Source organism: Bradyrhizobium sp. CB2312 (assembly GCF_029714425.1).
Lineage (GTDB): Bacteria > Pseudomonadota > Alphaproteobacteria > Rhizobiales > Xanthobacteraceae > Bradyrhizobium.
In genome coordinates, this window is sequence record NZ_CP121668.1 from 5,697,757 (window position 1) to 5,813,099 (window position 115,343).

94 protein-coding genes and 17 pseudogenes (2 of these 111 only partly in view) are annotated in these 115,343 nt (G+C 59.9%); 58 read left to right on the plus strand and 53 right to left on the minus strand.

Annotated elements, in window-relative coordinates; all coding sequences use genetic code 11:
* Positions 1–9 carry the 3' end of a DUF302 domain-containing protein gene (locus tag QA642_RS46590; RefSeq protein ID WP_349253880.1) on the plus strand. 486 nt of this gene lie to the left of the window's left edge, so 9 of the gene's 495 nt are visible here — the last part of the coding sequence; its start codon lies off the left edge, out of view; its stop codon occupies positions 7–9.
* Between the two features lie 182 nt (positions 10–191).
* Here the strand turns inward: QA642_RS46590 and QA642_RS28060 are convergent, their stop codons facing one another.
* On the minus strand, positions 192–1,010 hold the full coding sequence (locus tag QA642_RS28060; protein WP_283079745.1) for an alpha/beta hydrolase: 819 nt from the start codon (positions 1,008–1,010) through the stop codon (positions 192–194).
* A gap of 390 nt (positions 1,011–1,400) precedes the next feature.
* Between QA642_RS28060 and QA642_RS28065 the strand changes: the two genes are divergently transcribed.
* Positions 1,401–2,324, plus strand: a complete 924-nt coding sequence (locus QA642_RS28065) for a LysR family transcriptional regulator (protein ID WP_283079746.1) — start codon at positions 1,401–1,403, stop codon at positions 2,322–2,324.
* Positions 2,325–2,502: 178 nt separating this feature from the next.
* Positions 2,503–3,378, plus strand: coding sequence for an alpha/beta hydrolase (locus QA642_RS28070; RefSeq protein ID WP_283079747.1), 876 nt, complete (start codon positions 2,503–2,505; stop codon positions 3,376–3,378).
* Positions 3,379–3,396: 18 nt separating this feature from the next.
* Here the strand turns inward: QA642_RS28070 and QA642_RS28075 are convergent, their stop codons facing one another.
* Positions 3,397–3,972, minus strand: a complete 576-nt coding sequence (locus QA642_RS28075) for a DUF308 domain-containing protein (RefSeq protein ID WP_283079748.1) — start codon at positions 3,970–3,972, stop codon at positions 3,397–3,399.
* 100 nt (positions 3,973–4,072) lie between these two features.
* A complete protein-coding gene (locus QA642_RS28080) occupies positions 4,073–4,657 on the minus strand; it encodes a TetR/AcrR family transcriptional regulator (RefSeq protein WP_283079749.1) in 585 nt (194 codons plus the stop codon).
* 177 nt (positions 4,658–4,834) lie between these two features.
* Between QA642_RS28080 and QA642_RS28085 the strand changes: the two genes are divergently transcribed.
* Together QA642_RS28085 and QA642_RS28090 are read left to right on the plus strand one after the other, a co-directional pair.
* Positions 4,835–5,332, plus strand: coding sequence for a peptide deformylase (locus QA642_RS28085; RefSeq protein WP_283079750.1), 498 nt, complete (start codon positions 4,835–4,837; stop codon positions 5,330–5,332).
* Between the two features lie 67 nt (positions 5,333–5,399).
* Positions 5,400–5,639: a LysR substrate-binding domain-containing protein gene (locus tag QA642_RS28090; protein ID WP_283079751.1), complete on the plus strand. Its 240-nt coding sequence runs from the start codon at positions 5,400–5,402 to the stop codon at positions 5,637–5,639.
* A gap of 339 nt (positions 5,640–5,978) precedes the next feature.
* On the opposite strand, the gene QA642_RS28095 is transcribed toward QA642_RS28090, so the two are convergent.
* Together QA642_RS28095 and QA642_RS28100 are read right to left on the minus strand one after the other, a co-directional pair.
* A complete protein-coding gene (locus QA642_RS28095; RefSeq protein WP_283079752.1) occupies positions 5,979–6,341 on the minus strand; it encodes a metalloregulator ArsR/SmtB family transcription factor in 363 nt (120 codons plus the stop codon).
* Entirely contained in the window at positions 6,341–7,003 is a 663-nt protein-coding gene (locus tag QA642_RS28100) for an SRPBCC family protein (RefSeq protein ID WP_283079753.1), read from the minus strand. The genes QA642_RS28095 and QA642_RS28100 overlap by 1 nt, the downstream gene beginning before the upstream one ends.
* Positions 7,004–7,209: 206 nt before the next feature.
* On the opposite strand from QA642_RS28100, the gene QA642_RS28105 reads away from it, so the two are divergent.
* Positions 7,210–7,560, plus strand: coding sequence for a cupin domain-containing protein (locus tag QA642_RS28105; RefSeq protein ID WP_283079754.1), 351 nt, complete (start codon positions 7,210–7,212; stop codon positions 7,558–7,560).
* Positions 7,561–7,634: 74 nt separating this feature from the next.
* On the opposite strand, the gene QA642_RS28110 is transcribed toward QA642_RS28105, so the two are convergent.
* Together QA642_RS28110 and QA642_RS28115 are read right to left on the minus strand one after the other, a co-directional pair.
* Positions 7,635–8,516: an AraC family transcriptional regulator gene (locus tag QA642_RS28110; RefSeq protein WP_283079755.1), complete on the minus strand. Its 882-nt coding sequence runs from the start codon at positions 8,514–8,516 to the stop codon at positions 7,635–7,637.
* Positions 8,517–8,682: 166 nt separating this feature from the next.
* Positions 8,683–9,933 (minus strand): serine hydrolase, encoded by a 1,251-nt coding sequence (locus QA642_RS28115; RefSeq protein ID WP_283079756.1) that lies wholly within the window; start codon positions 9,931–9,933, stop codon positions 8,683–8,685.
* Between the two features lie 160 nt (positions 9,934–10,093).
* On the opposite strand from QA642_RS28115, the gene QA642_RS28120 reads away from it, so the two are divergent.
* Positions 10,094–10,459 carry a bleomycin resistance protein gene (locus QA642_RS28120; RefSeq protein ID WP_283079757.1) on the plus strand — a complete coding sequence of 122 codons (366 nt, stop codon included), beginning with the start codon at positions 10,094–10,096 and terminating at the stop codon, positions 10,457–10,459.
* Positions 10,460–10,552: 93 nt separating this feature from the next.
* On the opposite strand, the gene QA642_RS28125 is transcribed toward QA642_RS28120, so the two are convergent.
* Together QA642_RS28125 and QA642_RS28130 are read right to left on the minus strand one after the other, a co-directional pair.
* A complete protein-coding gene (locus QA642_RS28125; RefSeq protein ID WP_283079758.1) occupies positions 10,553–12,805 on the minus strand; it encodes a hypothetical protein in 2,253 nt (750 codons plus the stop codon).
* A gap of 169 nt (positions 12,806–12,974) precedes the next feature.
* Positions 12,975–13,271, minus strand: a complete 297-nt coding sequence (locus QA642_RS28130) for a hypothetical protein (RefSeq protein ID WP_283079759.1) — start codon at positions 13,269–13,271, stop codon at positions 12,975–12,977.
* Positions 13,272–13,818: 547 nt separating this feature from the next.
* Here QA642_RS28130 and QA642_RS28135 point away from each other — a divergent pair.
* The 3 genes from QA642_RS28135 to QA642_RS28145 all read left to right on the plus strand — a co-directional run bounded on the left by QA642_RS28135 (position 13,819) and on the right by QA642_RS28145 (position 17,297).
* Positions 13,819–14,211, plus strand: a complete 393-nt coding sequence (locus QA642_RS28135) for a VOC family protein (RefSeq protein WP_283079760.1) — start codon at positions 13,819–13,821, stop codon at positions 14,209–14,211.
* Positions 14,212–15,843: 1,632 nt separating this feature from the next.
* Positions 15,844–15,957 (plus strand): DUF2934 domain-containing protein, encoded by a 114-nt coding sequence (locus QA642_RS28140; protein ID WP_283086995.1) that lies wholly within the window; start codon positions 15,844–15,846, stop codon positions 15,955–15,957.
* A 989-nt stretch (positions 15,958–16,946) separates the two neighbouring features.
* Positions 16,947–17,297 carry a response regulator gene (locus QA642_RS28145; protein ID WP_283079761.1) on the plus strand — a complete coding sequence of 117 codons (351 nt, stop codon included), beginning with the start codon at positions 16,947–16,949 and terminating at the stop codon, positions 17,295–17,297.
* A gap of 235 nt (positions 17,298–17,532) precedes the next feature.
* Here the strand turns inward: QA642_RS28145 and istB (QA642_RS28150) are convergent, their stop codons facing one another.
* Together istB (QA642_RS28150) and istA (QA642_RS28155) are read right to left on the minus strand one after the other, a co-directional pair.
* The gene (gene istB / locus QA642_RS28150) at positions 17,533–18,315 is read right to left on the minus strand and encodes an IS21-like element helper ATPase IstB (protein WP_283079762.1); all 783 of its coding nucleotides are present in this window, start codon (positions 18,313–18,315) and stop codon (positions 17,533–17,535) included.
* Positions 18,312–19,317: pseudogene (gene istA, locus QA642_RS28155) on the minus strand (IS21 family transposase). The gene istB (QA642_RS28150) and the pseudogene istA (QA642_RS28155) overlap by 4 nt, the downstream one beginning before the upstream one ends.
* 357 nt (positions 19,318–19,674) lie before the next feature.
* Here istA (QA642_RS28155) and QA642_RS28160 point away from each other — a divergent pair.
* The 3 genes and pseudogenes from QA642_RS28160 to QA642_RS28170 all read left to right on the plus strand — a co-directional run bounded on the left by QA642_RS28160 (position 19,675) and on the right by QA642_RS28170 (position 20,502).
* Positions 19,675–19,809, plus strand: coding sequence for a hypothetical protein (locus QA642_RS28160; protein ID WP_283079763.1), 135 nt, complete (start codon positions 19,675–19,677; stop codon positions 19,807–19,809).
* A gap of 26 nt (positions 19,810–19,835) precedes the next feature.
* A pseudogene (locus QA642_RS28165) lies at positions 19,836–20,221 on the plus strand (hypothetical protein).
* Complete coding sequence (locus QA642_RS28170) at positions 20,203–20,502, plus strand: hypothetical protein (RefSeq protein WP_283079764.1); 300 nt, start codon at positions 20,203–20,205, stop codon at positions 20,500–20,502. Before QA642_RS28165 ends, QA642_RS28170 begins: the two are co-directional and overlap by 19 nt.
* 861 nt (positions 20,503–21,363) lie before the next feature.
* On the opposite strand, the gene QA642_RS28175 is transcribed toward QA642_RS28170, so the two are convergent.
* Complete coding sequence (locus tag QA642_RS28175) at positions 21,364–21,549, minus strand: hypothetical protein (RefSeq protein ID WP_283079765.1); 186 nt, start codon at positions 21,547–21,549, stop codon at positions 21,364–21,366.
* A 1,652-nt stretch (positions 21,550–23,201) separates the two neighbouring features.
* On the opposite strand from QA642_RS28175, the gene QA642_RS28185 reads away from it, so the two are divergent.
* Both QA642_RS28185 and QA642_RS28190 read left to right on the plus strand, forming a co-directional pair.
* Positions 23,202–23,612, plus strand: coding sequence for a hypothetical protein (locus QA642_RS28185; RefSeq protein WP_283079766.1), 411 nt, complete (start codon positions 23,202–23,204; stop codon positions 23,610–23,612).
* A gap of 652 nt (positions 23,613–24,264) precedes the next feature.
* Positions 24,265–24,621: a PRC-barrel domain-containing protein gene (locus tag QA642_RS28190; protein ID WP_283079767.1), complete on the plus strand. Its 357-nt coding sequence runs from the start codon at positions 24,265–24,267 to the stop codon at positions 24,619–24,621.
* Between the two features lie 435 nt (positions 24,622–25,056).
* Here the strand turns inward: QA642_RS28190 and QA642_RS28195 are convergent, their stop codons facing one another.
* A complete protein-coding gene (locus tag QA642_RS28195; protein ID WP_283079768.1) occupies positions 25,057–25,251 on the minus strand; it encodes a hypothetical protein in 195 nt (64 codons plus the stop codon).
* Positions 25,252–25,685: 434 nt separating this feature from the next.
* Positions 25,686–26,348 (minus strand): recombinase family protein, encoded by a 663-nt coding sequence (locus QA642_RS28200; RefSeq protein WP_283079769.1) that lies wholly within the window; start codon positions 26,346–26,348, stop codon positions 25,686–25,688.
* Between the two features lie 378 nt (positions 26,349–26,726).
* On the opposite strand from QA642_RS28200, the gene QA642_RS28205 reads away from it, so the two are divergent.
* Positions 26,727–26,954, plus strand: coding sequence for a hypothetical protein (locus tag QA642_RS28205; protein ID WP_283079770.1), 228 nt, complete (start codon positions 26,727–26,729; stop codon positions 26,952–26,954).
* A gap of 171 nt (positions 26,955–27,125) precedes the next feature.
* Here the strand turns inward: QA642_RS28205 and QA642_RS28210 are convergent, their stop codons facing one another.
* Together QA642_RS28210 and QA642_RS28215 are read right to left on the minus strand one after the other, a co-directional pair.
* A complete protein-coding gene (locus QA642_RS28210; protein ID WP_283079771.1) occupies positions 27,126–27,302 on the minus strand; it encodes a DUF2934 domain-containing protein in 177 nt (58 codons plus the stop codon).
* A gap of 391 nt (positions 27,303–27,693) precedes the next feature.
* Positions 27,694–27,933 carry a DUF2934 domain-containing protein gene (locus QA642_RS28215; protein WP_283079772.1) on the minus strand — a complete coding sequence of 80 codons (240 nt, stop codon included), beginning with the start codon at positions 27,931–27,933 and terminating at the stop codon, positions 27,694–27,696.
* On the opposite strand from QA642_RS28215, the gene QA642_RS28220 reads away from it, so the two are divergent.
* The 3 genes and pseudogenes from QA642_RS28220 to QA642_RS28230 form a co-directional block, all read left to right on the plus strand.
* Positions 27,927–28,487: a hypothetical protein gene (locus QA642_RS28220; protein ID WP_349253797.1), complete on the plus strand. Its 561-nt coding sequence runs from the start codon at positions 27,927–27,929 to the stop codon at positions 28,485–28,487. The genes QA642_RS28215 and QA642_RS28220 overlap by 7 nt on opposite strands.
* 366 nt (positions 28,488–28,853) lie before the next feature.
* A pseudogene (locus QA642_RS28225) lies at positions 28,854–30,289 on the plus strand (IS1182 family transposase).
* Positions 30,290–30,659: 370 nt separating this feature from the next.
* A pseudogene (locus QA642_RS28230) lies at positions 30,660–30,947 on the plus strand (cyclic nucleotide-binding domain-containing protein); the annotation flags it as partial.
* A gap of 33 nt (positions 30,948–30,980) precedes the next feature.
* Here QA642_RS28230 and QA642_RS28235 read toward each other — a convergent pair.
* Complete coding sequence (locus QA642_RS28235) at positions 30,981–31,136, minus strand: hypothetical protein (protein WP_283087152.1); 156 nt, start codon at positions 31,134–31,136, stop codon at positions 30,981–30,983.
* Here QA642_RS28235 and QA642_RS28240 point away from each other — a divergent pair.
* Together QA642_RS28240 and QA642_RS28245 are read left to right on the plus strand one after the other, a co-directional pair.
* On the plus strand, positions 31,098–31,352 hold the full coding sequence (locus QA642_RS28240) for a helix-turn-helix domain-containing protein (RefSeq protein WP_283086996.1): 255 nt from the start codon (positions 31,098–31,100) through the stop codon (positions 31,350–31,352). The two genes, QA642_RS28235 and QA642_RS28240, sit on opposite strands and share 39 nt — an antisense overlap.
* A 153-nt stretch (positions 31,353–31,505) precedes the next feature.
* Positions 31,506–31,685 carry an ABC transporter substrate binding protein gene (locus QA642_RS28245; RefSeq protein WP_283086997.1) on the plus strand — a complete coding sequence of 60 codons (180 nt, stop codon included), beginning with the start codon at positions 31,506–31,508 and terminating at the stop codon, positions 31,683–31,685.
* A 113-nt stretch (positions 31,686–31,798) separates the two neighbouring features.
* On the opposite strand, the pseudogene QA642_RS28250 reads toward QA642_RS28245, so the two are convergent.
* A pseudogene (locus QA642_RS28250) lies at positions 31,799–32,713 on the minus strand (IS3 family transposase); the annotation flags it as partial.
* A gap of 62 nt (positions 32,714–32,775) precedes the next feature.
* Between QA642_RS28250 and QA642_RS28255 the strand changes: the two are divergent.
* Complete coding sequence (locus QA642_RS28255) at positions 32,776–33,828, plus strand: IS110 family transposase (protein WP_283079773.1); 1,053 nt, start codon at positions 32,776–32,778, stop codon at positions 33,826–33,828.
* A 241-nt stretch (positions 33,829–34,069) separates the two neighbouring features.
* On the opposite strand, the pseudogene QA642_RS28260 reads toward QA642_RS28255, so the two are convergent.
* The 5 genes and pseudogenes from QA642_RS28260 to QA642_RS28280 form a co-directional block, all read right to left on the minus strand.
* Positions 34,070–34,327, minus strand: a pseudogene (locus QA642_RS28260) (transposase); the annotation flags it as partial.
* Positions 34,328–34,523: 196 nt separating this feature from the next.
* Positions 34,524–34,886, minus strand: a complete 363-nt coding sequence (locus tag QA642_RS28265) for a response regulator (protein WP_283079774.1) — start codon at positions 34,884–34,886, stop codon at positions 34,524–34,526.
* Between the two features lie 178 nt (positions 34,887–35,064).
* Positions 35,065–35,877: an IS21-like element helper ATPase IstB gene (gene istB / locus QA642_RS28270; RefSeq protein ID WP_208764263.1), complete on the minus strand. Its 813-nt coding sequence runs from the start codon at positions 35,875–35,877 to the stop codon at positions 35,065–35,067.
* Positions 35,874–37,423: pseudogene (gene istA, locus QA642_RS28275) on the minus strand (IS21 family transposase). Before istA (QA642_RS28275) ends, istB (QA642_RS28270) begins: the two are co-directional and overlap by 4 nt.
* Before the next feature lie 226 nt (positions 37,424–37,649).
* Entirely contained in the window at positions 37,650–38,315 is a 666-nt protein-coding gene (locus QA642_RS28280; RefSeq protein ID WP_283079775.1) for a sensor histidine kinase, read from the minus strand.
* 1,167 nt (positions 38,316–39,482) lie between these two features.
* Between QA642_RS28280 and QA642_RS28290 the strand changes: the two genes are divergently transcribed.
* From QA642_RS28290 to QA642_RS28305, 4 genes are all read left to right on the plus strand, one after another.
* The gene (locus QA642_RS28290; RefSeq protein WP_283079777.1) at positions 39,483–39,974 is read left to right on the plus strand and encodes a Phasin protein; all 492 of its coding nucleotides are present in this window, start codon (positions 39,483–39,485) and stop codon (positions 39,972–39,974) included.
* A 134-nt stretch (positions 39,975–40,108) separates the two neighbouring features.
* On the plus strand, positions 40,109–41,068 hold the full coding sequence (locus tag QA642_RS28295) for an alpha/beta hydrolase (RefSeq protein ID WP_283079778.1): 960 nt from the start codon (positions 40,109–40,111) through the stop codon (positions 41,066–41,068).
* Between the two features lie 287 nt (positions 41,069–41,355).
* Positions 41,356–41,511 (plus strand): hypothetical protein, encoded by a 156-nt coding sequence (locus tag QA642_RS28300; protein ID WP_283079779.1) that lies wholly within the window; start codon positions 41,356–41,358, stop codon positions 41,509–41,511.
* A 1,155-nt stretch (positions 41,512–42,666) separates the two neighbouring features.
* Positions 42,667–42,906 (plus strand): hypothetical protein, encoded by a 240-nt coding sequence (locus QA642_RS28305; protein ID WP_283079780.1) that lies wholly within the window; start codon positions 42,667–42,669, stop codon positions 42,904–42,906.
* Between the two features lie 546 nt (positions 42,907–43,452).
* Here the strand turns inward: QA642_RS28305 and istB (QA642_RS28310) are convergent.
* Both istB (QA642_RS28310) and istA (QA642_RS28315) read right to left on the minus strand, forming a co-directional pair.
* Positions 43,453–44,196: an IS21-like element helper ATPase IstB gene (gene istB / locus QA642_RS28310; RefSeq protein ID WP_271597274.1), complete on the minus strand. Its 744-nt coding sequence runs from the start codon at positions 44,194–44,196 to the stop codon at positions 43,453–43,455.
* 11 nt (positions 44,197–44,207) lie between these two features.
* Positions 44,208–45,739: pseudogene (istA, locus tag QA642_RS28315) on the minus strand (IS21 family transposase).
* Positions 45,740–46,529: 790 nt separating this feature from the next.
* On the opposite strand from istA (QA642_RS28315), the gene QA642_RS28320 reads away from it, so the two are divergent.
* Positions 46,530–48,128, plus strand: coding sequence for an MASE4 domain-containing protein (locus QA642_RS28320; RefSeq protein ID WP_283079781.1), 1,599 nt, complete (start codon positions 46,530–46,532; stop codon positions 48,126–48,128).
* 522 nt (positions 48,129–48,650) lie between these two features.
* Here the strand turns inward: QA642_RS28320 and QA642_RS28325 are convergent.
* Positions 48,651–48,977, minus strand: a complete 327-nt coding sequence (locus QA642_RS28325) for a hypothetical protein (RefSeq protein ID WP_183248066.1) — start codon at positions 48,975–48,977, stop codon at positions 48,651–48,653.
* Positions 48,978–49,453: 476 nt separating this feature from the next.
* Between QA642_RS28325 and QA642_RS28330 the strand changes: the two genes are divergently transcribed.
* From QA642_RS28330 to QA642_RS28340, 3 genes are all read left to right on the plus strand, one after another.
* The gene (locus tag QA642_RS28330) at positions 49,454–49,750 is read left to right on the plus strand and encodes a hypothetical protein (RefSeq protein WP_283079782.1); all 297 of its coding nucleotides are present in this window, start codon (positions 49,454–49,456) and stop codon (positions 49,748–49,750) included.
* Between the two features lie 122 nt (positions 49,751–49,872).
* Entirely contained in the window at positions 49,873–50,151 is a 279-nt protein-coding gene (locus QA642_RS28335; protein ID WP_283079783.1) for a DUF1488 domain-containing protein, read from the plus strand.
* Positions 50,152–50,169: 18 nt separating this feature from the next.
* Positions 50,170–50,589, plus strand: coding sequence for a hypothetical protein (locus QA642_RS28340; RefSeq protein WP_283079784.1), 420 nt, complete (start codon positions 50,170–50,172; stop codon positions 50,587–50,589).
* Between the two features lie 264 nt (positions 50,590–50,853).
* Here QA642_RS28340 and QA642_RS28345 read toward each other — a convergent pair.
* A pseudogene (locus QA642_RS28345) lies at positions 50,854–51,742 on the minus strand (NADP-dependent oxidoreductase).
* A gap of 333 nt (positions 51,743–52,075) precedes the next feature.
* The gene (locus QA642_RS28350) at positions 52,076–52,357 is read right to left on the minus strand and encodes a hypothetical protein (protein WP_349253798.1); all 282 of its coding nucleotides are present in this window, start codon (positions 52,355–52,357) and stop codon (positions 52,076–52,078) included.
* Positions 52,358–52,732: 375 nt separating this feature from the next.
* On the opposite strand from QA642_RS28350, the gene QA642_RS28355 reads away from it, so the two are divergent.
* Entirely contained in the window at positions 52,733–53,041 is a 309-nt protein-coding gene (locus QA642_RS28355; RefSeq protein ID WP_283079785.1) for a hypothetical protein, read from the plus strand.
* 1,395 nt (positions 53,042–54,436) lie between these two features.
* On the opposite strand, the gene QA642_RS28360 is transcribed toward QA642_RS28355, so the two are convergent.
* The 3 genes from QA642_RS28360 to QA642_RS28370 form a co-directional block, all read right to left on the minus strand.
* The gene (locus QA642_RS28360; protein ID WP_283079786.1) at positions 54,437–55,378 is read right to left on the minus strand and encodes an aldo/keto reductase; all 942 of its coding nucleotides are present in this window, start codon (positions 55,376–55,378) and stop codon (positions 54,437–54,439) included.
* A gap of 104 nt (positions 55,379–55,482) precedes the next feature.
* Positions 55,483–56,979, minus strand: coding sequence for a DHA2 family efflux MFS transporter permease subunit (locus tag QA642_RS28365; protein WP_283079787.1), 1,497 nt, complete (start codon positions 56,977–56,979; stop codon positions 55,483–55,485).
* Positions 56,976–58,025 carry an HlyD family secretion protein gene (locus QA642_RS28370; protein ID WP_283079788.1) on the minus strand — a complete coding sequence of 350 codons (1,050 nt, stop codon included), beginning with the start codon at positions 58,023–58,025 and terminating at the stop codon, positions 56,976–56,978. Before QA642_RS28370 ends, QA642_RS28365 begins: the two co-directional genes overlap by 4 nt.
* A 278-nt stretch (positions 58,026–58,303) precedes the next feature.
* Here QA642_RS28370 and QA642_RS28375 point away from each other — a divergent pair, with 278 nt between their 5' ends.
* On the plus strand, positions 58,304–58,945 hold the full coding sequence (locus QA642_RS28375) for a TetR/AcrR family transcriptional regulator (protein WP_283086998.1): 642 nt from the start codon (positions 58,304–58,306) through the stop codon (positions 58,943–58,945).
* 101 nt (positions 58,946–59,046) lie between these two features.
* Positions 59,047–59,532 (plus strand): hypothetical protein, encoded by a 486-nt coding sequence (locus QA642_RS28380; protein WP_283079789.1) that lies wholly within the window; start codon positions 59,047–59,049, stop codon positions 59,530–59,532.
* Between the two features lie 686 nt (positions 59,533–60,218).
* On the opposite strand, the gene QA642_RS28385 is transcribed toward QA642_RS28380, so the two are convergent.
* Together QA642_RS28385 and QA642_RS28390 are read right to left on the minus strand one after the other, a co-directional pair.
* Positions 60,219–60,884 carry a trimeric intracellular cation channel family protein gene (locus QA642_RS28385; protein WP_283079790.1) on the minus strand — a complete coding sequence of 222 codons (666 nt, stop codon included), beginning with the start codon at positions 60,882–60,884 and terminating at the stop codon, positions 60,219–60,221.
* A gap of 57 nt (positions 60,885–60,941) precedes the next feature.
* Complete coding sequence (locus tag QA642_RS28390; protein ID WP_283079791.1) at positions 60,942–62,213, minus strand: M20 family metallopeptidase; 1,272 nt, start codon at positions 62,211–62,213, stop codon at positions 60,942–60,944.
* Between the two features lie 708 nt (positions 62,214–62,921).
* Here QA642_RS28390 and QA642_RS28395 point away from each other — a divergent pair.
* Positions 62,922–64,469, plus strand: a complete 1,548-nt coding sequence (locus tag QA642_RS28395) for an HlyD family secretion protein (RefSeq protein ID WP_283079792.1) — start codon at positions 62,922–62,924, stop codon at positions 64,467–64,469.
* Complete coding sequence (locus tag QA642_RS28400) at positions 64,466–66,073, plus strand: DHA2 family efflux MFS transporter permease subunit (protein ID WP_283079793.1); 1,608 nt, start codon at positions 64,466–64,468, stop codon at positions 66,071–66,073. Before QA642_RS28395 ends, QA642_RS28400 begins: the two co-directional genes overlap by 4 nt.
* Positions 66,074–66,404: 331 nt before the next feature.
* On the opposite strand, the gene QA642_RS28405 is transcribed toward QA642_RS28400, so the two are convergent.
* From QA642_RS28405 to QA642_RS28430, 6 genes are all read right to left on the minus strand, one after another.
* Positions 66,405–66,875: an ion channel gene (locus tag QA642_RS28405; protein ID WP_283079794.1), complete on the minus strand. Its 471-nt coding sequence runs from the start codon at positions 66,873–66,875 to the stop codon at positions 66,405–66,407.
* Between the two features lie 773 nt (positions 66,876–67,648).
* A complete protein-coding gene (locus QA642_RS28410; RefSeq protein WP_283079795.1) occupies positions 67,649–68,884 on the minus strand; it encodes a cytochrome c in 1,236 nt (411 codons plus the stop codon).
* A gap of 24 nt (positions 68,885–68,908) precedes the next feature.
* Positions 68,909–70,675, minus strand: coding sequence for a GMC family oxidoreductase (locus QA642_RS28415; RefSeq protein ID WP_283079796.1), 1,767 nt, complete (start codon positions 70,673–70,675; stop codon positions 68,909–68,911).
* Positions 70,676–70,716: 41 nt separating this feature from the next.
* A complete protein-coding gene (locus QA642_RS28420; protein WP_283079797.1) occupies positions 70,717–71,598 on the minus strand; it encodes a gluconate 2-dehydrogenase subunit 3 family protein in 882 nt (293 codons plus the stop codon).
* A gap of 652 nt (positions 71,599–72,250) precedes the next feature.
* Positions 72,251–72,763, minus strand: a complete 513-nt coding sequence (locus QA642_RS28425; RefSeq protein ID WP_283079798.1) for a recombinase family protein — start codon at positions 72,761–72,763, stop codon at positions 72,251–72,253.
* Positions 72,764–72,910: 147 nt separating this feature from the next.
* Positions 72,911–74,251 carry an MFS transporter gene (locus QA642_RS28430; protein ID WP_283079799.1) on the minus strand — a complete coding sequence of 447 codons (1,341 nt, stop codon included), beginning with the start codon at positions 74,249–74,251 and terminating at the stop codon, positions 72,911–72,913.
* Positions 74,252–75,681: 1,430 nt separating this feature from the next.
* Between QA642_RS28430 and QA642_RS28435 the strand changes: the two genes are divergently transcribed.
* The 3 genes from QA642_RS28435 to QA642_RS28445 all read left to right on the plus strand — a co-directional run bounded on the left by QA642_RS28435 (position 75,682) and on the right by QA642_RS28445 (position 78,618).
* On the plus strand, positions 75,682–76,983 hold the full coding sequence (locus QA642_RS28435) for a cytochrome c peroxidase (protein WP_283079800.1): 1,302 nt from the start codon (positions 75,682–75,684) through the stop codon (positions 76,981–76,983).
* Between the two features lie 152 nt (positions 76,984–77,135).
* Positions 77,136–77,804: a phosphate ABC transporter ATP-binding protein gene (locus QA642_RS28440; RefSeq protein ID WP_283079801.1), complete on the plus strand. Its 669-nt coding sequence runs from the start codon at positions 77,136–77,138 to the stop codon at positions 77,802–77,804.
* On the plus strand, positions 77,794–78,618 hold the full coding sequence (locus tag QA642_RS28445; RefSeq protein ID WP_283079802.1) for an ABC transporter permease: 825 nt from the start codon (positions 77,794–77,796) through the stop codon (positions 78,616–78,618). The genes QA642_RS28440 and QA642_RS28445 overlap by 11 nt, the downstream gene beginning before the upstream one ends.
* 830 nt (positions 78,619–79,448) lie before the next feature.
* Here QA642_RS28445 and QA642_RS28450 read toward each other — a convergent pair.
* Together QA642_RS28450 and QA642_RS28455 are read right to left on the minus strand one after the other, a co-directional pair.
* Positions 79,449–79,847, minus strand: a complete 399-nt coding sequence (locus QA642_RS28450; RefSeq protein WP_283079803.1) for a response regulator — start codon at positions 79,845–79,847, stop codon at positions 79,449–79,451.
* Between the two features lie 508 nt (positions 79,848–80,355).
* Positions 80,356–80,811, minus strand: a complete 456-nt coding sequence (locus QA642_RS28455; protein WP_283079804.1) for a hypothetical protein — start codon at positions 80,809–80,811, stop codon at positions 80,356–80,358.
* A gap of 590 nt (positions 80,812–81,401) precedes the next feature.
* On the opposite strand from QA642_RS28455, the gene QA642_RS28460 reads away from it, so the two are divergent.
* Positions 81,402–83,438: a carbohydrate-binding domain-containing protein gene (locus QA642_RS28460; protein WP_283079805.1), complete on the plus strand. Its 2,037-nt coding sequence runs from the start codon at positions 81,402–81,404 to the stop codon at positions 83,436–83,438.
* Between the two features lie 524 nt (positions 83,439–83,962).
* On the opposite strand, the gene QA642_RS28465 is transcribed toward QA642_RS28460, so the two are convergent.
* Both QA642_RS28465 and QA642_RS28470 read right to left on the minus strand, forming a co-directional pair.
* Positions 83,963–85,090, minus strand: coding sequence for a glycosyltransferase family 2 protein (locus QA642_RS28465; RefSeq protein ID WP_283079806.1), 1,128 nt, complete (start codon positions 85,088–85,090; stop codon positions 83,963–83,965).
* Positions 85,035–86,105, minus strand: a complete 1,071-nt coding sequence (locus QA642_RS28470) for a glycosyltransferase family 4 protein (RefSeq protein ID WP_283079807.1) — start codon at positions 86,103–86,105, stop codon at positions 85,035–85,037. The genes QA642_RS28465 and QA642_RS28470 overlap by 56 nt, the downstream gene beginning before the upstream one ends.
* Positions 86,106–86,560: 455 nt before the next feature.
* On the opposite strand from QA642_RS28470, the gene QA642_RS28475 reads away from it, so the two are divergent.
* Positions 86,561–86,839, plus strand: a complete 279-nt coding sequence (locus QA642_RS28475; protein ID WP_283079808.1) for a hypothetical protein — start codon at positions 86,561–86,563, stop codon at positions 86,837–86,839.
* A gap of 81 nt (positions 86,840–86,920) precedes the next feature.
* On the opposite strand, the gene QA642_RS28480 is transcribed toward QA642_RS28475, so the two are convergent.
* The 3 genes from QA642_RS28480 to QA642_RS28490 form a co-directional block, all read right to left on the minus strand.
* Positions 86,921–87,613: a class I SAM-dependent methyltransferase gene (locus QA642_RS28480; protein WP_283079809.1), complete on the minus strand. Its 693-nt coding sequence runs from the start codon at positions 87,611–87,613 to the stop codon at positions 86,921–86,923.
* An 80-nt stretch (positions 87,614–87,693) separates the two neighbouring features.
* Positions 87,694–88,914 (minus strand): glycosyltransferase family 4 protein, encoded by a 1,221-nt coding sequence (locus QA642_RS28485; RefSeq protein WP_283079810.1) that lies wholly within the window; start codon positions 88,912–88,914, stop codon positions 87,694–87,696.
* A 96-nt stretch (positions 88,915–89,010) separates the two neighbouring features.
* Positions 89,011–89,853: an FkbM family methyltransferase gene (locus QA642_RS28490; RefSeq protein ID WP_283079811.1), complete on the minus strand. Its 843-nt coding sequence runs from the start codon at positions 89,851–89,853 to the stop codon at positions 89,011–89,013.
* A 238-nt stretch (positions 89,854–90,091) separates the two neighbouring features.
* Between QA642_RS28490 and QA642_RS28495 the strand changes: the two genes are divergently transcribed.
* The 8 genes from QA642_RS28495 to QA642_RS28530 all read left to right on the plus strand — a co-directional run bounded on the left by QA642_RS28495 (position 90,092) and on the right by QA642_RS28530 (position 102,671).
* A complete protein-coding gene (locus QA642_RS28495) occupies positions 90,092–92,053 on the plus strand; it encodes a hydrolase (RefSeq protein ID WP_283079812.1) in 1,962 nt (653 codons plus the stop codon).
* Between the two features lie 122 nt (positions 92,054–92,175).
* Positions 92,176–93,582, plus strand: a complete 1,407-nt coding sequence (locus tag QA642_RS28500; protein WP_283079813.1) for a hypothetical protein — start codon at positions 92,176–92,178, stop codon at positions 93,580–93,582.
* Entirely contained in the window at positions 93,579–95,636 is a 2,058-nt protein-coding gene (locus QA642_RS28505) for a glycosyltransferase (protein ID WP_283079814.1), read from the plus strand. The genes QA642_RS28500 and QA642_RS28505 overlap by 4 nt, the downstream gene beginning before the upstream one ends.
* Before the next feature lie 88 nt (positions 95,637–95,724).
* Entirely contained in the window at positions 95,725–97,146 is a 1,422-nt protein-coding gene (locus QA642_RS28510; RefSeq protein WP_283079815.1) for a lipopolysaccharide biosynthesis protein, read from the plus strand.
* Between the two features lie 170 nt (positions 97,147–97,316).
* On the plus strand, positions 97,317–98,063 hold the full coding sequence (locus QA642_RS28515; protein ID WP_283079816.1) for a glycoside hydrolase family 16 protein: 747 nt from the start codon (positions 97,317–97,319) through the stop codon (positions 98,061–98,063).
* Positions 98,064–98,124: 61 nt separating this feature from the next.
* The gene (locus QA642_RS28520; RefSeq protein WP_283079817.1) at positions 98,125–99,276 is read left to right on the plus strand and encodes a glycosyltransferase; all 1,152 of its coding nucleotides are present in this window, start codon (positions 98,125–98,127) and stop codon (positions 99,274–99,276) included.
* A gap of 306 nt (positions 99,277–99,582) precedes the next feature.
* The gene (locus QA642_RS28525) at positions 99,583–101,802 is read left to right on the plus strand and encodes an AAA family ATPase (RefSeq protein WP_283079818.1); all 2,220 of its coding nucleotides are present in this window, start codon (positions 99,583–99,585) and stop codon (positions 101,800–101,802) included.
* Between the two features lie 179 nt (positions 101,803–101,981).
* Positions 101,982–102,671, plus strand: a complete 690-nt coding sequence (locus QA642_RS28530; RefSeq protein WP_283079819.1) for a sugar transferase — start codon at positions 101,982–101,984, stop codon at positions 102,669–102,671.
* Between the two features lie 272 nt (positions 102,672–102,943).
* Here the strand turns inward: QA642_RS28530 and QA642_RS28535 are convergent, their stop codons facing one another.
* Positions 102,944–104,338, minus strand: a complete 1,395-nt coding sequence (locus QA642_RS28535) for an NAD(P)-binding protein (protein WP_283079820.1) — start codon at positions 104,336–104,338, stop codon at positions 102,944–102,946.
* A gap of 524 nt (positions 104,339–104,862) precedes the next feature.
* Between QA642_RS28535 and QA642_RS28540 the strand changes: the two genes are divergently transcribed.
* Complete coding sequence (locus QA642_RS28540) at positions 104,863–105,909, plus strand: acyltransferase (RefSeq protein WP_283079821.1); 1,047 nt, start codon at positions 104,863–104,865, stop codon at positions 105,907–105,909.
* Positions 105,910–106,210: 301 nt separating this feature from the next.
* Here QA642_RS28540 and QA642_RS28545 read toward each other — a convergent pair whose 3' ends face one another.
* The 4 genes from QA642_RS28545 to QA642_RS28560 form a co-directional block, all read right to left on the minus strand.
* A complete protein-coding gene (locus tag QA642_RS28545; protein WP_283079822.1) occupies positions 106,211–106,489 on the minus strand; it encodes a hypothetical protein in 279 nt (92 codons plus the stop codon).
* A gap of 342 nt (positions 106,490–106,831) precedes the next feature.
* Positions 106,832–107,077: a hypothetical protein gene (locus tag QA642_RS28550; protein ID WP_283079823.1), complete on the minus strand. Its 246-nt coding sequence runs from the start codon at positions 107,075–107,077 to the stop codon at positions 106,832–106,834.
* Positions 107,078–107,974: 897 nt separating this feature from the next.
* A complete protein-coding gene (locus tag QA642_RS28555) occupies positions 107,975–108,142 on the minus strand; it encodes a hypothetical protein (RefSeq protein ID WP_283079824.1) in 168 nt (55 codons plus the stop codon).
* Between the two features lie 121 nt (positions 108,143–108,263).
* Positions 108,264–108,470: a DUF2934 domain-containing protein gene (locus tag QA642_RS28560; RefSeq protein ID WP_283079825.1), complete on the minus strand. Its 207-nt coding sequence runs from the start codon at positions 108,468–108,470 to the stop codon at positions 108,264–108,266.
* 159 nt (positions 108,471–108,629) lie between these two features.
* Here QA642_RS28560 and QA642_RS28565 point away from each other — a divergent pair, with 159 nt between their 5' ends.
* Positions 108,630–109,118 carry a hypothetical protein gene (locus QA642_RS28565; RefSeq protein ID WP_283079826.1) on the plus strand — a complete coding sequence of 163 codons (489 nt, stop codon included), beginning with the start codon at positions 108,630–108,632 and terminating at the stop codon, positions 109,116–109,118.
* 123 nt (positions 109,119–109,241) lie between these two features.
* Here QA642_RS28565 and QA642_RS28570 read toward each other — a convergent pair.
* Positions 109,242–110,171: pseudogene (locus QA642_RS28570) on the minus strand (IS3 family transposase); the annotation flags it as partial.
* 62 nt (positions 110,172–110,233) lie between these two features.
* Between QA642_RS28570 and QA642_RS28575 the strand changes: the two are divergent.
* Positions 110,234–111,286 (plus strand): IS110 family transposase, encoded by a 1,053-nt coding sequence (locus tag QA642_RS28575; protein ID WP_283079773.1) that lies wholly within the window; start codon positions 110,234–110,236, stop codon positions 111,284–111,286.
* 241 nt (positions 111,287–111,527) lie between these two features.
* On the opposite strand, the pseudogene QA642_RS28580 reads toward QA642_RS28575, so the two are convergent.
* A pseudogene (locus QA642_RS28580) lies at positions 111,528–111,785 on the minus strand (transposase); the annotation flags it as partial.
* Between the two features lie 89 nt (positions 111,786–111,874).
* On the opposite strand from QA642_RS28580, the pseudogene QA642_RS28585 reads away from it, so the two are divergent.
* From QA642_RS28585 to QA642_RS28615, 7 genes and pseudogenes are all read left to right on the plus strand, one after another.
* Positions 111,875–112,311: pseudogene (locus tag QA642_RS28585) on the plus strand (universal stress protein); the annotation flags it as partial.
* A gap of 279 nt (positions 112,312–112,590) precedes the next feature.
* A pseudogene (locus QA642_RS28590) lies at positions 112,591–113,010 on the plus strand (transketolase C-terminal domain-containing protein); the annotation flags it as partial.
* A gap of 1 nt (position 113,011) precedes the next feature.
* Positions 113,012–113,107, plus strand: a pseudogene (locus tag QA642_RS28595) (biotin/lipoyl-containing protein); the annotation flags it as partial.
* Between the two features lie 41 nt (positions 113,108–113,148).
* Positions 113,149–113,620: pseudogene (locus QA642_RS28600) on the plus strand (2-oxo acid dehydrogenase subunit E2); the annotation flags it as partial.
* 4 nt (positions 113,621–113,624) lie between these two features.
* A pseudogene (locus QA642_RS28605) lies at positions 113,625–114,813 on the plus strand (FAD-dependent oxidoreductase).
* Positions 114,807–115,049, plus strand: a pseudogene (locus QA642_RS28610) (hypothetical protein); the annotation flags it as partial. The pseudogenes QA642_RS28605 and QA642_RS28610, both read left to right, overlap by 7 nt.
* A 202-nt stretch (positions 115,050–115,251) precedes the next feature.
* A protein-coding gene (locus QA642_RS28615) for a CopG family transcriptional regulator (RefSeq protein WP_283086999.1) crosses the window boundary here: on the plus strand, positions 115,252–115,343 show its 5' portion. Its footprint extends 328 nt past the window's final position; only the first 92 of its 420 coding nucleotides appear in the window; it begins with the start codon at positions 115,252–115,254; its stop codon lies off the right edge, out of view.

The following is a 115,343-nucleotide window of genomic DNA, read 5'->3' on the forward strand; positions in this document are numbered from 1 at the left end:
GCAAGCTAGGCGTCCGGATGACGTCTTCGGCCGACCGAAGTGACCACCGGCAACTGCGGCCATCGTGCACCGCGTGAGAATACCAGGGGGAAGCCGATCAGTTACCGGCTTCCCCTCCGCATCGCTATTGATCAGCCTTTCGAACCAACAGTCGCTGCGGCGTTATAGGCGATGACGGAGGAGAGATGTCGTCAAGACCTGATGAACGAGAGCAGGTCGGGGTTGAGGACATCCGCATGTGTGGTCAGCATGCCATGGGGGTACCCCGGATAGGTCTTCAGCGACCCGTTCTTGAGAAGGTTGACCGCACGCGGCACGGAACTTGCGAACGGGACGACTTGATCAGCCTCGCCATGCATCACCAGCACCGGCACGGTGATCTTCTTGAGGTCTTCGGTATAATCTTCGAGCCAAGAGTCGACGGTTGCGTAATGAGCGAGGGCACCGCCGGCCATGCCTTGGCGCCACCAGTTCGCAATGACTGCCTCCGAAGGCTTGGCCCCATCTAGGTTGTAGCCGTAGAACGGATTCTCAGGGACGAAACGGTAGAACTCCGACCGGTTGCCCAGCACGCCTGCCCGGATCGTTTCAAACCACTCCGGCGGTTGACCGGACGGGTTGTCCTCGCTCCGATACATGTTCGGCGTAAGTGAAGCGACCAGCGCCGCCTTCGCGACGCGCTCCTGGTGGCGAGCGACATAGCGAGCCACCTCACCGCCACCTGTGGAGTGGCCGATGTGGATCGCGCCGCGCAGGTTGAGGTGCTCGGTCAGGGCCGCGAGGTCGGCAACCCAGTGGTCCATGTCGTTGCCGGTGCCGGGCTGGTCGGACCGGCCGTGGCCGCGCCGGTCGTGGGCGATCACCCGGTAGCCGTTGCGAAGGAAGAAGGTCATCTGGGCGTCCCAGTCGTCCGCTGTCAGCGGCCAGCCGTGGCTGAAAACGATCGGCTGGCCTGAGCCCCAGTCCTTGTAGAAGATGTTTACGCCGTCTGTAGTAGTGATCGTGGGCATCGAGTCGCTCCATCTGCGCTGTTAGACATTTTATTGAGAAGATAGCGATTAACTGATCCATTGAGCCACGCGTTACTCATTTCGCGGCCGGAGTTTTAGAATTAAAGGCCCCAGCGAGCCCTTGCCTTGGCAACACCCGATCGCCGACGCGTTATCGGCCGAATTGGCCCGGCAGTATTCGTCGTTCCTGCGCATTTGTGCGCGTTTCCTGCTGAATAAGGGAAACCACTCTCAATCAAGTCCATGGCAAAAAACGATTGCCGGCTTGGAAGTTGAGGGCATTATTGTTGGCTCCTTTTGATTGAACCGCTGCGAAGGTAAGTCTTGCTCCCGCTAAAGACAAAGACCTAGTAGGCTGCGATGTATGCCTTGGAAGCATATTGAGGACCGATGGAACTTCGGCATTTGCGCTATTTCATTGCAGTCGCAGAGGAAGGTAGCTTTTTGACCGCTGCCCAACGGCGCCTGAACACTTCGCAGCCGTCGCTGAGCCGGCAGATTCGGGATTTGGAATCCGAAGTTGGCGTGCAGTTGCTGGAGCGCCAGGCGCGTGGCGTAGTGCTGACCGAGGCCGGAAGAGTTTTTCTCGATCACGCGCGGCTGGCGCTGTCGCAAGTCGAAGCGGCGACAGATGGTGCGCGGCGGACCGCACAGCCGCAAAAGCCCGTACTTTCCATGGGGTTCATGGTCGGGCTGGAGGTGATGTGGCTCCCCCACTTATTGCGTATCCTCCGCGAGGAAGAGCCGGAGATCGAAGTCACCCTGTGTAGTCAGTCCTCGCCAGAACTCGCCCTCGCATTAACGCGCGGGAAGCTGGACATAGCCTTCCTCCGCCCGGAGCGACAGAGCACGGGCCTGACCTTCAAATTGTTGGCGAAGGAGCCCCTGATCGCGGTGCTGCCGGCGGACCATCGCTTGGCCTCGCGCAAGAGGATTCGGCCGCAGGATCTTGCCCGCGAGATCTACGTCAGCTCGGCGAGAACGTCTCCGGTATTGCAAGCCGTGATTCAGAGCTACGCGTTGAAGGTCGGGATTACGCTCAAGCCAAAGTACGAAGGCGAGAACATATCGTCGGCCATGTCGCTGGTCGCATCCACGGGCGGAGTGACTCTCGTTCCGCTCTATGCGCAAAATATGCTGGCGCCAAACGTTGTTGCCAGAGCGCTCGATGGGATCCCTCCGACGGTCGATCTCACTCTCGGCTACAACCAGGCAAATTCCTCCCCTCTGCTCCACCGGCTTTTGTCCCGCGCGGATGAACTGGTCGCAAACGTTCAAAATCAGAGCATCATCCGCTACGTTGAAGCCGATTAGTGGGCAACGCCCTGGTTCTCCAGCCTCTGCTTCCCGATCCAGTCGTTGACCAGCTTTGCGACGCCCGGATGGTGATGCCCCTCGTAGAGGCTTTCGATTCATTTTGAGACCTTGCGCATCTCCGCTAGGATGCCGGGCGCCATGCATCGATCGTTCGCCGGCGGATCGGGAAAGCGTCATGTCGGAGCAAGCTGACGGACCGGACATCGGGCAGATCGCGATCGACGGCGGCATCACGCTGCGCAGGATGCTGGTCCGCGGTAGCGCACTGAGGCGAACCGCGCTTCTGCTGCATGGCTTTCCCGAAACCATCCACGCGTGGACAGGCATTTCGCTCGCGTTGGCTGACGACCACGACGTTCACAGCTTCGACTGGCCCGGCTTCGGCTTCTCGTCGCGTCCGCCGATCGATCGGTTCGCCTATGCACCCGCAGACTATGCCCGCGTGCTGAAGGGCTATATCGAGACCGCGGGCATCGACCGCACGAAGCTCACGATCTACGCGACCGACATCGGCGCATTGCCGGCCCTGCTCCTGGCGCTCGATGAGCCCGATATCGCAAGATGCCTGATCGTCGGCGATTTCGCGCCCTTCAACCGGCCTGCGCTGATGTGGCAGAACCTGCAGGCCCTGAAGTCGAAGCCGTCATCGGACCATGTCCGCGCCGCGATGAACGCCGGCCGTGACGAGATCCTGCAAAACACCTTCTTTCGTGGCCTGCCGAAGGAGGCGCACTACGACGTCCCGCAGGCGTTTCGCGACGACATGGCGAGCGCATGGAGCCGCGACGGGATGACCGTCGTGGACGCGTTCTATCACTACTACGCCTCGTTCACCCGCGACCAGGACCATTTCGAGGCCAACCTCGCGCGGCTGAAGACGCCGGTGAAAGTGGTGTGGGGCAGCGACGACCTCTACATCACGAAGGACATGGGCGCCGAGCTCGCCGAGCGCGTCGGCGCGGAGCTGAACGTGCTTGCGGGCATCGGCCACTACCCTCACCTCCAGGCCCCCGAACAGACCATCGCGGAAATCCGCGCGGCATCGCGCTGAGCGAGGCCCGACGCGCGCTCACCGGGCGCGCAGGCGCCATGCGCTGACGGTGAGCCAGACGGCCGAGACCAGGAAGTAGACCGCGCCGACGGCGGCATAACCCGTGACGGTCGCGATCGATGGCGACATCGGCGTCGTGGCCTGGAAGATGAAGAACGCGCCGGCGAGCGCCGACTGGCCGCCGCTGAGCACCATGGCCCACTGCGCGCCGAAACTTTTCCAGCGCCGCACGGCCGTGCCCAGCTGGAGCAATCCGGACAGGATCGCCCATGCCCCGAACACACCGAGGACCCAGTTCATGCTCGTCTGCAGTGCGAGAAGGACCGCGATCGCGGTCGCAAGGCTGACCACGACGTTCAGCATCTGCGTGCGGTTTTGATCGAGCCCGCCACTGCGCAGGCCATCCACAAAGTTGGCCGCGGCGTCCCATGCCGGATAGAGCACGAGCAGGATGCCGGCGATCGCGGCAGACGACGGACCCACCGCAAAGGCGGCAACGACCCAGGCGATCGAGAACGCCGCTCGCAGGAAATAGTATTGCTTCAGCCATCGTTCGCGATCGGCACGAACCAGATCCAGTTGATGTTGCACCATTGCAGCCTCTCCTATACCTACTAGTTGGTAGTCTCTGCGCAGCAAGACGCCCTCACCCCGGCTCGCCTGCGGGGGTGCTGTGATCCTCTCGCCGATGTCTTCAGTGCCTGGTGGACAGCCGCTCCAGCAGCGGGGCGGCGATCACGCCGAACATCTTTGGATCGCCATAGGCGCGCGCCGACAGCATCGCGCCGTGAATGGTTGCCATGAATCCTTCAGCCTCGACCTTGGCCGAGTTGGAGAGGTGAAGCCGTCCCTTCCGCCTGCCGCGCTCCATCGCCGACGTCAGCCAGGACGCGAGCGCGCGGAAATGCGCACGGACTTCGAGCGCCACCTCCTCCGGCAGGATCGGCAACTCGCTGGCCAGCAGCGCGCAGACGCAGAAGGGTGCAGTCGCGTCCGTGATGCACGCTTCCCAGTACCCGACATAGCTCTTGAGCTGGTCGCGCGGATCCGGGATGTTGCGCTCCAGGGCAGCCAGTCCCGCCTCCGCTTCTTCGCGGTAACGCGACACGAGAGTGCGGACCAGATCGACCTTGCTGGCGAAATGGTGGTGGATGCTCGGCTTGCGGATGCCGACCACATCGGCGATGTCGGCATAGCTGAAGCCGTTATAGCCGCCCGCGATGATCAGCCTGCGCGCGCAGGCCAGGATGTCGTCGGCAGTCGAGGAAACGTTGGTCATGGCCGTTAGCTACCTTCCAGTTGGTAGGGCGTCAAGAACGGGGTGCTTCAACCATCCGTGAGTGCTAAAGCGCGATGAGATTGGGATGAATCGTCATCGCGCTTTAGGTTGTTGTTTGAGCATGATCTTTTCGGAAAACCGCTGCGCACTTTTCCGGATCATGCTCTAGGAGCCTGCATGACCATTCGCCCGATCGTCCGATATCCCGACCGCCGCCTCACAGTCCCTGCCCGCCCCGTCACTACGTTCGACGAGGCCTTGCGCGAGCTCGCTGGCGATTTGCTCGAGACGATGCGCGCCGCGCCCGGCATCGGCATCACCGCGCCGCATATCGGCGTGCCGTTGCGCGTCGTCGTGCTCGAGCTCGACGCCAAGGCGGGGCCGCAGACTTACGTCAATCCGGCAGTCGAATGGGCCTCGCCCGAGATGATCATGCACCGCGAGGGCAGCGTCTCGATGCCCGGCGTCAACGACGAGGTGCAGCGTCACGCCCGGGTGCGGATCAGCTATTCCGATCTCGACGACAACATGCAAAGCGAAGAATCCGACGGCTTGCGCGCGGTCTGCCACCAGCACGAGATCGACCAGCTCGACGGCATGTTCTGGATCCAGCGGCTGTCGCGGCTCAAGCGTGAGCGGCTGGTGAAGAAGTTCGAGAAGATGTCGCGGGGGTGACGCGCCGGCGTCCCCCGCGTGCCGTTATTTTCGCCAGGTCTTCCGGGCCAGGCTGCCGAAGATGGTCGTGCAGATCGTTCCCGACCTCAGAGCCCTCGCGGCGTCCTGCCTGGCAGGCTTGGGATTGACCGTGCTGCCGAGCTATCTCTGCGGAAGGCAACTCAGGGAAGGCACCCTCGTCCGGCTGCACGAGCCGACGGAGACCCCGGCCAACGAGATATTCCTTGCCTGGAGCCGCCTCGGATTGCAGCAGCCACGCGTCGCCTTCATGCGGCAACGGCTGCTCGAGGCTGCCGCCGATTGGTGAGACCCGATCCGGCACCGCGCCCCGGCGGCCGTGCGCGATCGCGACAGTGGGACGGCCTATATGCTCTATCGCAAGGATCGGTTCGAATGTTCTGGAGGCGCCGAGCTTCTGAAGCCTCACAAGCTCAAGGACACCTCGCCCACCAACAGGTTGTCGCGACCTGCTGCAATTCGGCGATGTTCATGAATTTCGATCGCGGCCCGCACTGGGTCTCGGTCTACAGGGCGCGATGGCGCTGGGGAGATGAAGGCGCAAGATCGGTAGAGCGACGCGAAACCCATCGCTTTTCCTGGGGACGAGACATGATGGGTTTCGCTGCGCTCTACCCATCCTACGAACTCACGCCCTCTTCCCACCCCGCTTGGTGATAGGTGCGTTGCGACGCTCCCGTTTGCCGGGCGCGATCTCGGTCGCCAGCGCATCCAGCTTCGGCTCCCAGAAACTCCTGAACTGGCCGATCCACGCATCCACCGTCCGAAGCCCGGCAATGTCGACCGAATAGAGCCGGCGTTGCGCATCCGCCCGGACGATGGCAAAGCCGCTCTCGCGCAGCACCTTGAGGTGCTGCGACACGGCCGCCTGCGTGATGCCGAACTCGGCCCCGATCACCTCGACGACCTCACCGGATGCCATTTCGCCCGATACCAGCAGCTCGAGGATGCGGCGGCGCACGGGATCGGCGAGGACCTCGAAGGCGTGCATCAGCTTCCTGTGCCCGGATGCGCGATGTCGGGCGGCATCTCGCCGCGATAGAACGCGATGGTGCGGTCCGAGCGCTGCTTCGCTTCAGCCGGATCGACACCGCTTGCGACATGCGCCGCGCGCCAATACTCCCCGCTCGTCGTCATGAAGTCCTTGCCCGCGGCAGAGCCCATCCATGCCTCGGCCGTCTCGTGGTCGACCGATGCGCCGGTCGCAACATATCGCTCGAGCCCCGCAAGCGCGAGGTCCCAGCCGATGCCGACCGCGCCCGGACCGAACTGATTCCAATGATCCTCGATGATCGCGGTGTGCTCAAGCGTCAAACGCGCCTGGCCTCGTTCGGCGGCGAGCGTGACGTCGATCCAGCTCACCCCGCCGCCGAATTCCCAGGTCGCGGCAAAATGGGTCGGCGGCGTGCACGCGGTGATGGTGCCGCCGGCATTGCCCTTGAGCTGGTACCGTCCGCCGATCTGGAAATCTCCCTCGACCTGCAAGAACCAGCGCGGAATGCGCTCCTGGCTGGTCACGGCGTCCCAGAGATCGTCGACGCTGGTGTCGTAAAGGCGCGTCAGCGTCACGGCACTCGCCGCCTTGCCATCTTTCTCGAAATTGCGAACTGAACGCGTGACGAGCCCCAACACCCTGGCGGCTTCGATCTCCATTGCAAATCTCCCTGTCGTTGAGCGCGGACAGGAATATCGACCGACACTAATATAAGTCAATGCTTTTATAATGACTTCGCGCTACGTCAAACCGCCTCGCGGGGCCAAATCGAACAAAACCTTTGCTCGTGCGTCTACCCATCCCCACTCCGCCAAGACCCACCCCAAGGCCCTCCACCAAGTCCTGGCGCAAGACGGAAACATTCATGAAAGTTCGCAAATTCGCCATCACCGACGCTTCGTTCGAGCGCTCGCCTGGCCAGAACGGTGAGATCTTCGCCGGCAACGTCGTCGACCAACGCGATGGTGGACCGGTCACCATCGGCTTCGGCCGCTACGCGCCAAACCAGCACCTCGATGAAAAGCTCACCGTTGATGACGTCATGCTCGTGCTGGAAGGCAAGCTCTCGGTGACGAGCGGTGGAAGCACCGTCACCGCGGGTCCCGGCGAGATCGTTTACATGCCGAAGGGCGAGACGGTCACCATCCACTCCCATGAGCAAGGCGCCGTCACCGCCTACGTCACTTATCCGCACTGGCAGGAGGCGCGCGAGTGAGGCGCGAACCTTGACGTCGATGGCGGCCTGCCGATTTTCCTGCAATCGGAAGGACAGGCCGCCGTCAGAGATCGCTATTTCAGCGGCAGGAACAGCTCAGCGACCGTCTCGTGCTCCGGCACATCCGGGAAGAAGCTCAACCGCTGGCAATAGAGCGGGAAGTCGCGCGCCTCCTCGCCGCTGGCCGGAAGCCAGTCGCGATAGAGATAGAGCGCGGCGGGCTCCAGATTGTCGGTGTAGCCGACGACGCGCAGCACCGCGCAGCGTCCGCCGGGGATCTCGCCGGCCTTGATGTCTTCGCCATTCGCCACGATCGGTTGATCGGTCCCGACACAGAGGTCCGCGCTGTAATCGGCCGGCTGCGCCGGTCGCCTTTCGGAGCGCCAGACATTGAAGGTCGGGCTCGTGCTGGGATGCAGACCCGCGGACCTGCGCCAGGCGATGAAGCGCTGGATGGTGGCGCCGAGCGTCGCCGGGTCACCGCGGTGTTCCATGATCGCCACCTTGATGGTGGGCACGTCGCGGATCGTCACGTCGTCAGGGGTAAAGGTTGTCTGCATGAGCTTGCTCCTCGCGTTGTCGAGAGGCCCGAAGGCCGCAAGCCACGGTTCCCACACGGGCGATTTCCGGAACGACGACGGCGACTGCCCGAACCGTTGCCGAAAGGCACGGGCAAAGGCATCCGGTGCATCGTAGCCGGCGTCCATCGCGATATCAGTGACGCTTTGCGCGTCGCTGTAAGCCAGCCGGTAGGAAGCGCGCTTCATACGGGCGAGCTGGACATAGCGATGCACCGACAGCCCGAAGGTTGCCGAAAACTGCCGGTGGAAATGGAATTTCGAGAAGGCCGCAACGCAGCTCAGGCTGTCCAGGTCCAGATCCGTGTCGAGGTGCCGGTCGATATGCTCCAGCACCCTGCGCATCCGGGCCTGATAGTTTTGCAGCGCCGCCGTCATCGTCCCTCCTCCGTGGCGGGTGCAGTTAGCCGGTGACGGCCTTGGCGTGCTCGACCGATCTTGCGGTTTGGCAGCTCGTAGGATGGGTAGAGCGCAGCGAAACCCATCAACTTTCTTCGGAGGAGCGATGATGGGTTTCGCTTCGCTCTACCCATCCTACAAGCCGTCACCCGCCCGCCATCAGCTCCTTCGCGAGCGCCATGTAGGCCGGTAGCGTCACGGGATCGTTGGCGGCGTTGCCCGCCACGGGGTGCGAGGCGTAGCGCGCGATCACCATCTCGCACCTGGGATCGACATAGATGCCCTGGCCGTGGACGCCGCGCGCCATGTAGGCGCCGTGGGCGTTGTGCGTGACCCACCATTGATTGCGATAGGACGCGCCCGGCAGCGTGGTGTAGCCGGCCGGCTTGAATTTTTCGGGGTCGCCGCCACGCGCGATGTCCTCGACCACGGACGACGGCACGATCTGGCGGCCGTTGAAGCGGCCAAAATTGCGCATGGTCTCGCCGAAACGGGCGAGATCGCGCAGCGTTGTGGACAGACCACCGCCGCCGCTCTCGGTGCCGATGCGGTCGACATGGTAGTGCGCATCCTCCTCCGCGCCGATTTGAGTCCAGATGCGTTCGGAGAGCAGATCCGACAGCGTCATGCCGCTGGCGCGCCGGATGATCCAGGCGAGCACGTCGGTGTTGACGGTTTTGTACGCAAAGGCCTTGCCGTGCTCGCCCTGCTTCTTCTGCGCGACCAGGAAATCGAAAATGGTGGTCGGGCCGTCATAATCAGGCGGGATCGGCGCCATGCCATTGGCGCGCCGCAGGCCCCAGACATGCGAGTTCTTATCGGTGTAGACTTCGGTGTATTCGAGCCCCGTGGTCATATCCATGACCTCGTGCACGCGCGCGTCGCCAAACCCGCTCGCCTTCAGCTCCGGCACGTAGTCCGCAACCGGCGCCTGCGGATCGATCCTGCCCTCGGCGACCAGCATGCCCGCGAGCACGCCGGTGAACGACTTCGTCACCGACATCGCGATATGTGGCTTGTGCGGCTTCAGTGCGCCGAAATAGCGCTCGTAGATCAGCCTGCCCCGATGCAGCACCGCGACGCCGTCGGTGTAGGTCTCCTCCAGCATTTTTGCGAACGTCATGGGCCGCCCGTCCATGGCGGTCGAGGCGACCCCGCCGATGTCATGGTCTACGCGCGGCAGCAGAGATGCAGGCCCTGCCCCGCGCCAGACGTTCACCGTCGGCACGAGCTGGCGGACGTTGCTCCAGGCCCAGCGCAGCTCGGGGAAGCTGCGGAACGAGCCGTTCTGGAAGGTGATTGTGCGGTCGGGCGCCGGCGGAAAACCCTTCATCCAGCCGAGCGTTTCAGGATCGGTCTCGGTCGCGGTGGCGGGCGCTTGAGTCGCAGCGGACATGAACACGGGCTCCAGAGGGAATGTCGATGTCGTAGCATAGGAGAGCACGACGAAGATCCTGCGTTTGTGCAAGGGGACCTGCACGAGGATCAGAGGCAACATGCGAGGCGTCTTGCGGGCGGATGCAGCGACTGGCAGTAAGACCTGACGGAGCGACCCGATGACCGATAGCGCGACGGCGAACCTTCCTTCGAGAGATTTCGAAACAACGGCGAGGTTTTACGGAGCCCTTGGCTTCGAACAGACCTGGCGCGACGATGAGTGGATGATCCTGAAGCGGGGCGGTCTGACGCTGGAGTTCTTCCCGCACGCCGATCTCGACCCCGCGACGAGCTGGTTCAGCTGTTGTCTCCGGTTGGATGACGTCAACGCATTCTTCGAGGCCGTTCTCGCCGCCGGCGTGCCCGAAACGACGACCGGCTGGCCCCGCGCCCACCGCCCCCGGCGAGAGGCGTGGGGAGGAAGTGTGGGTGCCGTCATCGATCCCGACGGAACGCTTGTCAGGATCATTCAGAACGGGGATTGAGGAAGGCAGGTGACGGCGCACTGCGACCACATCGCCGCAAGTGCGGCCGTCACCCGGGACACGGACTGTCCTTATCGGGTCCGGCGAAACGGCCTACCCTTTCCGCCGCGCGCGCTTCTTGGCCTTCGTCGCGCGCTTGCGTCCCGGGGCCGCCGTTCGCGCCGGTCCGCGTGCCGCGCGGCCGCCGCTGCCGGCGGTGAGCTCGGGGCGCAACCTCGCGAGCTTGGCACGGTCGGGCAGCAGGTCCGCAAAGCCCGCGAGCACGCTTGGCGCGGGCGCACCGTCGCCGGCGGCGGCCATCGCTGCGGGCGCCTCGATCTGGCTGAGCGCCTGCAGCCGCCGGCACGCTTCGCCGAGATGATAGGCATCGCCGCCGAGCGCCACCCATTTGCCGACCTCGGGATGCAGCACGAGATTGGCCGAATGGTTGTCGGTCGAGCTGGTCGGATAGTCGACGAACACATCGATGCCCGACTGCACGCCCACCATCACGCCCTGCGCCGACCACGACACGGCGACGTCGACACGGTAGCGGCCCGGCTTCTCGAAGGCGAAGCCCGCGGTGCTCCAGAACACCTTCGCCGAAGCCGTGACGCTCTTGCCGGGCTCGAGCTCAGCGAGCTTGGCATGCTCGCACAGGATCACGAAGGGCCGCACGGGGCGCTCGTGCCCCTCGCCGTCCGTGACGGTGATCGACGTGAACAGGGCCTCGGTGCTGACGTCGTTCGGCGCGCGCAGCGACACGGCGCTGTCGTTCGTCATCGTCCAGGTCAGATCCAGCGGCTGGCCGAGCGCGACGCGATCGGTTGTGGCCGTCACCGTCAACGCCAGCTCGGAAGGTTCGAAGTCGTGACGGTCGGCCGCTTGTGGCGCGCCGGTCGGGAACCAGCTTGCGAACGGCCATCCGCCCGGACGGATGACGGGATCGGGCATGTGGTTGAGGTGGTGACGCACATTGGTGTTGTGCGCGAGCTTGATCTGATCCGGGAACACGCCGGGCTCGCCGGTCGCGGGACCGCCGAGCACGTCCGCGACGCTCGGCGTCGTGGTCATGATCGAGTTGTCGGCCGCCGTCTCCTGCTCCTGGTGGATCTGGTTCAGCGTATGCGTCAGCTCGTGAGTCGCGCTGCGCAGGAACGCACGCGGCACGTCGCGCTGCTTCTTGTTGGCGGCGAGACCGAAGTTCGAGGAGTCGGCGACGGGATAGCCGTCGTCGGAGAAGCTGGCGCAGCCTTCGCGGGGAACGCCGATCGTATCGTACATGATGCCGCGCGAGCAGCCGAGTTTTGCAGGCACCACAATCATGTGCACGCGCCATTCGGTGTCGAGGTTGGTGGCGGGATTGCGCACGGTCGTCATCAGCGCGTGCAGATCCGCCGAGCTCCAGCAATTGGTCGGCACCACGCCTGCTGGCACCGGGACGTTTTGCTGGTCTTGCACGACTGTCAGCTGCCAGCCGGTCTTGGCAAAGACGGTGTCGAAGAACTCCGTGCCGCCGGCGCCATCCGGCACCGGTGCGGGCCTGACAGCACCGACCAGCGTGTCGATCTCCAACGTGCAGCGCCGAAAGAACTTCGACACCCAGGCCAGCGTAACGCTGCCCTTGTCCACGCCGCCCTCGAACAGCCGCCCCTCGTAGAACGGCCCGCCGGTCAAGGAGAACGGGAACGGCGCCGGCACCTTTGCAAGCTTCATCGTCACGGTGCGCGACGGCGTCGACGGGAACGTGCCCTTGAACTGGCCGGCCGGCGGCTGCGTGTAGTTGAACTGCTCGGCGACGATCGTCAGCTCGCATTTCTTCGGCACCGGGACCGCGATCGGCGCGGACACGCTGGTTACCCTGAGATAGGAGTGATAGCGCGCGCGGGCAAAGATGGGGATTCTTGGCCTGCGGATCGGAAGCGGGATCAAGGGCTCATCGACCGCGCTGAGCGAGGCGGCGATGCTCGTCAGGCCTGCGTCCGCTGCTGCTTCGTCTTCGTCCCTGTTGCCCACAGGCGGCACTGGCGGGATCGGGACCGGGATCGGCGGCAGCGGCGGAATCGGCGGTTTGATGATCGGCAGGCGCGAGTAGAGATCGCCGCTGACGATCAGGTGGTCCGCGCCGCCGTCGGGCGCCGAGCGATCGACGCGCAGCGTGCCCTCGAAGGACACGAATGCGGCCGTCGGCCTGATGTTGATCTGGTAGCAGCCCTCGCGGAAGTCGAGCCGGCACAGCCTGAACGGCGGAATTGGATGCAGATCGGTCGAGGCCGCGTGGTCGCCGGCATCGTCATCGTCAAAGCTGATCTGGCGCGACAGCGGCACCTGCGGCTTCAGCGCCGGCTCGACTGAGGCCGCGGTCATCTTGGAAAGGCTTCCGCCCGCTTCATGCTCTGAGCAATTGCACATGTCGTAATCTCCTCGTTGAAAACGTGGAGGCGATCGACATGAGCAGCGGGCTCGTTGGCGGTTGAACCGAGTTTCTTGTTGGCCAGGGCGTAAAATTCGGGCGCGAAAAATCCGGCGTGCAATCCTAGGCGCGCCGGTACGTCACAAGACAGCCCTCTGAATCCGTGAACTCAAATCGGTCGGCCTCGAGTGAAATGTGATAGGTCACAAGCTCATCGTTCGCCGTCCCGACGACGAGTGTCTTGGAGTCTTCGAGACGGTAGATACCCGCGTCCCACCACACCATGCCCTGCCCCTCGCCGCGCGTGCCGCGGTAGGTGCCGGCCAGGAATGTGAGGGTGGCGGGATATTTGTCTGCGCACGCAGCCGCCGTGGTCTTGGTCCACGTCCCAACCATGCTCTGTCCGTGTGTGTCAGCCATAGTGTCTCCATAGCTCCCATCGGCCTTCCGGCCAGTTGAGAGACTATTTCAACATGTCGTTCTGGCGTGTGCAGCTCATTTCAAGCCGGTGTGATGGCAATTTGCCATGCACAATTACAGCAAGTATTTTGTTGCATAATTGATGTGAGCGTGTGTGTGAGTGATTTCACAGCAAGGGGTGCGACAATTGAGCACCGGTGCGCGAGGGCGAGATGAAAGCGCGGCCGAGCTCAGTCCGCATCTTGCGAGAGCGGGCTCAAGTCAGAGCTGGCGATTGTGAAGAGCACATGGGATGGCGCCATACGCAGAGGCGTGGTCGCGTTGCAGGTTTGCCTTCGGCTAACTAACCCACCGTGCGTATCCCGCTCGGTCAGATTTCAGTTCCAGTCGGACTGTTTGAGGGCGGACGCCCGCGCGCCGCTGTCACGTGCTGCGCATGCGCGAGCGGCGCAAGAGTCGAAAAGGCAATCCGCTTCATTATTGCCAACTACGTTGTTATCTTTTGTCGAAAGAAACTTGACTGACCAGTCGACCGAGGTCCCCTCCAATGAAAAGCTTGAACAATCTAGAGTGCGTAACCCTCTTCGTTGATGACCTCGCGCGCGCGAGGGCATTCTACGAGGCTGTGTTCGACGCCAAGCCGATCTATTCCGATGCCGTATGCAGCGTGATCGGGCTCGGTGGCGTCATGGTCAATTTGCTGGAGGAGACACAGGCGCCGCAGCTCGTGGAGCCGGTGGTGCCGGCTGCTTCAAGCGCCGGACCTCGCATGCTCATGACCATTCGCGTCGTCGATGTCGATGAAGCCTGCGCAAGGCTCCGGCAAAGCGGCGTAGAGCTGGTAAACGGGCCCATCGATCGTCCCTGGGGTCGTCGCACCGCCGCCTTTTCCGACCCATCCGGCCATATGTGGGAGATCGCACAGGAGATCCCCTCCTAGAATCCGCCACCCAAAGCGGTTCTCGCCGGCGACTAGCGGAGCGATGGCATCAATGGGGGCAATCGACGAATAGCGCCGAGCCCCCTACTCCCACTCTATTATTTCGGACAGCGTATCGTCGTTGATTTGCAAAGAAAATTCTTCAAGTCTGACGGACAAATGCCGACGGTATACCCGCCGCAATTTTGTGGTCTTGAATTCACAGAAAACTTTGAGCCGTTCGCGCTTTCGGCGATTTCGCCACCTATCGGAGTCAATCGACGGATCAGCGCTGCCGGCGTGGTCAAGACTGCCGTTACGACTTTGGTTGGGCGCATGTTCAAATACCGTCAGAGATCAAGGGCGCGGCTCCGGTCGTTCGATGGTCCGCACCTGCCGTCACTGCCATAGCGCGATCGAGAATGCGACCAATTGATGTGGGCTATCTTCAAGTTTTCGGCTAGGGACCGCGTACCCTGAATTGCAACGTACCTATAGATATTCGCTGAGTGCCAGAATTCTCGACAAGCTGAAATATCTTAGCTCTCGATAGGAGGGCCCCTTTTCGGCGGAAGGGGTGTCTTGTCAACCTCCTTGATTCAACTAGACTTTTCTTGCGCCTCGGAAGAATAGCTACGGTGTTTGCAACGGTCGTCCCAGCAACATCTCAACCGTAGTTTTCCGCCTGTGACCGAGGCTTGCGCCCTGCTGCCTTCCTTCAAAAACGGCCGCGGGGCGGATCTATTGTTGATCGGTCTGCCGATCAAGCCGAGGCGCGCGCGTCTTTGCTTCAAGGAACTATTTTCGCGCGGCTCGGATTAGAGAAGCAGCAGTATTCATGGTGGTGCTGGCGGTTGCGCGGCGCGGCCGGCCAGCTTGGAAAGGCCCCGTCCCCAACGAGGGGCTTTTTCTTTGGAACGGCGTCGCGATTCGGGACATTCGGTCTCGGAGCGGAGCACGCATCTGCTTACAGAGCGGTCTCACTTGAAGGAGGTCTCATGAGTGATCGCACAGGCAATGAGCCGTCACCTCTCGTTCTGTTTGGAGTGGCCGTTATCCCGGTGATCGCGATGCTGGCGTGGTTCGCATTTCAATAGCCGCTTTCCAGCGAGGACCTTCTTCGCTGATCTTGCGATTGCATCAGCCGCCAGGGGGTGATCAAGGGAAGCTTCGGTCGAGTGGTCTCGACCGCGATCAGGAGGTCGGCCAGTTCAGCGAGGCGAAGCTCGCTACCACCACAATGAAAACGCGCTGATCAGAACCACGACGTAAGTACCCATACACGAAAAACGATTTCGGCGTCGGCATGTTCCGGCCGGCGGGCGCGAGCCCCCAGCACTTTCATTCCTTCGGCAATCAGGAGTCGGGCGCATTCGCCCAAGAGATTAAGAGTGTGCAAAAGTGAGCTCTGAGTTGGGCCATTGTAGAAGTGAGCCGGGCGGCGAAACAACCATGCGCCGCTGGAGTCGTCTTCATCAAAGGAGTACCGGAGCGGCTCAGATGGACGAACGGGCGAAGCTGGAGCACCAGATCGAGTTGGCCACAAAGGCGGCAGGCTACATTCGAGACGAGAGCACCGCCAGCCGCTTGAGACGGTTTGCTGACGAACTCAGGCAGAGGCTATTTCCGTCGACGCGAGATCGAGAGATCAAGATGCGAGCGCAGGAGCTCTGGGAGCACGCCGGCCGCCCTGTGGGTCGCGACTTGGACTTCTGGCTTGAGGCGGAGCGGGAAATCAGGGGCCGATCCGACGAACCATCAGCTTAGAGGACCCGCGCACATGGTCGGACCGGCATTACAGATCATCAGATGTCGCAGAAGGGCCAGAAGCGGGTTACGAGATTGCGCGCTTGAGCCTTATCGCACCACCGCTGGCGCAAAATGCGGAACTTGAGTATTTCCGAAATAGTTCCGACCGGTGGGTCGAAATAAAGGACTGTTAATCCACTATTTGGTGTGCACAATCCTAGCGTCACCATGCAGGGGACCAACGGCAGTGGTGATGAGAACGCCAGCACTTTGCGCTCCGCCCATTCCAAAGACGGAGCATGTAATGGCTCAGCAGCGGCGCCTCTTCAAGCAAACTCTTAGCCTTTAGGATCGGCTTGCGGCTTGGTCGAACGAGGTATTAGGGCAAGCTGCCCTGAGAAAGAAGCACTGGTCAAAAGAGCACGGCAAGCGGATGTGGCCTGCCGTCTGGACGATTGGGCGAACTCCTCCGAGAGTGATTGATGTATGTTGTAGAACATCAGTGTGCAGTTTGGCACGTTGAAACTTGCCTTTCATAGGGGTGAGTTTTGGACGAGCCAAAGGAAGGTCAACAGGCTGTGCGGCCTGCGCAGCGAGACCCGCTTGCCCCAAATGCAAGAAGCGTCGCTGTACAGTCTCGATTCTCGACGTCAAGTGATCGATTAGTGCCTATCTATCGGCGCTTTGAATGCCGTGTCGAGGTCTGGGAGGGATGCGGCAGCGACGGCGCCGACCTCTAGACCGGCGCGGGAACTCAGTTGGACGTTGGAGGACATCGGATGAAGCTATGCGACCGCGTGATGTCGACTTTGGATGTGGTGCTTGAGGAAGCATGCCGAGAGCTTCCGCATGGCGGCGACCATGAGAGCCGAAAAGTTATAGCGGAGCAGCTTCTTCAAGCCGCCGAGACTGGTCACACCACCCCCACTGAGCTTCGGGCTGTCGCGCTCCGCGCCTTTGCAAGGGCGACCAAGATCGCCCGTCAATGAGAACCATCGGAGGGGGACATGGCGTCGGTGCTGTTGGTCGAGGATGAAGCCCTCATCAGGATGATGGTAGCTGACATGGTGACTGAGCTTGGCCACACCGTCGCGGCAGAAGCGAACGACTTGCCGTCTGCATTACAGCACGCCCGCGACTCCGATTTTGATATGGCCCTGCTGGACGTTTCCCTTGGTCGCGACAGCGTCGAGCCTGTGGCGGTGGTTCTTGCAAACCGAAACATCCCGTTCGCATTCGCAAGCGGCTTTGGCGCCGACGGTGTCCCAGAAGCCTTTCGAGAACGTCCACTTCTCAGAAAGCCCTTCCCCATCGAGAACCTCGAACTTTGCATCGCGGAACTTCTAAACGCGTCCTAGCACCTGTTCCAAAGGACGGAAACCTTCTTTGACATAGTTCGTTTTGCCCGCACTCGGCCCTTCGGGGCCGATAAGCGGGAGGATGGGATGCGGCGTCGCATCAAGCTGTCAACGCCGACATAAATCTGACCCACCTTCGCGGAAGTCGCCGAAGTAATTCTGACCCACCCCGGCGCTATATTGTGCTGGCCAGCTGCGGAGGGCGGAGCCCGTAGCGGCTGGCCAGCACAATGTCCTATTTTTCTCCGGTAACCCTCCTGGCGGGCTGACCGGCTTTGCGTTTGTCGCGCAGGCGATAGCTTTCACCGCTGACCTGGACGATGTGGGCATGATGCAGCAGGCGGTCGAGCATGGCGGCCGTCAGCGTCTGATCGTCAGCGAAGGCGCCAGCCCACTGCGTGAACGGGAGGTTGCTGGTGAGCACGATCGAGCCACGCTCGTAACGTTTTGCCACCACGTTGAAGAACAGATTGGCTTCCTCACGTCCGAACGGCAGGTACCCGATCTCGTCGATGACGATCAGCTTTGGCGCCATCACCGCTCGATTGAAGTATTCTTTCAGGCGGCCTTGGGCTCGCGCCGCGGCCAACTGCAGCATGAGATCGGCGGCGGTGATGAAGCGGACCTTGTGACCGGCCATAACCGCCCGGTATGCCAATGCGAGAGCGATGTGCGTTTTTCCAACGCCGCTCGGACCTAGCAGAACGACGTTCTCGGCACGCTCCACGAACGCCAGATGCGCCAGTTCGAGGATCTGCGCCTTGGGTGCACCGCTGCCGGCATTCCAATCAAATTGCTCCAGCGTCTTGACCGCCGACATCGTGGCCAGCTTCAGCAAGGTCGCGCGCTTCCGCTGTTCGCGCGCTGCCAGCTCTCGGTTCAGCAATTTCTCAAGGAAGTCGGCGAAGCTGACCTCGTCCTGCGCCGCCTGTTGAGCCAGGCCTGGCCATTCGGTCGCCAGGCAGGCCATTTTCAGTTGTTCGCACAAGCTGGCGATCCGCTCCTGCTGCTGGATCATGACTGCACCTCCAAAAGCGCGTCATATACCGACAGCGGATGCTGTAAGCTTTCGACTGGAACTGGTACCTGCAGCGGCATCCCCGCAGTCGCCTTCAGCGCCGGTGCCGGTAGCATCACCGCACGCTCTTCCGCCAGACGACGTGCCGGAATCGCCTTAGTCGTGGCATGCACGCGAGCGTTGGCAACCTCGTCGAGCCAGCGTCGCACATGAGCGTTGGCTACCTCCGCCGTCAGGTTCAAACCGGTCGCGTGCAAGCGCGCCGCCAGCGGCACCAGGAAGCTGCCCTTGAGATAGCCGTTGAACCGCTCGACCTTCCCCTTCGTCTTAGCGCGGTATGGACGGCACAGGCGGGGCGTGAAGCCACAATCCTCGCCCAATTCGAGCAGCCGATCGTTCCAGCGATGTAACCCGACTTCATGGGCATCGCGCTCGATGACGACGGTTTTGGCATTGTCGAACAGGATCTGCTCAGGTACACCGCCGAAGTAGTCCAGTGCTTCGCGCAGCCCCTCGCAGAGAGCCGTCACATCCTCTTTCTGACCGAACTTGACGAATGTGGCTCGGCTGTAGCCGAGCGTTGCCACCAGCGCCACCAAGGGATCCCGGCCGCGCCGTACCCACGTAAAGTCCGCCTGCATTTGCTTGCCCGGCGGCGTCTCGAAGCGCACGATCACTTCCGGCTCGCCCTTCTTGAGTGGCGCCAGCCATGTCTTCAGTTGGCTTATTCCGCCGGCGTATCCGAGCTCGCCGATTTCGCGCAGCAACACTGTCGCTGGTATCCATCGCGGCCGCGCCTGGCCGACGCGCTCAAGTAGATAGTCCTTGTACCCGTCCAGTTTGGTCGACCGCGGGGCGCGTGGCCCGTATCGACCTGCCTTCTGATCCCGCAGGTATCGCCTCACTGTATTCCGCGAACAGCCTAACTGTCGCGCTATCTCTCGCACTCCAGACCCCCGACGGGCCAAAACTCGTATCCACTGCTTGCTCCTGGCTCAACATCGACGGCTCGCGCAAAACCGTCATTATTTCCCAGGTGGGTCAGTTTTACTTCGGCGCAGTGGATCACTTTTGCATCGGCGCTAACATCAAGCAAAGCCAAACGTTGGAGGAGAGGCTTCTGTCGGCTGCGCAAAAGCTGAGGGAGGAAGCTCAGCCTCAGTCGGAAAGCTGGAAACGGGAGACGTTGTTACGGAAGGCGCGACAGATCGAAATGACCAGCAAGCTGACCGCCTCGCTTCGCCCAAGCTAGCACGCACGCCCCGCTACTTCTTCCACGTTACTTACCATCGCACCATTATCGATGAGGTCGGTGAAGAGTCGCCTGACGTGCGGGCTGCTTGGAAGGAGGCCACGGTGATGGCCGGTCAGACCTTGCAGAGCATCGATGGCAATCTCGTTCCCGGTCGTGAATGGCGTTTGGAGGTGGCGGACGAATTTCAGAATACGCTCCTTGTCCTGCGCATCCACGCGGAGGTGCCGAAACAGCGGTGAGGGCTTGCCGGGGGAAGCAATCTGCTATGACGAAGTCGCGCGAAGACCTGTTCGGCACAACGGTCCGCGCCCGCGACGCCCGCAGGGACGCTCGCTTGCCAGGCATGGAATGCCTCATGCTCGGTTTTCGCGGCCCTGCCCAGCCCTCCGCGATGCTTGGTGACGCTCTCAATGCCGGCTACCACTATCTGGAGGTGAAGTGCCTGGGCTGCGCCACCCACCGGACTGTCGCGCTGGACCTTGTCAGGCGCGCGAAGACCACCCCTATCCACGAGCTGGAGCGCTACATGCGTCGCCGGCGAGTGCTCCGAGCGTCAAGGGCGGCCATTCAAACGCAGCCATTTGGTGGCCTTGCGGACCACGATGATTACGGCCACGAATTCCCTCTGTCTGGTGGCCTGGGGAGCGCTGACGTCGAAATTGGCCGATGAACGTGCCTTTGCCGACCCGGAAACTGCGGCGCGCAAGCCGGTCGAACTCGCCTCAAGCATCGAGCCTGTCCAGGATGGCCGCATCCACATCGAGAAGATCAACGCGCCCTTTCTTTATATCCTGAAAGGGACTGGCGCAGAATTTGGGGCCGGCATCCGATACGCTGTGGAGCAAGGCTGGCTGGAGTTGCATGAGAGCGGAACTTACGTGCGGCTGCTGAACGGCGACGACGATTTGAAGCAGCAAATGGCCAGTAACTGAGGCGGCCTGAGCAGGCTCGAAGAAAGGACGACTGAGGCCGCCTTAATCATCCCAAGTGAACTTCTGACAATCGGCACACTTGTAAATGCGCACCGGCTTGTCGGTGCGGGCATTGAGAAAGCTTTCCACCCGGTTCAACCGGCCCTACAGTGTGGACAGGTGTCGAATTGCTCTTGCCGCGCCTGGAGGGGCGGCGAATTAGTACGAAGCATGCTGACCCCCGTTTGTGGCTCGAGAGGCTAACCAAAGTTAAGCCGCTTCGCGTCATTCCTCATTAAACTAGGTGTGTCGGGAAAGAATATCCTCGTGGACGTTCATCCAGTTCTTTCTGGTAACGGCTTGCAGAATGCGCCTGCAATGATTGGGTTCGACAGCTGCGAATCGGGCCGCCCTAAAGGCTCATCGAAATAATGGCAATTAAGCCCGCTGCGGCTGTGCCCCACGCCAGCGCATGCAACGGTTAGCTTAGGCTGCCTATGCTGTTTGTGCCAAAGCTTCGAGAGGGAAAATCCGCGATGGCCGGAGCCTTCGCTATGAGGGCCCGCCGGAGCTGCCAGCGGCTGGGCGGCCGTCCAAGCGGGAGAGCGCATGGTACGCCCGTTCTGCCTGCTCCTTCGTCAGATTGGCCGCCCATTCAGTTCCGATCAGCGCAGGTCCCTTGCGCTCTCGATCGTAAACCATCCAACCAGTGGCTCCCATCCGAACAATAAACCTGCTCGCTCTAGCCCCTCTCTCACTCGCCATGGTGCCTCGGCCATTCGCTGCGCGTACGGCGAGTACGCCGCATCCTTTTAGTCAGACGCATTAATTTATGTGAATCACCCGGCAATATTTGGCAAGGAGCCTGTCCTAACCTCATGATCAAGGGCGACTTGGCTTGCTCTCGGTCTTTTCGTGCGCAATCGCGCCTTCCAGCACCGAGGCGAGGACCGTGTAGTGCGAGAACGCCCGATCAAAGGCCGCGCGCTTGATCTGCGACTTGGCCGCATCTCTCAATTGCTCGCACCTTAGAATCTGCTCGCGCAAGAGGGCGAGATGTTCGAGCATGTCCTTCCTGCCGTTCCCCTTCGGGAACAGGTTACCTCGGAATAACGAGCTAGGACGGTCCAAAAGTGAACTTACGACGCCAAGGGAACACGAACAGCACCGCTTAATGCTCGTGTGAGGTCGGCCTTTGTGCTTTCTCCGCCATCGCCATCCACTCTTCGGCCGGCTTTAGCCAAGCCTTCTTGTCGGCCGAGTGGCCTTCTTTGCCTCTTCGAGGCAAGCCCTTGGCGGTGGCCGCGTCGTCTTCCATGCGCTGAAAAATGCGGACGCGACCCAAAAGTGCCCAAAACAAAGCCGCAGGCGCTGCTCGAAAAAGCTCTGGGTTCGCGTCGGTCCCTATACCCGCGATCTGAAATTAGGACAGGAACGTTTTGGCGGTTGCCAGGTTTTCCCGACACCCTTTTCGAAGGGTGACCCCAAGTCGGCCCCAGCTCCATCGCCCCCCCTTGCGAGCTGGGGCCCTTTTTTTGCGAAGCTGCAGAGGTGGAAGAACACTGCTCAAGCTCATCGCCGGTGGTGACGTGGTCAACCGGTATGCTCCGAAGATGTCGCGCGCGACCTCGAGCGCCGCATTGCTGTCGAAGGCCGCGAGATCTCCGACGGCTTGAGGGACTTCGTCGAGAGCCAGCTCGGCCGCGCGATCGGCATCGAGTTGGCGCTCCCACTGCGGATGGCGAGCTATGTCTCGTGAAGACGCAATTCCGTCGGATGCAGGATCAGTTCTAAGAAGGGCGTGTACTCGCAGTTCGGGACTGTCCGCTTTCATGACGAAAAGAAAAGGCCGCTCCGAGGCGGCCAGTTCCAGCTTTCCTTCTTCTACTTATTTCTTGAGGGCGTCAGTGGCGTCCCGCGCTGCGTCCTTCACAATTTTCCCGGCATCATTAAAGTCCAAGACCGCCTGCACTATGTTTTCTCTGCTGACGTACGAGATTATTGCGCCAATCGTTCTTCATCCGCGATAGCTGCTCATCAGCTTGCGCGCTTATTGTTGCAGGTCAAAAAAACGGCCCCAGCACAACCCGCCGGAGCCGCTGTTGGAGGCCCCGACAGTAATGGGGAGCCGCCGAGGCATCCCGAGATCTAGGGTGATTCGGCGATCGGGTCTGTATCCCGTTGGATATAGGCGCGCCCTTGATCGCGCCCTCTGCGTGACCGACACACTTTGCTTTTCCACATCCACGATGGACGGTAGCTCGGGGGCCTTCCGAGCCGCTAGGAATCGATAATTTGCGAGCTACTCTCGATGCCGCTTTGATAGCGGCATGCCTCGCCCGATCCGACGCCACACTCCTACGCACGCCGACGGCCGGCAGCTCAAGATCACTTTCGGTGAGATGCGCGAGATGGGGCTGCGCGGCGTCCTGGTCTATTGACATTGCGGGCACCACGTTGAACTAGATGCGGGCCGTTGGCCGGATGAAATGCGGCTCTCCGACCTCGAGCCGCGCTTCGTCTGCAAAGGCTGCGGCCATCGCGGCGCCGACGTTCGGCCGGACTTTGAGCGGGGAAATCCTCAGATGGCTGTGATGGGGTATCGGAACACGAAATGACCAAGGGCTGGGGGCGCCTGCGCCGCATCACCGCGGTTGTATTTCCCTTCTGGTATCTAAAGTTCCTTGATCGGAATGCTGCTCAACGGAATGGAGGGCATCATGCCAATCCAGATCCAGATGAAGTATGATGTGCTTGTTTTCGCAGCACTGGCGACATTCCTGCTCGTGTTTGCGATTTCGGCATTCGTATCGCTGCTTACGAGGGATCAAGGTGACCTCGAAACGCGCAAAATTCGCTTTGCGGCGGTTACTTTCACCGGAATCCTCATGCTCTTCGTCTTTACTGCAATTCCATATTTCGTCGAACCGAACGGACCTGGAAAAGAGATATTCGAAAGGGCCGTGACGGCCATGACGCCTCTGGCCGGCGCAATCATCGGTTATATGTTTGCGTCACGGCCGGCCGCCGGGGCCGCGACGGAACAGCGTGAACAGAGTTCGCCGGTTACGGCTTCACAGCCCCAAACAATTGGTACTGCACAGCCACCGCCCCTAGTGACCGCCCCGTGACCCGTCACTGCCGGAAGCGCCCTAACGTCGAAGGGCCCGCCTCCATCAACTGGCTTTGGTTTCCCGGCTCAGCCACTCGTCCAAATCCTCGGGATCGATTTGCCAGGAGGGCGATACGCCATCCGCTGTTCGAGCCGCCAGCCGGTAACCTTTCCGGCGGAGCTTGGCCGCCAATTTCTTCGCGCCGGCCTCGTCACTACACTCAACGGACATGTTTCCGTAGACGACGACCCACGTGAAGTGCTTGGGGTTCTCGGGGTGTCGTCGCCTGGAAGCGTGGCGCATGGACTGTAAACCCCAAATTCTAAACCTTCAGAGTTCAACCATTATTAGATACCCCGTTCAGAGGTTTCGCAAAGAAAAGCAACCTAAGTGCGATTATGCCGCACGCGCGCGCGAGTTGTGACTGGCCCTACGAATAGAACATTCGGTGTATTCATTTTTGCTCCATGTGATCAACCCGACTACGATGCCCGCCAGCTATGAACCGGCGGGCCCTACCTTTACCGCATCAGCCGGGGGCATGCGTCGCCAGCCGCGCGGGTACAGCCCGCCCATTCCCCGTCTTCGCAAGTGCGGAAGTTACCTCAGGAACGAGCCTCGGCCGCGCATCGTTATTTCGTATCGATCTTAACCGAAGAGGAGGATGACGATGGAAGCGGAAAGGCGTGAAACAGGAACGCTGATTGGCAGCGACAAGGTCGAGGGCACCGCGGTGTACGGCGCCGGCGACCAGAAGATTGGCTCAATCGAGCGCGTGATGATCGACAAGGTGAGCGGCCAGGTCTCGTACGCAGTCCTCGGCTTCGGTGGCTTCTTAGGCATCGGCGACGACCACTATCCGCTACCATGGCAGTCCCTGAAGTACGACACGAACCTGGGCGGGTACCGGACCAACCTAAGTGCCGATAGGCTGCAGGGCGCGCCCCACTACGGCAATGATAACGAGTGGAATTGGGACGACCCGGGACGGGCGAGAGTGGTGAACGACTATTACGCCGGGTTCTAGGCGCCGCTGCTGCTTTCGGGCGAGGAGCCACGGCCTAGGAAGACGCAAGCGGAGCGGCCTCGACGTTTCTACGGAACACCGAGGCCGCGGACATCGACTCGCGCGCCCGGAAATCGCCTCCCTCGGGCCGCACTACCGCTGATAGAGCAGATCGAATGATTGAGCTTGATCCAGCCGCGACTACAGCAAAAGGCGCCGACGTATCGCACGAAGATCATCAAGCACGGTTACGTTCGCCGTCCCTTCTCTTCGCGGATGAGTCCCGCGAAGAATGCGGGACCGTAAACAAAGCTTGCGGCCACGAATTGAGACTATAAAGGGGAACAACACTGTGGCCTCCAAATTAAGCTCCCATGGGAGCTGTAAAGGACATCCGCAAGCAGCTGAGGTGGCCGAAAAGGCAGCCGCACGCGCTGCTGATGCCTTTGTGGCAAATCAGATGAAGACTTTGGCCGAGGCATTCCGAGCCCAGGCAGATACGATGAAAAAGAACAAAAAGAAGAAGAAGAAATGAGCTTCACCGTCAAAGGCATGTGCAAGCACGGCGAGCTGGCGCACCGGAGGAAGAGCGCCGAAGCGGCCCTCACGAAAGCCAAGGAGCTTGCTAAGATAGGCTGCTACGACGTTCATATCATCACCCCGGAAGGCCGGGACTACGCCTCGTCCGAGTTCGGAGACCTTCCACGATCGCCCGTCATGTGGCGACCCATTCAGAAAACCAACCCCCACCCGTGAGCTGGGCCCTCGACAGTACTCGGGTCGACGCCAGGAAACGGTCGCGTGTGTCGATGGACTCTTCCTGCAACGTCCGCCCGATGCTTGGTGCACTCCCACTTGCGGCTGAGCGAACGGCCCTCGAGCGGCAGCTCAACGAGCTGCGAGCGAACACGTCGACCGGCTATGCGCGGCCGACTCGCCATTGCAAGGATGAGGCAGATGTTAGAAGTGACCGTATGTCGCCTTGTCCTTCGTGGCCGCCGCTGCGCGGCGCAACACGGGGCTTGACGTTTCGTCGCTCAATAATTCGTTGAGCGGCGTCAAAGACGTTCCGCGGCACAATCTGCTCAAAGTGCGTCACCCCCCTTATCCACTTGGCCTTCGCGTTGATGACACGACGCCCTCGCAAGTAGTTCGATGTCCGGTTGCCGCTGTAATTCTCGTTGCGAAGGATGCGACCAATCATCTGAAAATTCCACGGAACGCCGCGATGGTTGACAACGCCTCTCCCGTTCAGCTTGCGGGCGATGGCGGTTTTCTTTCGCGGCGACGAAGCTTTCGAATATCCATCGCACGATCGCGATTTCATCGGGTGGCCCGGCCCGCACCAAGACCCTGTCAGTCTGCAAGGCCTTTTGCTGGCCATGTTCGAGAGATCCCCTTGACTTGCCAGTTGCGTCGATCAGCTCTCTGGCGTAGCGCGAAGCCGGGCCGACCGCCCACCCAATAGCCAAGCCCGGCGACCCCGCTCTGCCCGCAAAAACTTTTGCCGACTGATTCCGACTGTCCTCCGCTGCCATCAGGCGCTTCATGTTTTTCCAGAGGCCGGACATCGGGCTTCCGTCGTTGTCGAAGACCTCGGCGCAATAGAGCACCTTCACACCAGCCAGCTTGCAGATGAATTCGTAATATGCGCTCTCGTCTGTGTCCTGAAATCTGCCCCAGCGACTGACGTCCCGCACCAGGACATTCCCGAAATCGGCGGCTCCCAATTGGACGTCGTTGATCAAACCGATAAGCCCCTCGTCGCTTCTTGATTCTCAATTCGCTGATGCCCTCGTCGATATAAGTGTGACTACGTAGGCGCGATGACAGCCATCTGGTTTGCGATCGAAATTGCTGCCAAGCCGTCGACATCTGGACGTACTGCGCAGCCCGGAGCTCGCGCTCCCGACGCCGGGCAGCCTGGCATGCTGGACAGTGAGACTCTGTTCCCATGGAAGGCTCCTGACCTTGCAGCTGTCAGGCTATTCCAACCCGCCTGAAAACCAATAAGTGTGAAGCTGTTCACCCCCGCCGAATCTCTCCTCGCCTACAATAGGAACGTCCCCCGTCCGGACGCTCATCCGGGAAGGACGAGTCGGAACTGGCGAAGCTGGAGGCCGGCCATGAAGCGCCACGCCGTGAGCAAGTATTTCGGTCATGGCGCCGGCCACGTTCTGCGCCAGCACAACAGCGCCGTGCTGCTGTTCAGCTGGCGCGGCAAGCCCGACGGATCGGCGCACTATGTCGAGCGCGTTAACCGCTACGCCCGCAATGGCATGGAATATCCCAGCCTTGCCGCCCTGCTTCGCGCCGTCGAGGCCGAGCACGCTCCCCCCCCGGCGACCTCTTGAATCTGTACATCGAGGCCAAGCGCGCACTGGAGCAGGCGATCACGGCGCTCAATGCCGCAGCCGCATGGCCGCGGCAGCGATTCGGCGCCGGCCTCAAGATTGCGCCGAGCGCCGCTGGCTCAAGCTGCACGAAAGCGGCACCTATGTGGTCTGTACCCACGCCTTGTGAGCTCAGACCGGCAGATTATCGGTCATTCCGGGGGGCACCTCGCCCAATTCCCTGCGTTCGGCAAGAAGCTGCTTCTCAGCCTCGTACCAAAATGTATCCATCTGTCCCGCCGGCTCGCCGGCCTGTGCCCAAAGATGGTACGCCCGAACGCGGATATCTTCTTCGCTTAGACCAGCCATGACTTCCTCCTTTCGAAAGCAAGCTTGGCGAAGCGCACAGGTTCCTGTGATGCTGCAACGGGGCGGTCATCTCCACCTTGAACCTAAGTCGGCCAAAAAACGAGCGCTCTCTACCGTCTAGCGGTGACGGTTGCATTCTCCTCCGTTCCGAAGCGTAAGCGACCTCCGACCATTACCGTCCAGAGCTGAGGTCGCGAGGCGGGCTAAGCTAGCCAGCAACCAATTTGTGTCAACTGCTCATTGTTTCGGCGCATCGCAATCCGATAACCCGCGTTTTCACTAATGCGCGTCCTGGCGGTGACACCTCGTCCGCGAGCCTCACCTCCTCCCTCCGCGCAGCCCTCGCCGGCCAACGGCGGGGGCTTGTCGCTATTCTCGCGGGGCCGGTAGATCAGGCTGCGCGGCGCTTCTTTCGCGTCTTCATCTTATCACGCATGACCTTTGAAACGTGAGCGACCGAGGCGAGCGAAGCAGCAAGGATTTCGCGCTGAGCCTCGAGCCAGTGTCTCGGCGTTGCCTCCTGGTGACCGCCTTCCTGCCAGAGCTGATAGGCGCGCTCGCGGATCGCTTGTTCTAAATCAGACATCTGTGTACCTGCATGTTGCGAATTAGCGTGAATGCTGATTGTCAACGTTACGCCGCGATGGGCTGGCGGTGCGCGGCAATACGCGCGGCGATCCAGTCGTCGATTTCGGATTCGATCCAGGCAACGCGCTGCGCGGATACCGCCTGATGGTGGTGCGGGAGAACGACCGCGTGCGCCTGTTCACCAGGAACGGCCACGACTGGACCAAGCGCTACCCGCTGATCGTCGAGGCCGCGCTGAAGAACCGGCAGAAGCAGTTTGTGATCGACGGCGAAGCCGTGGTGCTGACCATGACCGGCATCCCCGACTGGGACGCGCTGCACTCGCACCAGCACGACGACGAGGTCCAGCTCTACGCCTTCGATATTCTCGCGGAGGACGGCGACGACTACCGCCGCCTGCCGCTGAAGCTGCGCAAGCCGCACCTCCCCGGCTCCTGGCGCGCCGCCCCGAGCGTATCTTCGCTGCACCGTTCGAGCAGGGCGAGATCGGCCCCGACCTGTTCCGGCACGCCTGCCTGCATGGCCTGGAAGGCTTGGTGTCCAAGCACGGCGAACGCGCCTATCGCGCGGGTCGCTCCGACCACTGGATCAAGGTGAAGAACCGCAACCACCCTGCGTTCGACCGCGTCCTCGACAGTTTCGACAGCACGAAGAGCTAGGGCGTGTGCTAGGACCCACCAATGAAACACAGAGGTAGCGCAATTTCCCCGTTTGTAGCTATGCGCCGTAGCTTTTTTCGCAATGTCTCCTTGAGCCGCCAAGAAATGACGCCTTTACAGCAACTTGCATCTCAAGGTGCGGAGGAGTGGATATCCGCTGCATCTTGATGACGTGGGATGTACCGCCGCTAAGTCTGCTTTGCTCCAAGACCGGTAACGATGGCCACGTCGCCTTTTGACCCTGGCTGTGTGAAAACGCTGTGCCGCTGCTATGATTCTCCGGTGATTCTTTTTGGGGGAATCGATGAGGCGCTTCGTTGAGGAGGCGGATCGTGGGCAATGCACGCTGTTGCCGGAATGCCTCGATGATTTCATTGACGAGAGTAATCCTGTCCGTGTGATCGATGCGTTTGTCGATGCGCTCGATTTAGCCGAGATGAGCTTCGAGGTTGAGCCGGCGGCGACCGGTCGGCCATCGTACCATCCCTCGGTTCTCTTGAAGCTCTACATCTATGGCTATCTGAACCGGGTGCAGTCGAGCCGGCGGCTCGAACGAGAAGCCGGACGCAATGTCGAACTGATGTGGCTGCTGGGTCGGCTCACTCCCGATCACAAGACGATTGCCGACTTCCGCAAGGACAATGGCCTGGCGCTGCGCAGGGTGTGTACGCGCTTCGTTGAACTCTGCCGTGGGATGGGTCTCCTGACGACGGCGAGCGTTGCCATCAACGGCAGCAAGTTCAAAGCGGTGAACAACCGGGACAGGAACTTCACCCGGGCGAAGGTGGAGCGGCGACGCTCCCAGCTGGAGAGAGCGTCGCGCGGTATCTAGGCCAACTTGACACGGCCGACCGGCAGGAGCCGACGGAGGCCCTGGCCACGAAGGTGACGAGTCTTACCGAAAAGCTGACGAAGCCGAAGGAGGAAATGGGCAAGCTTGCCGCTTACGAGAAGCAGATGCTTGCATCGCCTGACCAGCAAATCTCCTTGACTGATCCCGATAGCCGCTCGATGGCGACGAGCGGCCGCGGCTCCGGCGTCGTCGGCTACAATGTGCAGGTCGCCGTGGATACCGAGCACCATCTGATTGTGACCCATGAGGTAACGAACAGCGGCTCAGATCGGGCTCAACTGGCCAATATGGCAAAGCAGGCGAAAGAAGTGCTCCAGACCGATGCGCTCGAGGCCGTTGCCGATCGCGGCTACTTCAGCAGCGTGGAGATCCTCGCGTGCCACGAGGCCGGCATCACGGTAACTCTGCCCAAGCCACAGACGTCGGGTGCCAAGTCAGATGGGCGCTTCGGCAAGCAGGATTTTGTCTATTTGCCTGAAGAGGACGCCTATCGCTGCCCAGCTGGAGAGCAACTGCCTTATCGCTTCACGAGCGAGGAAGACGGGAAGCGGCTACGGCGCTACTGGACCACGGCCTGTCAAAATTGTTCGCTTAAATCGCAGTGCACGACAGGGCCAGAGCGGCGGATTCCACGATGGGAGCATGAGCATCTGCTCGAGGCTGTGCAGCAGCGTCTCGATGCAAACCCACAAGCCATGCGCCAGCGTCGAGAGACAGTCGAGCATCCGTTCGGCACGATGAAGGCCCGCATGGGAGCGACACACTTCCTCACCAAAACGCTTCCAAAAGTAGCCGCCGAAATGGCACTCTCGGTGCTGGCCTATAATCTGACACGGGTCATGAACATCGTCGGGATCAAGCCGCTGATCGCTGCGATCGGGGCCTGAGACACACGCGGCTCCCCGCTTCCGGGACCGACGCCCTTTGAGATCGTTTTTACACGGCCAAGACCCTTAGCAGACTCCGTCATACCAGGAACGGGACAAAGCCTGCTGTGGCACTCAGGGTCTTGATTTTCCCGATAATGTTAAACGTAAGAGGGCCACGTTTTGCCCGATTGCACGAGATCATTGTCCCACCGGGCGAGGGCTGAAAGGTCTTGCAGCTTGGCAGCGGAGTGTTCCCGCAGAGGAGCAGCGCAGCGTGAAGGCGTGGCCGACCACGTCGCGCCGTGGGTTGTCGGGAAAATTTGGAACATGCCCTTCGAACACTGGTTTGAGGCTTTGGGTGCTTGTGCGTGGCTAAGGAACATCCGCAATGGCGCTCCAGACTGGTCTCGGGAATGGGCTTCTGGCGGCTTTGCCGCCATCGGATCTCAACGTGCTTGAGCCTTACCTTCAGAAGGTATCGTTCGCGTCTGACGCTGTACTGGTGCGAACCGGAGATGAGCTCAAAGAAGTCTACTTTCCCCTTAGCGGGGTCTTAGCGTTCCTGGTCGAGATGTCGGACGGACACATCGTCGCTTCCACTCTCATGGGCTCGGAAGGAGCGGTTGGGGCTCTCTCTGTTCTAAGTTCCTCGCATTCGCCAATCACAGCGACTGCTTATGTGGCTGGAGCTGCGCTTAAGATACCTGTTTCACGATTGCAACAAGCCTTTGAGCGAAGTGGCGCCATAAAGCGTGTTCTGCGCCTCCATCTCCGCACTCAACTGCTGCAGCTTCAGACTGTTGCCGCGTGCAACGCGGTGCACCCGGTGGAATGCCGTACGGCACGATGGCTGCTCGAGATTCATGACCGTGTTGCCAACGGCGAGATTAGATTGACGCAGGAGGCGCTCGCACAACTTCTTGGGGTGCGGCGAACGACCGTGACTCTAACGATGCGTAAACTCCGGGCAGTCGGCTGCATCATATCGGAGCGGCGCGGCGTGTTGGAGGTCCATCGACCGCGGCTCGAAAACGTCGCTTGTGAGTGTTACGGTGCGCCAGAGGATCAAACGGATGTATGACGAGGAGCTGGCAAACGGCTCGCCGAATGTTTCGCATCTGCAATACTCCCCTTTCTCGTGAAATCGAATGTTTGCCGAAGCAACGGCGGCGTTTGGCGGCTCGTCGAGCGGCGCACTGCTGCCGAAGTCATTCGTTCGTCCGCTTCTGATGCTGTGGACGGCTCCTCCACCGGCACGTACGTTGATAAAATCCTTCGGGGCGCCAAACTCCAGGAACTCCCAATCGAGCAACCAACTGAATTCGATTTGGTAATAAACCTTAAGGTCGCCAAGGCCATGGGCTTAGAGGTATCTCCGTCTTTTCTTGCTCGGGTTGATCAAGTTGTTGAGTGACGGGTCGCCTCCGAGCCCGAAAGCGAAGTAACGGCTCTGAGATCCGCTCACAGGTGCACAGCGGACGGCATTGCTCAACGTGAGTTCTTCTCACTTGACCTTGCCCCCAAGTTTTATCCAGTCCTCAGTTCGCCCTGACGGTTGGGTTTGCCCGGTTGGGCGGTGGTAGCGACGGGAGCTGGCGCGGAGCCCTCGGCATAGCGCAGCTGGTGGCGGGTAAAGGCGAACTCGGACGGCGTCTTCCATCCAAGCTGCGAGTGAGGTCGTGCGTTGTTGTAATCGGCCCGCCAGCATCCGAGCGCGACGCGGGCCTGGGCCAGCGACGTGAACAGCGTCTCGTTCAACAGTTCATCCCGCAGACGGCCGTTGAAGCTCTCGATGAAGGCATTCTGCATGGGCTTGCCCGGCGCGATGTAGTGCCATGCGACACGGCTCTCATCGGCCCATGTCAGGATGGCGTTGCTGGTCAACTCGCTGCCATTGTCGCTGACCACCATCTTCGGCTTGCCGCGCTCCATCATCAGCCGGTCCAGTTCCCGCGCCACCCGGGTACCGGAGAGCGAAGTATCGGCCACCAGCGCCAGGCACTCGCGGGTGCAATCATCAACCACGGTCAGGACGCGGAAGCGGCGGCCATCGGTGAGCTGATCCGACACGAAGTCGAGCGACCAGCGGTCGTTGGGCGCCATCGGCACGGTCATCGGCGCCCTGGTCCCGATCGCCCGTTTGCGACCGCCGCGGCGGCGCACCGCAAGCTTCTCTTCCCGGTAGAGCCGGAACAGCTTCTTGTGGTTGATCACATAACCCTCTCGCTTGAGCAGAACGTGCAGGCGCCGATAGCCGAAGCGACGGCGCTCCTGGGCGATCGCCCTCATGCGCTGGCGAAGGCCGGCATCGTCCGCTCGGGCCGTCTGGTATCTCACTGTCATACGGCAGCAGCCGATGGCTTTACACGCCCGCCGTTCGCTCATCCCGAATGCCGTTCGCAGATGGGCGACTGCTTTCCGCTCGGCGGCGGGCGTCACCACTAATGGGATGACCCGCCCCGTCCTCTCAGTCAGACTGAGTTGGCTTTTGAAAGGAGGAAGCAATGAGGACACGGAACAAGCCCAGGCCGGCAACGGTGTTTGGGATCGACATTGGCAAGAACCTTTTCCACGTCGTTGGACTCGACGCCGCCGGAATGCCGATCCAGAAGGCGACCTTTCGGCGCGATACGCTCTTGCAGTTCTTCGAACGTGCAGGACCGGCTTTGGTGGGGATGGAGGCCTGCTCCGGCTCGCAATGGTTGGCCCGCAAGATCGCCGCCATGGGGCACACCGTTCGCATCATCCCAGCTCAATTCGTGAAGCCATATGTGAAGTCCAACAAAAATGACATCATCGATGCCGCGGCGATCGCCGAAGCCGTGACGAGACCAACAATGCGCTTCGTCGAGCTAAGGTCGCCTGAGCACATTGACCTGCAAGCGCTGCATCGTGTTCGCGATCGGATGATGTCGCAACGGACGTGCCTCATAAATCAGATGCGCGCTTTTTGCCTGGAATATGGGATCGCTATTCACCAGGGCGCCGGCAAGTTCAAGGCAGATCTGCCGAGAGTTTTGGCAGATGAATCGAATGATCTAACGTCGGCCATGCGTCGCATTCTGGCATCTACATTCGACGAGCTGCGGCAGCTGGAGCTGCGGATCGCTGAAGTCAACCGCGAGATTGAGGCGGTTGCCTCTCAAAGCGATACCGCACGTCGATTAATGACTATCCCGGGCATTGGTCCACTCGCGGCGACGGCGCTTTTGGCAGCAGCTGGATCTGCCCGACAGTTCAAAAAGGCCCGCGATATGGCAGCTTGGCTGGGTCTTGTTCCCAGAGAATACTCTACGGGAGGCAAAACGAAGCTGCTGGGGATAAGCAAGCGCGGCAACCGATATCTGCGCCGGATGATCATCCACGGCGCCCGCTCCTGCGTGACACATCTTGATCGCTCGCGATATCACCTTGGCGCCTGGCTTGATGGACTTCAGGCACGCATGCACACCAACAAGGTCACCGTCGCCTTGGCGGCAAAGATTGCGCGGATCGCATGGGTGGTGATGACCAAGCCCGGCGCAAGCTACGAACGGCGGGATCCGGCCTTTAGCTGATCCCGTTTGTTCCAGACTGCGAGGCTCGTGAAAGTGATGACGAGACAGTCGATCGGCGCGCCGTAAGCCCTGTGCAAAAAAGCGGGTTTTGAGCCCGGACCATTTATCTGGGAACGGCACGCGCGGATCTCATCATGGCCTGGCCGCAACAGCGGCCCACTTGCAAGAGGCCGGATACATTTGTGCAGACTGCATCGTCCTGATCGAAACGACCCTTGCACGGGCGGGGCGGGTCATACATTTTTCCCAGGAGGTCCTTCAACGCCGCATTGTCCAGCATCGCATCAGCCAGCAACCGCTTCAGCCGCGTATTCTCGTCCTCCAGCGTCTTCAGCCGCTTGGCCTCCGACACCTCCAGCCCACCGAACTTGGCCTTCCATTTGTAGATGCTGGCGTCGCTGACGCCGTGCTTGCGGCACAGATCGGCGACCGACACGCCGGCCTCATGCTCCTTCAAAATCCCGATGATCTGCTCTTCCGAAAAGCGGCTGCGCTTCATGCTCTGGTCCTTGTCGTGGGCCAGAACGAACTTCAAACTGGATTAAGCCCGGGGGGCAAGCTCACACTTTAACCCGTTCCGGAAGTTCAAGGGCTGGCAATCTGGCTCGGCGAGCGCACAAACCTCAATGACTGGGACTCGTCATCGAGTGTGTGGCCCAACAATGACTGCGAAGCCGTTACCAGACGGGACAAGCTCACGCACCATTTAGCGCGTCGCGTCTCGAGGAGAAATTCGGACCGCCAGGTCTTACCCACATTAACAGCATCCCGCAGGGTTGGCTCGGCCTGTGCAGGTCGGCGGCCACGTATCCGCTGGCCAGAATGAACGGCACAAAGACGGCCTGAAGGACCTCCGCGACCGGAGTGACCCTTTGTCCATCAAGGTTGACATCGAGGATGGCGGCGTCAGGCCGCTCTGCCTTGAGCAGCTTCAGAGCTGCACTTACGTCCGGGACCTGGCCGATCAACCGATAGCCGGCAGTTCGAAGCGTGACCTCAAGCTCCATTGCGATGAGGTACTCATCTTCGACTACCAGTATTCGGGGAGCCTCGTGCACAGGGTCTCCCCGTTGCGCTAGTCCACAGGCGCGGTGATATGGACTCGTATGTAGCGCGGCAATCTGGGTAGGAAGTGCGCGGCGATCAGGATGGCGAGGCAGTGTCGCGGCCTGATGATGATTGCCGCGATGATTGTCGCGCGCAAGAGTTTTGTTGAACTCTGATTGTCGCGCAGCGTCAATCAGCCACGGTTTTAGGTGTCGCGTGCGATGGCGGCCGTCCTGGACCGCGTTTTCGTTCGAGGGCGGTCCGTCTGCGATAGCTCTCGACGTTCATCTCGACGATGGTGGCGTGGTGAACGAGGCGATCGATAGCGGCGAGGGTCATGGCGGGATCCGGGAAGACCCTGTTCCATTCGCCGAATGGCTGATTGGCGGTGATCAGCATCGAGCGGCGCTCGTAGCGTGCACTGATGAGCTCGAACAGCACGCTGGTCTCGGCCTGATCCTTGGTGACGTAAGCGAGATCATCAAGAATCAGGAGATCGAAGCGATCGAGACGATTGATGGCCGCCTCGAGGTTAAGCTCGCGTCGCGCTAGCTGGAGCTTCTGCACGAGATCGGTGGTCCGGGTGAAGAGGACGCGCCATCCGTTCTCGATGAGGGCCAGGCCAATCGCTGCCGCCAAGTGGCTCTTTCCGCCGCCGGGCGGGCCGAACAACAGCAAATTGGCGCCCTTGCCCAGCCAGCTGTCACCGGCGGCGAGCGCCATCACCTGCGCCTTCGAGATCATCGGCACGGCTTCGAAGTCGAAGCTGTCGAAGGTCTTTCCGGCGGGCAAACGTGCTTCGACAAGGTGTCGTTCGATCCGACGGCGGCCGCGTTCGGCGATCTCGTGCTCGGCGATGGTCGCGAGGAAGCGGCCGGCCGGCCAGCCTTCCTTGTCGGACTGTTCGGCAAATTGCGCCCACAGCACCTTGATGGCAGGCAGCCGGAGCTCATTGAGCAACAGATTGAGGCGCGCGGCATCCACCGTGTTCGTTACGCTCATGCGGCACCTCCGGTCTCGGCGGTACCGATGAGGCATTCGTAGGTCGCAAGCGGCACGAGCTGCACCACGACGTTCGGCAGGTTGGCGGGATCGGGGGCGAAGTGAGCACGTAGCCGGTTGAGGTCGGGCAGTCGGCCGGCCTCGAGGTCGGCGGTGAGCTGATCGGCGAGTTCGGTCTCGCAGCCGCGTTCATGAGCGAGCGCGAGGAGATCGACCATGATCCGGCAGGCTTTTTGTCCGGCAAGCGTTCGCGCAAGCGATCGAAGGTCTTCCGATAGGCATCGCGCGGGAACAGCCGATCTCGGTAGACCAGATTGAGAAGCGCCATCGGCTTGCGCCGCAGGGAATGGATCACGTGCCGATAATCGACGACCTGGTCGTACTTGCCATTGGGATGCGGCCGCCCACGCGGCAGGGTGACGAGATGGGTGCCGCCGACGAACACGTCGAGACGATCATCGTAAAGGCGCACCCGCAGCCGGTGACCGATCAGGCGCGATGGCACCGTGTAGAACACCTTGCGCAGGGTGAAGCCGCCGGACGATGTCACGCGGACGATCACCTCTTCGTAGTCGGAGGTGCGCCGATCGGGCAGCTCCTGCAACACCACGCGCTCGCTATCGATCCGCTTGGCGTTGCGGGCATTACGGCGGCTGACGATCTCGTCGATGAAGCCGCGATAGGTGGCAAGATCATCGAAGTCGACAGTTCCGCGCAGCAGCAAGGCATCCGCGATTGCTCGCTTGAGATGACCGTGGGGCCCTTCGATCGAACCATTCTCGTGAGCAACACCTCGATTGTTGCGGGAAGGCCGCATGCCGTAATGGGCACAAAGGGCCTCGTATCGCTGCGTCAGATCGTCCCGTGCATCACGATCGAGATTGCAGAATGCGGCCGACAGACTGTCGGTCCGATGCTCCCGCGGCGCCCCACCGAGCGACCAGAGGGCATTCTGCAGGCCTTCGGCCAAGGCAACAAAGCTCTCGCCGCCAAGCACGACATGGGCGTGCTCGAACCCGCAATAGGCCAAACGGAAGTGATAGAGACGATGATCGAGCGGTGCACCCGCAATCGTAACACCCAACTCGTCCATGTCTGTGAAGTCGGAGAGGCCGAGTTGGCCAGGCTCGTGGGTTTGGCGGAAGATCACCTCCTGCTCCTCGCCGTGGATCGCCCGCCATGCACGGATCCGACGTTCCAGGGTACGACGGATACCGCTGCCGAGATCCGGATGACGCCGTAGCATCTCCTCGAACACCGCCACCGGCCGTAAGCCAGGTGCCGCCTTCAAGATCGGGACGATCTCGGTCTCGAACACGTCGCTCAGCGGGTCCGGCCGTCGCCGGCCGCGGGGCGCCTTCCTTTGCGATGGAAATCGGGGGTCTCTCTCGATCCGATAGGCGGTCGACGCACTGAATGATGCCTTGGCCGCCGCCACTGGCGGGCTATCGGTCTGACGGTACTTCATGTAGAGCCTCATCTGGTGATCTGTGATGTGTCGGCCGGGCACGCGAGTGATTCCTCTTGGCGGAAGAACCACTTGCATAACCCCGCCGGCCGCGATCACCAGTCGGCGCGGTCCTCCTCGGGATCGCGCCGACGCTGGGCTCGTAACTCCGGTCGGGCTACGCCCTCCCTACGTCACGAGCCCAGCGAAACTCTCTCACCTTGATTGACGCTGCCTTCCATCCTGATCGCCGCGCGACACTCGTAAACCCTTCGGCTCATACTTCAGTTCCGCCGTGCCGCGTAAGCCCTGCACGGCGCTGAGGTCAATGAGCTTGGAGCCGAAGCCGGTGCGAGTAGGCGGCTTTACGGGCGGCCCGTTTTCTTCTCGCCAATCCATGAAGCACGGGCTTGCCGTCCTTCTCTACAACGCCCCAGGTTAGATGCACGAGCCCGCCGGCCCTGGAGAACGCTCCATACTTCCAAGCATTGGTGACCAGTTCATGCAGGATAAGGCTGATCGGGAGAACCTGCGGCTGCTTGAGACCGACCGGCGGCCCGGGAACGATGCGGTATCGCTCGGCTCCCGCTGGCTTCAACGCTTGCTCGACGAGAGTGCTCAAATCGGCTTGATCGCTGCCGGCCAGCGCGAGGTTCTCGGCTTCAGCCACTGCCTGGAAGCGCCCCAAAAAGGCATCCCGGTACTCTTTGGCTGACCGGCCTTCGACATCCGTCTGAGAGGCCAGGGAGCGCACGATTCCGAGAAGGTTCTTCATCCGATGGCGCGTTTCGGCGAGGAGAATGTCCTTTTGAACCTCGCTGCGGCGCCTGTCCGTCACGTCCTCAAACAGGATCAGAATGCTCGTGCTGTTATTGTCGGGGTGAACCAGGCGACGCGCGCTCACGAGCATCGTGCGCCGGCCGATGGTTGGGAACTCGGCCTCTACCTCGTATCCGACAACCGCGGCCGACTTGGGAATGATCTCGCCCACCAGGCGCCTGAGTTCGGGGATGTCCCATTGACCGTCGCCAAGGTCGAACAGGCTACCCCAACCGTGTCATCGCGGCTCACCCTGAAAGTCTCGTAAAACCCGCGATTAGCGGTAAGGACAGAACCCGACTGGTCCAGAACGAGGAGAGGCTCCTCCAGGGTGTCGACGATCCCCTGCGCCTGGACATGCTCGCTACGTAACAGCCGATACAAATCTTCTAGATTCATCTTGCCGCCTACCTCAGCAGAAGAGTTCCTCGCTAGGGTAATACGGGGCCTGGTCGTCCACAAACCAAATTGAGGCTTGTCAGATGCTACCAGTGCCGCCCCCTAGTAAGCCCTCCTCCTGTCATTCCAAGCTTTCCCGGATTGGAAATTTCAGATGATCGCGTCGGGTCGAGTCTCTTGGTTCAAGCTGGACAAGAAATTTGGTTTCGTTGAGCTGGAGGGGGCATCGGCGATGCCTTTCTCCATGTTTCGGTGTTGAAGGCCGCTGGCTATGTAACCGTCCCTGCAGGGATGACCATCGGTGTCCGAGTGGAAACCCAAGCAGGCCGACGGCGGGTGGTCGAAGTGCTCTCGATAGACACCAGCACCGCGCTCGCGGGCGAGCCAGCGCCCGTGAAGAGCAAAAGAGCTGAATGAGGCCGTCGGGACATCGAGCGCAGCGGCCGCTCTGGCATGTCGGTTGTTGGCCGGAGGCTGACCAAGCCCAGGCGTAGCGACGTCTGCTTGCCGACGGAAGCTGACCTACTGTCGGACCCGCTTCGAAGGTAGCCTTTGACCCTGAGTCGCCATTCACAGGCAGCACGCCACTGCTTAAAACCGACGCGGTTCAGGTCTCCGCAACGTTCGGCGATCAGCCATTCGTCGATGCCTCCGGCAGCTTGACGTCCGTGATGAGAACGTCGGCGATAGAACGGCGTTGGAGACTCAACGCGCGGAGGGCTGATTGTTCTCAAACTGATGCCGTTGAGCATAGATCTGGAAGATCGCTAGCTAGACGTTTGTTGGCTGGAGTTGCTACCTAAAATCATCTCGACATCGCAGAACGTGCGATTAATCTCGGTTTATGCGGAGCTCCAACAATCCACGGGTTTGGAACGCCTCATCACAATGGCTGTTGGCCTTCAGAAATGAAGTCGCCCCCCATTTTCTTGGAGTTCAGATGAGCAAACGCAAACCGGCTTCAGCGCTGAAGCGCGCCCGCAATCCTAAATTGGCCGCGCGGGCCCAACGGAACAAGCAGGCCATTGTTCGAAGCCAGAAAGAGGATTTACTTCGCTCTGTTGCGGCAGTTCCGATTGAGCCGCCTCTTGGGCTTCATGATGATCCTAAAGAGCCTCGGGTGGATGCCTTACCCGATGACCTCAGTCAGAGAATGACGGGTAGCGATCCAATGAAAGGCTTTGCTTTAGCGACCGCAAACATGCAGGCGTATCAAGCGAAGCTTCTTGAGATTGCCGGGGCCAACGCGCAATTAGCTTTTGAATTCGGCTTCAGACTTGCGTCGATCAGGTCCCCAATTGAATTTTTCGGCGTCATTACGGAGTTTACAAACAGGCGGTTCGATATGTTCGGGCAGCATTCGAAAGAACTGGCGGCATATCCGTTCTGGCGCATCAATCCGCCCCGAGAGCTCACGGCTCTGCCGGGATGATAACTGGCGGCAAAGGATGGACGCAAACTCGGATCACGCGCGCGCCGATCACCGTTGGTTGCTGTCGGCTGGGGAGCGCGGCTCACAACGAGGGAGTAGAATCAGTGCCTGCCATCGGCGAATAGGTTGACACCATGTCCACAACTGAAACCGTGCTGCTGATCGTTTTGGCCGGACTTGTCGTTCTGATCCTCGCCAACATCGCGTTTCAGGTGGCAGCGGAGCGAAACAATCCGCCGATCGGCGTCTTTACCGATTGCGACGGAGTGCGCCTTCACTACATCGAACGCGGCGATGCCGCAGCGCCTTGCGTGGTCCTGTTTCACGGAAATGGCACCATGGTTCAGGATCTCGTCCTAAGCGGTTTGGTCGACCGCCTGGCCCACAACTATCGCGTCGTTTGCTTCGACCGTCCAGGGTTCGGCTACAGCCACCGTCCGCGCACACGCATCTGGACGGCCACAAGGCAAGCTGCCTTGTTCGCGAAGGCTCTCGACCAGCTTGGGGTCCGCAACCCCGTGGTGCTTGGCCACTCCTGGGGAACGCTGGTGGCGATCGCGCTGGCGCTACGAAGCGGCTATGCCGTGAGTGGGCTGGTGCTTGTGTCGGGCTACTATTTTCCAACCGCTCGGACGGACTTTTGGCTCATGTCAGCTCCGGCACTGCCGGTGCTCGGCGATCTGATGCGCTACACTATCTCGCCGATCATATCGTGCGCCATTATGCCGAAGCTGATGCGCACCTTGTTCGCGCCGCGCGCCATCCCGCCGGAATTCAAGAACGAATTTCCGATCTCGTTGGCTCTCCGACCCAAGCAGTTGAGGGCGGCCGCCGAGGAGAGTGCGTTCCTTATTCCAGCTGCTGCACAGCTGCGGCTTCAATATCGGAGTATCCGGTGTCCAGTTAGGATCGTGCATGGAAAGGCTGACCGGCTCATCGAGGCCGACCAGTCGCGCCGCCTCCACGCGCTGTTGCCCCGCTCCCTGCTTCATCTGGTCGAGGATGCCGGTCACATGGTTACCTATGCAGATGCGGCGGGAATAGCGGATGCCGTGGTGGCGCTGGCGCCCACCGCACCGGTGAGGACCGCATAGGCTTTCTTGTTGCATTGCGGACATCGGAAGTGGTCCATCGGCGAAGTTGCGCCGTGCCTGAGGGAGGTCCGCTCATGGCGGCAGAGCGGATGGCCCACGCTGCCTAACCTGCGCCGCATTCCCCCGTTTGACTCAATCCCTCCTCGACACCCGGCAGGGCAAGACCGTCCGGCTCTACCAATGCCAGTGCGGCGAGCGCATCTGTGATGATTAGGGTGTACAGTGCGGCATGGACCGTGCCATCCTTGTAGAGCACCTAAACCAAGCCCGACGACATGCCGCGATGAGTGAGCATCACCTTGCGGCAGGAACAGCTGATCGCAGAATTGGACCAGGATGGCCTCGACACCACGGCCGCCATGAGCGTGCTCGCTACGTTGAGGCGCACGCAAGAACTGCATGAGCTGGATGTTAAGCGCCTGCTAGGCGAACTGGCAAAGTAAGCCCGCCTCAGTTGGCGCTTAGCCCACGCTGACTTCCGCATCTGGCCCATCTGCTAACTTGCGCCGTGCCCAAAGGAGGTCCTCTCATCAAGCCCAGAGCGGACCAGACTTGCTCAACCTGAGGAAGTGAGCGGACTTTTGACCATTCTCATTCCGTGCTGGGGTCGCCGTTTGTTCCCATTCCCCGGACGGCGCTGGCCTATTTCCGACCCCAGTGGCCTAGTTTGAATTGCTCGGTGGCCTGTTTTGTTTTTCTGACGCATAAAGATGCATGCCAGAATCTCATCGTCGAACCTGTCAATGCGGCGCTGTTTACAGGCGCACCGAGGCGATGGCCCCTTCGCGGGAAATCGCCAGCTTCGACTGCTCGGTTTGTGGCGCAACCATGGAATCGTGGAACACCGCTTGGGTGCCCACATATCGCTTGATAGCTGGCCCCATTCGTCTGCCTCACACCAGCAACTAGCGACAGGTTGAGGCATTAGCGAGCAGGCGGAGTCGTTCGGCAATTCGTTCACTATCGTTGAGGTGACCTCGGACGAGGTGCCATCCACAAAGCAGTTGTGGCTTGCCTTAGCCAAGCCTAGCCAGGCGTCGACATTGGTCCTCGCCGCTGTTCCCGAAGGCTGGACGGCCGAAGTTGTTCCAGCAATCCTTACGGAAAAGGAGCAAAGGTATTTCGAGGAACTAAACCTTGATCCGGGCGACGTTTATAGGATCGATACAGAGTAAGGCCGCCTTAGTTGGCGGCTTCCTTCATTTTCAGCCCACGGTGACTTCCGCTGCTGGCCCGTTCGAGAAGTCCGTCGCCTTTCGAAGGTCCGCTCCACGCCGAGAGCCGACAAGGTCACGATAGATTCGATGCTATAGAAAGCGATCAGCTCTTGTGGACGGATGGCGAAGTACCCTGCCCTTCACGCCTGCTCGCCGCGCGAGCCAATCTGTAGCTTATCACCGTAGCTATTCGCGCAAACATCGGGTCGCGTGCCGAAAATTGCAGAGTACGCAATAGTTTAACTTTAGCGCTTGGAGGAGCGGTGATCCTCGAAGCCGGCCATTCAGACGGGCCAGCGAAGACGCTCGCCATCCTGAGCACATTCTACCAAGGGCCAAGGCCCACAACGATCTCCCGATCTGATTACGAACGTGCGAGGCATGCGGGCGACGGAGCGCTTCGAGAAGGCCGAGCGCGAGGAGCATGCGCGCCGCATGCAGTACATCCTGCAGGGCTACCAGCCGCCGACCAACCAGCACGGCATCACCATCCCGATGTCGGTGGCGATGGCCACGGGCATGGTGCTTCAGCGCCGTGCGCCGCGCCGCCGAAGTGCGAGTTTTCACCCGAGGAGTAACTCTGCGTCACGAGACCAATCCAACGATCCGGGAGCGGATTAAAGGAACAGGGAATGTTGGCAAGACCGAAGAAGCCAGACGAACTCGATCAAAAGGCTCCACTTATGAGAACGACTTCCGATAGTACTGCCGGGCTTCTGGCTCAGGCCCGACCAGCATTGGTCGCCACTGTCCAAGAAACCATGACGGCTTTAAGGATTGGGCGCGCAAAACTCTACTAGCTCTTGAATGCCGGGATCCTGGAAAGCTACCTGGAAGGTTCGTCCCGCTAGATTACGTGGCGCAGCATTGAGGCGTATGTCGAGTGTCGCCTCCGCCAAGAGGCTGTGTGCGGATTCCGACGAAGTCGCCCGGGTGTACCGATATGAAGTCGCCCGGGGATTCCGAGACGATGTCGCCCACCTTTCCGATTTGATCTCGCCCGGGAGCGAGGCATTCTGGCCGATAGATTTTCTGGCATTGGGCGAGCCGGGCGGTCAACCCGGAATCGCGGCTTGAACTCTTCTGTTTCTGTTGCGGTTGCTGTGGGCATGTGGGCAACGCCTTGGCGTTGTCCAAGCGCAGCGGCATGTCCACAGGGCGACGGGCTCAGGTCTTTCGGGCGGGTTGCCGGCTTCGGCGCAGGCTCTCACCGGTGAGGTCGAGCCGATGGGCATTGTGGACGAGGCGATCGAGCACGGCGTCGGCATAGGTGGGATCTCCAATGAGCAGATGCCACTGGTCCACGGGGAGCTGGCTGGTGACGATGGTGGAGCGATGACCGTAGCGATCTTCGAGGATTTCCAGGAGGTCGTGACGGGCGCCGGCATCGAGCGGCTCGAGCCCCCAATCATCGAGGATCAGCAGATCGACCCGGCCAAGGCCGCGCAACAGGCGTGGATGGCGACCGTCGCCGCGGGCGAGCGCCAGATCGTCGAACAGGCGCGGGACGCGCTGATAGAGCACGGAGCGATTGTCGCGACAGGCCTTGTGGCCGAGCGCCGAGGCGAGCCAACTCTTGCCGACGCCGGCCGGGCCGCAGATCAGGAGATTGACGTGGTCGTCGATCCAGCGGCCCTCGACAAGCTTGGCGAACAGCGGACGGTCGAGACCGCGCGGGGTGCGGTAGTCGATGTCCTCGACGCACGCCTGCTGGCGCAGCTTGGCGTAGCGCAGGCGGGTGGCGAGCCGTTTGTCGTGCCGCAGCGAGGCTTCACGTTCGAGCAGCAGAGCAAGCCATTCGGCGTGACCGAGGCTTGCGGCCTCACCGGTGGCTTCGATGTCGGCGAAGGCCTTGGCCATGCCGTGGAGGCCGAGGGCGTTGAGGCGGTCGAGGGTCGGATGGGTGAGCAAGGGATGATCTCCTAATTGTAGTAGCGCGGTCCGCGGATGTTGGCATGCAGGATCGGCGCATCGTCCGCGGAGCGCTGGTGAGCAGGACGCCGATCGAGATTATTGGCGAGGATCGACTTGACCGAGCCATAGGTGCGCGCGCCGATGTCGATCGCCCGCGCAGCCGCGGCGTCCAGCCGTTCGCGCCCATAGGAGGCGGCGAGCCTGAGGATGCCGAGGCAGGCGCGGAAGCCTTGCTCGGGGTGCGAGCGCTCGTCGAGAATGAGGTCGCACAACGCGCTGGTCGCCGGCCCGATCGCGGCGGCGTCCTGGCGGATACGCGCGATGGTCCAGCCGGCGTAGCGCCGATGGCTGGAGGCCATGTGCTCCGGCACGGTGGTGTGTTTGTGATTGCCGCTCATGCGCTGATGCGCGGCGATCCGCTCGCCCTTGTGGAAGATCTCGACGGTGCGGGCCGTGAACCGCACCTCGACCTCGGCGCGGGCGAAGCGATGCGGAACGCTGTAGTAATGCTTCTCCACCTCGACGTGGTAATCGAGACTGACGCGGCGGATTCGCCACTCGGCGAGGACGTAGGGGACACCGGCAATGGCTTGAGCGCCGGCCGGTCGACCTCCTCGAGCAACCGGCGGCGTGTCACGCCGAGCCGTCGGATCGGCCGTTCCTCGTTCAGCCTCGTGAGCAGTTCGCCGATCGCCGCATTGACCTCGGCCAGGCTGTAGAAGGTGCGATGACGCAGGCGACCGAGCAGCCAGCGCTCGACGATGAGGACGGCCTGCTCGACCTTGGCCTTGTCGCGCGGCTTGCGCGGCCGCGCCGGCAAGATGGCGGTGCCGTAATGCGCCGCCATCTCCGCATAGGTACGATTGATCTGCGGGTCGTACAGGCTCGCCTTGATGACCGCGACCTTGGTGTTGTCGGGCACCAGCAGCGCCGGTATGCCGCCGATCGCCGCGAAGGCGCCAACATGGGCGCTGATCCAGTCGGCGAGCCCCTGCGTCCACGTCGCCTGCGCGTAGGTGAAGCTCGATGCGCCGAGCACGGCGACGAAGATCTGCGCCGTTCTGCGCTCACCGGTCAGGCGGTCGACCACCACCGGCACGCCATCGCCGGCGTAGTCGACGAACAGCTTGTCGCCAGCCACATGGGCCTGGCGCATCGTCACCGACAGACGACCCTCCCAGGCGCGGTAGAGCTCACAGAAGCGCGAGTACCGGTATCCGCCGGGCTCGGTGGCGATATATTCCTCCCACAGGATCGACAGCGTCACGTGCTTGCGTTTGAGCTCGCGGTGCACGGTCGCCCAGTCGGGCTCGGCGATGCGGCGGTGACCCTGACGGTTGCCATTGCCGGTCTTAGCGAACAGGCGAAGTTCCAGAACCGTGTCGGTGACGTCGTCTGGCAACGGCCAGCTCAAGCCCGCGGCCTCGAACCGCCGGAGCGCCAGCCGCACCGTCGAGGGTGCCGCGCCCACCCGTCGCGCAATCTCGCGGCTCGGCAGCCCGGCCGCCTTCATTCTGATCACATCGCGCACACGGCGCATCGCAAGCCTCTCCGTCGGCATCCAGGTCCCCTTCGCAAAGCCGAAAGGGTTGACCCTATGGGAGCCAGAAGAGGTCTCGTCACCCGGGCGACATCATCCCGGAATGGTGGGCGACATCATCTCGGAACGGGCGGGCGACTTCAAATCGGAATGGTGGGCGAGATCATCTCGGAATGGTGGCCGACATCGAGCGGAATCCGCAGCTGTGCGGCGGCAACAACGCGCATCTCGCGGGCTAAAGGTTGAACAGAACAGGGAAGATCAGGAGGTAGGTTAACAGCAATGCTGGACATATTTCCTGGTGCCGAGATCGGGTCTGCACCCTACTGGCGGATACTCCCTCCTCTACATTCCGTTGAATGCTTGACGTTTTTCGGCGCCCAGCGCGATTGCTACGGTTGCAATCTACGATTTGGTCTCGAAATGCGGCGCTGCGCCCGTCGCTCAAGTGAGTCACGGTAGACGTCAGCTTCAGGGTTAAAGCGGAAGTCGCTAGGCCGGCGGCCTTGGGCCGCTTTTGGACCCAAACCTGACGTCGATCTACGCGGTCAAACGAGATAGGCTGATGCTTGGGGTCTAATCGTGAACCGGGACGACCGAGTATGTTCGTCATTGGCGCACCACCACAGGAAACCTCGCCGGCCCAGCTTTTCGGAGGCGGCGACATTTCCTCAATCGTCGTCCGCCGTCCCAATGTGCAGAAATACGGTGAACTGCAGCGCGTGAGGGGAATGGCGAAGCTGCTTGGGTTTCGTGCTGCGTGTTCTAGCCGCTGCGCGGAGCCGCTGCGATGATGAAGCCGGACATCATGCCAGAGGATCAGCCTTTCACCCTTTCGACCTTACCGCCCGGGCGCGCGCAGAAACGGCTTGCCCTTGCGGTCATGCTCGTCTTCCTTGGCGCCCTTTTTATCCTCGCAGGGGGCCTCTCAAATATCCAGCTGAGGCGGATCGACTCCTTCGTCCCGGCCTACGGCATGGCGATGTTCGTGAATGACATGATCACCGCCGTCCTGCTGTTCAACCAGTTCGCCATCCTGCGCTCGTGTGCCATCCTCGCAATCTCAACCGGATATCTCTTCACAGCGCTCATGCTGGTCCCCTGGATGCTGGTCTTTCCGGGGGCGTTCGCGCCAGCTGGCCTGCTTGGCACGGGGCTACAGAGCACGGATTGGCTCAACGCTCTGAGGTACGCCGGTTTTCCTACGTTCGTCATCGCGTATACCCTCTTGAAGGGTGTCAATTCGCCTAAGCGATTATGGGAGGGCTCAGTGGGCGCGACGATTCTTTCGAGTGTTGCGATGACGTCAGCCGTTGTGTGTTCGGTGACCGTCCTTGCCATAGTGGGTGATGCATACTTACCCCGCATCATGCTCGACCCGGTCCATTTTTCTACCTTCGCGCTTTATCTTGCCGGTTGTCTAATCCTGTGGAACGCAATTGCGCTCACTTTGCTCTGGATACGCCAGCGCTCGGTGCTCGATCTGTGGCTGATGGCGGTTGTTTGTGCCTATGCAATTGAGATCTATCTCGTCTCGTATCCCGGTCTGGCCCGGTTCAGCGCCGGCTGGTATGCCGGCCGCGTCTTCGGGTTCGTATCCAGCATTCTTGTGCTCATTGTGCTGTTGCATGAGATAACGACGCTTTACGCGCAGCTGCACCGCGCGGTCCTGGCGCAGCGTCGCGAACGTGAGGCGCGGCTGATGACCGGCGATGCCGTTTCGGCATCAATTGCCCACGAAATCAAACAGCCACTCACAACGATCAAAGCCAGTGCAAACGCAGGATTGAATTGGCTTGATCGCGGCGAGCCTGAGCTCGATCGTGCCAGGGATGCTTTGCGGCGCGTTGTGACTGCAGGAGACCGTGCGGACGCCTTGGTCGAAAATATCCGGACGCATTTCAGGATGGGCGTACGGCCCCGCACTTCCCTTGATATCAACGATGTCATCCGGGGAGCCCTGACGGTCGTTGGCGACAAGCTGCGAACAAATCGGATCGCCGTTCGAGCCGACCTTAACGAACGACTGCCGAGGATAAGAGGCGAACAGATTCAGCTCCAGCAAGTGCTGGTGAATTTGATTGGGAATGCAATCGACTCCATGGCCACCGAGGATGGGGAGCGCTTGCTCTCCATAAGGTCCGAAGTCCATCAGTCCAGATATGTGATGGTGTCGGTGCAAGACACGGGGAAAGGACTCGAGCCGGGCACCGACGATCGAATATTCAACCCGATGTTCACGACCAAGGAGGACGGCATGGGCATGGGGCTGGCGATCTGCCGATCGATCATCGGGGCGCATGAAGGAGAAATATCGGTAACCCCCGATAAGGGCCCCGGCGCCATTTTTCACTTCACTGTGCCTTTCGATCCGGGCAGCGCATCCTAATTGGGGCCGGCCCCATCCGTATCATGGTCGGACGCGAGTGCTTGAGGATCTTCTGAGCCGCCTAAGTCCGACTATGGCCGCCTAAGAATGGTGTTCACAGCATGTCTGCTGTGCCCGTCTAGTTCAGACCCCGGCCTGCTCTACTATTTCAACCGGGTCCGCGGTGACCCCTAGGAAGTCAGGCTTTGGCGAGGTAGGGAATCCTTCCGGCTAAATCGGTATCATCGATCAGTTCGAAGCGGGTCTCACTCCCGAAAGCCCCGCCTGCCTTGTGCGAAACTGGTTGCAGCCTGGCCCGGCAGCACGAGCGCAGTTTGGCCGGATCTGAAATGCGTCCGAAGCGACTTGTTTCAAACCCGAAAGCTCCTAAGGCGGGCCCGTCACCCGCTGAGGGTTAAGTCAGCTTCGTCCAGACCGCTTGGTGCATGGCTGACGGCCAGCCGGTCCAATCGCCGAGCGCCAAAGTGAGAGGCCGATTCAACCGCACGTAACCTTGCAACTGTCTGCGGCGTCGGCTCGTCGCTACTTCTTCTTCGCAGGCCCGAAATCCGGCTGCCAGGCGGCTTCCTTGCGGCTTGGCGCAGCGGCGATTACTTTGGTTTTTTCCTTCTTCGGCTTCTTGGCTTCGCGATTACCACGTTGCTGGCCCTTTGCCATGTCGACCTCCTTTAGTGGCTTAAGTTCGTCGAATTCATCCGACTGCAGCACCCGTCCACGCGGGGTGCAGACCCTGACGTCCATGTAGCCTTCGCGCAGCAGTTTGCGTGCGAGGCGCAGTGCGACTGTCGCAGTGCCGCGGCCGAGATTGGAGCTGCCGTATTCGTTGGTCCCGCTGACCAGATACGGCACGCGTGTTGCCCTAACCATTGAGGACGGCGGCTCCGCAGACGAGAAGTAGAAGAAATAAGGGAACGATCACCGGCGGCACGATCCATTCCGAAAGGCGAAAACGCTGCATCGAACGCTCCTGCGAAGCCTTCGGCGGGAGCACACGTGACCCTCAGTCACCGGTCGAAGCCGTTGAGAAGTGCGGTGATGGCAGCGACCCTACGCCCCCGCTGAGCCTTTAGCGAGCGCTAAATGCGTGGTAGGCGACGGTCGAGCCACGACGAAGTCGTTTACCGCCGGATGAGGATAGTGCTGGCTATTGTCGGGCCATGGGAGCATGGTCGACCCGGTCGGCAGCGGTCGGGCTTCACTTGCGAAGGGCAAGCGTGCATGAACTTCCGCTCGCGGCGAAACCATCACGTTCGGGCATTCCTTCCGCTCCCGCGGCATCCAACGGCTTGTGCCCGCAGGGCCGAACAGGGATGCGGGTGTCACCAGTGACTGATCACACTGTCGATCTCGACAAGCATCGCGGCATGGCCGCGCAGAAAGCGACCGATTTGCGCCGAGCGCTGGCGGAGGTCGAGAACAATATGCGCGAGCTGCGTGAGCGCGAGGCCGACCTGGAGAACCGCCTGCTGACGGTGGCGGCCGCGTCATGGCCGGAGGTTGCGGCCAAAGCGCAGTATCTTCTCAACCTCTATGCTGCAAGCCTGCCCCCCGAGGACACGCGCCATCGCGCGCTTGTGGCAGCACTGTTCGACGATTTCGTCCGGTTGTCGGGGGAGGACTGAGCCGAACGAGTGTTGCCTGCATCGCGGCCCGTGCCATGCGCCCGACTGGGAAGCGCCGCCGTCGCGGGCGGTGGTTTGAGCTCGCGATAATGCCGCACGGAATCAGCCTAAAGGAGTAAGCCATGACGCTAACCAGCGGCCGCTTCATCGCCCACGAATATGACCGGATGATTGTTCGGTTCTCGATGCACGATGGAGCCAAGGAGATTCCTTGCGCGATCTCAACCTCTGCGATGGACCATCTCGAGGGCGGGCCGCAAGTCAGACCCGAGCAGCGGGAGGCCCAGTTCACCCGCCTGCGGGATCGCATCGAAGCATGTGCCGCAAGCAAATATCGCGCGACGGAGTTCGAAGGAACGCCACCCGGCATCGTGCTTCGGGGCATCGATTTCAAGTCGTAGAAACGCGTGCTTTGCCTGTTGTCCCTGGTACAGAAAGCGACGCCGACCATCCCCAAACCTGCAGTGCAGATGAACCCGAAATCGAAGAGCCGTAACAATCGCGATGCGCCGATCGGTTTTCGGCCGACGCCTCTGCTGCGAGCGGCGATCGTCAAGTGGGCGGAGCGCCAAGGCGAGCGGCTCACCTTGTCGCAAGCGGTGTGTCAGCTGGTCGAAAGCGGTCTTAAGGTAAAGGAAGCGGGCCGATCAGCGCACAGGCAAGGGCGGTGCGCCCGCAGGATGGCCGGCGAGACGATTAACCACATGATCGATTCCACCATGACTGCCGACAACAAAGCTGTGCGCAAGCGGCGCCTGCTTGACGAGCCTGAAGAGTTTAGCCGCGTTCGCGTTGACCGCCGAAAGGCAAGTCGATCTGCTGGCCGCGGCCAGCGATAACCCTATGCGAGCCAGGTTCAACATATCCAGCACCGGACCGCATACGTCGAGAGTTGGCTGGGCCAATCCCTCGCCCGACCCAGATCGCAACTTCTGCTGCTGGCCCATCGGCGAAGTTGCGCCGCCTGACGGAGGCCCGCTCATGGCGGCAGAGCGGACCAGATTTACTCAACCTGAGTTCTTCGCAGGCTGACCCCTTTCGGACATTCTCTCAACGCCCGCCGAGCTGAATAGCGCCGGCCGGCCTTGTGCAGCATGCATCGCTCACGGACGAACCCGGATGATCGTATTCCCCTTGCGCCGTCCGGTCGGGTTCAGGGCGGCGACCGCTTCGTCGAAGGTCGAGACCTTGCCGATGTTCGTCCGCAGTCGTCCGTCGCGCACCCGCTGGACGATCTCACTCAGTTGGGAACGATCGGGCTCGACGACAAAGTCGAGTGCCAGTCCGTCGGAGGGCCGCGCCTCGGCCGGCCCGACGATGGTGACCAGTATTCCTCCGGCTCGTATCAGTCCTGCGGACCTCTTCTGGATGTCACCGCCGATGACATCGAACACCACATCGACTTTGCCAACGTCTTCCAGGGGATCGTTGTCGAGGTCGACGAACTCCTTCGCGCCGAAGTCGAGCGCCGTCTGACGGTCGGCGGGGCGTCCGGAGCCGATGACGTGGGCGCCGGCCTCTCGTGCGAGTTGCGTCACCATCGAACCGACAGCGCCGGCCGCGCCGTGTGCGAGGACGCTTTGCCCCGCCCGAAGACGGCCGTGCTGGAACAGCCCTTGCCATGCGGTCAGGCCCGAGACGGGCAGGCTCGCGCCTACCGTGAAGTCGACGTCATCCGGCAGCGGCGCGAGGTTGCGTGCCTCGATCGCTATATACTCGGAGGCCGAACACCCGCTGTCCCACTGACAACCCCGTCGTGCCATATCCCAGAGCGGTGACCACTCCGGCCAGCTCGTGCCCAGGGATCGACGGTGTTCGGTCGTGCTCGAGGCGATCGGTCCACGTCGAGGGCCACGTCAGCTCGGTCGGGACAAATCCCGACGCATGAACCTGAACAACGACGTCGTTTATCGATGCCTGCGGCTCGGGCCGGTCGACCAGCTTCATGCCCGCCGTTCCCGCGGCCCGTTCCGTTACAACGATCGCCTTCATGGGAATATCTCCTCGGTCACTGTTTCTTTGGTGCAATGGGCCTGACTGATCGCCTGCCTTGCACACCCACATTCGGCCACCATCATCCTGGCTCGCGCCGTTTTCGTCCTGCCCTGACAAGGCGGTCGATCCGGGCATGGATGTCCTTCGTACGTTCGGCTGCGGCCAGTGAGCGGTGATTAGATAGCGGCCCGAGACGCGTGTTGTCCCATAGCACAAAGCGACCTTCGGCCGCTCTGATCACATAGCGTGCGTCCGCGATAGGATCGCTTATCTTTCTTTTCAATGCTGTTCTCCAACGGCAGAACGCAGGAACGTCGATCCGTTTTCACCTTACCGGTGAACAAAAATTGTCTCGATCGCTTTGCCGAGCTGCTCGATCAAGAACGGCTTTCGTAGCACGGGGCAGCAGCGGAAAGGCTCGGGCAGTGCGGGAGATACGTAGCCGGTCGTAAACAGGAACGGCTGCTGCCGTCTCTCAAGGACATGGACGATGGGTAGAATGAGCCGCCCTTTGATGCTGACATCGAGAATGGCAAGATCGAACCGAGACGACTCGGCTATGGGACGAGCGTCTTCGATGCCTCCCCGCTTCTGCCACGACGCGATGGCCAAGTTCTTCGACCGTTCCAGCGATCATCATTCGGATGAGCGCTTGCTGCGCGTTTGGGTGCACTTCACGTCAGCAATCGTGGAAAGAGTGTGCCGAGCGACGGCATGGCCTGCCCACTTGGTGGATGCAGATACTTCGGTGCCTCGCTCCTTTCGGCAGCTATCAGGCACGCAATTCGCTCGACCGCTACAGAGAGGCTACTCCGTCTCCTGTCGAACGCCTAATGAATAACGACCGCGCGTATGCATGTTGGGGTAAAGAATAACTGACAATAAGTACCAGTCCACGGTGCCTGCGCATAGCTTCACTCGCGAAGAGGGCTACCAGCCGCATCAATGCAACCTGCGATTTCGCCACCTCTTTATAGGGAGCCGCTCGTGCCGGATTCTACTGGTGGCGTGGCGTTCGAGGTCTCCAATTTTGTACACCCTGAACTTTCGGCATCGAGCCGCGTTGTTGTTCATCGCCAAACGGCGACTGAGAGACTGGTGCTCCCGCCCCCAAAAGATTGGGTTGCGAGCATGTGCGAAAAGTGCGTCGAGTTGAACGAGAAGATCACGCACTATCGCCGAATTGCAGAGGCGTTTCCGTTCGACACGCTTACAGCCGATCGTATTGCAATCGAAATCTGCAACCTTGAGCAGGCACGGGTCTCGGCGCATGCCCTTGTACCGCCCCCGAAATAAGGCCGCCTCAGCGGCGTCTTTCGAGGTCTGCGCAGGCAGCTCAAACCGTCGGATGAGCAGCTGGCGAACTTATGCAAAGCGCTCGCTTTGGCCGTAGGGTACCAGGCGGCTGAGATTGATCTCGCTAATTGGTTAGAAGACTGCTACACCGTTGGCATCACCGCGCGCTACGTGGCTGTTATCGGTGACTGAGAGCTTCGCGCTCCCGCCTCAACCCAAGAGAAGGCGGTCAGATGTCAGATTCCGACAAGTTCAACATTCGTGAGTGGCTCGTACCACCTTTGTTGGTCCCGGTCTTCCTCGTACTGCTGATCGCGGTGACGGCCATCTTATAGCGGTAAGTCCGTTCAATCACCATGCGTCAGCACTGCAAACCGGGACGCTGAGCCAGTTCAAGCCAAACGGGAGCTCAAAATGGCAAACACGGCGATCATTAGGGATGCCTACGGGGTTCCGGCAATCTTCGTTGGCTCGAAGACTGGCCGGGACGATGCGCCCTTTGTTTTTGTGAGGGTCGGAGGTGAGGAGCGCCGGATGCGTTGGTCCGAATGGGATGCTCTTCCGGCCTGGACCGGCGAGAGTCCCACCGGGGCGACCAAATAGCTATGGAGTGTTCAGCATGAGGACGGTTCGAACAGGCACATGGATCGCGGCGCTTTTGCTGGCATCGGTACTGGGCACATCCAGGCCAGCAGCTTCTGCCGCGGAGCCGAACTGCCGTGCGATCGAAAGCACCAGTGCGCGCCTCTCCTGTTACGATGCGGCATTTCCTCCAAAAGCCAGGAAGCCCACGGAAGCCGGCATCGACTAATCGTCAGGCTACAAGGATCCATTTCTCGCGGAAGAAGCCCGAACCGCCGCGAAGCTAAAGAATATTTGCCGCGGTTGCTGAGCCTTGCTTCCGAACATGCGCGCCAATTAAGAGACCTTGTAAGATGACGAACGATGCTAAAGATCGCCGAGTGGGCCGCCAACGAAAGCGCGCTCTTCATCTGGCGGGCACGGTTTTGGATGGCAGGGCAGACCGCTCTGCGACTTCTAAGGACCAATCGGCCAGAAAGCAGCGCCTGCTTGACGGGCCAGCGGAATTCAAAGCGGTCCGCGTCGATCGTTCGAAGAAGACTTCGAGCGATGCCGAGTGATCCAGATTCGTCACCGCGTACGGTTGCTTGGGCCCAGAGTCATGATGACGCCTGCCAGCAATCGAACAAACCCCTGGCTCTTCGGCAGATAAAAGCGCACTGTCCCACTACCATCGAGCGGCCCTTAGCGTCTATCGGTGGTGTGAACGCAAGTTGCGCTCTCGGTCAACCCCGCAGCGGAGCGTCAAACATGCCGGTCAACGATCCCCAGGACAATCCTTGACATTCGAATACCGCCTCGCGCAAGAGGCGATCAATCTCGCGTCCGAGGAATAAATCCCGGTATGCCGGTCTCGACCACGGCGTTGAACCTGACGGTCATGGTGATACGTTCCCGGATGTCCCGCATGGCGTCGTCAGGCAGGGCAGAAATATCAAAGCTCTCCTGGATGCGTTGTGGTTTGGTCGAGGTGGTCAGGAAAGCGGTGCCGCGCTGCACAGCCCAGGCCAAGGCCACCTGAGCCGGCGTCTTGTGCACACGCTGCGCGATCGCAGTAATCACGGGATCTTCCAATACGCTTGGCTCCATGGCGTGTCCCAAGGCTGCAAACGCCTGCAGTACGATTCCGTGCTCTTGGCAGAAATCGAGCAGATCCCATTCGGGCAGATAAGGATGCGATTCGACCTGCACCATCGCGGGCCTGATCCGCGCGACCGCGACGATCTCGCGCAGCTTCTCCAAAGTGATGTCCGATAGACCGATCGACTTGCAATGACCATCCTCGACGAGGCGTTCCAATGCACGCCATGTCTCCAGCAACGTCACGCCTGGGTCATAGATTACCTGGCCGCGATCGTCCCGCGGGTCCTGCTCGTCGCCAGGCTGAAAGGCAAAGGGCGTATGGACGATATAGCAATCGATGGTATCGAGTTGGAGCCGCCGGCGACTCGCCTCGAAGGCAGGTTTGACGCGATCTTGACGATGATTGGTGTTCCAGAGCTTCGTGGTTACGAACAGATCCTCGCGCCGAAGCGTTCCTGCCTTGAAGGCGTCCTGGATAGCTTCGCCTACCGCGGCCTCATTGCGGTAGCGTTCCGCGCAATCCAGATGTCGAAATCCCGTTTCCAGTGCAGCTCTGGTGGCTTGTTTCGTTGCGTTCTGATCCGGAATGAGTGTGCCAAATCCGACAGCGGGAATGGTCCCGGATTCGTGGGTGGAAATCCTCGTGTCGCGGAGCGCATTGGATGTTGTCATGTTCCTGCTTTCTTGTTGGGGCTCGGCCGCCGCAGATGTGGCGTCGGTCGAGTGCGATAGACTGAGACTGTTCGATGCGGTGTCATCTCACCATTCCAAGGTCTTCAACCTGCCGAGCGCGGTTTACGAAGAAAAAGCACGAGCGGGCTCACGACGAGCATCGCGAACATCAGAATATTGAATTGACCGATGACCGCCACGACAGCCGCCTGGTGGGTGACCATGCCATTGAGCGCTGCAAGGCCGGGTTTGGCCATTGATCCGGCGACATGCGCGGCGGTCCGGTAGGGCATGAGGTCCTTAGCGAGCGCGACATGCATAGCCTGGGTGTTGCCGTAGAAGAAGATCTGCACCACGGCGATGCCGATCGTGCTGCCATAGAGCCGCGACAGGTTGATGAGCGCACTACCTTCCGCGCGGAGCTTCGGATCGAGCGTACTGAAGGCGGCTTTGGCGAGCGCCGGAATCACCATACCGAGCCCCGCACCTTGGAGAAAGCCGGCCTCGGCCACCGCGCGCCAATCCATCGCCGGTGAATATCCGAGCATCAGCCAATTTGCGTAGACCACCAGTGCCATTCCGCCGATCAGGAACGCGCGGTAGTCAACTTGCGCCGGGACTAGGCTGGTCAACAGCACCCCTCCCACGAGCGCAACGCCGCGCGGGATCGTCATATAGCCCGTGGTGTCGACAGGGTAGTTGAGCAGCTCCTCGAGCATCGGCGAGGTCAACGCCAGTGTCGGCAGCAGGACGAGCCCGACGGCAAAGGAGATCATCGTCGAGAGGACGAGATTGCGATCCCTGAACAGCGCCGTGCGGACAAAATGCTCCTTCGACGTCATGACGTGCACGACGAACAGATAGAAGCCCAGAATGGAGACGACCGCCTCGATCCAGATTTCCATGGAATCGAACCATTCCAGGCGCTCGCCGCGGTCGAGCAGCACTTGCAGGCCGATCATGCCGAGCGAAAAGGTCGCCAAACCAAAAAAGTCGAAGGGTTGCCTCCGCTCCGCCCTCTTCTCGCGCAGCCAGAACGCCATCGCGAGAAATATGAATGCCGTCATCGGCAGGCTGACATAGAAGATCGAACGCCAGCCGAGATATTCACCAAACCAGCCGCCGATACTCGCGCCGCTGCTGATGCCGAGAAGAGAGCACACCGTCCAAGCCAGGCTGAGGCGGGCATGCCGTTCGGGGGGCTGCACCTCGAGCAGGATCGCCAGCGAAAGCGGCGAAAGTGGGCCGCTCGCGGCTCCCTGAACGATCCGCGCAAACGCGAACTGGACGGAGGTCGTCGCTAAGGTATCCAGCACAAGGCCAAGCGCGAAGAGAACCAGCGAGAATTGGTAGAGCGACTTCCGCCCATAGCGTCCCGCAAGCCAGCTCGTGACCGACATGGCTACGGCGCTTGCCGCGATATATGAGGAAAACACCCACCCGACCTCGTCATTGGCCATCGAGAGGGTCCCCTGGATGTGCGGCAACGCCGCATTGGGCAGCGAAATGTTGAGGGCCTGCATGTAGGTGGCCATGAGAGCCGCGAGCGATATGGCGCGATTACCATCTGCTGCAACGGTCGACGGGACGACGGCGCTCATCTGACCCCCTCCGCATAGGTCGGCTGCAGCAGGTGTCGCAAGCTGCTACGGTAACCGGTATCGACACGCGCAGTGACGCTGATGCCTGAGAACAACGGTCTTGCCGGATCGACCTCATCGAGCTCAAGACGCACCGGCAGGCGCTGGACAACCTTGACCCAATTTCCGGTCGCATTCTCCGGTGGTAGCACAGAGAAATCCGACCCGGTCCCGGGGCTCATACTGACGATGTGGGCCCTGAATTTGCGATCGGGATATGCATCAACGTCGATCGTCGCCTCTTGCCCCGGACGCATATAGGTCAGCCCTGTCTCGCGAAAATTCGCTTCGATCCAGACGTGACGGCTCGACAGCAGCGAAAACACCGGCGCGCCGGCATTGACGAAGCCGCCGATCTGTAGATCTTCGACCCTAGTGACGACACCGTCGTCGGGCGCCGTCACCGTCGCATAGGAAAGATCGAGCCGGGCACGGTCGAGCTGGGCCTTGGCCGCACGAACCGTCGGATGGCGATTGACGTCAATGTCCGGATCGCCGTCCAGAGCCACGATTGTGCTGGCGATCTGCTGCTCAATCGACGAAATCCGCTGGCGCGAGACCTTGAGATTTGTCTCGGCTCGTTCGAAGATCGCACGCGGGGTAAAATCGGAGGCCACCAGCATCTTCTTGCGGTCGTACTCGCGCGCGTCCAAGTCAGCTGAATCCCTCGCTGACTGCAGCTCTGCCTGTTGTTGGCGATAGGTCGCCTTGAGCCCCTCGATCTGGAGGCGCGCGCTACCGAGCCGCGCCTCCGCGTGATCGACTGCGATCTGGTAGGGCTCCGGATCGATCCGGAACAGGACCTGGCCCTGCCGGACATTCTCGTTATCGTGCACGGCGATCTCAATCGCTTGGCCGGAAACTCGGGCGTTGACGGTCATTTTCGCGGCCCGAACGAACGCATTGTCGGTCGAGACGTAAGGTTCTTGCACGAGATACACGGCGGCTCCGAGTACCGCCACCATGAGAGGCAGAGCGAGCATGAGCGGTCGGCGCAGCCGCTCCATCACGCTCCTTCGGGGTAGCGCGACCGCGCGGTCAAGCGGCGAGTCGTCGACAGTTCGATCAACTCGCGCTTCGGCAGAGCTCTCGCGAAACTCTTCGCGTTCTCTCTTCGAGCCGGCGTCTGTCGAAGGATCTAACCGCATGGGAACCCTCACGTTAATTCTATTTACTAACGATCGTTACAATTAATTCACGCCTGCACGACAATCAAGGGCTCCGAGTTGCTTTTTATAATGGGCGTTATAAATATGCCTCAGCACCCAACGATCGAGATTTGAACATGCCCCGAAGAAAGAGCGAAACGGCAGCGGCACCTCGTGGGCGGCCGCGCGCCTACGATGCGGAGTTAGCCCTCAAGCAGGCGACGGAGACCTTCTGGAGGACCGGATATTCGGGCACCCCGCTGGACAAGATCGCGGCTGCGACAGGAATGAGCCCGCCGAGCCTCTATGCGGCGTTCGGCAACAAGCACGCACTCTATCTCGAGGCTCTCGCCCGATATTGGGAGATGACCCTGGCTGCGACGTGCGAGGCCCTCGCGGGGGAGCGTCCCTTGGCCGAAGCGCTGATGCTTGCTTATGAGGCAGCATTGTCCTTCTATTTTTCGCGCAAAGGCTCCGCGCGCGGCTGCTTTGTGATCGGGACAGCGGTGGCCGAGGCGGTCGAAGATGCGGAAATCAGAAAGAGTGTTGCAGCCGGGCTCCGCATGCTCGACAGCGATTTCGAAGTCCGGTTTCGGACGGCGCTCGAGAGAGGCGAGTTGAAGCAAGATGCTGATCCGGAGGCACTGGCGCTGCTTGCGTCAGCCACCATGCACACCATCGCAATACGGGCGCGAGCCGGAGCTCGACGCGCGGACTTGAGGGAGATCGCTCATAAAGCGGTGACCGTGATCTGCGGAAGCCCTTCAGCGTCGCACTGAATCCAGCCAATCCAGCTCGAAGACGTCGTATACGCCCCTCTCCAGGTCCACAGCCCCGATGTGCCCGATGTGATTGGCTTCGAAAGATCGCAAAATGCGCCATGACCCAGCTTCTCGCCGCTTTTCTGCTCATGAAAGCTGACGGATGCAATGCCGAGGTTCGGATCGTGAATGATCCCGGCGGCAGGATCGGAAACTATGTTGCCCGGTACGAACGTCTGCGGACCACAGGCGATGCGATCGTAATCGACGGATATTGTGCATCAGCCTGCACCATCGTTCTCGGCATTGTTCCTCGTGACAAGATATGCGTCACTTCTCGCGCCGAACTTCTGTTCCATGCCGCCTACAACCCGGCCCCGCATGGCCGCAGGCAAACCAACCGCGAAGCTACCGACCGTCTGTATTCGCTATACCCAATCGAAATTCAGCGTTGGATCAATCAGCATGGGGGACTGACCCGGCGCGGAACGTTGTTGAGCGGAGCTTCGCTTGCGGCAATGTATCCACGGTGCTCCAGGCACGAAAGGCAGGAAGCGATCGCTGCTCATCTGCCACTGGTAACTCACCAATTCGTCCAGCACTAACGTAGCGACCCAACGGTTCCGATCGCTTTGTGAGGTAAGATTTCTCAAGAGGGCTGATCGTACTTGGACTAGACCGCCAGTGAGATCTGCCGCAGCGCGTTAACGTGGCATCCGACCTTTGGTCAACGGTTAGCCATGCGGCTCAATCTCGCGACCCGGATTCGTTCATATCTCTCAAAGCAATATAGGACATCTTCCTGAGGCTGCATGGAGCGTTGGTTCCAAGCCCAACAGCAATTCAGCTTGTGGCCCATCCGCGACATGCCTTTGGACGCCACGACTCTCTGCTGTTCGGGGTAGACCTGAAGTAGTCGACCGGCGGCCCAAAGGCCGCGATTAACCGATTCTATTGAAAGTCCTGGCCGCCGTCGCCCCCACTTTTTTTAAGACCCGCTGGTGCGTTTCGCGCCGTCAGACACGGCGGACCACATCAACCTAAACAAAATCTCTCAGCGACGTTCTTCTTCGCTTAAGGAACGTGTTCTCATTAGAAATCAAAAGAGAGCAAGCTTCTGCGAAAATTTTGCAGTGACACTATTTTCGACTTTTTCAACGGAATCGGCCCATCTGCGAAGTTGCGCCGGGTCTGACGGAGGTCCGCTCTTTGCGGCGAACTGGACCAGATTTGCTCAACGTGAGTTCTTCGCGTTTTGACCCAAAGCGTCCTGAGTTCGCAACGAACCGGTCTAAGATCGGTCGCTGTCTTTCAAATTTTTCTCCGCAATATTCCGGTCGTCTCGCTCCCCGATTTTCGCGACTGGAAGCCGCCAACCGCGTCTGATCGCCATGACGCGAAGTAGGAAGCATGAAATCAACGCCACCGCCGTCACCGGTACGACTGGCAACAACAGCACATGGCCGATCACCACGATGCCAGCCGCCACCAGCGCTGCGACCGCGTAAAGGTCGGCCCTCAGCACGGTCGGTATCTCGGCGAGCAGCACGTCGCGCACCATGCCGCCCCCGATCCCCGTAATCATTCCAAGTACGGTAGCCATCGCCGGATTGAGCCCGAACGACAGCGCTTTCGAAGAGCCCGCGACGGCAAACAGGGCCAGTCCCGCCGCGTCAAAATACAGCACCGCGTTCGACATCCGCACGATGAGGGGCGAGAAGTAGAAGGTGACGCCCCCCGCAACGAGCGACACGCCCAGATAGCGCCAGTCACCGACTGCTCCGGGAGGCACCGCGCCTATCAGGAGGTCTCGGGTAATACCCCCCGAGTTTCCCGCCGCGAACGACAAGACCATGACCCCGAACAGGTCCAGACCCCGCTTGGTCCCCCCCAATGCCCCGCTAAGTGCGAATACGAAAGTCCCGGTCAGGTCGAGCACGATAGGCAGCTTGTCCATCACTCGACTTCCTTTCCTTAACCCGTGAGCGTGGGAGACCGGCCGGGCACTTAGCATTCACTGCGCCGGAAGCCAGGCGCTGGCAGCAACGACCAGCGCTTCGACGCCGGTCCGCAGCGTCGGGTGAAGAACGGGGGCGAATTTGGGACTGTGGTTCACCGGAAGTTCGTTGATCTTGTTCGCCTCCCTAGCCTTCGCGTAGATTTCCGGATCGGTGCCGCCGACGAACCAGAAGACCGAAGGCCCGTGCCATTCAGACCCGAACGATCCGAAGTCCTCGCTGGCCGGGGCCGGTCCCGTCGCCCGAACACGCTCGGCGCCGAAATGTTCTCGGAATGCGTCCACCAACCGGTTGGTGGCATCCTGGTTGTTTACGTTCAAGGGGTACCGATCGATGGTCGTGATCTCCGGCGGCCGCGGCGCACCAGAAGCTGCTGCTTCGGCATTGGCTATCCGCTCGATCGCAGCCAGCACCCGTGAGCGCACGCCGGCATCAAAGGTCCGTACGTTGAGCTTGATAATGGCCTCGTCCGGAATCACATTTTCCTTGGTACCTGCTTGCAGGACGCCCACCGTCAGCACCGCAGCGTCCGCGGCTGCCAATTCGCGTGATACGATGGTTTGCAGCCGCAGCACCGTCGATGCCGCCATCACGACGGGATCGATACTGGCCTGCGGCATCGAGCCGTGGGCACCTCGTCCGAGCAGACGTATCTGCAAGCTGTCCGCCGCCGACGTGATCGCGCCGGCGCGGCCCGCAACCGTGCCGGAAGGGCCAACCATGACGTGCTGGCCCAAGATCACGTCCGGTTTCGGAAAGCGCTTGAATAGACCGTCGTCAATCATGGCTTGCGCACCTTCACCCGTTTCCTCCGCGGGCTGAAAGACCGCCATGAGTGTGCCCCGCCAAGAGGTCTTGGCTTCCGCCATTAGCTTGGTGGCTCCCGCAAGCCAGGTGACGTGCATGTCGTGGCCACACATGTGCGACACCGGCACCGTATTGCCCTCCTTGTCCGTCGCCGTGGCCTTACTCGCATACGCAAGGCCGGTCGCCTCCTGGATCGGCAGCGCGTCCATATCGGCGCGCAGCATAACCGTGGGTCCCGCTCCGTTTCGGAGAAGTCCAACGACGCCGGTCTTCCCTATACCGGTCGTCACTTCGTAGCCGGCGGCACCAAGCCGGTCGGCCGCCAAGCCCGCCGTACGGGTCTCCTGCATGGACAGCTCTGGATGCGAGTGAATGTCCTTGTAGAGGGCTTCCAGATCAGGAAGCATACGATCCAGATCACGCAGTGCGGTATCGGATGAAAGCGACCGGGTGCTGGCCATGAGTAAAACCCCTCAGTTAAGGCCGCTATTGCTTTTGCGTAATGAAACGCCGTTGGTGAACTCGACTTGGAAGCCTCGCGCCCTTTTCAATCAGACGCAACGCAGTTGAGGCTTCTTCAAGGAAAGGTGAGCTCCTGCTTTTGAAGGATGATTGGAGCAGGAATAGTGTCGGCGGCGGTCAGCAGTCGCGAATTATCGGTATTGCGATCGTCGCGTGTTCCAACTTGATAGGGCCTGGCGCCGGAAGAACGAGGGACATTCCGCAGGTGCACCGCTAGACAAGCCTCCCTCGTGAATACGGACTGTACGCAGTGAATCGTCCTTGATGTCTCCCGTTGGCCCACACCGACGAAATCCGGCGATCATCCGATTGTCGGCTTTCAGAGGGTAGAACGGAAATGCCGGTAAGGCGGCGCAACCGACGCTGAAGACCCATAGGCGTTGGCGAAATGTTCTTTGACGCACCGTAATGCGACGGACGAGCCAGGTGGCTTGAAAGAGCTAACAGCGTCTAACAGCAAAACAACGAGAAATTCCCCCATAGTTGAGCTGAAGTTTCCCTAGGTTTGAGCTAATGTCGTGACATGCGAAGCCCCGTCGCGTTTCCAGAGGCCGGGCAGCACTCGATTCGACCACAACCGCTAGAAGCGGGTGGCGGCGGTCAGCGCCGCCCGATTGCATTGAGAGACAATCCTTAGGGGGCGGCCAATGCCCACCGAGATGCACAGCAACGAGTCAAGTTCGGTCGACGTGCCTGCGACAGACAAAACGGACGCTGTCGATTGTGACGGCAAATTGCGGCCGACAGATCCTGCTTCGAACGCCCTGCCACTGGCGAATCAACGGTTCACACCGATGCGAAAGTTGCTGATCGGTGTGCTCGGCGCTGTGATCATTGCGGCCGCGGTCTATGCCATCCCCTGGATCCGGTTCGTGCTCGGCACGGTTTCGACCGACGATGCCTTCGTGAACGGACACGTGACGTTCGTCGCTCCCCGTGTCCGCGGTCAAGTTGCTCGGGTTCTGGTCGATGACAACAACCGTGTGCACAAGGGAGATCTTCTCGTTGAACTCGACAAGGAGCCATTTCGGGACGCGGTCGCCGTAAAGAAAGCGGCCGTCGACACCGCCCAGGCGGATCTCGACGCGACCCGGGCCACGGTACGGGGCGTCGAAGCACAAGCCATGAGCCGGCGCTGGCAATTGCAACAAGCCATTGAGAATGTTGAAAACCAAATAGCACTGCTGCATGCTCGGGTAGCCGCGCTCAAGAAGGCGAAGGCGACACTTACACTCGCGCAGCAGGAGTTCGATCGTACAGCGCGCCTGGTCGTATCTGAGACGGCGAGCCGCGAGCTCTATGATCAACGTCAGGCGTCGTTGTCGATTGCCCAAGCGGGTATCGTCCAGGCGCTGGCGGATGTGAATCAGGTCCGTGTCTCTTTGGGCCTGCAGACGCTGCCCGAAGACAGCGCGGATCTCGATCGGGTGCCGCCCGATCTCGATCAGACGTTTTCTTCGGTCCTGCAGGCGCAGGCGGAGCTGATTCAGACTGCGGCTGAGCTCGGCGTTCTGCATTCGTATAACCAGACTCCGAAGCTGATGCTCGAGGAGTTCTATAAGCTCGATCCCAAAGGCGACGTCAACCGGACGTTCGATCGGCTGGCCTCGGAGGCGCCGGCCGTCAAGCAGGCCGAGGCCAAGCTCGCTGCCGCCAAACGCAACCTCGCTCTGGCTGAACTCGACCTTCGCTATTGCGATGTTGCCGCGGAGATCGACGGCGTTGTCACGCGCCGCAACGTCAATCCCGGCAATGATGTCCAGGCTGGGCAGAACTTGATGGCGCTCCGCTCGCTCAGCGAGATCTGGGTCGATGCCAACTTCAAGGAGACGCAGCTGCGCGACTTGCGCATCGGTCAGGCTGCTGATCTCTATGTCGACATGTACGGCGACAAACAGGTGTTCAAAGGCCGGATCGCGGGCTTCACCATGGGGACGGGATCGACGCTCGCGTTGCTGCCGCCACAGAATGCCACGGGCAACTTCGTCAAGATCGTGCAGCGGCTCCCGGTTCGGATCGAGCTTGAAGGATACGAACCGGACAAGAACCCTCTGTTCATCGGCACGTCGGTCGTTCCCTACGTCTATATCAACAAGCCGCCCACTGGACCCGATGCCGGGAAGTTCCTTCAAAGCAACTTACAGCCTTCGTCGGCCACCGCTCCGTCCACGAGCGCGCAAGGCGCCGGCAAATGACCGACGCGGTCCTTTCACCCACCAGATCCCAAACGGGGGTAAATCCCTGGGTGGTGGCCGCGATCGTCGTGGTGCCGACCTTCATGGAGGTGCTCGACACCACCATCACGGTGGTGGCGCTGCGATACATCGCCGGAGGTCTGTCGGCCACGGTCGACGATGGCGAATGGGTCATCACAAGCTATCTCGCCGCCAACGCCATCATCCTGCCGATCACCGGCTGGCTTTCGGCGCATCTCGGTCGCCGCAACTACTTCCTGCTGTCGATAGCTGTCTTTACCCTCGCCTCTGGACTGTGTGGAATGGCGACCAGTCTCAGTCAGCTGATCGTGTTCCGCGTCCTGCAAGGCTTGGCGGGGGGCGGTTTACAGCCATCCAGTCAGGGCGTGCTGCTGGACGCCTTCCCGGTGGAGAAGCAAGGCACAGCGATGACGCTGTTTGGCTTGGCCGCTCTCCTAGCGCCGGTCGTCGGCCCCACTCTTGGCGGTTGGATCACAGACAGTTATTCGTGGCGATGGGTGTTCTATATCAACGTCCCGGTCGGTCTCCTGGCGCTTGTTACCTGTTATGCCTTGCTCCGGGATCCGGACTATCTCACCAGGCAGCGAATGGAGTTGAAGCGGCAGCCGTTGCGTTTTGACACCCTCGGCCTGTCACTCCTGGTGATCGTCATGGTCTCCTGGGAGGTGATGCTCAGCAAGGGACAGGAGTGGGACTGGCTGAGCGATCCGTTCTGGCGGGTGCAGACGCTGGCGATCCTTTTCGTTGTGGGCCTGATCGCGCTGATCGTCTGGGAGTTGCGCCACCCGAGTCCCGTGGTCAATTTCCGGCCTTTGCGGGAGCGAAACTTCGCCTTGTGCTGCCTCATCATCTTCTTCGCTTTCGCCGTCCTGTATGCCGCCAGCACATCATTGCCGGCCCTGCTGCAATCCCTGTTCGGCTATGATGCGCTCAGCGCCGGATTGGTGATGTCGCCGGCCGGATTCTTCGCGGTCCTGGTCATGCCGTTTGTCGGCCGTGCACTTGGCCGGGGGACTGATGCCCGGTGGTTGCTTGCCGCAGGCCTGTTGATCATGGCGATCGGCAATTATTGGATGTCGCAGATGAACCTGGAGATCAGCCCCGGCCAGATTGTCTGGCCTCGGGTCATGCTGGTCGTCGGACTCTCGATGTGCTTTGCGCCTGCGAATGTGGCGGCCTATCTCTATACGCCACCATTGCTACGTGGAGCGGCTGTTGGCTTGCTCAGTCTGCTGCGCAACGAGGGAGGCAGTGTCGGGACGTCGATGGCGCAGACGATCCAGGAGCGCCGCGACCAATTTCACGTTCTGCGCCTTGGTGAATCCCTCGATTCCTTCAACGCGACCGTTGCCTCCTTCCTCGATCAGGCGCGCGGGGTGTTCCTGCAGCAGACGGGCGACCCGTCTGCTGCACAGCAGCTGGCCTGGCAGACGCTTGAGAATTTGCGGCAGCAGCAGGCATCGTCACTTGCCTATTTCGATGTCTTTATGGTGTTGGCCGTGGTGACGCTGGCGCTGGTGCCCCTGGTGCTGCTGATGAAACGTTCGGTGGCTGAGAAAGGCGCTCAGATCGGTCACGAATAAGGTGTGCGTGCGGGATCGCGCGCGTGCCGACGAGGTGACGGAACGATGCCGCATATTGGCACGAAGCCGCCGATCCGGGATGCCCGCAGTTCGGTCGCGAACGGGGGTAAATCGACATGCCTCGAAACGCCGGATTCGGCAGCAATTGACCCCACCGGACATAAGTGCGCGCCCCTCCGATAAGATCCGGCGGAGAGGAGACAAACTCATTTCTGGACATGGAAGCGTGCGGAGCCAAACCCGTGCAGGCGCTAGCGGGGATGCACCTCCTGGGGCGCTCGCTACCCGCGGGGACGTATCGCGCGCAATTGGCGAACGCTCCGACGAACATTTACTGCCTGAGATCCTCAAACCTGGCCAGAACCAACCGTTGTATAACAGCAAAGACCATCGCGGCCGAAACACCGAACATCAGCGCTCCATTCGTCGCCTCCAACGGTCCCAGCAAGCGCCAAGACGGAGTCAGAAGAACATCCCCGTAGCCTAGTGTCGTGTAGTTGACCGCCGAGCAGTAGAAGGCGATCCCGAACTCTTGAAATTCTCCACCGAGGACGAGTAACGTTGCCCATAAAGCGATCTCGATCAGGTGGGCTACGAACGCGAACGATATCACCAGCGTGAGGATCGCAAGATCGATCAAGGCGTGGGCGCCTGCGTGCCCTCGTTTCCTCTCATAGCGAAAGAGGTTTACCGTCGCGACCATAGCGAGCGCATGGACTAAAATCGTGCATACGACTGCGCCTACGCCAACCACCAACGGAACGAGAATCGCAAATTGATGATGTTGCGTCATCTTTTCCATCGCCACGTCCTGGCCCAAGACGGGTTCACGATACGTGGGACTGGGTACGAATAGCATACGGACCGCTGTCACCCGGGCAAACGTACGGACAGTTGAGGTAGCAGATTACACGACAACCGGATCGCGCCGGCGTTGTTTGTGATCGGTGTGACGCCTCAAGGGCGATATGTTAGTGCAGTGGTCAACTCAGCGGAGGAGGACAATGAACAGTCCGCCGTCCTTGGGGGATCATAGTCGCCATTCTTCCGTGCAATGATCTTGAAGCGTCTGAGTGTTTGCATCGTCGTCCATGTTGGCCGGAGTCCTCAAAGGTGAGAAAGCCGCCTACCCGCTGCCCGTGAGTCCAACAGGACGCGAACCAGTCATCAACCTCAAGGCTACAAAAGCGCTCGCGCCACTGTTGCAGATAAACTGCTCCTAGTCGGAATAGGCCTTGCTTTGCTGCGGCGTATGAATCCGGATGTGGCCCTGAAGCGAAGTCCGGCGTGGCTATAAAGTCGTCTGCTTATTGAGGTAGACCGCACTTAGGCCGGGCCCGCCTCGACCGCCCGTTGTGGCTAGCAGAATGGAATTTTTCCGTCGCAACGCTCGACGGAAAGCGCGGCAGATGTTCCTCCGTAGCGGCAGGTCTGACTGCCAGACATGTCCCGGCGGCCAGAGCCGTAAGCAGCAACGATCGGCGTACTGGACCCTGACACGGCATCGCCACCTCATTGAAGCGCGCATGCGACACGGCGAGGTCGGGCCAAAGTTGAGACGCAGCGCGGACGATCTTATCGAGATACACGGCCGCGCAGCGTAGTGACATCCGTAGGCGGGACTGCTGACGCGGCATTTCCCCAAGCATTGCGAACATAGGTCAGGACGTCCGCGATTTCTGTGTCACTGAGATTCCAGCCGAACGCCGGCATGGCGGGTGCTGTCGGGGCAGCTGAAGTGGCGGCAGCGCGACTGCCGATCAGAACGACGCGAATCAAGGATGTCGGATCAGTGGACTGGACCAAAGGCGCTAGTGCCAGGCGCGGGAACAGGTTTGGAACGCCAGCGCCGCTCGAAATGTGGCATGCCGCACAACGGACCTCATAGATTGCCTTGCCGGCCACCATGCGTGTGTCATCGTGCGCCAGCGCGATGGCCGTGTCCTCGATTCGAGGAGTACGATCCGTCAGATAGGTGGCGATCGCGAGAAGATCAGCATCCGTCATACGCGAGGTGGAGTTCTCAACCGCCTCGGCCATCGGCCCGGACGCGATATCAAAAGAGTTGGCACCGGTCTTGAGATAGCGGACGATGTCTTCCGCAGACCAACTACCGATGCCCGTACGGGGATCCGCGGTCAGATCGGGCGCATACCAATCCTGCAACAATGCTCCCTGCAGGGCTTCTCCGCCCCGATCGCCGCCCGTGATGTTCTTCGGTGTATGACAGGTTCCGCAATGGCCGAGGCCTTCGACCAGATAGGCCCCACGGTTCCACACATCCGACTTTGCCGGATCGGATTGAAACACGCCGGGCTTGAAATTGATCAAATCCCAGGTGGATGTTGCCGGTCGGCGGACATTGAACGGAAACCTAAGCTGATTCGGCTGAACCTCGTTGCGTACCGGCTCCAATGTGCGCAGATAGGCCCAGATGGCCGAGACGTCCTCGCGAGTGACCTTCGTGTAGGAAGGATACGGCATTGCCGGATAGAGGCGTACCCCATCCCTGCCAATCCCCTCATGCATCGCCCGCCACAAATCCGATTCGGTCCAGGCACCGATCCCCGTCGCAACATCGGGCGTAATATTTGGACCGAGCAACTTTCCGAACGGTGTCTCCAGCGCAGCGCCGCCGGCAAAGAGCTTACCACCCGGCGCAGTGTGACAGCCGACGCAATCGCCGAGCACGACCAGGTACCGGCCGCGCTCGATCTTCTCGAACGCCTGGTTGTCTTCCGCCGCGCGCGCGGCAGCCAAACCGATCGCGCAGCCCGCGAGCGCAAGAGTCATCAGATTGCGCATTCTCATGCCAATACCTCGGGGTCCTGGCTGTCAAATCTGCACGAGCGGGCCGGGACTCTTCAGGTAGCGGTTTACGATTGCGTCTGCCGTCCAATAGGCTAGCGCGCCCACAGTATCCGTCGGATTATACCCGGGGTTCTGCGGGAAGGCCGTGGCACCCATGACGAACAGGTTAGGCACGTCCCAGCTCTGCAAATAGCGATTGAGGGCGCTGGTCTTGGGCTCGACGCCCATAATGGCACCGCCGCAAGTGTGCGTTGTCTGATATACGGTGACGTCGTAAGGACCGCGACGCGGGTGTTTCTCAAGTTGCCGCGGTCCCATCTTCTGCACGACCTCAGCCAGCCGGTCCGTCAGGTATGTCGACATCTTGAGCTCGTTGTCGTGGAAATCGAACGTTAGGCGCATCAACTTGCGCCCGAAGCGATCCGTGTAGGTCGGATCGAGGTCGAGATGCACGTCGCGATAACTATAGCAACTTCCATGCGTGACCGACTCATAGCTGCTCAAGTAACTTTTCGCCACAGCCTTCTTCCACTCGGCGCCCCATCTCGGCGTTGCCCGTGGCGTCCTCGCAGTCTGGATCGGTCGGCCATTGGTCTGCACCGCCCCCATGTAGCCGCCGCCGACGAAGCCATGCGGGCCGTGATCGAAATTGTCGCCGTTGAACTCGTCGATGCACATTCCGATCGACCCCGATGCGATGAAGGGATTGAAGATCTTGTCGTCGAAAAACGCGCCGACGCTGGATGTGACTTGGTAGGAATAGTTTCGCCCGATCACGCCCTCGCCCGCGCGCGGATCATAGGGCTTGCCGATTCCCGATGTCAGCAGTAGTTGCACGTTGAACAACTGGAAGGCGCAAAGCAGCACGAGGTCGGCCGGCTGCTCCCATTCGTTGCCACTGCTGTCGACATAGGTGACGCCGCTGGCGCGTTTTCCTGATTTATCCAGGTTGATCTTCGACACTTCGCACTGCGTGCGCGCCTCGAAGTTAGGGCGGCGGATAAGTGCCGGCAGGATCGTGGTTTGCGGACTGGCCTTCGAGTAGTTGCCGCAGCCGAACCATTCGCAGAAGCCGCAATAGGTACAAGGGCCTATCGTGACGCCAAGCGGGTTCGTATATGGCTGTGAGAGATTCCCCGAAGGTTGCGGGAAGGGCTTGTAGCCCATTCCCTGAGCGGCCTGTGCGAACAGCGTCGGGCCGTATGGCTGCTTCTGCGGCGGCGTCGGATATTCGCGGGAGCGGGCTCCCTCGAAAGGATTTCCACCTGCCTGTATCAGTCCCCTTATGTTTCCGGCTTTACCCGAGGTGCCACACAGATACTCAAACTTGTCGTAGTGGGGCTCGAGGTCATCATATGTAATCCCCCAGTCCTGGATCGTCATGTCCTCGGGCAGGAATTTTTCGCCATAGCGCCCCACAAGATGCGTTCTCAGCTCGAAGTCGCTGGGCAGGAAGCGCCACGTCTCGGCATTCCAATGCACGCCGCCGCCGCCAACGCCATTGGGCGGCATGAAGGATCCCCAGCTGCGGATCGGCAGCGCCGTCTGACTAGCGTTGTTACGGAAAGTCATCGTCAGCTGTTCCGGCCGGAGGAATAGATCATGGCGGATGCGGTAACGCAGCTCATCTTGCGCATAGGCCGGCGGGAAATCGGTCGCCGTATCGCGCCACGGTCCGCGTTCGATCGCCACCACGTTTAATCCGGCACCAGTCAGCTCATGCGCCAATATGGAGCCAGTCCAGCCCAGCCCCACGATCACCACATCAGTTGCTGGCAATTTGCGCGTCATCTTCCCGACACTCCGGACGAGACTTATTGCGCCTTTGGCCCCTATTCGCGTCGGCCAGCAATGCCGACGGGTGGCAGCGGATAGCGCTCGTTGTGCCGCTCAACCCAGTCGCGGTAATCATAGCGCGCGCCGGGAAATCCGACCATCTTCCAGCCGACCATGTCGCGGTTGCCGCCGTAAACTGGGTCAGCGAAGAACCCCTCCCGCGTGTTCTGCAGTAGATACTCGAAGAACGCGCGACCGCTCGTTCCTTCCAGTTGCACCTCGTCTTTCTCCAACCCGGAGAGAACCTTGTCCTTCTCATCGTCCGAAATCTGGGCGAAGGGCTTTCCCGCGTAGGCGGCGCGGCAATATTTGTCCAATGCGGCCAAAGCCTGGCGATAGCGAGCTGCCGGGGTCAACGGCGACTGATCTCCCTGCTCGGGCGTTCCGTCGGCGAAGGGCCCGTGCATGTAGAGCCCCTCGGCGCTGCCATAAGATCCCGCAAGTTGTCGGTCGATAAAGACCGCACAGCCGGCATCCTTGCCCCCCGGCGTCTGAGGGTCCGGCGGAATCAGCCGATCGACGAGCGCTTCGACGACAGCTCCTTCCTCCGGAGTGAAATACACCCATGGTCCAGGGTGTATCGTTGTTGGCGGAGTGCCGGCACTTGGTGGCCACGGCAAACCGTCCTTGACGACTAACGCCTGGGCGGAGGTCGCCGAGAACACCAAAGTCATGGCGGTACTTACGAGGAATTGGCGGCGGCGCATGCCGAAATCAGAGCGCGATGAGCCGGGTATTCCCTCCCCGGTACTATGAGCACCAGGGGCAATCTTCCCGATCGCATTGGCGCTGAGCCGGATTTCTTTCGCGACCATGGTGCTCCCCTGGATCGTGAACACGAAATTCCAAGGTGGCGATGCGTCAACCGAAAAAAGCATAGCACAGTCTCAATGGTTCTCAAGTGCCTGCGTCAAGGTCAGTAATCTAAATCCGTGTTGTCAGATCGCGAGTGCCGAACGAAGTGGAGGAGGCACTGCGACGGGAGTTGATCGGCGTGCCTGTCGTCGTCGAAACGGTTTTCGCTATCGACAGAGATCGCCGGCATCGCAACGGTTGAAAGGTCGAGCAGTCGCGGGCCTACGCATCGGCGGTGAGGTGGCTGCGTGAGGGGCATGTCGCCAAACGTTTTGGCGTCGAAAAGCCCACTCGGGATTGCATTCGTACTTTGCGCGATGGTCAATTGAGTTCTCAGCCGAATACAACGAAGCGAAGCAGTGACAAGCCTCAGTGGACCCATCGTTACACAGCAGTAAGCTACGAACCCTGAGATGATCATTTCTAAAACCGCCACAAGTTCGGTTTCACCGTGCTGCAGCCGCAGCTCGGCCGCGCCGACTTAGGCAATCGAATGAGGCGCAATCCGCTGCAATGCATGAGTCCGGAAGTGGCCCATAGCGTCGATTTCGGAGTGTCCGCTCGTTGGTCGCTATTGGGGTAGAAGCGGACGTTTGAGAAATCCCCATCCGACAGATTTTATGATTCCACGTCTAAGTGCGGCTATCCTCTAGATCGGCAGGCGAGCCGTCCCCTTCATTGCTCGATCACGCGCTGCACCACGCTGGTGCCGACGCCGACCGTGCGGCCAATCTTGAGGATGCCCATACCTTCCGCCCTGAGCTCGCGAATGCGGGCCTCCACCGATGCCTTGACTGGACGCCGGCCTAGCTTGGTTCCTTTCGCCCTGGCCCGCGCAAGCCCGGCATTGACTCGCTCACGGATCATGCCGCGCTCGAATTCGGCGAATACGCCGAGCATCTGAAACATCGCGCGGCCCGAGGGAGTGCTGGTATCGAGCGCCTGCTGGTGCAGGTAGAGATCGCATTTCAGCGCATGCAGCTCAGTCAGGAAGCCGACAAGATCTTGCAGGCTGCGGCCGAGGCGATCAACAGACCAGGTCGCGATCATGTTGACCTTGCGCGCTGTGGCGTCTTTCAGCAGCTGATCAAACCCGGGTCGCTTGTCGCGGCCCTTGGCACCACTGATGCCGGCATCCTCGTAGACACCGACAACTTCCCACCTGGACCGTGCGGCGACGGCCTCCAACTCACGGCGCTGGTTCTCCGCGGGTTTTGAGCCAGGAAGAACACCAGTTTTCCGTATACGGCTGCCGTGACCTTGGCTCCCGTATCTCCTGCCGCGCTGCGGACGAATTTCGACGTGTTCAGCGCGCCTAGAACGCAGGCTATCCACTCAACGGGCCGGGGCCCGCGCCGGCCTACCCGGCGCAGCGCCCGCGATCTCCATTTGCGGATTGACCTTGAACGTCAGGGCTACAAGGCTTCCAACCAAGGCGCAGCAACCCAAAGCTAGCAGCCCGGCCGTGAAGTTGCCGGTGGCGTCTTTGAGGTAGCCCATCACGTAGGGTCCAGCAAACCCGGACAGATTGCCGAGCGCATTGATGCCGGCGATCCCTGCCGCGGCCGAAGCGCCCGTCAGGAATGCGCTCGGTATCGGCCACAGCAGAGGGGGCGTCGCGGAAACTCCGATCTGACTCAGGCAGAGGAAGCCAAGCACGAGCACCGGGGCGGAGACCAAGCCCGCGCCCGCGAGACCGACCGCCGCAAGGAGCATGGCGAAGCAAACATGCTCCCGACGCTTCAAGGTGCGATCGGAGTTACGGCCCAGGAGGACCATCCCGACTGCGCCAAACAAGAAGGGCACGGCGGAGAGCAAACCCGTCTCAAAGTTGCTCACGCCGAAGTTCTTGATGATCGTCGGTAGGAAGAACGCCACACCATAGCTCGCCGCGTTCAGACAGAAGTAGACGAATGCGCAGGCCAGGACGCGGAGATCGGTGAGCGCCTTGAGGATGCCGACGTGCTCGACCGCCACCTTGTGCTGCCTCTCGGCCTCCAGTCGTCCTTCGAGCCAGCCCCTCTCGTCGTTGGCGAGCCACGTTGCGATGGCCGGCCGGTCCGTCAGGTAAAAGATGACCGCCAAGGCCATTATGATCGACGGCAACGCTTCGAGGATGAAAAGCCACTGCCAGCCATCGAGTCCCCCGCCGGAGATGTTTAGCAGAGCCCCGGAAATCGGGCCTCCCGCAATCGACGAGAACGGGATAGCCAGCATGAACAGCGAGACGACCCGCGCGCGGTAGACCGACGGGAACCACAGAGTCAGATAGAAGATGATCCCGGGGAAGAAACCCGCCTCGGCGAGACCGAGCAGGAAACGGAGGATGTAGAAAACCCACTCGGTCGAAATCCCGGTGGCCGTCGAGATCGAGGGGATGAAGGCGAACAGAGCAGAGATGACGCCCCAGCTGAACATGATGCGGGCGATCCAGAGCCGAGCGCCGAACCTATCCAACGCAAGGTTGGATGGCACCTCGAACATGAAGTAGGAGATGAAGAATAGGCCCGCGCCCAAGCCGTATGCCGCCTCCGACAGGCCGAGCGCCGAGTTCATCTGTAGTTTGGCGAAACCGACGTTCACCCGGTCGAGGTAGGCGACGAAGTAGCAGCAGAAGAGGAAGGGCAATAACCGCCACATCACCTTGCGGATAGTCCTTGCTTCGATGTCGCCCATGGCACCGTTACCTCCCCTGCCCTTGACCAGCGGTGGGGTGAACTTAAGCGGCTTATCGGATCACCTGTGCTTGCGATATCGCCCGAGCCGCCGCTCGACCTTCTTGCAGCTGTTGCCGACCATCTTTGATGGCCTTCTTGACCGCCGTCCAAGCTACCAACGCGAAGATACGCACGTCAGTTCCGGACAGGAACGCTAGCAGGACAATTGCCTCGCAAACCGCCCTCTATTTGAAACTCGTGCGCATGCTTCTCAATCGAGGCAGCCTTGACGTCAACACGGTGCCGCGACCGAAACCGTAGGTTGATGGCGCAGAACCAGATCTCATGCTGGACGCAGCGCTGGCGTCATCTTGATGCAACTTCTGCCGTTTGCTGACTCGCAAGCGTTGCAGACCTTGGTCGAGTTCGAGATCGGCCTTTACAAATTCGCCTAGGACTTGACGATGGTCGGCGCACCACGCACCTGAATGGTCAGCAAGGACGCGCAATCGAGCCGGCACTTTGAGTTTACCTCTCCGATCGCCAAGCAGGAGGTTCCGATTGGATCCACGAGCCAAATACGACGGCTCGCGGTCCGCAAGATCGCCAGAGCCGGTTCGTGGTTGACGATGAAGCCGTCGTACACGGCGTCTCCGAACGCGCTGCACTCGTAGGTGGACGATGAAGTCCAGCTCTACGCCTTCGACTCTGCGGCCTTCGGCGGCGACGACCTAAGCTGGCTGCCGCTGCACCTGCGATACCAGACACTGCTGCCGCTATCATGCCTAGCTGGCTACCGTGGCCTTCTGCACGATCACGTCGCGCAGCGTCGTAGGATGACACAATGTCAGTGCAATACCCGACGGGTGTGGAGGAGCGGATATCCGCTGATCTTGATGATGTGGGATGTACCGCCGCTAAGTCTGCTTTGCTCCAAGATCGGTAACGATGGCCACGTCGCCTTTTGACCGATTCTGTTGAAAAGGGCCTTTGTCGTGAGCATGCCCATTTTCTGAGGACATCTGAAGCGTTTGACGTAGCAGGACGTGGGGGACCAGCGTCAACATAGTCAGGACCGCTCGGTGATCTTCCTAGCTTTACTACGATAGCTTTTCTTGCCGGCGCTCGCTCTGAGTTGATTTCAGCGAGATTTTCGCCGTGGCGTTACTTTCGACTTTTTCAACAGAATCGACCCAAAGCGGACATGTCGCACTCGTCGCCGGGCTATCGGTTGCTCGCGTGATCAGCAAGATCATCGCCCCCCGAGCTGCACGTTCGTTCGGGCAACCTGGCGTGCGGATTGGGAATATCTTGTGTCGCATTGGGTTTTCGCTAACACTCCAGAGAGCTGATACCGCCGCGAAGAGCGAACAAGCGAGGCGGCCCTCGTTTTTTTGCGAACGCGGATTCGCGTTGCGTGGATTGTCTCACGATTCAAAGAGGGATCGGATGCGCGCCAAATCATTCGTAGCCCTGCTGTTCTTGTCACACCTTGCGATTGCGGCGTCACCGGCGAACGGAGAGACCGGCATCAGCCCGCCGCCCGCGCTCGAGCCAGGGAAGGCGCCTCCACTGCCCGGACAAGGGCCACCGGCTGCGCCCCGTTCACCAGACCAGTTGGGCTTTCCTGCGGCTCTGACGGCAGCGGTGACGCCGCCGGCCACTCCGCGTACGCCTGCCGCGATTGCCTTGGGCCAGAAGCTGTTCTTCGACGGCCGGCTCTCGGGTGACGGCACCGTCGCCTGCGCCACCTGTCACGATCCGGCGCGCGCTTTCACCGACGGCAGGTCCGTCTCGATCGGGATACTCGGACGCGTCGGCCAGCGCAATTCCCCCACGGTACTCAATGCTCTCTACAACAAGACGCAGTTTTGGGATGGCCGGGCTACTACGCTGGAGCAGCAGGCGGCAATGCCCATCACCAACCCGTTCGAGATGGGTTCAACCAGCCTCGCCGACGCCGTATCCAAGATCGCCGGTGACGGAGACTATCAGGCACAGTTCAAGCTGGCTTTCGGCCGAGGCGTGAACGAACAGGATATGTTGCGCGCCATCGCGGCTTACGAACGGACATTGACCTCTTTCGATTCCCCCTTTGACCATTTCATCGCCGGCGACGGCGAGGCCATCAACGGAGCGGCCAAGCGTGGCTGGGAATTGTTCAACACCAAGGCGCGCTGCAACCTCTGCCACGCCTTGTCGGCCGACAAGCGCGATGTGAACATGTTTACAGATAACGAATTCCACAACATCGGCATCGGAATCCTCCGCCATCAGGTCGGTCCACTGGCGCAGCAGGCGGAACATGAGCTTGCGCAAGGACACCCGCCTGCTCTCGATACTGCGGCGATCACGAGCGAAATGTCTGTGCTGGGACGCTTTCTTGTCACGAAGCGGCCGGCCGACATTGCGGCGTTCAAAACGCCTGATTTGCGCAACGTGCTGGTGACGGGACCTTACTTCCACGACGGATCGATGCAGACGTTGTGGGATGTCGTGGATCACTACAACAAAGGCGACGGTCTCACGGACCCCTGGCTTGATGAGGATATCCAGCCATTGGCCATGACTGAACCGGAGATCGATGACCTGGTGGCGTTTCTGGCTTCGCTGACGAGCGCCCCATACAAGAAGGCCGCTGACGAGGAATTTGCGCGGCAGTTCGCGGTATCCAGGACCGATCGTCCGCAGCGCGATATCGCGCGGGCTTTCGGCCCGAAGCCGACGCAGCCAAAGCCGCCGCCATTTTGATCAACAGCCGCGGAGACCTCCCCGAAGACGCCCCAATGTGTACAGAAAGAAGCGACGTGACCGACTGTTCCACATCGAATGAATTGGGCGAGGCAGCAGCACCGACGGACACATCTAGCGCTGGCGACAGCGGCCCTCAGGGAGCGCTCACGGTGTTGGAGACCAGGCACCTGTCGCGAAGCGTGGGACGGCGGCTGCTCGTCCAGGACGTCGATATCCAGGTTTCGGCCGGCGAGATTCTCGCTGTCGTCGGTCCCAGCGGAGCCGGGAAATCATCGTTCCTCCGGCTGCTGAACCGGCTGGATGAGCCCACGGCCGGCACAGTTCTGCTCAGGTCCTCGGACTACCGCTCGATCGCCCCGCGGGAGTTGAGGCGGCGCGTCGGCATGGTCATGCAGACGGCCTTTCTCTTTCCCGGCACGGTTGCCGCGAACATCTCTTTCGGACCGCGGCAACGCGGGCAAGCCATGGCGCCCGTGCAGATTGCAACATTGCTCGAGCGGGTCGGTCTGTCGGGATTCTCCGATCGTGACGTAGGCCATCTTTCCGGGGGTGAGGCCCAGCGCGTGGCGGTGGCTCGAACGCTCGCGAACGACCCTGAGGTTCTGCTGCTCGACGAGCCGACCTCCGCGCTCGATGAGGCATCCGTGCACGGGGTCGAAGAGCTTGTGCAGGGGGTTGTCCGGGAACGTCGAGTGGCTTGCGTGATCGTCACCCACAATCGCGAACAGGCCGTCCGGCTCGCGGACAGGACGATGATCCTGGAAGCAGGCCGGATTGTCAGGATCGGCGCCACCAGGGAGGTTCTGCATGATGTCTGAGTTGCATGTCAGCATAGGTCGCGATGTGCTGATGGGGCTGGCCCAGGCCGTCGCCGCCATCGTGCTGTGTGCAGCGGTCGTAGCCCTCTGCCGGTGGCAAGCGGTCCGCGTGGAGCGCGAGGCGGCCATCTCGATGGCGCGCGGCCTCATTCAGATGGTGTTTGTCGGCATGATTCTGGCCGTGCTGCTGCATGGCAGCCTGATGGTCGGACCGCTCATCCTGTTGGCGATGACAGTTGCAGCGGCATTCACGGCCGCCCGCCGCCTCCGCAGAATGGATGGCGCGTTGCTGCTTTGCTTCTGGGCGATTACCGCTGGCGCCGGGACGGTGATCGCTGCGATGCTCGCGACCCGAAGCCTTCAGGCGGACATCGCGATACTCGTGCCTGTAGGCAGCATGATCATCGCCAATGCGATGAATGCATGCGCGCAGGCGGCAGAACGCTTCCGGGCCGAGATCATGGCCCATGTCGGCCAGATCGAGGCAGGGCTCTCACTGGGCGCAGAGCCTGCGGTTACGGTTGCGCCTTATCTTCAGAGCGCGGTGTATGCGAGTCTTCTGCCTCGCCTCGATATGCTCAAGTCTCTCGGGCTGGTCTGGATCCCGGGAATCATGGCCGGCATGATGGTCTCTGGCGCCAGTCCCGTTTACGCGGCGATCTATCAATTCGTCGTCGTTGCCATGATCCTGGCGGCGTCAGGTATTACCGGCCTTGTCGCCACCGTTCTCATGCGCTCACGGGTATTCTCTTCTGCCGCGCAGTTAGTGCTTCGGCCCACGGAAACGTCAACGTCGAGCTCTGCAGAAGCGTAGCCATGTCTGTTCCTCGCCCATCTGCGAAGTCGCGCCTCCGCGGTAGGAAGTCCGCTCGTTGAGCCAGAGCGGACCAGATTTTCTCAACCTGAGTTCTTCGCGTTTTGACCCGCAATAGAAATGCGGGCGTTGGCCCTCAGGAGGCCGCATTTCAAGTCAGCCAGCACACTGGCTCTGCCAAATAGTACTCCGGGCCTGCCAAGGCCACATCACAATGGGCCACAGTGTTTGCCGCCTTTGAATTTTACGCCATACAGATGCTCGTCTCTCCACACAACTTCGCACCTCAGAGTACTCTTGAACCCGTCAACCGATAGGTCAAGCTCATCGGCGAAAATGTGGACCGGAGAGCTAAGGCAGGCTCCTTCGTCGCTGAGGTTTCTCACAACACATGGATGAACTCCACGAATGTCGCGAAAGCGGATCAGCGCGGGTTGATTGACTAAAAGCCGTTTTGAGGCACGACGTTCTAACATCGGGATACTCCCCCGAGGGCCGTTCATCTTTTTTCTTCCGTGCTGACTTGGAGTGGCTTTCGTGTGTGTGTGCATTTTGTACTCGGCAGCCGTCGCCGGTTCATAACGGCATGCAACGGAATGGCAGTCGGGATGATGTTAAAGGCTCACATGATAGGCGCTGGCGCTATCGTCCCTCGTCACGACCACCCATGTATTTTCTCTCAAATGGGGTCGGCTACTCGCCAATTCTTCGGCAAGTCTTTGAGCTGCACGAAAAGCATCTATTTCGTGCTCAAACACGAGGCCGCCGGGATCATCGACGTTTTCTGTACCGCAAAGGTCAAAGAAGAATCGCGCCACTGAGCACCAGGGCTAGCGGGCGGCGTCATCTGGTGCTTTGAGACCCAAGCAGCCGTTGACGAGGTTGGAAACTGCCGTCACGAGCTGCGCGGGCGCGAACGGTTTCTGAAGCATTATGCTGTTGGGCACGCCCTTTACCAGCCATTCGTCAGCGGCCACGCCGGACATATAGACCACGGGGAAGCTGGGATCGACCTCACGTGCTGCGCGCGCCACCTCCCAGCCGTTGAACCTTCCCAGGAGATTGATGTCAGTCACGAGGCCGCGGTATGTAACGAGCCCCCCTTTAAGGAGAGTCACGGCCTCCTCGCCGGTCCTTGCGACAGCGGTCTCGAAGCCCCCCTCGTTCAGCACATCCTCAACAAAGCTCTGGATCGCATCGTCATCCTCGATGACCAGGATGAATGGCATTTCCGTCAAGGCTCCCCCCCGCACTCGCACTTTTTCTGGATGTTACAAAGTGCACAGAAGGACAAGGTTCCAGGGCACGGGAAAATTTGGCAAGCGGTCTGTCTGATCAAGCCGGAGATTTCGTCGCCTTCGACTTTTGGCGAAGGAAGCTGACCTCCAATTCCTCGCCATTCACTCGGTCAAGCTGGCATCGGCGATAGGCAAGCCCCGTCGAGGAGAGCAGAAGAAAGAACTCCTTCAAAGCTAAACCGCCTACTCATCGGAAGCAAACGTGTCAAGGTCGTCGTGTCTGGACAAGGGATTCTCAAGCGAAACCCTCCGCGGCCGTTCTGGACTACATTGCGGCGGAAGCGATAGGCAGGCAACCTTCTTAGATTGACGGAGTGCTCGTGGCGTTCGGCGCGACGCCAGCGGCCCCAAGCCATTATAGGAAAAGTGGAGAAGACGCGCGGTCCATGAGGAGGTACCGAATTAGCGAGCAGAGGTCGCTGCAATTTGCGCCGCCAAGCTAACCTTCGCGCAAATACGGACGGAGGTTTTCGAGGCACTTGATTGCCGAAGGAGTAGACAAAGCCTCCCAGGCGACATCGTAGATCAGGCCAACTAGCTTCCCGGCCTGCGTGTCAGCCGCCGGCGACCACACTTCGAACTTGGTGTTTACCGTCGGCGTCCGACAGTCGACCTTGATAGTGATTCCGTCGAAACCGAGACTCCTTTCAATGTCGAGCAGCGCAGCCAGGATGCCATCCAGTTCGGTCCAGAATCGGGCGGCCTCATTTGGCGCAACGACTTCTCTGTGAGTGAACGGGTGCTCGAACATGCTTTCGGCTGACGTCAACTCCACGATCGTACAGTTCGGTTCAGCGGTCATACGCCTGATTTCGGCATCATTGAGGTTTGCACGAGGCGCCTTAGGTGCAACGAAGAACGTATAGACGCCCTTGTGCCACCAGCCGGATGCCATAGCTCGCGGAAGCGATCTTCACCATTGGAGCACCGAGGCGCCCATTCCATCATTAAGTTCACCCGCAACGACCGGCGCGCCTTTTATCGGCGGCTCGGATGGCCGCATCATCACGGGCCCATCACCAGAAGGCGTTCACGCGCTTGGCGCGAAAGCCGCGAGATCGCGCCGGAAGATTTTTGCTCGCCACTGCCACCGAGACCTCGACAGGACCGATACTGGCGCCGCACCCGCCAGGCCATTCCTAAACTTCACGTTGCATGTCGCTATCTTCTCTTTTGGTCGAGAAACGCTCCACGTCGCTCAAACCGTGATTTGACCATCGCGCACGATCGCGCCGTGCCACGGCGCGATCCTCGTAGCAATCGAGCTTAACGAGCTACGGCAACGCGCCGCAGAGCCTCGGCTGTGCGTGCTGTGTCGTAGGTGGGCAATGCCGTGGATCAGCGACCCAACCTTGCCCCTCTGATTAGAAATTAGTCACATCGGCGTCCGGTCGAATTACACCGTGTACCCCTTGTGCAGCCGAGATCAGATACGCTTAATTCGCTCGGCCGCTTCAAGCGACGCTTTCCCAAGGGAGGAGCCCGATGATCGACTTGACAGGCTACAAGCTCACATTCGATGACGAGTTCAACGCGCGGAGCATCTCGCTGACGGGCGCTGGCACAACCTGGGGCGATACGCGAGCGCAATGGCTCGGCGACGCCTTTTCAGACGTTGGGTTCGGCACCAGCTCGTTTGTCGATCCCGGCTCGGGCTATGACCCCTTCTCTGTCTCTCAGGGCGTGCTTTCGATCACCGCCGTTCCCGATCGAACGCCTTATGGAGTTCCCGGAGCCTGGGAATCCGGCTTGATCACCACACAGGGACATTTCTCCCAGACGTACGGCTACTTTGAGATCCGTGCGGATTTCTCCAACCTGCCCGGCGCATGGGAAGCGTTTTGGCTTTTGCCCGACCACCCGCTCCCTGATCCAGCTGGAGCCGGACACTGGCAGGAGCTCGATATCGTCGAGAACTATGGCGTCAATGACGCGGCCATCTTTAGCGGCATCCACACCACGGACCCGGCGCCGAACCAGAACTGGCAAGCGCTGCTCCAGGTGGCGAGCCTGATGCCGAACCCGGCCGGCTACCATACCTACGGCATGAATTGGGGGCCCAACCAGATCAGCTTCTACATTGATGGCCAGTTGATCGGGACGCGCGCGACTCCGAGCGACATGCACGGCCCGATGTATCTGATTGCGGACCTCGCTACGCAGTCGCCCGCTTCCGGCGGCGGCGTGCCGATCACTGCCTATATCGACTACATCCGCGTCTATTCTTCGGATCCAAACGCGCTCGCCGTTGTGCACGATACCGTCTCCTCGCCCGATGGATATGATCCCGGCCTCTACGGCGCCCAGGAGGCTTCGCAGACGTTTCCGCCGCCGTTGGGCTCCTCGACCGTGATCGGCACCGGACCGGACCAGTTGGTGTTGAAGATCAGCGAGGACGCTTATCTCGGTGATGCGCTATATACTGTCTCGGTCGATGGCGTGCAGATCGGCGGCACGCTCACCGCGCACGCCTCCCATGCGGCTGGACAGGACGAACTCATCACGGTGCAAGGCGATTGGGCTCAGGGCGACCACACCGTGCTGGTTCGCTTCCTCAACGACCGCTGGGACGGTACGCCACAGAGCGACCGCAACCTCTATGTCGACGGCGCGACTTACAACGGCGTCAACGATGCAGCCGGCGCGATCGGAAACGCCGTAGGACAAAGCTTCCTGTTCACGGACAAGTCAGGCGGAACGACAACGCCGCCGCCCACCACGCCCTCTCCGCCGCCGCCGACGGGCTCCACGACCGTGATCGGCACCGGACCGGACCAGTTGGTGTTGAAGATCAGCGAGGACGCTTATCTCGGTGATGCGCTGTATACTGTCTCGGTCGATGGCGTGCAGATCGGCGGCACGCTCACCGCGCACGCCTCCCATGCGGCGGGACAGGACGAACTCATCACGGTGCAAGGCGATTGGGCTCAGGGCGACCACACCGTGCTGGTTCGCTTCCTCAACGACCGCTGGGACGGTACGCCACAGAGCGACCGCAACCTCTATGTCGACGGCGCGACTTACAACGGCGTCAACGATGCAGCCGGCGCGATCGGAAACGCCGTAGGACAGAGCTTCCTGTTCACGGACACGTCAGGCGGAACGACAACGCCGCCGCCGACCACGCCCTCTCCGCCCACCACACCCTCTCCTCCGCCGCCGACGGGCTCCGCGACCGTGATCGGCACCGGACCGGACCAGTTGGTGTTGAAGATCAGCGAGGACGCTTATCTCGGTGATGCGCTGTATTCTATCGCGGTTGATGGCGTGCAGATCGGCGGCACGCTCACCGCGCACGCCTCCCATGCGGCGGGACAGGACGAACTCATCACGGTGCAAGGCGATTGGGCTCCGGGCGACCACACCGTGCTGGTTCACTTCCTCAACGACCGCTGGGACGGCACGCCACAAACGGATCGTAACCTTTATGTCGATCAGGCGACCTACAACGAAGCGGTGGTTCGGGGCGGAGCGATCGGAAGCGCGGTTGGACAGACCTTCATCTTCCACGACTTGCTGTGATGTTGTGGCAGCGACGCGGAACGAACCAACAAAACTGGCCGTGTTCCAACGCTTGGTCAAGGCTGCCGAGCCCGGAGTGCGCCAGTGACGGTCAGGCCAATTGAGCGTCAGCACTCATCAGCTTCGCAAGAACTCCTTCGGGCTGCTCTCATGGTGCGGGTCCGCATAATGAAAAGCGTCGTGGCCCTAATCTTGTCGGCATGGCAAGGCGCATTGGTATGAATCGACCGGCAACCCCAGAAGACATACAAGTCTCCCGGCGTCATAGCGATCCGTACAAATCGCTCCGGGCGCAGCTTGCTCGCAGGACTCCACTGAGTTAGCTTGTTGTCGAGTAGAAGCTTGTTAATCAAGTTGGTTACATAGAACCATCTGATCGGCCGAACACTCGATATAAGGATCGGTTCGCCATTTTCCTTACCGATGGGAACTTCTATTGGACGCGCGGAATGATGCCTTCTCTTCACTCCTCGGTCACGTGCCACAGCCCTGCCATTGAGAGGAGGCCGCGCGGCTATCTCGCGTTAGCTCCGGAAAGGAGCTGAGATCGCGCGAACATAAGCTTTGGCCGATCGATGTCCGCCTTGGGACCGAATGGCGAGCAATGCTTTGGCTGCCCTGGTCGGCAAAAAAGCCCCGAACACGAAGAACGCGGCCATCGCAAGCTTTCGAGCGGGCGCATAGGGTTCCACTAGAAGCCCCACGAGTAGCGCCGCAACGCTGGTCGATCTTCGGGCTCTCCCCGTCACGATCTCAAGGCAATATTCGCGCTCACGATAGTAGAAGGCTTGTTGAGGCTGGATCAGCTCACGCCCGGGCGCGAGCCGCCTTACAATGTCACGGAGGTGCTCTGTGCGAAGCGCGAATCGCCGCATATCACGCTCGAGCACGGGCGCCGTCGGAAGCTGCCCGAGCCGGGAGTCATTTCGGCCATGCACGCGATAGTGCCCCAGCTCTTCGGAAAGGCTTACGACATCGCCAAACAGCGGGGCAGCAAACAGAATCACGCCGTCAACTGCTTTGTCGTAGTTAACTTCGCGCAGCAGTTCGCACACGTCACGGCGAAATACATTGCCGGAAGTTGGCGGCGTCTTATACACACCGCGCCTGAGCACTTCGTCCAGCACGCGGTCACGCTCTCGAAACGTATCGAGTGAGCAAAATGGACCCAAAGGATTGCCATCGGCATCGATCAGTGTAAGCCCGAATTGTACCTTCGCAACGCGCTCGTCCAACTTGTCGAGGAGCTTCGTCAGTGAGCCGGGCTTCAATTCGTCATCGGCATCGAGGAACAATATGAAGGGTGCTTGCGTGGTTCCCAATCCGTAGAGGCAAGCCCCCAGCTGCCCCCTATTCTCGATCTTGAAAGCTTTGACACCGGAGCGGGAAATTGTCTCCCACGAGTGGTCAGTTGAGCCGTCGTCTATAACGACAAGTTCGCAGGCATCGCACTTCTGATCCAAAACGCTTCTGATCGCGCGTTCGACGAACGATTCATAATTGAAGCAGGTAATGATAATAGCCAGCTTGGGAGCAGAAATAGCACCCGTTCGCGTGAGTGCATCGCTCCTGAATGGGTTGCCAAATGTACTTGTTTCAAGCGCGCCCATGAACGTGCCGGGACGCTTCTTCATAAATCTGAAGCGTTTCACGGGCCACCCGATCGATTGTAAGAAAATCGAGATTGATTTGACTGTTTTTCTTCCACTCCAGCACGGCTTGTTTGTCCTCCAGCAAGGAGCGCAGCACTACGGCAAGCCCCGCCGGATCGCCCGTCGGAACGAGGATCCCCGCTCTGCCGCCATCGAGCATTTCAGGAATTCCATCCACGTTACTCGCGACAATAGCGCAACCAGCTTCGCGCGCCTCCGACAGTACCAGAGGGGCGGGATCAGCATGCGACGGAAGTACGAAAACATCTGCCCCGAGCAAAAATGGAAAAGGATTGTCTTGAGCACCCATGAAGGTGACTGCCTCCGCACACGCCATCGAGCTAACTTGCGTCAAATACTCGGCCCGGTGCGGACCATCGCCAACGATATACAAATGCGCGGTAGGGATGACCCTGTGCACCGCCTCGAACGCGGAAAAGAGGTCAGCGAGACCCTTTCTCGGATGAAGCCCGCCGACAAAAACCACTGCGGGCGATTGAAGTGAGGCGGGACTACGATCCTGCTTTTCGAGCCGTGCCGCACCGATTGTTCCATTAAGCACAACGCGGATCCGCGATTCTGGGACACCGCGTTTTCGCATTGAAGTCCCGACGGCAGCGCTTACGGCGATTACTCGTGCGCCAAGCCCCATGAGAATTGCGCTTCTCTCAAATTCGTTGTGCACGGTTGTGACCAGTGGAATCTTGAGCAGTTTGCAAATTGGCCAGGCAAGGACGGCACTCGTCATCATGTGGGCGTGTACGATGTCCGCTCGCCAATCACGCACGAGCCGATACAGCAGTGATGCGCCGTCGACGAGCTTCTTCGGTCGACGCTCAATGCACACCTGCATTATTTCCACGTTGCTCGAGGCGAGCAGCGGATCAAAATCTCCTCCGCTGCTTGCAACAGCAACCTGATGGCCCAATTTGGCCTGGGCACACGCTAAGTCCACGGCGGCATGAACATGGCCATTCAGGCGGCGCGTATGGTTGAGCAATTGCAAAATGCGCATCGAAACCTGCTTGAACCCACGTCCCGATTGAGATGAGCCTAATGTTCGGCTTGGCAATGGCAAAGCACTGTTTATAGGCTGGGAGTGCGACGTCCATTTGCATGGCCACCCGGCGCGCAAATGTGCAGCCGCCCGCGAGATGCCGGTTTGGCTGCAAGCAAAAAGCTCAAGCGGGAGAAGAAAGATACGAGTTCTGCCGCGAGCAAAGTAGTTCCGAGGTATCTTTATACCTCCAGCTGAGCGGTATCACAATGCTGAGACCGTTGGAGTACGTCCACAGAATCTGCATTTTCGCCCCAAGTTTAGGCTGTTTTGTGTACAGCAGGTGTGATCTTGTCGTGTCGATCAGGTTCCGTTAGACGATCGATCACCGCCGGGCAAAATTGCTGGCGGTCGGTGACGCACAACCAACCTCAATTCTTCTGAAGAGGCTTCGCACGCCTCGAAGGCACAACATGGAATACGCCGCAATTGGGCTGGCTATTTTCGGAGCGCTCTTGGGACTCCGCTTCCGATTCCGCGTATTGCTGCCCTTCCTTTTGCTCTTGTTGTTTGTCTCGCTCTTTGTTGCGTTCGAGCAGCGGCTCGGTAGAGGTGAAACTGTGCTGCTAATCGCAGCCGGCCAGATCATTTTGCAAGCCAGCTATGTCGTTGGACTCGCAGCTCGCCGGATTTTTCGCGCGACGCACCACAAGCTGCCTGCGACTGACAAGCTTCCAGTAACGGAAAAGTAGTTAAGTCCCGATGACGGCGGCCGGTTGAGCCAGTCCGTGGCGTGATAGCCATGATTATGATGGATGCGACGGAGCACATCCTCACGTCGCAACGACCAGCAGCGAGTAGCCGCCAAGCAACCGGACTGCAAGATCAGGTTCAGCCGCAAAGAGCAACCGGCGCGGCAAGCGCATCAGACGACTGGTCCAGGCTTGATTCGGCAATTCCAGGCGGCTGGCCGTATAGCAATAGTCTACAATCGTGTAACCGCAATCCTCAAGGGTCGCTAGCGCAGACTGTTTGAAGAAATAATGAATGTGGCCCACGTTTCTTCTGAGTTCAGCAATCGGCCACGCTCGCAGAATGGATTGCGCGGATAAATCCAAAGGGATGTGAAAGACCTTGAACGTGCCAAAAGGTCGCAATCGCTTAATGAACGAAATGTAGTCCTCCACATGCTCTATGACATCAATGATAAGCACAACGTCGAATTGCAAGTTGGGTTCGTCCAGCAAGTCCTTTAGGTAGAACTGCGTGTGATGCGTCGCTTTCGGTGCTGCCCGCCGAAATGCATCAGGTGAGACTTCGTAGCCTGACAAGCGCGCTGTAGGAAACGTTCTTTCTAGATTCAACAGAATTTCACCGGTCCCGCACCCGATTTCGCATATATGCTCGTGCGGCAGATTGTTTCTTTTCATTATGTGCTCGATTTGACTGGCCTTCCAAGGCGCATCTTCCTCATGCCACGTAGGGTTGTTTTTGCCATAGCTGTCCCCTTCGTATAGCTCTTTCATTGAGAAGATCCCTTCTTGCTTAAACTGTCGCGCATCAAATTCGGCAGATGAAGCAGGGCCGCATCTTAAAAGACAAAAGCTCAATCAACGCGAAGCCGGTATCGATCGACCGAGCTGCGCAAACTGTCCGCCAGCTGAGTATACAGTACCTTGGCGTCATAGTGCGTTCGTACGGTCTCGATGGCGGCCCGACCAAGGAATTGACGATTTTTCCAGGCATCAAGGATGGCCGCTGCCAATGCCTTCACGTCGCCGACAGGGAACAGAAGGCCATCGACACCAGGCGTCACAAGCTGCTCGAATGCCCTGATCCGGCTGAGAACCACCGCCGCGCCACAAGCCATCGCTTCTAGTACTGCGAGAGCGACCGCCTCGTTAGCTGAGGGCATCGCATAAACTCCGCAATTCCGAAGAAACTCGCGCACGTCAGATCGACCGACAAACCCGCGAAATCGAACTCTGTCGGACAATCCGAGACTTACAACAAGCCTATCCAAAACGTCTCTATCCGGCCCTGTGCCCACGATATCCAAGGTCCATTCGTCTGGCAGGTCGGCTAAAGCCCGAATGAGATCGCTGGTTCGCTTTTGCCTGTTCGTCAACCGCGCAATTGTCAGGATAGTCTTCCCCCGCGTTGCGGCGGTGTCAGGAAAGAATTGGGCGACGTCACACCCATTCGGCTGCAATCGGGATCGACCACCATAATGCCTAACGACGTCGCATTCGCATTCGGTCTGGCTGTAGCAAAGCGCTGCACTCGAAAACGCCCCGCGCTTGAAGAGCTTTACAACACGGTCCGGCAACCCGCCGTGATCTGCACCGACGACCGGCACATCGACTCGACCTACCAGATGATCGAACCTTCCACTCCAGTACTCTTGAACGTACAGAAGATCGATCTCGTCTTCTCTCAAGGCTTGGTTAAGGGATTGCATAAAGGCGATCGTGTTCAGCCGTTCCTCGGCATAAAGAGACCAACGCGTCCGGCGGATCAGCCGCTTCACCCATATGCGCTCGATCAGATTGTACCAATCGTCAAGCGGCAAAAACCGGACGGCTATGCCGAGATCCGTGTCATACCTCCCGGCCTCGCGGAGTGACGGAATGTAGAGCAATGGAGTGATGCCATTTTGCTTCAAACCGCGCGCGTAGTACCACGCCCAGTCGTTTCGGTAGCTCGCGAGATAGCTCGATCGCGTCTGATGCAGGACCCAACCGAAGAACCCTTCGAACGAGCTGCAACTAAGCAGCATTGCTACTTTGATGGATTCTCCTTCGGCCATGGGTTCAACTACCGGCATGGCGGATGCACCCCACATGCGTCGGCAGCGCTCGATTCATCCCAACACGATCCTACTCATCGGCTACCGCGAATTGGCAGAAGGGCGAGCACGCGATCAAGCGTTGCCGGCCGGACTCGTTCGCGATCCATTTCCATCGCCCCCCGCCCCCACGCGCACGTACCAGCCATCCCATTGAGAAAACTCTTTGAAAACCCGTGTATACCCGTGTCTTGTCAAAATCGCATCAATTGCCGCCTCGGTCTTCCTGTTCTGCTCGACCGAGATAAGATCTATCGCATACCGCGAGAAGTCGAAGGCACGTAGAATGTCGTATTCGCTGCCTTCGGTGTCGATAGACATGTAATCGATCTTCGCCGGCGCGTCATGATCGATAAGAAGCTGATTGAGGGTCACAGTCTCGACTTGTATTTCCTGACCCGCTGATCGCACTTCTGCAAAATGATCGCCACCAGCGAACTCGGCGACGCCGCTCAGCTCCGGATCAACCGAGTCCGTAATCAGAAATTTCACCTTCGTACCCGAGCTCGAGCTGACACATCGTCGGTCGATGCTCGAGCTGCGATTTTGCATAAGCGCCAAATGCCAGAGCGGATTTGGCTCAGCTACAATTCCCTTCCAGCCAAACTTTTTCTCCAACAGCCAGGTGTTGCTATTCAAAATTCCATTGGTTGCTCCAAACTCGACAAAAAAGCCTCCGCGCCTCTCGCCAAGCTCGTACCCCACCCAGAGATCCTGGAGTATCTGTGATCGGGATTGATGGCGATTCACAAAGCAATACGCCAAAAACCGAATCTCCTCCATTCGGCTAAAGCGCTCGACCTCAATACGTTGCAGGCGGATCGCATTAAACATCATCCGACGGAGCGAAGGACTTTTCGCCGCCCGACTAGCAAGCGACGCAAGTGCCGAAAGGCCGCGCTTCGCAAAAACTGTCATCGTCTTGCTCTAAAAACAATTCGCTCAAACAACTCGTCTTCAACATCAACCAAGGACATTAGCGCAACTCTCATCAACGCCACCCAGCGTGGTCGACCTCGAATTGGCACGCAAAATGCTACAAGGGATCAGTTCATATGGGCAACAGCTAATTTTGGAACCTTGTAGTGCAGATCATAACTGCAGGCGTTCGGTGTTTTAAATCGAGGTAGTCGTCACCAGTTTGGAGTTTTCGATTATGAGTCCACAGGAACTTGCTGAGTGCATCAGCGCTTCCGGTGCGATCGATCTGATTTCGACTGATGTCTTCGATACGCTTCTGTTGCGAACAACGAGATCTGCTCGCTCACGCATTAGGCAAGCTGAACATTTATTCAGCAGATCTCTTGCCTCGCGCGGGTGGCAGATTGAGCCATCGTTGCTGATCACCGCTCGAGCTGAAGCGGAACGACTGGCATTCAGGGCCCTCGAAGCCGGCAGATCCGGCGAGGTCCGATTGACGGACGTCATCGGACGGCAGCTCAAACTGCTAGGCCTTCCAGCCTCAGAGATCGCGACGAGATTGGCGATCGAGCTGGACGTCGAGAAAAAGTCACTTGTCCCAAACCGCTACTTGGCCAACGTCCTGCTCGCGAACCGTCATGCTGGTCGCCGTATCGTTGCCGTCAGCGACACGATGCTATCGGCCGAAGATGTGCGCGAACTTATTCATCACTTTTACGTCCCGGATCTCATCGGCCAGATCTACACTAGTAGCGATTGTGCACGTACGAAGCGGCGCGGCGATTTGTTTCCATATGTTGCGGAGGCGGAAAGCGTGTCGCTGGGTCGCATCCTGCATATCGGCGATGACGTCCGCGCCGATCTTGCGAATGCGTCGGTGCACGGCATCACTGCCGTTCATACGCCACGTCCGATTTGGCTGAGCCATCTTCGCAAGGCAAACGGAGCTTTGGCCCTGATGAGGAGCGCTCTCTCGTCCAGGACGCAATTTGCTAAACGGCCGCCGGCGCCTCTGGAAAATGCCCATGCGTTTGGACGTTTCGTCCTCGGACCAATCGTTACGCAATTTTGCGTGCGGATTTGGCTTTATGCCGCCGAAGTTGAGACACACGACAGATCTGCGTTGCTGTTTTGCGCCAGAGGGGGCGTCGGAATTAGGGAAGCATTCGAGCGGGTCCTCGCAAGACTTTCTCTTCCCCTGGGAATGCGGCGGGGCAACTTCATGGTTTCGCGACTAGTCGCCGCGCGGGCCGCGATTCTAACGCGCAGTTCTGCCGCGGTTGAGGAACTTTCCCGCGAATTCCGCGGTCGCTCGTTTTCAGACGTAGCGAGCGCAATCGGCGGACGGCGGTATAGCCTTCCAGACCGGTGGAATGAGCCGTTTGCCGCGGGGGACTTTCTCGACATGCTTTTTCACAGTTCCGGTGAAGCGGTGTTGTCGGACATTCGGCAGCAGAATGCGCGGTTCGAGCGCCATTTTTCAAAGCTTCGGAACGATACCTCGCGGATCCTACTTTGCGACACAGGCCTTTACGGCAGCACTCAACGCCTGATGGCGAGCGCTTTCCCCGCACTCAGTATCGAAACTATTCAATTCGCCCGGGCGAATTACAAAGGACATGGGGAGGAGCATTTCCCAAAAGTCGCGGGCCTATTGGTAGAGCGAAATTGCTATAGCCCTCTCGACATACACTCATGCGTCCTGCGGTATTGGCATCTCATCGAGAGCTTGTTTGAGCCGGCGATTCCTTCGGTTCGCTCGTTCGTCGAAGACGGGGAGGACGACGTCGCGGCCAATTGCGGCGACATCCGCTACGGATTCATTGATCCAGGCCACAGAAATGACCTTCTCTCAGGAGCACTAGGTTACGTCGATGAGCTTTCGATTGAAGGCGCAGTCAAAGCATCGATAGACACCGAGTTAGCCTGGGTTCGCCTTAAGAAGGCCATCACGCGCCCCACTGCGGAAGTTTTGCATTGCCTCGACCTTCCTGCCCGCTCGGTTGATTTTGGCCGGCCGGATGTCCTGAACGTGTTTCGCCCACACCAGGCTAGGCCGACCTTGAGCAGATTAGCATCGCTCCGAGCTGAACTGTGGCGCGAAGGTGCGATAGCGCGGGAATTCCCCGTACTGAAGCATGCTCTCCTCCCTATGCTCGATTCCATGCACTCAGTGCGAGCCGTGATAGCGCGCTAATAGTACGGGCTGCCACCAACTGAGGAACGATCCCGCGAGTCTGCAGCATCGATTTGGCCAAAACAGGATCTGGTGACGAAGGACGTCATGGGAGCTTCCGGTACAATCAGGGTTAGCGCGCAATGAGTGTGGAACCGATCGGAGTGCTAACCGTCCTGCTCGGTTTGCTTTGCCTGCCTCTCGGCCAGCGAGCCACATTTAGCGTGCTCATCTGCACAACCCTATTCGGAGCTGCCGCCGCCATTCTCGTCGGCAGTGCGAACATACAACCAGCTCACCTGTTTCTGGTTTTTGTGCTTGCAACGGTGCTTTCCCAGCGGCACGTGGCCGCGGCGGCAATCAGATCCGTGAGCTTCGGCCAGCCCGGCTTTTGGCTGTTATGCCTGGTTGTTTATGGAGTTGGCTCAGCCGTCCTGCTTCCGCGGCTGCTGGCTGGGGGAACGCAGATTGTTCCATTGGGAGCGTCGGAATATGCCAACACCGGGTCAACGGTCCCTCTTGGCCCGGTGTCAAGCAATTTTACGCAATCCATTTACATGATAGCCAATCTCACCTGTTTTGGAATGACAGTTGCGATCGGTTCGAGCCTTGGCGGCTTTCGGACCATTGTCACCGCGCTAGTGAGCTACTCTGCGGGCAACGTCCTGCTAGCGATGCTGGACATCGGCACATACGCTACCGGGACGCAGGCTCTCCTCAGTTTCATGCGTAATGCTCGGTACACCATGCACTTCGACGATGAGCTGAATGGCGCAAAGCGCATCGTCGGTTCTTACCCGGAAGCATCCGCCTTTGCGCGCGCGACACTGGGTGCCCTCGCATTCACGGGTACGCTCTTTCTCTTCGGCAGGAACGCCACCTTGACCGGCCTTTTGGCTGCCGCATCGTTCGCTCTCGTCATTCTATCCACGTCTTCTACCGGGCTCGCGAGCGCTCCGTTGGTGCTCTTGTTCCTATATATCTCAATGCTGCAGCGTACTGGCTTTGACTCCGCTCGCCCTTTCAGTTCAGCAGCGGCACTATGCGCCCCTGTCCTTCTGATCACACTGATCCTTGCTGTACTTCTCGATGAGAGAGCCTCGGAAATCGTGCAGCGCTATGCGGACACGCTTATCCTCAACAAGTCGTCTTCGACTTCGGCCATCGAGCGCAGCTCCTGGAACAGCTATGCGATGCAGAACTTCTTTGATTCTCTTGGATTGGGTGTCGGGTTGGGGACCGTACGCACGTCGAGTCTTCCGATCGCACTCCTCTCGAACGTCGGAATCCCCGGAACGACATTCTACTTGCTTTTCGTGACGACGGCGCTTTTCGGGCAACGAAATGCGCCCCATACGTTTGAGGCGGATGCCTGCATTGCAGCCCGGACCGCCTGCCTGGCGCTCATGATAGGAGACACCTTAGCCGCTCCCACGGTGGAGCAAGGCCTGCTGTTTTACGCTCTTGCCGGGCTTGCGTGCTCCTCCCCTCGTGACCAGCTTGCACCCGTCCTGCTCGCGCCCTCCCCCGCATCGGGAGCGAACGCATGAGCTCGTCCGCCAACTTCGGCATAAATGGCCGGTTCTTGACTCAACCGCTGACTGGAGTTCAGCGGTACGCCCATAATGTCGGCGCCGCCATGAGTAGATCACTCGCCGCGCGGGGCAAAGAAGCCGCGATCATTGCCCCAGCTGATGCCGTCGATCCGGGATTCCAGTCTATCCCCCTCATAACCGCCGGGCCGCTTGCTGGGCATCTCTGGGAGCAGATAGTGCTTCCGGCGCGATGGCCGGACCGACTCCTCAATCTTTGCAACACCGCGCCAGCGATCAAGTCCGATCAGGTGGTATGTATTCACGACGCGAACGTCTTTGTAGCGCCGCAGAGCTATCGCTCACTGTTCCGCACGACGTACCGAACCCTGCAGCCGTTGCTGGCCAAGCGTGCTGCCAGGATTGCGACTGTCTCAGCCGCCTCGGCCCGCCAAATTGCTTGTCACCTTCCTGTGCGCGCCGCCGACATTGCGGTCCTTCCAAATGGCCACGAACACGCACTGACTTGGGAGCCAACTCGCGCCCACATCGCCCCCTCAGCCGTGCCCGATGGACGTTTTGCATTGGCGCTGGGGTCGCGTGCTTCCCACAAAAATCTGCAGCTCGTTCTCAGAATCGCACCGGAACTTGCTGCCATGAATCTCGGCATAATCATCGCAGGAGGAGGCGCGGATATTTACGCTCCCGAGAGCCTGACCGGCGCGCAAGGGGTAAAACTGCTTGGCTACGTTACGGATGACGATCTCGCGTACCTGATGGAACGAGCGTTGTGCTTGCTCTTTCCGTCGTGGACCGAGGGGTTTGGGCTTCCCATCATTGAAGCGATGGCCCGTGGATGTCCGGTCATTTCGTCCAACCGCGCCAGCATGCCTGAAGTGTGTGGCGATGCAGCCCTGCTTGCCGCGCCCGACGATCCTGCCGAATGGCTTCGACAGATTCGACAGCTCGCAAGTTCGACGGAGCAAAGAACTGAACTTGTCGGAAGAGGACGCGAGCGGCTCCGACATTTCTCATGGGAGAGTACCGCCGCCGGCTATCTCGAACTTATGCACGAACCCAGACGCGCCTTGAGCGCACCTACAGTGAAAGCCCTGCCCCTACCGAGCATAGCCGTCGTCGTCGCAACGCGAGGCCGCCCTGAAATCGTCACCGCCACCCTTACGCACCTGCTTCGTAATCAGACCCTGCAGCCCAAGTCCATTGTCGTCTCAGGCGTCCTGCCGGAGGACGCCGGCGAAGCGGCGAATCTACCGGGCGTTCGAGTTGTCCTCGGTCCTCCTGGATTGCCGGCTCAGCGAAATACCGCCCTCGCCGCCCTGGGCAATGCCGCTGAGGTTGTGGCCTTCTTTGACGATGATTTTGTCGCCGATCCGGACTGGCTGGCGGCTGCCGCCATGATTTTCCGCGACGAGCCGGATGTCATCGGACTTACGGGCTATCTCCTTGCTGATGGCATTCACGGGCCGGGACTAAGCTTTGACGAAGCGCGGAGCATCCTTGCAGCAAATAACAGCCCGCAAGGCTCGATGTGGATTGAACCGTTTAGTCCCTATGGCTGCAACATGGCTTTTCGTGCCGCGGCGATCGGCGAAACGAGGTTCGACGAGCGCCTTGTACTTTACGGCTGGCAGGAAGACAGGGACTTTGGCGCGGCGCTCGCAAAGCACGGGGGACGCCTGATCAAATCTGCGCATGCGCGTGGTGTTCACATGGGTGTCAAGGGCGGGAGGGTCGCGGGAGACAAACTAGGTTATTCCCAGGTGGTCAATCCGATCTACCTGTTGCGCAAAGGCACGATGACTGCCCGTCAGGCAGCGAGCCATATCTTTAGGAATGTCGCCAGCAATCTCGCACGTTTTTTGAAGCCCGAACCGTTCATCGATCGTCGAGGTCGGTTGCGAGGAAACATTCGCGGCCTCTCTGACGTACTGCGAGGACGCATTGAGCCGGAACGTGCGACAACGATCATGGGCACTGGTGACAAGATGAGGTCAGTCACACAAGTACCCCTCTCAGCGAAAGGCAATGGTGATGGGACTGCAGGTTTGTGATGCGGGTCGGTCCGCAACCTTCCGCAGTAATGCGGCTGCGTTAGCGGGTCCGCAACACAACATGGTCATGAAAGGCTAGGCGGCGCTCGTGCTGACTCGCAAGACCATCTTCGGGGCTGTGTGGACGGTCTCGTCCAGGTTGTCAGGCCGACTCATCGACTTCTTTACTCTTCTTGTTCTGGCTCGGCTTCTGACGCCCGGCGACTTTGGGCTTACGGCGATCGCCGCTACGTTGATTACGATCGCGGATATGGTGCTCGAGGTACCAACGCTCCAAGCCCTTACGCGATTGCCCCATGTGAAGAAGTCACATCTGGATACAGCATTTACCCTGAGCATGATCAGGGGCGTTATACTGGGCTCGGTGCTGTTGCTCGCCGCATGGCCGTTTGCACATCTTTACAAGGATCCCCGGCTCGTCGCGCTGATTCTGGCGAGCGGGATCGGACCCCTAGCACGCAGCCTCTACAGCCCGGGCATGGTTGAATACGTCCGCAGCATGAGTTTCAGGCAAGTGTTCCTTGCTGAGATCGCCGGCAAGCTGATCGCTGCTGCAACCGCGATCGCCCTGGTGTCACTCGGAGCTGGTTATTGGGCAATTGTGGCCAGCGGCATCTCTGCGGCCTTAGGGGCCACATCGATGTCATACGTGTTGGCACCCTATAGGCCGCGCCTGACGCTCTCCGAGTTTCGGGAATTCTCGGCTTTTCTCGGCTGGCTCAGCGGCGCGCAGATCCTAATTGCCTTAAGCTGGCAATTTGATCGCATCCTCCTCGGGTTCTCATTAAGCAAAGCCGCACTCGGTCAATACACGATCGCCAGCGACCTCTCGGTCATGCCCACTCAAAGCCTGATTGGCCCGGCCATGCAGCCTCTCATGGCGGCATTGGCGCAGATCAATCCAAGCACGGACCGACTGCGCAAGGCGTATTCGAAGGCATCCCGCTTCACCATGCTCCTTGCGGCGCCAGCCTGCATCGGCATGTCTCTGACATCTGATCTGATCGCCGAGGTCCTGTTGGGTCCGCAATGGCACGATGCCGGCCTCTATCTGCGGTGGCTTGCTCTCTCGACCGTCCTTAGCGCCTTCTATCAGCCTCTGCATTCTCTGGCGCTCGCGACCAACCAGACCAGTTTGGTGTTTCGGCTGACCTTGGTTGAACTGTGTTCAAAGGTCGTTCTAATGTTTCTTGGTCTGTATTTTTACTCGCTGATCGGGGTCATCGCCGCGCGCGGCCTGGTCTCCTTCATCTTGTTTGTCCTCTCGCTTCGCGCCGCCCGACAACTTGTCGGCACCAATGCGGCTTCGGAATTAGCCAAGCTCTGGCAAGTGGCCGCTGCATGCGCAGTCATGACCGTTTTGGTTATCGTCTTGAGACACACGCTTATTTGGACACGGATCCCGGCTCTGTTGGAGCTGGGGACGGTCTCGCTATTTGGCGGCGCAGTCTATGTGGCTTCGCTGTACGGCTTTGGAATCCGACTCACAAAGAGTTTGAAGGCCGTGTGATTCATGACCGGAATTAGCGCATCTGCTAGTGATATCCGCGGCCACCATCAATCGGAGCCTGTCCTATGAATGGCCGTATGTTTGCAGGCGGAGGCGCCCTCCTCGCCTTGAGTGTTTCGCTCCGTTGTGTATTCGCAGCCGAGCCGTCACGGTCATGCGAACTCCACCCCGTGTTGCTCGAAGAGTTCGACGAGCTCCGTGTGTCGGCCGACCGCATCGGCCCCGCACGGTGGACGGCGCACACGCCGTGGGCTGGCGATTTTGGAGACGCTGCATTCGCAAACCCCGGACCAAAGGGGCCGTTCAAGGTTGAGAATGGAATTCTTTCCATCACCGCTTCGAAGGATAAAAACGGCCGCTGGACGTCAGGACTTTTGGCCGCCGCCGATGCGTCTGGCGCAGGGACCGGAACACGCTACGGCTATTTCGAGGCACGGATGAAGATGCCGGCAGGCCGCGGCACTTGGCCGGCATTCTGGCTTGCAGCCTTGAAGCCGGCAGCGATGACCGAGGGCAATGTCGAAATCGACGTCATCGAATACTACGGGCAATTTCCGTCTGCTTATCAAGCCGCGACGCACATCTGGTACAAGGATCCGCAGAAGACGCGCGGCGAGGCTCAGAAGATCGATATACTTGCCGATACTCTCTTTAACGAGTTCCACACCTTCGGCGCCGATATCTCGCCGCAGGCTATTGTGTTCTTCTTGGATCGCAAGCCGGTATGGACGCAGCCAACTCCTCCCGAACTCGACGGCCCGCTCTATCCCCTTGTGAATCTTGCACTCGGTGGTGGGTGGCCGATCGACCGGACCCCCAATCCCTCCACGCTGCTCATCGACTATGTTCACGTATTCGCACGCGACACAGGCCCACCGGAGGGCTGCCCTCCTGGTCCCGCTATGCTGCCCCCCTGAGTTCTACGAGTTCTTCGCGACGGCGAGCAGCCGATTTATTTTACTTGCATGAAATGACGTCATGAAAGTTGCCATCGTACACTATTGGCTCGTTGGAATGCGCGGCGGCGAGAAAGTCGTTGAAGCGCTATGCGAAATGTATCCGGGCGCAGACATCTATACACACGTTTATGTTCCGGAGATGGTCTCGGAGACAATTCGCAAGCACCACGTTGCTACGACATTTATAAATAGGCTTCCTCGCGCGCAGCGAATGTACAAGGCCTACCTGCCTCTGATGCCGATGGCGCTGGAGCAGCTCGATCTGCGGCCATATGACCTGATCATCAGCAGCGAGTCCGGGCCGGCGAAGGGCGTCATAGCGCCGCCCGGCGCGTTACACGTCTGCTATTGTCACACACCCATGCGCTACATCTGGAACATGTTCCACGACTATCAGCAGAGCGCAGGTTTCCTCACCCGTTTGGCGATTCCGCCACTTGCGAATTATTTGCGGCTTTGGGACGTCTCGTCAGCCGCCCGCGTCGACAGCTTCGTTGCAAATTCCGCAACGGTTGCAGCGCGTATCCGTCGCTACTATGGCAACGATTCCACCATTATCCACCCTCCCATCGATACCAAGGCGTTCTCACCGGTGCCATGCTCCGAAGTGGCGGACTATTACCTGATGGCCGGCGAGCTCGTCTCCTATAAGCGGCCCGATCTTGCGGTACGCGCCTTTAATGAATTGAAGCTGAACTTGGTCGTAATAGGCGGCGGCGAATTGCTTCCTGAGGTCTGTCGCCTTGCCGGTCCGACAGTGTCAGTGCTCGGACCGCAGCCGTTTGCAATCCTCAAGCATCACTACGCGCGCTGCCGCGCGTTGATTTTTCCCGGTGAGGAGGATTTCGGAATGGTTCCCGTCGAAGCCATGGCTAGCGGCCGTCCCGTTGTTGCGTTTGGACGCGGGGGCGCGACGGAGACTGTCGCAAACGACCTGACCGGCGTTTTCTTCCATGAGCAAACCGTCGGCGCGATCGCGGATGCCGTTAAACGACTTTCCACTATGGAATTCGACTCCGACGCCATCGTTGCTCATGCCGCGCACTTCAACCGCGAGCAATTCGTCCGGAAGATGCGAGCCCACATTGATGCCCTTCTTGCGCAACGCGATCTTGCTGGGCAGAACCTGCGGGACCAATCCTCGTTTCGCCGTCAGTGGGCCGCCACTTGAGGGGATAATTGGCCCGTCTTTGTAGCCGCACCATCCTGGGGGGGCGTCATCAGTCTGTGTTGGACCCGCCCTAGACTGGCAACCGCGGTCTGCTGGCGAAGCATTCGGAGGCACGGGTTCGCGGCAACCGGCGCCGCGCTGATCAAGCAGCAGGCAGCGCTGCACTTTCTTTGTGCTCCGAACGCGTGAGTTGATCAGCAATACTGGCTTGTACAGAGCTGCCCCTAAATGGGCTTGCACTCGGCCCCATTTCTGGAAGCAGGTCTCATTTGAAGATATGATTTGATTGAGTAAGGCAGCAGCGCGATGAACATTGCCGGCGACCTTCGGCCCCTCGTTAGCTTGGCAGACAGTGGCTTGGATGCCCAGACGAAGTCGTTGCTCCAATTGCGTGACTTCCTCCGTCGCGAGTGGCGTCTCATCGCTTTCGTGACGATTTTGTCATCAGCGCTTGGAGCCACTTATGTCGGATTCGCCCCGCGCAAATTCACTGCGCAGACGGACATGTTCGTAGACACCAAAGGTATCACGGCGCCCCAGTCTGAAACCTCACAGGAGACCCGTGGTGTCGACGACTCGATCGTCGAAAGCGAGATTGAGACCACAAAATCGGAAAAGGTCGGCAAGTCCGTCATACGCCGGTTGCATCTCACCGAGGACCCTGAATTTGTCAGATCTGGCCACGGACTCTTCGGCCGCGCTGCCGGACTATTTGGACTGGCTAAGAAGTCTGATGAGCGCCTCTCCTCTGCCGAGCTGGAGCGTCGAGCACTTGCAACCCTCAATGACAATCTACGTGTTACGAGGTTGGGCCGCAGTTATGTCGAACAGATAGCCTATACTTCCTTGGATCCAGACAAGGCTGCGCGAATTGCAAACGCATTCGCCGAGGCTTACATAGATTATCGGCTGCAGGCCAAGTATGAGGCCACGCGTCGCGCGAGCGCTTGGCTGGAAGAACGGATCAGCGAGCTTCGCCAGCAGGCAAGCAACGCCTACAAGGCGGTTCAAGATTTCAAGGCCGAGAATGGCATCATCATCGGAGTAGAAGGGAAGCTCGCGAGCGAGGTTGAGCTTGACCAACTGGGCGTGGCGCTCGCAAAAGCCCGCGCCGATACGAGCCAAGCGCGGGCCAAGCTGGATCGGATACAGCTCATACTTGAACAGCGCCCGGAGAAAGAGAACTTCGCCATTCCCGATCCGGTTGTTACGGACGCTCTTAACAGCCAAGTCATCACCAAGCTTCGGCAGAAATTCCTTGAGAATCAAAACAGGCAAGCCGAATGGAGTGTCCGGTACGGACCCGACCACGAGGCAGTGAAGAATCTGCGTTCGGAAATGGCGGCGCTGCAACGTTCGATTTGGGACGAAATTTCGCGTATCGCGGAGAGCTATAAAAGCGAGCTGCAGATCGCGAAGTCCCAGGAAGAGGCCATCGATAAGCGAATGCTCGAGATCTTCCAACAGTCTGGATCAACACGGCAGGCGCAGGTCAGGCTCCGCGAACTGGAGACTGGAGCAAATACCTATCGCGGAATTTACGAAGCTTTCTTGTCACGGTTTACGCAGTCGGTTCAACAGCAATCATTCCCGTCGACGGAGGCCCGCGTAGTTACCGAGGCCTCGGCTCCGAGTAAGCCGAGCTCGCCAAAGGTAGGAATCACTTTGGCTTTCGCCGTGATGTGCGGATTGGGGCTTGGCGCGCTGAGTGCCATAGCCCGCGAGCAGTTCATGCATCGTCGGGTGCATACGCGTGATCAGCTTGAAACGCTGTTGGGGACGAGCTGCCTCGCCGCTTTTCCTCAGCTATCCAGACTCAAAGCTAGATTGCGCGGTAGGTCCTCAGCGTTTCGCCAAATCAACGAGGCGCCTCCTTTCTCGGCTACCGCTGAGGCGCTACGCTATATCAAGGTTGCGATTGACCTTTATCCCGGCGAGGCCAAGGTCATCGGCATCACTTCAGCGCTCCCCGGCGAGGGCAAGACGACGGTCGCGGCTGCGGTTGCAGCTTTCCTGGCAAAGACCGGGGCGCGCACACTCGTCATTGACTCCGACTTGCGCAGTCCTGCTCTGTCGCAAACGCTTGGTTATATCGATGAACGCGGGTTGCAGAAGATGGCCGCAGAGGGCTTGGCATTGGCCGACGTCGTCATCCCTGATCCCAACTTCAAATTCGACGTAATACCGTCCCCTGCTACCGCGAGGCCCTCGAACAGCTCCGACGTTCTCAGTGCGCCTTCGATCAGGAAAGAACTGGAAAGGGCCCGTCAAGACTACGATTATATCCTATGCGATCTGCCGCCGATCCTGCCGATCGTTGACGTAAAGGCCGTCGCGGGACTGTTCGACGCGTTTATCATGGTGGTGGAATGGGGTAACTCGACCGATGAGGTCCTCAAAGCCGTTCGTTCATCGCCTCTGCTTTCGGAGCGACTGGTTGGCGCGGTCCTGAACAAGACTGACGAGACCTTTATGCGTCGCTTTGAGGGCTATTCCGATCGGCGGTACGCCTACTACACGAAATAGCCCACAGCGCCGAAACGTTGGTCACAACCTCAAGCTAAAAAAAGCGCGGCTGCTGCTAAAACTTTAACCTTGCGTTAACCGATCGGCAGCCGCAAGCTTCGCATTGCACAACACGAGGAAGAAAATCTCAAGCTGTCTATTTTCAAGAGTTCATAAGTTCTGCTTGATGGAGTACCGCAATGGCCGATTTGGTCGATACTCGCGGAAAGCTGTCTTTTATCGTCGAGACGCCTCATCCGGCGGAAACGGTGAAGTGCCCCACAGGTTCAGCAACGAAGAGAGTGCTGGACGTTATACTAGCAATTTTCGGTGTGCTGCTGTTATCCCCCCTATTCTTGATCTGCTACACAGCCACAGTACTTTCTTCGCCAGGTCCAGCACTTTTCCGCCACCGGCGGGTCGGTTTCAATGGCGAGACTTTCGCTTGCTTAAAATTTCGCACTATGGTCCCGGATGCGGCCGAACGACTGCAGCGATTATTGGACTCTGATGCTGCCGCCGCTGCTGAATGGAACGCCGCTCGCAAACTGCGTTGCGATCCTCGGGTAACGGCCATCGGCGCATTGATGCGGAAATCCAGCCTCGACGAATTACCCCAATTGTTTAACGTTTTACGCGGCGATATGAGCATCGTCGGACCGCGGCCAGTGACCGAAGAAGAACTGGTTCGCTATGAGCACAATGTCGGTGCCTATCTTTCATGCCGGCCAGGCATTACCGGACTCTGGCAAGTGAGCGGTCGCAGTACCACCACGTATGGTAGGCGTGTGGCGTGTGACACCTATTACGCCAGAAACTGGTCCATAGTACTCGACACCAAGATCATGCTCGCAACAATACCGGCCCTGTTCGAGGATGGAGCTTACTGACTCCGCGCTTCGAACGGTATTCGATGGGACTGGACGAGGATCGGAGAACAGATGAGCGCAAATCCTCCAACCTCTATAGATCCGGCGATCTTCGAAGCCGTTTGCGCTCAATGCGAAACTCTGGCCGTCACATTTCAACGCGCCGAGGGTGCGCTCGATAGCGCGCCAGTCTTTTGCAGCAACTGCGGCCGTTTGCGCGGTCTAATGGGAAGCATCAGACAAATGGCTCATGAATCCGCGGCTCCCCACTCTTCTGGTCTTCTGAACCAGCCCTAGCTGGAGCTCTCAGCCGATCGGCGCTGAAGTGCGGCTTCCGCCTTCAAGGTCGAATCCCGAGCCGTCGGTTGATAGTCAAAGCTGCCTTGGCGTCCGATGGACTCAATTCCGAGTTTAGCGAGGACATCCATCGCGTGCTTGGCGTTCTCATCAGCGTTCTCAGTGTAAATCGGATAGGCGTTAGAAAGCAGGTGAGAGCCCTCCAGGCGAAGGTCACCCGAAAACAGTCGATTGGCTTTTGTATGCTCTCTGAAGTCGCGGTCCGCCGCGCCAGCGTCCTGAGCAACATGCTCAGCATTGAGTTCTACTGAGAAGAATTCGCGTCCGCCGCACTTGCCGTAGAAATCGGAGTGCATCGTGAGGCGTTTCCACGCGCCCTTGCTCGAAAAGTTATACAAGATCGATTGCTTGAATCCGCGTTGACCCGAATAGCTGTAAAAGAGGCTCATCAGTGTAACCGTTTTAAGCTCTCGTTGCGCCTCTAGACCGCATAGGGCCTGAATCTGAAATAGAGGGATGGTCGACACCAGACGCCCCCCGACAATCCGGCGGTCCCCCACGGCTATCGAAAACCTTCCATCATGTCTCTCAAGACGGCCCATCTTCACGCCCAAGAGAAAGCGCGCGCCCTGAGCCTCAAGCCGCTCCCTTGCCTTGTGATAGAGATATGAAAACCCCTCCCGCGGTCGAGCGAGTTGTTGATTGGGCGGCGACGGGGGAGCTGGCGAAACGCATCGCCGAAGGAGGTTGCGGAGACGTGCGTGCTCCCGGATCCAGAGCATCCTCTTCTCCGCAAACTTGGCGTCCACTTTGTCGGCTGGAAAACCATAAAATCGATCCAGATAGTAACCCAGCCCCGAGCGCATCAACATCCTCGAGCCGATCCAGAAGGTCGCGAAGTCTTCCGCGCTGCGTATGCGACGACGAGACAGACGGGCCACGATAACGGAACCAAAAATCAAAATCCATTCGAGCGGACCAGCTCGCAACAGGTCATCTGCGACGGACAGCGGGTAGCGAGTCACAAATCCCTGTGGTGTCAGACGGCCCCACGATGGGCTAATCGGGATATAGAGCGACAGCAGTTCCGGAAAGTGCGTCAACAGAGGCGAGTCGTCCTGGAAGATGAAGCTACCCACATCGAAGGTATATTCTCCGAGGCTGCAGTCGATGTGATTGCCGCCGAGCCAAGAGTACTCATCGATGACCAGCACGCTCCGTGCGCCCTGACGCTGCAAAATTGAGGCAGCAACCAGGCCGCTAATTCCAGCTCCCAGAACGACCGCATCAAACCGCTCAGAGTCGGAGCTATCAGTCATCAGAGTGACATGTTCAAAAAAACATCCCCAAATCAACCTAGTAAACCCCACTTCGAGAACAACAGCCAGCATAATGTAATTCCCAAGGATACGGCATAGAACTGACGGCCAGCCTCGATGACGAGCAAACTTCGTCTCGTCGCCAGCGCATGTTCAAGGCAGCCCGGACCTCTCCGTTCATGAAAGCTTAGACGACCCAGCCGGGCAGCGAGCCTGCCAATTCGACCGTTTCCTAAGCGGTGACAACAGCGGATTTGACAAGCTGCGAGTACATCAATTTCGACAGGCGTAGAGAGCTCCGCAAGATGCCGACGGAAATCCCCATCAGTGCGCAATGACTGTCCGGTCGGGGCGATCGAAGGAAGCTGCTCGTTGCGGGTGGCGGCGGAAGCCTGGGCCGCTGCCAGGGAGTGGCTCAATTTTGTGCATTGAGCGCCTACGATATCGCCTAGCGTCTTCGAGAGAGCGAATGCACTCTATTCCAATTTGAAGATGCAGACTTGAGGCGGACGTTGGCTATCACGCGGCGTCCATTCAATTGCTCGATGCGGACATTTGTCACGGGCGCTTAATCGGGCGGAATATTGAGGTCTTGATTGACGGAAGAGAGGTTTGAAGTGCTGGATGCGCTCCGTGGCTTCGCCGCCATAGGCGTCGTGCTCTTTCACCTTTCGATCGTCGGTACACCGCAGTTGGCACCTCATGGTTATCTGGCGGTGGATTTTTTCTTCATGCTTAGCGGGTTTGTGCTTTCGCACTCCTATGCGGTGCGTCTTCAGTCCCGCAGGCTAACAGTCAGCAGCTTCCTTCAACTTCGCATGAAGAGGTTATTGCCGCTCAGCCTGTTAGGACTCTTGTTGGGAACTGGGTATTTCTTGGTTCGATTGGCGATGCAGAAATATTCGCAGTACGCACTTTCTGACATTCTCGCCGGGACAGCCTTCAACGCGGCTTTGCTGCCTAAGCCCTGGGTAAGTCAGGCTCCTACAGACACGACATTTCCCACCAACACTCCGATGTGGTCATTGTCATTTGAAATCGCCGTAAACGTGCTTTGGGCGGCGCTGATATCAAGGGTAACTACAAAGTGCGCTTGGGTGATCACTGCTGTCACTGGCGGACTACTTACCCTAATGATCCTCAAAAACGGCACCGCCGATCTCGGGGCCACATGGACGACGTTTTTCGGAGGTGCCGTACGCACCCTATTCGGCTTCTTTGTCGGCGTCCTGGTCTGGCATTATCGCCCCAGACCATTCCTATCAACATTCCCGCTTTTGCCGATGATCCTTCTGCTTGCGACGGTCTTTTGCTTTCCGATCCGTAGTTCTGTGCTCGATGCTGTTTCGATCGTCCTTATCTTTCCACTTCTTATGTGTCTGTCCGTCGCGTGCCATCACCGGCGAAAGCAGCGTCTCCTGAGCGAGTTAGGCCGCCTTTCGTATCCACTCTACGTCGTTCACGCTCCAATTCTCATGTCGACGGTCGGTTTGCTGAAGGCCATTCATCTTGAGCAGACGGCTTCTTGTTACCTCTTCGCGCTAGTACCAATTTGCATTCTGGTGGCGATCGGTCTGGACAAGTATTACGATCGCCCGATCGCATCGGTTCTTGGAAAACAAAGAGTCCGATCCGCGTTGTAGCTTCAGAGCTGCGAGTGTCCCCGGCCAGAGCTCGGATACGAGCGATCGACCCTTTCGGATACGAGCGATCGACCCTTATCACAGACCCGAGGCGGCTCAACCCGACCTCACGAGATCTGCTCACATTGGCTGTGATGTGATGAAATTTGTCTTGATCTCCCGGTGCACACGTCGTGCACACGCCGCCTTCTAACTAATTGAAAGACTTGAACTCCGCTCCAATCAAGCTTGAGCTAGCTCCAGCAACCGAGGTCCAACCTGGGCATTCGTCGCACGATCATAGTGCTTCGTGTACTTACTATTAGGAGCGCCTTGATAGTCCGCCAAATGTCGTCGTTCTGGACGCCATGACCTCGATACCTTGACGTTGATGCCTGTGCTTTCCGGTATCAAACCGACACGAGATCTCCGTTTCCGCGGCGCGCTTGATCGCGTCGATCACGCTGAGGGTTTTCAGCCCTTCGCTCCCACTCACCACAGGGTCCGCCGTACCGCGGATGACCCCGCAGAAATTTGCGATCTGCATGCTCAACGGGTCTGCTTTCTCGTAGCTCAGCTGCTCACGCTCAATCGGCGCCACCAGCTGGCCTTGCTCGGGTGATGCTACAAATCGAGTTGCGGAACAGCCAGCGATGTCCTTGTGCCGCTAATCTGGTAACGCTCGGATTTTAGTGAGTGCACGCCCGTACTCGGGGCTACCAGTGCCGTGCTTTGAACCGGAGGACAACAGAATCAGTTAGCTTTGTCGCCCCACGCCCCGCCCGAGCCCTGCATCCTGCTCGCAATTGTGCATGGTCAGGCAGTCGACAAGAGCCTTTGCGACGGCGCATGAAAGAAGTGCATGCGTACCGGCATCTACATCGGACCGGAAAGCGGCACGAACCACGGTCAGGCCGAGGGAGCGCCTCCCACTGGGGCGGCCTTACTCTGGATCGATCCTGTAAACGTCGCCCGGAATGAGGTCTAGTTCCTCGAATGACCTTTGCTGGCTTTCCGTAAGGACCACTGGAACAACTTGCGCCGTCCAGCCTTCGGGGACGGCGGCGAGTACCAGCGTCAGCGCCTGGCGAGGCTTGGCTAAGGCGAGCCATGTCTGCTTCGTCGGTGGCGCATCGTCTGAGGCCACCTCAACAATGGTGAACGAATTGCCGAACGACTCCGCCATCATTGGCTAACGCGGACGCGTTGTTGCTAGTTGCTGTTTGTGGGCAGTCGAACAGGGCCAGCTATCAACCGATATGTAGGTACCCAAGCGGTGTTCCACGATTCCATAGTCGCGCCGCAAACCGAGCAGTCGAAGCTCGCGATTTCCCGCGAAGGGGCCATCGCCTCGGAGCGGCTGTAGACAGCTCCGCATTGGCAAGTTCGGTGATGAGGCTCGGACATGCCCCGTTTATGCGCCTGAAAATCAAAGCTGGCCAACGGTTTTCGGACCCGACCGCAGGGTCGAGCCCCCGCGGGGCCGGATAAAGTTTTGATCTAGGTCAACTGACTTCGGCGACCGCAAGCCGGGGGAGCTGAGCCAATCGTTGATGTGCGCGCCGGTTTCCACGAGCCTGGCTTGCCTAAGCATTGCTTCGCGCTCGGCGCCTGCCGAAACTATTCAGCCATTGCTTTGAGTTTTTGCGGCCTGCTCGGCCATGCGTTCCTGGAGGGGTCTGCTTCCCCCTGATGCGGCGCCGGGTCGCGCGCGCCCTCGAACCTTGTTGAAGACAACTCCGCGCGAAGAGGCATTGTAATTGCGAACTGGCGCACCGATGAGCGCCGCTCAATGTGTTTGTAGTAAGTGGACGGCGGCGCGGCCCCTTCTAATCGTCCACTTCGAAGAGACGGGAATTCGCGGCGACTTCTGCCCACAACTGCTCCATCATCGCCTTCACTTCGTGGGGCCGATAGTCTTCGCCACTCGGGAGCACGTTTCCAAGTTGATTTGGATTTATGGTTCCAACGTATGGCGCGCCCGGATGCGGAGTATACGCAGCCCCGGTTGGCAAGTTGACAATACCCTTGGGCGCAATCTTAAACTGGTCTCGTCGAACCGGGGTGGACATTCCGCGGCCCGCGCTCAGTTCACCCATCGCTGCCATTCGGCAACGACGGTGGGGTGATTGATCGCCGCGCGGAACTCCTCTGTCGTCAATTCGCGGAGCGTGAGATTGCGCTCCACCATCATGAGATGGCCGCAGCAGTCGCAGACGGTGAAGTTTATCGACACTGTCTCAAGGTCAGGCATGCTATCGATCGGCTTGATCCCATCAAGCACGGTATCGCAGCATGGGCAGGGCCTTGGACTTATTAGGACAACCTTTGCCATACCGGCCTCGCTCGCCTGCTTGGCGCGACCTTGAGTGTCGCTAAGAAGGACGAGCGTGTCGCGCTGATTTTTTGGGCAGAGAATGCCGCGCCATCACGTCGCCGATGGATACCAATGTGGAAGCTGCGGCAAGAAGCTGCTTCTCAGCCTCGGACCAAAATGTATCCATCCGTCCCGCCGGCTCCCCGACCTCTGTCCAGAGATGATATGCTCGAACGCGGATTTCTTCTTCGCTTAGACCAGCCATAACTTCTCCTTTCGAAAGCAAGCGTTGGTGAGGACGACTTATGAAACGCTTACTTGAAGCCGCTTTCGCGGTGGGCTTGGACGGCGACAAACAGGAACTCGCCGGCGACAACAAGTTAGTTTGTCTCCAAAATGTTTCCGCGGCAAACAGAGGCTTATCGTGATTCTAACAACACACGCGATTGTTGGAGGCGCCATCGCTAGCCTAATGCCATCTCATCCCGTAGTCGCCTTCGTGGCGGGATTTGCCAGCCATTTTGCGATCGATGCGATCCCTCATTGGGACTATCCACTCCGATCAATTGCGCTGGGTACTGAGGGCCGCAATCGGGTAACAATGTCAGCGGCGCGGCTGCGCGATGTGGCTGTCGTTGGACTCGACGGGTTTGTCGGCTTTTTTCTGACGCTTTTGATTTTCAAAACAGAAAACAACACAGCGGCAATCGTGGCCGGTGCCGCGGGAGGAATGCTCCCTGACCCACTTCAATTCCTTTACACTCTATACCCGCGCGAGCCACTGCTAACCCTTCAGAGTTTTCACGTTAACATTCACACAAAGCGACGGCTCGGCAGGATCGTCGGTATTGGCTCTCAATTCGCCTTCGCTGCTGCCACAGCCGTAATTGCGATCGTCGCACGCGATTACTGACTGCTCAACCGAGGCCGCCTTTTTGCCGGCCTGAAGGAGGCGAACGGGCATCCCTGAGGGTGGACAGCCTCCAAACGACGCCTAAGGTTGGTCGACGGGCTAGCTTGACCTTGCCCCCAAGTTTTATCCAGTCCTCAGTTCGCCCTGACGGTTGGGTTTGCCCGGTTGGGCGGTGGTAGCGACGGGAGCTGGCGCGGAGCCCTCGGCATAGCGCAGCGCCAGATCCCGGCGCGGGTGGCGGGTAAAGGCGAACTCGGACGGCGTCTTCCATCCAAGCTGCGAGTGAGGTCGTGCGTTGTTGTAATCGGCCCGCCAGCATCCGAGCGCGACGCGGGCCTGGGCCAGCGACGTGAACAGCGTCTCGTTCAACAGTTCATCCCGCAGACGGCCGTTGAAGCTCTCGATGAAGGCATTCTGCATGGGCTTGCCCGGCGCGATGTAGTGCCATGCGACACGGCTCTCATCGGCCCATGTCAGGATGGCGTTGCTGGTCAACTCGCTGCCATTGTCGCTGACCACCATCTTCGGCTTGCCGCGCTCCATCATCAGCCGGTCCAGTTCCCGCGCCACCCGGGTACCGGAGAGCGAAGTATCGGCCACCAGCGCCAGGCACTCGCGGGTGCAATCATCAACCACGGTCAGGACGCGGAAGCGGCGGCCATCGGTGAGCTGATCCGACACGAAGTCGAGCGACCAGCGGTCGTTGGGCGCCATCGGCACGGTCATCGGCGCCCTGGTCCCGATCGCCCGTTTGCGACCGCCGCGGCGGCGCACCGCAAGCTTCTCTTCCCGGTAGAGCCGGAACAGCTTCTTGTGGTTGATCACATAACCCTCTCGCTTGAGCAGAACGTGCAGGCGCCGATAGCCGAAGCGACGGCGCTCCTGGGCGATCGCCCTCATGCGCTGGCGAAGGCCGGCATCGTCCGCTCGGGCCGTCTGGTATCTCACTGTCATACGGCAGCAGCCGATGGCTTTACACGCCCGCCGTTCGCTCATCCCGAATGCCGTTCGCAGATGGGCGACTGCTTTCCGCTCGGCGGCGGGCGTCACCACTAATGGGATGACCCGCCCCGTCCTCTCAGTCAGACTGAGTTGGCTTTTGAAAGGAGGAAGCAATGAGGACACGGAACAAGCCCAGGCCGGCAACGGTGTTTGGGATCGACATTGGCAAGAACCTTTTCCACGTCGTTGGACTCGACGCCGCCGGAATGCCGATCCAGAAGGCGACCTTTCGGCGCGATACGCTCTTGCAGTTCTTCGAACGTGCAGGACCGGCTTTGGTGGGGATGGAGGCCTGCTCCGGCTCGCAATGGTTGGCCCGCAAGATCGCCGCCATGGGGCACACCGTTCGCATCATCCCAGCTCAATTCGTGAAGCCATATGTGAAGTCCAACAAAAATGACATCATCGATGCCGCGGCGATCGCCGAAGCCGTGACGAGACCAACAATGCGCTTCGTCGAGCTAAGGTCGCCTGAGCACATTGACCTGCAAGCGCTGCATCGTGTTCGCGATCGGATGATGTCGCAACGGACGTGCCTCATAAATCAGATGCGCGCTTTTTGCCTGGAATATGGGATCGCTATTCACCAGGGCGCCGGCAAGTTCAAGGCAGATCTGCCGAGAGTTTTGGCAGATGAATCGAATGATCTAACGTCGGCCATGCGTCGCATTCTGGCATCTACATTCGACGAGCTGCGGCAGCTGGAGCTGCGGATCGCTGAAGTCAACCGCGAGATTGAGGCGGTTGCCTCTCAAAGCGATACCGCACGTCGATTAATGACTATCCCGGGCATTGGTCCACTCGCGGCGACGGCGCTTTTGGCAGCAGCTGGATCTGCCCGACAGTTCAAAAAGGCCCGCGATATGGCAGCTTGGCTGGGTCTTGTTCCCAGAGAATACTCTACGGGAGGCAAAACGAAGCTGCTGGGGATAAGCAAGCGCGGCAACCGATATCTGCGCCGGATGATCATCCACGGCGCCCGCTCCTGCGTGACACATCTTGATCGCTCGCGATATCACCTTGGCGCCTGGCTTGATGGACTTCAGGCACGCATGCACACCAACAAGGTCACCGTCGCCTTGGCGGCAAAGATTGCGCGGATCGCATGGGTGGTGATGACCAAGCCCGGCGCAAGCTACGAACGGCGGGATCCGGCCTTTAGCTGATCCCGTTTGTTCCAGACTGCGAGGCTCGTGAAAGTGATGACGAGACAGTCGATCGGCGCGCCGTAAGCCCTGTGCAAAAAAGCGGGTTTTGAGCCCGGACCATTTATCTGGGAACGGCACGCGCGGATCTCATCATGGCCTGGCCGCAACAGCGGCCCACTTGCAAGAGGCCGGATACATTTGTGCAGACTGCATCGTCCTGATCGAAACGACCCTTGCACGGGCGGGGCGGGTCATACATTTTTCCCAGGAGGTCCTTCAACGCCGCATTGTCCAGCATCGCATCAGCCAGCAACCGCTTCAGCCGCGTATTCTCGTCCTCCAGCGTCTTCAGCCGCTTGGCCTCCGACACCTCCAGCCCACCGAACTTGGCCTTCCATTTGTAGATGCTGGCGTCGCTGACGCCGTGCTTGCGGCACAGATCGGCGACCGACACGCCGGCCTCATGCTCCTTCAAAATCCCGATGATCTGCTCTTCCGAAAAGCGGCTGCGCTTCATGCTCTGGTCCTTGTCGTGGGCCAGAACGAACTTCAAACTGGATTAAGCCCGGGGGGCAAGGTCAAGCTCAACCAGCTAGGGAGCACGCAATGTACGCCAATATTCTCTTGAGCACGGATGGCTCCGATGTCGCGGGTAAAGGCGTGAAGCACGGCATTGCGCTGGCAAAGGCCGTCGGCGCCAAAGCAACAATCATCACGGTCACTGAGGAAAAGTATATCGACTATGGTGGCGGACACGCCGGAGGATACATTCCTCGCAGGAAGAGATGGATCGATTTGTGGCCGCTAACAAGGAATACGCTGGAAATGTGCTCGATGAAGCTCGCGTCTTGGCAGCGCAATTCGGAGTGTCAGTAGAGCTCTTGCATATTCCAGATTCGCACCCGGCCAGCGCGATCATCGAAAACGGCAAAATCTCGCGGCTGTGATTTGATTGTCATGTCCTCTCACGGCCGCCGCGGCCTCAGGAAGCTAGCCAGACCTCTGAGGTATTGGCCAATGGTAGCGTGCCAGTGCTGGTCGTGCCATACGGGGCCACTTACGCAGATATCGCCGTCCTCCTCCAGGCCTGCGGCATCACCTGCGCGGGCGGCAATCCCCTAACCGCGGCGACCCTGTCCTCGGCCATGAGCCGCGCCAAGGCGCGGTCAACTCGACTGGCTACGCGACGGCGACCGGCCGGCCGAAATGTGCCGCCGCCTCCGGCAGTAGAACGTCAACGCGAGGACCTTGATCGAGGTGAGCCGCTCCCCAGCATCCCGATGGTTTCAACCGGATCCCCGCGCCGCCAGGCTGCGGCCTGCGAGGTCGACGACGGGCACTTTGCAATTCCCCTCAGCAACGCCGCGATCCGCAGGCAGGGCAAGGCCGTCACCATCCTCGCCTACGGCACCATGGTTCATGTTGCCGAGACCGCCGCGACCGAAGCCGGTATTGATGCCGAGATCATCGATCTTCGGTCGCTGCTGCCGCTCGATCTCGACACCATTGAAGCCTCGGTCAAGAAGACCGGACGCTGCGTGATCGTGCATGAGGCGACGCGGACCTCCGGATTCGGTGCCGAGCTCTGCGCACTGGTCCAGACGCGATGCTTCTATCATCTGGAAGCCCCCATTGCGCGGGTCGCCGGCTGGGACACACCCTACCCGCATGCGCAGGAATGGGACTACTTTCCGGGCCCGGCGCGAGTCGGTCGCGCGCTGATTGAAACGCTGGAGGCTTGAAATGGCCGAGCGCGTGGTCAAGCTGCCCGACGTCGGCGAAGGCATCGCGGAAGCCGAGCTCGTGGACTGGCACGTGAAAGTCGGCGATATCGTGCGCGAGGACGCCGTGCTCGGCGCCGTCATGACCGACAAGGCGACGGTAGAAATTCCCTCGACGACGAGGCCGGGATCGTTCACCAGCACGCAGGCGTTCATATCAGAATCGCCACGCAAACGCCGACCGGCTTGGTGGTCCCTGTCGTCCAGCATGCGGAAGCGCGCGACCTCTGCAATTGCGCCGCCGAGATCGCGCTGCTCGCGGAAGCGGCGCGGAACGGCAGCGCCACCCGCGACGAACTCACCGGCTCGACCATCACGATCACATCGCTCGGCGCGCTGCGCGGGCTTGCGACGACGCCCATCATCAATCATCCGGAGGTCGCAATCGTCGGTTGTCAACCGCATCGCAATCCGTCCGCATTGGGATAGCACCGTCTTCGTGCCGCGTCGGATGATGAACCTGTCGTCCAGCTTCGATCACCGGGTGATCGACGGGTTCGATGCGGCCCAGTTCGTGCAACGGATCAAGACACAGCTGGAGACACCGGCCATGATCTTCATTGACGCATAGGACAATGACCGAAATCACCTGCAAGCTCCTTGTCATCGGCGCCGGCCCCGGCGGCTACACTTGCGCGATCCGTGCCGGCCAGCTCGGCATCATGTGGTTGGCTACTCCCGTTTCCGCGACGGCAAGACCGTCGAGGTCGAAACACAATCCGTCCGACAGGTGATCCATGCCGAAACGGTGGTGATCGCGACGGGCTCCGAGCCGGTTACGTTGCCGTTCCTTCCCTTCGGGGGCCGCGTGATCTCCTCGACCGAGGCTTTGGCGCTGACCGAAATCCCGAAGAAGCTTGTCGTGGTTGGCGGCGGTTACATTGGCCTCGAGCTCGGCACTGCGTTCGCGAAAATGGGCGCGGCCGTCACGGTCGTCGAGGCCGCGCCGCGCATTCTCCCGCAATACGATAGCGACCTGAGCGAGCCCGTCGCAAGGCGCCTGGCCGCGCTCGGGGTCACCGTTCTGACAGGCGCGAATGCGAAAGCACTCGCAGCCGACGGCACGGCGCTGGCAATCGAGACCACCGGTGGTGAGCAGACATCACTCAAAGCCGACAAGATCCTTGTTACGGTCGGCCGCAGACCCGCGACAAGCGGCTTTGGGCTCGAGATTCTCGATCTCGACATGGATGGACCTTTTACCCGGATCGACGACCGGTGCCGCACCTCGATGCACGGCGTCTCCGCGATCGGAGACGTCACGGGAGAGCCGATGCTGGCGCATCGCGCCATAGCGCAAGGCGAGATGGTGGCCGAGATCGTTGCCGGTCGCCGTCGCGCCTGGGACCGGATTTCGATCCCGGCGATCTGCTTCACTGACCCCGAGATCGTCACGGCCGGCCTGTCACCCAACGAGGCAAGCAGCAGGGGTTTCGACGTCAAGACGGACCTCTTCCCGTTCAAGGCCAACGGCCGCGCACTGACGCTGGATCGGGAAGACGGCTTCATCCGGACCGTGGCGCGAGCCGACAATCATCTGCTGTTGGGTATCCAGGGCGTTGGCGCCGGCATCGCCGAGTTGTCGGCAGCCTTCACTCTTGCGCTGGAGGGGGCGCGCTCCTGGAGGATCTCGCCATGACCATCCATGCACATCCAACCCAAAGCGAAGCCTTTCACGAGGCCGCGCTGAAGTCGCGTGCTAACCGCCCGGAACGAGCGTGTGGGGGCAAGGATTCGTCCCAGCAGGAGCGATCTCGATGCTGATGACGAGGCATAGACGAACGGCGATCAAAACGCTGCGCGGCTGGGCGATCTCCCTGCTGCAGGAAGCCGGCGCCATCCGCGAGTGCGAGGAGCACGGCTGGATGCAGGACCGCGCCGACCCGCACGCGCGCGAGCGCGCCCTCGACATCGCGCGTCGGGATCCGCCGCCGGACATCTCTCCAGCCGAAGCCGTAGCCGACGTCCGCGATGTCCTGGAAGCGATCGGCGACACCTGTAGTGCCCACGGAGTCCGACTAGACGGCTTCGCCGGTCCGACGGCGGCAGCCGCCCGCAGACGCGTGAGCCTCGCCAGAGCGCTCTGGATCCCAGATATCTCGCCACCTTCTCCGCGATCGCGTGTGGGCACGCCCCCTTGACACCCAAGCCCACCTATCCATATACCATCCACATGGATGCTAGGGGGATGGTGAGTGTATGATGCCGAGCAACGTTCGCGAAATTCGACCAAAGCCTTCCGACACGGAAAAAATCACGATTAATCTTGGTTTTGTCGATCTCGGTCTGGTCGA

Excerpts from the sequence above, each read along its gene's own strand:
- QA642_RS28320 (WP_283079781.1), top strand. The coding sequence starts at position 46,530 with ATGATGAAGCCGGACATCATGCCAGAGGATCAGCCTTTCACCCTTTCG.
- QA642_RS28235 (WP_283087152.1), bottom strand. The coding sequence starts at position 31,136 with ATGAATCTCGAGCAGCCATCGTGCCGTACGGCATTCCACCGGGTGCAC.
- QA642_RS28490 (WP_283079811.1), bottom strand. The coding sequence starts at position 89,853 with ATGACAGTTTTTGCGAAGCGCGGCCTTTCGGCACTTGCGTCGCTTGCT.
- QA642_RS28555 (WP_283079824.1), bottom strand. The coding sequence starts at position 108,142 with ATGCCTGACCTTGAGACAGTGTCGATAAACTTCACCGTCTGCGACTGC.
- QA642_RS28405 (WP_283079794.1), bottom strand. The coding sequence starts at position 66,875 with ATGGAAAAGATGACGCAACATCATCAATTTGCGATTCTCGTTCCGTTG.
- QA642_RS28460 (WP_283079805.1), top strand. The coding sequence starts at position 81,402 with ATGATCGACTTGACAGGCTACAAGCTCACATTCGATGACGAGTTCAAC.
- QA642_RS28145 (WP_283079761.1), top strand. The coding sequence starts at position 16,947 with ATGGCGTCGGTGCTGTTGGTCGAGGATGAAGCCCTCATCAGGATGATG.
- QA642_RS28475 (WP_283079808.1), top strand. The coding sequence starts at position 86,561 with ATGGAATACGCCGCAATTGGGCTGGCTATTTTCGGAGCGCTCTTGGGA.
- QA642_RS28110 (WP_283079755.1), bottom strand. The coding sequence starts at position 8,516 with ATGACGGCGGCGCTGCAAAACTATCAGGCCCGGATGCGCAGGGTGCTG.
- QA642_RS28105 (WP_283079754.1), top strand. The coding sequence starts at position 7,210 with ATGAAAGTTCGCAAATTCGCCATCACCGACGCTTCGTTCGAGCGCTCG.
- QA642_RS28135 (WP_283079760.1), top strand. The coding sequence starts at position 13,819 with ATGAAAAGCTTGAACAATCTAGAGTGCGTAACCCTCTTCGTTGATGAC.
- QA642_RS28420 (WP_283079797.1), bottom strand. The coding sequence starts at position 71,598 with ATGCTTTTTTCGGTTGACGCATCGCCACCTTGGAATTTCGTGTTCACG.
- QA642_RS28120 (WP_283079757.1), top strand. The coding sequence starts at position 10,094 with ATGACCGATAGCGCGACGGCGAACCTTCCTTCGAGAGATTTCGAAACA.
- QA642_RS28450 (WP_283079803.1), bottom strand. The coding sequence starts at position 79,847 with ATGCCATTCATCCTGGTCATCGAGGATGACGATGCGATCCAGAGCTTT.
- QA642_RS28100 (WP_283079753.1), bottom strand. The coding sequence starts at position 7,003 with ATGGAGATCGAAGCCGCCAGGGTGTTGGGGCTCGTCACGCGTTCAGTT.
- QA642_RS28520 (WP_283079817.1), top strand. The coding sequence starts at position 98,125 with ATGAAAGTTGCCATCGTACACTATTGGCTCGTTGGAATGCGCGGCGGC.
- QA642_RS28195 (WP_283079768.1), bottom strand. The coding sequence starts at position 25,251 with ATGAACGTCGTAGCAGCCTATCTTAGCAAGCTCCTTGGCTTTCGTGAG.
- QA642_RS28395 (WP_283079792.1), top strand. The coding sequence starts at position 62,922 with ATGCCCACCGAGATGCACAGCAACGAGTCAAGTTCGGTCGACGTGCCT.
- QA642_RS28130 (WP_283079759.1), bottom strand. The coding sequence starts at position 13,271 with ATGGCTGACACACACGGACAGAGCATGGTTGGGACGTGGACCAAGACC.
- QA642_RS28485 (WP_283079810.1), bottom strand. The coding sequence starts at position 88,914 with ATGCCGGTAGTTGAACCCATGGCCGAAGGAGAATCCATCAAAGTAGCA.
- QA642_RS28455 (WP_283079804.1), bottom strand. The coding sequence starts at position 80,811 with ATGGCATCCGGCTGGTGGCACAAGGGCGTCTATACGTTCTTCGTTGCA.
- QA642_RS28175 (WP_283079765.1), bottom strand. The coding sequence starts at position 21,549 with ATGCTCGAACATCTCGCCCTCTTGCGCGAGCAGATTCTAAGGTGCGAG.
- QA642_RS28365 (WP_283079787.1), bottom strand. The coding sequence starts at position 56,979 with ATGAGCGCCGTCGTCCCGTCGACCGTTGCAGCAGATGGTAATCGCGCC.
- QA642_RS28500 (WP_283079813.1), top strand. The coding sequence starts at position 92,176 with ATGAGTGTGGAACCGATCGGAGTGCTAACCGTCCTGCTCGGTTTGCTT.
- QA642_RS28380 (WP_283079789.1), top strand. The coding sequence starts at position 59,047 with ATGACCCAGCTTCTCGCCGCTTTTCTGCTCATGAAAGCTGACGGATGC.
- QA642_RS28190 (WP_283079767.1), top strand. The coding sequence starts at position 24,265 with ATGGAAGCGGAAAGGCGTGAAACAGGAACGCTGATTGGCAGCGACAAG.
- QA642_RS28370 (WP_283079788.1), bottom strand. The coding sequence starts at position 58,025 with ATGGAGCGGCTGCGCCGACCGCTCATGCTCGCTCTGCCTCTCATGGTG.
- QA642_RS28575 (WP_283079773.1), top strand. The coding sequence starts at position 110,234 with ATGAGGACACGGAACAAGCCCAGGCCGGCAACGGTGTTTGGGATCGAC.
- QA642_RS28560 (WP_283079825.1), bottom strand. The coding sequence starts at position 108,470 with ATGGCTGGTCTAAGCGAAGAAGAAATCCGCGTTCGAGCATATCATCTC.
- QA642_RS28445 (WP_283079802.1), top strand. The coding sequence starts at position 77,794 with ATGATGTCTGAGTTGCATGTCAGCATAGGTCGCGATGTGCTGATGGGG.
- QA642_RS28480 (WP_283079809.1), bottom strand. The coding sequence starts at position 87,613 with ATGAAAGAGCTATACGAAGGGGACAGCTATGGCAAAAACAACCCTACG.
- QA642_RS28295 (WP_283079778.1), top strand. The coding sequence starts at position 40,109 with ATGTCCACAACTGAAACCGTGCTGCTGATCGTTTTGGCCGGACTTGTC.
- QA642_RS28335 (WP_283079783.1), top strand. The coding sequence starts at position 49,873 with ATGACGCTAACCAGCGGCCGCTTCATCGCCCACGAATATGACCGGATG.
- QA642_RS28360 (WP_283079786.1), bottom strand. The coding sequence starts at position 55,378 with ATGACAACATCCAATGCGCTCCGCGACACGAGGATTTCCACCCACGAA.
- QA642_RS28535 (WP_283079820.1), bottom strand. The coding sequence starts at position 104,338 with ATGCTGGCTGTTGTTCTCGAAGTGGGGTTTACTAGGTTGATTTGGGGA.
- QA642_RS28085 (WP_283079750.1), top strand. The coding sequence starts at position 4,835 with ATGACCATTCGCCCGATCGTCCGATATCCCGACCGCCGCCTCACAGTC.
- QA642_RS28290 (WP_283079777.1), top strand. The coding sequence starts at position 39,483 with ATGAGCAAACGCAAACCGGCTTCAGCGCTGAAGCGCGCCCGCAATCCT.
- QA642_RS28530 (WP_283079819.1), top strand. The coding sequence starts at position 101,982 with ATGGCCGATTTGGTCGATACTCGCGGAAAGCTGTCTTTTATCGTCGAG.
- istB (WP_208764263.1), bottom strand. The coding sequence starts at position 35,877 with ATGAGCGTAACGAACACGGTGGATGCCGCGCGCCTCAATCTGTTGCTC.
- QA642_RS28435 (WP_283079800.1), top strand. The coding sequence starts at position 75,682 with ATGCGCGCCAAATCATTCGTAGCCCTGCTGTTCTTGTCACACCTTGCG.
- QA642_RS28495 (WP_283079812.1), top strand. The coding sequence starts at position 90,092 with ATGAGTCCACAGGAACTTGCTGAGTGCATCAGCGCTTCCGGTGCGATC.
- QA642_RS28210 (WP_283079771.1), bottom strand. The coding sequence starts at position 27,302 with ATGGCTGGTCTAAGCGAAGAAGATATCCGCGTTCGGGCGTACCATCTT.
- QA642_RS28095 (WP_283079752.1), bottom strand. The coding sequence starts at position 6,341 with ATGCACGCCTTCGAGGTCCTCGCCGATCCCGTGCGCCGCCGCATCCTC.
- QA642_RS28430 (WP_283079799.1), bottom strand. The coding sequence starts at position 74,251 with ATGGGCGACATCGAAGCAAGGACTATCCGCAAGGTGATGTGGCGGTTA.
- QA642_RS28080 (WP_283079749.1), bottom strand. The coding sequence starts at position 4,657 with ATGACCAACGTTTCCTCGACTGCCGACGACATCCTGGCCTGCGCGCGC.
- QA642_RS28255 (WP_283079773.1), top strand. The coding sequence starts at position 32,776 with ATGAGGACACGGAACAAGCCCAGGCCGGCAACGGTGTTTGGGATCGAC.
- QA642_RS28375 (WP_283086998.1), top strand. The coding sequence starts at position 58,304 with ATGCCCCGAAGAAAGAGCGAAACGGCAGCGGCACCTCGTGGGCGGCCG.
- QA642_RS28070 (WP_283079747.1), top strand. The coding sequence starts at position 2,503 with ATGTCGGAGCAAGCTGACGGACCGGACATCGGGCAGATCGCGATCGAC.
- QA642_RS28550 (WP_283079823.1), bottom strand. The coding sequence starts at position 107,077 with ATGATGGCGGAGTCGTTCGGCAATTCGTTCACCATTGTTGAGGTGGCC.
- QA642_RS28075 (WP_283079748.1), bottom strand. The coding sequence starts at position 3,972 with ATGGTGCAACATCAACTGGATCTGGTTCGTGCCGATCGCGAACGATGG.
- QA642_RS28125 (WP_283079758.1), bottom strand. The coding sequence starts at position 12,805 with ATGACCGCGGCCTCAGTCGAGCCGGCGCTGAAGCCGCAGGTGCCGCTG.
- QA642_RS28305 (WP_283079780.1), top strand. The coding sequence starts at position 42,667 with ATGCGGGCGACGGAGCGCTTCGAGAAGGCCGAGCGCGAGGAGCATGCG.
- QA642_RS28065 (WP_283079746.1), top strand. The coding sequence starts at position 1,401 with ATGGAACTTCGGCATTTGCGCTATTTCATTGCAGTCGCAGAGGAAGGT.
- istB (WP_283079762.1), bottom strand. The coding sequence starts at position 18,315 with ATGATCCAGCAGCAGGAGCGGATCGCCAGCTTGTGCGAACAACTGAAA.
- QA642_RS28525 (WP_283079818.1), top strand. The coding sequence starts at position 99,583 with ATGAACATTGCCGGCGACCTTCGGCCCCTCGTTAGCTTGGCAGACAGT.
- QA642_RS28505 (WP_283079814.1), top strand. The coding sequence starts at position 93,579 with ATGAGCTCGTCCGCCAACTTCGGCATAAATGGCCGGTTCTTGACTCAA.
- QA642_RS28470 (WP_283079807.1), bottom strand. The coding sequence starts at position 86,105 with ATGCGCATTTTGCAATTGCTCAACCATACGCGCCGCCTGAATGGCCAT.
- QA642_RS28415 (WP_283079796.1), bottom strand. The coding sequence starts at position 70,675 with ATGACGCGCAAATTGCCAGCAACTGATGTGGTGATCGTGGGGCTGGGC.
- QA642_RS28390 (WP_283079791.1), bottom strand. The coding sequence starts at position 62,213 with ATGGCCAGCACCCGGTCGCTTTCATCCGATACCGCACTGCGTGATCTG.
- QA642_RS28115 (WP_283079756.1), bottom strand. The coding sequence starts at position 9,933 with ATGTCCGCTGCGACTCAAGCGCCCGCCACCGCGACCGAGACCGATCCT.
- QA642_RS28400 (WP_283079793.1), top strand. The coding sequence starts at position 64,466 with ATGACCGACGCGGTCCTTTCACCCACCAGATCCCAAACGGGGGTAAAT.
- QA642_RS28160 (WP_283079763.1), top strand. The coding sequence starts at position 19,675 with ATGGCCGGTCAGACCTTGCAGAGCATCGATGGCAATCTCGTTCCCGGT.
- QA642_RS28060 (WP_283079745.1), bottom strand. The coding sequence starts at position 1,010 with ATGCCCACGATCACTACTACAGACGGCGTAAACATCTTCTACAAGGAC.
- QA642_RS28185 (WP_283079766.1), top strand. The coding sequence starts at position 23,202 with ATGCCAATCCAGATCCAGATGAAGTATGATGTGCTTGTTTTCGCAGCA.
- QA642_RS28205 (WP_283079770.1), top strand. The coding sequence starts at position 26,727 with ATGAAGCGCCACGCCGTGAGCAAGTATTTCGGTCATGGCGCCGGCCAC.
- QA642_RS28385 (WP_283079790.1), bottom strand. The coding sequence starts at position 60,884 with ATGGACAAGCTGCCTATCGTGCTCGACCTGACCGGGACTTTCGTATTC.
- QA642_RS28410 (WP_283079795.1), bottom strand. The coding sequence starts at position 68,884 with ATGAGAATGCGCAATCTGATGACTCTTGCGCTCGCGGGCTGCGCGATC.
- QA642_RS28140 (WP_283086995.1), top strand. The coding sequence starts at position 15,844 with ATGCGAGCGCAGGAGCTCTGGGAGCACGCCGGCCGCCCTGTGGGTCGC.